Origin of the sequence: Arenibacter catalasegens (assembly GCF_002909235.1) — a bacterium.
In the GTDB taxonomy this organism is placed as follows: domain Bacteria; phylum Bacteroidota; class Bacteroidia; order Flavobacteriales; family Flavobacteriaceae; genus Arenibacter; species Arenibacter catalasegens.
The window spans coordinates 1-115343 of sequence record NZ_PHQQ01000001.1; the positions used below are offsets into that span (position 1 = coordinate 1).

98 protein-coding genes, 2 tRNA genes, 1 other RNA gene and 1 pseudogene (1 of these 102 running past the window's edge) are annotated in these 115343 nt (G+C 37.8%); 48 read left to right on the forward strand and 54 right to left on the reverse strand.

The window, feature by feature from the left end; all coding sequences use genetic code 11:
• Positions 1 to 235: 235 nt before the first annotated feature.
• From CWD90_RS00005 to CWD90_RS00020, 4 genes are all read left to right on the forward strand, one after another.
• The gene (locus tag CWD90_RS00005; protein WP_239986420.1) at positions 236 to 919 is read left to right on the forward strand and encodes a Mu transposase domain-containing protein; all 684 of its coding nucleotides are present in this window, start codon (positions 236 to 238) and stop codon (positions 917 to 919) included.
• Between the two features lie 23 nt (positions 920 to 942).
• Complete coding sequence (gene istB / locus CWD90_RS00010; protein ID WP_103473881.1) at positions 943 to 1683, forward strand: IS21-like element helper ATPase IstB; 741 nt, start codon at positions 943 to 945, stop codon at positions 1681 to 1683.
• Between the two features lie 106 nt (positions 1684 to 1789).
• Positions 1790 to 2521: an alpha/beta hydrolase gene (locus tag CWD90_RS00015; RefSeq protein ID WP_103473882.1), complete on the forward strand. Its 732-nt coding sequence runs from the start codon at positions 1790 to 1792 to the stop codon at positions 2519 to 2521.
• 539 nt (positions 2522 to 3060) lie between these two features.
• Complete coding sequence (locus CWD90_RS00020) at positions 3061 to 3975, forward strand: GlxA family transcriptional regulator (RefSeq protein WP_103474217.1); 915 nt, start codon at positions 3061 to 3063, stop codon at positions 3973 to 3975.
• A 313-nt stretch (positions 3976 to 4288) separates the two neighbouring features.
• Here CWD90_RS00020 and CWD90_RS00025 read toward each other — a convergent pair whose 3' ends face one another.
• On the reverse strand, positions 4289 to 4969 hold the full coding sequence (locus CWD90_RS00025) for a Crp/Fnr family transcriptional regulator (RefSeq protein WP_103473883.1): 681 nt from the start codon (positions 4967 to 4969) through the stop codon (positions 4289 to 4291).
• Positions 4970 to 5201: 232 nt separating this feature from the next.
• Here CWD90_RS00025 and CWD90_RS23680 point away from each other — a divergent pair, with 232 nt between their 5' ends.
• From CWD90_RS23680 to CWD90_RS00035, 3 genes are all read left to right on the forward strand, one after another.
• A complete protein-coding gene (locus CWD90_RS23680; RefSeq protein WP_353057373.1) occupies positions 5202 to 5390 on the forward strand; it encodes a GDCCVxC domain-containing (seleno)protein in 189 nt (62 codons plus the stop codon).
• 95 nt (positions 5391 to 5485) lie between these two features.
• Entirely contained in the window at positions 5486 to 6082 is a 597-nt protein-coding gene (locus tag CWD90_RS00030) for a methyltransferase domain-containing protein (protein WP_103473884.1), read from the forward strand.
• Between the two features lie 5 nt (positions 6083 to 6087).
• Complete coding sequence (locus CWD90_RS00035) at positions 6088 to 6324, forward strand: hypothetical protein (RefSeq protein ID WP_157941138.1); 237 nt, start codon at positions 6088 to 6090, stop codon at positions 6322 to 6324.
• Positions 6325 to 6434: 110 nt separating this feature from the next.
• Here the strand turns inward: CWD90_RS00035 and CWD90_RS00040 are convergent, their stop codons facing one another.
• Genes CWD90_RS00040 through icd form a run of 3 tightly spaced genes read right to left on the reverse strand, consistent with a single transcriptional unit; the run spans position 6435 to position 9781 of the window.
• Positions 6435 to 8084: a SulP family inorganic anion transporter gene (locus CWD90_RS00040; RefSeq protein WP_103473886.1), complete on the reverse strand. Its 1650-nt coding sequence runs from the start codon at positions 8082 to 8084 to the stop codon at positions 6435 to 6437.
• A gap of 53 nt (positions 8085 to 8137) precedes the next feature.
• Complete coding sequence (locus CWD90_RS00045) at positions 8138 to 8515, reverse strand: DUF983 domain-containing protein (RefSeq protein ID WP_103473887.1); 378 nt, start codon at positions 8513 to 8515, stop codon at positions 8138 to 8140.
• Positions 8516 to 8560: 45 nt separating this feature from the next.
• On the reverse strand, positions 8561 to 9781 hold the full coding sequence (gene icd / locus CWD90_RS00050) for an NADP-dependent isocitrate dehydrogenase (RefSeq protein ID WP_103473888.1): 1221 nt from the start codon (positions 9779 to 9781) through the stop codon (positions 8561 to 8563).
• Positions 9782 to 9882: 101 nt separating this feature from the next.
• Here icd and CWD90_RS00055 point away from each other — a divergent pair, with 101 nt between their 5' ends.
• Positions 9883 to 10575, forward strand: coding sequence for a Crp/Fnr family transcriptional regulator (locus CWD90_RS00055; protein WP_103473889.1), 693 nt, complete (start codon positions 9883 to 9885; stop codon positions 10573 to 10575).
• A 905-nt stretch (positions 10576 to 11480) separates the two neighbouring features.
• On the opposite strand, the gene CWD90_RS00060 is transcribed toward CWD90_RS00055, so the two are convergent.
• The 5 genes from CWD90_RS00060 to CWD90_RS00080 all read right to left on the reverse strand — a co-directional run bounded on the left by CWD90_RS00060 (position 11481) and on the right by CWD90_RS00080 (position 15772).
• Positions 11481 to 12692, reverse strand: coding sequence for a site-specific integrase (locus CWD90_RS00060; protein ID WP_103473890.1), 1212 nt, complete (start codon positions 12690 to 12692; stop codon positions 11481 to 11483).
• Positions 12693 to 12896: 204 nt separating this feature from the next.
• Positions 12897 to 12971: transfer RNA gene (locus tag CWD90_RS00065), tRNA-Pro, on the reverse strand.
• A gap of 75 nt (positions 12972 to 13046) precedes the next feature.
• Positions 13047 to 13322: a GIY-YIG nuclease family protein gene (locus CWD90_RS00070; protein WP_103473891.1), complete on the reverse strand. Its 276-nt coding sequence runs from the start codon at positions 13320 to 13322 to the stop codon at positions 13047 to 13049.
• Positions 13323 to 13490: 168 nt separating this feature from the next.
• Positions 13491 to 13578 (reverse strand) — tRNA-Ser (locus tag CWD90_RS00075).
• A 145-nt stretch (positions 13579 to 13723) separates the two neighbouring features.
• Positions 13724 to 15772: an HD family phosphohydrolase gene (locus CWD90_RS00080; RefSeq protein WP_103473892.1), complete on the reverse strand. Its 2049-nt coding sequence runs from the start codon at positions 15770 to 15772 to the stop codon at positions 13724 to 13726.
• Between the two features lie 238 nt (positions 15773 to 16010).
• Here CWD90_RS00080 and CWD90_RS00085 point away from each other — a divergent pair, with 238 nt between their 5' ends.
• Positions 16011 to 17186: an acetyl-CoA C-acyltransferase gene (locus tag CWD90_RS00085; RefSeq protein WP_103474218.1), complete on the forward strand. Its 1176-nt coding sequence runs from the start codon at positions 16011 to 16013 to the stop codon at positions 17184 to 17186.
• A gap of 22 nt (positions 17187 to 17208) precedes the next feature.
• Positions 17209 to 17961 carry a C40 family peptidase gene (locus CWD90_RS00090; protein ID WP_103473893.1) on the forward strand — a complete coding sequence of 251 codons (753 nt, stop codon included), beginning with the start codon at positions 17209 to 17211 and terminating at the stop codon, positions 17959 to 17961.
• Between the two features lie 54 nt (positions 17962 to 18015).
• On the opposite strand, the gene CWD90_RS00095 is transcribed toward CWD90_RS00090, so the two are convergent.
• Both CWD90_RS00095 and gyrA read right to left on the reverse strand, forming a co-directional pair.
• On the reverse strand, positions 18016 to 19278 hold the full coding sequence (locus CWD90_RS00095) for a tetratricopeptide repeat protein (RefSeq protein WP_103473894.1): 1263 nt from the start codon (positions 19276 to 19278) through the stop codon (positions 18016 to 18018).
• 34 nt (positions 19279 to 19312) lie between these two features.
• Positions 19313 to 21844, reverse strand: coding sequence for a DNA gyrase subunit A (gyrA, locus tag CWD90_RS00100; RefSeq protein ID WP_103473895.1), 2532 nt, complete (start codon positions 21842 to 21844; stop codon positions 19313 to 19315).
• Between the two features lie 257 nt (positions 21845 to 22101).
• On the opposite strand from gyrA, the gene CWD90_RS00105 reads away from it, so the two are divergent.
• Both CWD90_RS00105 and CWD90_RS00110 read left to right on the forward strand, forming a co-directional pair.
• Complete coding sequence (locus CWD90_RS00105) at positions 22102 to 24654, forward strand: ATP-dependent Clp protease ATP-binding subunit (RefSeq protein ID WP_103473896.1); 2553 nt, start codon at positions 22102 to 22104, stop codon at positions 24652 to 24654.
• 203 nt (positions 24655 to 24857) lie between these two features.
• Entirely contained in the window at positions 24858 to 25268 is a 411-nt protein-coding gene (locus CWD90_RS00110; protein ID WP_103473897.1) for an STAS/SEC14 domain-containing protein, read from the forward strand.
• A 34-nt stretch (positions 25269 to 25302) separates the two neighbouring features.
• Here the strand turns inward: CWD90_RS00110 and CWD90_RS00115 are convergent, their stop codons facing one another.
• On the reverse strand, positions 25303 to 26847 hold the full coding sequence (locus CWD90_RS00115; protein ID WP_103473898.1) for an NAD(P)H-hydrate dehydratase: 1545 nt from the start codon (positions 26845 to 26847) through the stop codon (positions 25303 to 25305).
• A 268-nt stretch (positions 26848 to 27115) separates the two neighbouring features.
• Between CWD90_RS00115 and thrA the strand changes: the two genes are divergently transcribed.
• From thrA to thrC, 3 genes are all read left to right on the forward strand, one after another.
• Complete coding sequence (gene thrA / locus CWD90_RS00120; protein WP_103473899.1) at positions 27116 to 29560, forward strand: bifunctional aspartate kinase/homoserine dehydrogenase I; 2445 nt, start codon at positions 27116 to 27118, stop codon at positions 29558 to 29560.
• A gap of 36 nt (positions 29561 to 29596) precedes the next feature.
• Positions 29597 to 30529 carry a homoserine kinase gene (locus CWD90_RS00125; RefSeq protein ID WP_103473900.1) on the forward strand — a complete coding sequence of 311 codons (933 nt, stop codon included), beginning with the start codon at positions 29597 to 29599 and terminating at the stop codon, positions 30527 to 30529.
• A gap of 69 nt (positions 30530 to 30598) precedes the next feature.
• Entirely contained in the window at positions 30599 to 31894 is a 1296-nt protein-coding gene (thrC, locus tag CWD90_RS00130) for a threonine synthase (protein ID WP_103473901.1), read from the forward strand.
• Between the two features lie 11 nt (positions 31895 to 31905).
• Here thrC and glf read toward each other — a convergent pair whose 3' ends face one another.
• Positions 31906 to 33003 carry a UDP-galactopyranose mutase gene (gene glf, locus CWD90_RS00135; RefSeq protein WP_103473902.1) on the reverse strand — a complete coding sequence of 366 codons (1098 nt, stop codon included), beginning with the start codon at positions 33001 to 33003 and terminating at the stop codon, positions 31906 to 31908.
• A gap of 140 nt (positions 33004 to 33143) precedes the next feature.
• Here glf and CWD90_RS00140 point away from each other — a divergent pair, with 140 nt between their 5' ends.
• Positions 33144 to 34187: a beta-1,6-galactofuranosyltransferase gene (locus tag CWD90_RS00140; RefSeq protein ID WP_103473903.1), complete on the forward strand. Its 1044-nt coding sequence runs from the start codon at positions 33144 to 33146 to the stop codon at positions 34185 to 34187.
• Positions 34188 to 34209: 22 nt separating this feature from the next.
• Here the strand turns inward: CWD90_RS00140 and CWD90_RS00145 are convergent, their stop codons facing one another.
• Positions 34210 to 35823: an aminopeptidase P family protein gene (locus CWD90_RS00145; protein WP_103473904.1), complete on the reverse strand. Its 1614-nt coding sequence runs from the start codon at positions 35821 to 35823 to the stop codon at positions 34210 to 34212.
• Between the two features lie 247 nt (positions 35824 to 36070).
• Between CWD90_RS00145 and gcvT the strand changes: the two genes are divergently transcribed.
• The 4 genes from gcvT to CWD90_RS00165 all read left to right on the forward strand — a co-directional run bounded on the left by gcvT (position 36071) and on the right by CWD90_RS00165 (position 39128).
• Complete coding sequence (gene gcvT / locus CWD90_RS00150; protein WP_103473905.1) at positions 36071 to 37156, forward strand: glycine cleavage system aminomethyltransferase GcvT; 1086 nt, start codon at positions 36071 to 36073, stop codon at positions 37154 to 37156.
• A 39-nt stretch (positions 37157 to 37195) separates the two neighbouring features.
• Positions 37196 to 38014 (forward strand): sugar nucleotide-binding protein, encoded by an 819-nt coding sequence (locus tag CWD90_RS00155; RefSeq protein WP_103473906.1) that lies wholly within the window; start codon positions 37196 to 37198, stop codon positions 38012 to 38014.
• 48 nt (positions 38015 to 38062) lie between these two features.
• Positions 38063 to 38350, forward strand: coding sequence for a 4a-hydroxytetrahydrobiopterin dehydratase (locus CWD90_RS00160; protein WP_103473907.1), 288 nt, complete (start codon positions 38063 to 38065; stop codon positions 38348 to 38350).
• Positions 38351 to 38417: 67 nt separating this feature from the next.
• Positions 38418 to 39128: a YebC/PmpR family DNA-binding transcriptional regulator gene (locus CWD90_RS00165; RefSeq protein WP_103473908.1), complete on the forward strand. Its 711-nt coding sequence runs from the start codon at positions 38418 to 38420 to the stop codon at positions 39126 to 39128.
• A 113-nt stretch (positions 39129 to 39241) separates the two neighbouring features.
• Here the strand turns inward: CWD90_RS00165 and CWD90_RS00170 are convergent, their stop codons facing one another.
• The 9 genes from CWD90_RS00170 to CWD90_RS00210 form a co-directional block, all read right to left on the reverse strand.
• Positions 39242 to 40336 (reverse strand): right-handed parallel beta-helix repeat-containing protein, encoded by a 1095-nt coding sequence (locus CWD90_RS00170; RefSeq protein WP_103473909.1) that lies wholly within the window; start codon positions 40334 to 40336, stop codon positions 39242 to 39244.
• A gap of 422 nt (positions 40337 to 40758) precedes the next feature.
• Complete coding sequence (locus tag CWD90_RS00175; protein WP_157941139.1) at positions 40759 to 41646, reverse strand: PorP/SprF family type IX secretion system membrane protein; 888 nt, start codon at positions 41644 to 41646, stop codon at positions 40759 to 40761.
• Between the two features lie 35 nt (positions 41647 to 41681).
• A complete protein-coding gene (locus tag CWD90_RS23605; RefSeq protein ID WP_103473911.1) occupies positions 41682 to 45368 on the reverse strand; it encodes a thrombospondin type 3 repeat-containing protein in 3687 nt (1228 codons plus the stop codon).
• Between the two features lie 381 nt (positions 45369 to 45749).
• The gene (locus CWD90_RS00185) at positions 45750 to 46289 is read right to left on the reverse strand and encodes a 1-acyl-sn-glycerol-3-phosphate acyltransferase (protein ID WP_103473912.1); all 540 of its coding nucleotides are present in this window, start codon (positions 46287 to 46289) and stop codon (positions 45750 to 45752) included.
• A gap of 120 nt (positions 46290 to 46409) precedes the next feature.
• Positions 46410 to 47537, reverse strand: a complete 1128-nt coding sequence (locus tag CWD90_RS00190) for an iron-containing alcohol dehydrogenase family protein (RefSeq protein ID WP_239986422.1) — start codon at positions 47535 to 47537, stop codon at positions 46410 to 46412.
• A gap of 4 nt (positions 47538 to 47541) precedes the next feature.
• The gene (locus tag CWD90_RS00195) at positions 47542 to 48243 is read right to left on the reverse strand and encodes an HAD family hydrolase (protein ID WP_103473913.1); all 702 of its coding nucleotides are present in this window, start codon (positions 48241 to 48243) and stop codon (positions 47542 to 47544) included.
• Entirely contained in the window at positions 48234 to 48962 is a 729-nt protein-coding gene (gene kdsB / locus CWD90_RS00200; RefSeq protein WP_103473914.1) for a 3-deoxy-manno-octulosonate cytidylyltransferase, read from the reverse strand. The genes CWD90_RS00195 and kdsB overlap by 10 nt, the downstream gene beginning before the upstream one ends.
• Positions 48963 to 49105: 143 nt before the next feature.
• Positions 49106 to 49669, reverse strand: coding sequence for a DUF4126 domain-containing protein (locus tag CWD90_RS00205; RefSeq protein WP_103473915.1), 564 nt, complete (start codon positions 49667 to 49669; stop codon positions 49106 to 49108).
• A 33-nt stretch (positions 49670 to 49702) separates the two neighbouring features.
• Positions 49703 to 51136, reverse strand: coding sequence for an ATP-dependent DNA helicase (locus CWD90_RS00210; RefSeq protein WP_103473916.1), 1434 nt, complete (start codon positions 51134 to 51136; stop codon positions 49703 to 49705).
• Positions 51137 to 51237: 101 nt separating this feature from the next.
• On the opposite strand from CWD90_RS00210, the gene CWD90_RS00215 reads away from it, so the two are divergent.
• The 3 genes from CWD90_RS00215 to CWD90_RS00225 are packed head-to-tail and all read left to right on the forward strand — an operon-like array spanning position 51238 to position 53250.
• The gene (locus CWD90_RS00215; protein WP_103473917.1) at positions 51238 to 51888 is read left to right on the forward strand and encodes a hypothetical protein; all 651 of its coding nucleotides are present in this window, start codon (positions 51238 to 51240) and stop codon (positions 51886 to 51888) included.
• A complete protein-coding gene (locus CWD90_RS00220; RefSeq protein ID WP_103473918.1) occupies positions 51866 to 52702 on the forward strand; it encodes a DUF3822 family protein in 837 nt (278 codons plus the stop codon). The genes CWD90_RS00215 and CWD90_RS00220 overlap by 23 nt, the downstream gene beginning before the upstream one ends.
• Positions 52702 to 53250: an RsmD family RNA methyltransferase gene (locus CWD90_RS00225; protein ID WP_103473919.1), complete on the forward strand. Its 549-nt coding sequence runs from the start codon at positions 52702 to 52704 to the stop codon at positions 53248 to 53250. Before CWD90_RS00220 ends, CWD90_RS00225 begins: the two co-directional genes overlap by 1 nt.
• A gap of 350 nt (positions 53251 to 53600) precedes the next feature.
• Here the strand turns inward: CWD90_RS00225 and rnpB are convergent.
• An RNA gene (gene rnpB, locus CWD90_RS00230) (RNase P RNA component class A) lies at positions 53601 to 53917 on the reverse strand.
• Positions 53918 to 54050: 133 nt separating this feature from the next.
• Between rnpB and CWD90_RS23355 the strand changes: the two are divergent.
• Positions 54051 to 55894, forward strand: a pseudogene (locus CWD90_RS23355) (DNA polymerase III subunit gamma/tau).
• Here CWD90_RS23355 and CWD90_RS00245 read toward each other — a convergent pair.
• From CWD90_RS00245 to CWD90_RS00275, 7 genes are all read right to left on the reverse strand, one after another.
• Positions 55883 to 56245 carry a transmembrane 220 family protein gene (locus tag CWD90_RS00245; protein ID WP_103473922.1) on the reverse strand — a complete coding sequence of 121 codons (363 nt, stop codon included), beginning with the start codon at positions 56243 to 56245 and terminating at the stop codon, positions 55883 to 55885. The pseudogene CWD90_RS23355 and the gene CWD90_RS00245 sit on opposite strands and share 12 nt — an antisense overlap.
• A 1-nt stretch (position 56246) precedes the next feature.
• Positions 56247 to 57623 (reverse strand): alkaline phosphatase family protein, encoded by a 1377-nt coding sequence (locus CWD90_RS00250; protein WP_103473923.1) that lies wholly within the window; start codon positions 57621 to 57623, stop codon positions 56247 to 56249.
• A 3-nt stretch (positions 57624 to 57626) separates the two neighbouring features.
• Entirely contained in the window at positions 57627 to 58820 is a 1194-nt protein-coding gene (gene eboE, locus CWD90_RS00255) for a metabolite traffic protein EboE (RefSeq protein ID WP_103473924.1), read from the reverse strand.
• Positions 58814 to 59995 carry a 3-dehydroquinate synthase gene (locus CWD90_RS00260; protein ID WP_103473925.1) on the reverse strand — a complete coding sequence of 394 codons (1182 nt, stop codon included), beginning with the start codon at positions 59993 to 59995 and terminating at the stop codon, positions 58814 to 58816. The genes eboE and CWD90_RS00260 overlap by 7 nt, the downstream gene beginning before the upstream one ends.
• 11 nt (positions 59996 to 60006) lie before the next feature.
• Complete coding sequence (gene eboC, locus CWD90_RS00265) at positions 60007 to 60909, reverse strand: UbiA-like protein EboC (RefSeq protein WP_103473926.1); 903 nt, start codon at positions 60907 to 60909, stop codon at positions 60007 to 60009.
• A complete protein-coding gene (locus CWD90_RS00270; protein WP_103473927.1) occupies positions 60909 to 61817 on the reverse strand; it encodes a TatD family hydrolase in 909 nt (302 codons plus the stop codon). The genes eboC and CWD90_RS00270 overlap by 1 nt, the downstream gene beginning before the upstream one ends.
• Positions 61818 to 62065: 248 nt before the next feature.
• Positions 62066 to 65416 carry a ThuA domain-containing protein gene (locus CWD90_RS00275; RefSeq protein ID WP_103473928.1) on the reverse strand — a complete coding sequence of 1117 codons (3351 nt, stop codon included), beginning with the start codon at positions 65414 to 65416 and terminating at the stop codon, positions 62066 to 62068.
• A 431-nt stretch (positions 65417 to 65847) separates the two neighbouring features.
• On the opposite strand from CWD90_RS00275, the gene CWD90_RS00280 reads away from it, so the two are divergent.
• Both CWD90_RS00280 and CWD90_RS00285 read left to right on the forward strand, forming a co-directional pair.
• Positions 65848 to 67737, forward strand: coding sequence for a family 16 glycoside hydrolase (locus tag CWD90_RS00280; RefSeq protein WP_103473929.1), 1890 nt, complete (start codon positions 65848 to 65850; stop codon positions 67735 to 67737).
• Between the two features lie 5 nt (positions 67738 to 67742).
• Positions 67743 to 69689 (forward strand): auracyanin family protein, encoded by a 1947-nt coding sequence (locus tag CWD90_RS00285; RefSeq protein WP_205161181.1) that lies wholly within the window; start codon positions 67743 to 67745, stop codon positions 69687 to 69689.
• 85 nt (positions 69690 to 69774) lie between these two features.
• Here CWD90_RS00285 and CWD90_RS00290 read toward each other — a convergent pair whose 3' ends face one another.
• Positions 69775 to 70632: an EboA domain-containing protein gene (locus CWD90_RS00290; protein ID WP_103473930.1), complete on the reverse strand. Its 858-nt coding sequence runs from the start codon at positions 70630 to 70632 to the stop codon at positions 69775 to 69777.
• A 178-nt stretch (positions 70633 to 70810) separates the two neighbouring features.
• Between CWD90_RS00290 and miaE the strand changes: the two genes are divergently transcribed.
• Positions 70811 to 71392, forward strand: coding sequence for a tRNA-(ms[2]io[6]A)-hydroxylase (gene miaE / locus CWD90_RS00295; RefSeq protein ID WP_103473931.1), 582 nt, complete (start codon positions 70811 to 70813; stop codon positions 71390 to 71392).
• 53 nt (positions 71393 to 71445) lie between these two features.
• On the opposite strand, the gene CWD90_RS00300 is transcribed toward miaE, so the two are convergent.
• The 9 genes from CWD90_RS00300 to rpsA all read right to left on the reverse strand — a co-directional run bounded on the left by CWD90_RS00300 (position 71446) and on the right by rpsA (position 80939).
• Positions 71446 to 72333 carry a Ppx/GppA phosphatase family protein gene (locus CWD90_RS00300; protein ID WP_103473932.1) on the reverse strand — a complete coding sequence of 296 codons (888 nt, stop codon included), beginning with the start codon at positions 72331 to 72333 and terminating at the stop codon, positions 71446 to 71448.
• Positions 72334 to 72346: 13 nt separating this feature from the next.
• Positions 72347 to 74425: a polyphosphate kinase 1 gene (gene ppk1, locus CWD90_RS00305; RefSeq protein ID WP_103473933.1), complete on the reverse strand. Its 2079-nt coding sequence runs from the start codon at positions 74423 to 74425 to the stop codon at positions 72347 to 72349.
• Positions 74422 to 74910, reverse strand: coding sequence for a SixA phosphatase family protein (locus CWD90_RS00310; protein WP_103473934.1), 489 nt, complete (start codon positions 74908 to 74910; stop codon positions 74422 to 74424). Before CWD90_RS00310 ends, ppk1 begins: the two co-directional genes overlap by 4 nt.
• A 159-nt stretch (positions 74911 to 75069) precedes the next feature.
• Positions 75070 to 75717, reverse strand: coding sequence for a pyridoxamine 5'-phosphate oxidase (pdxH, locus tag CWD90_RS00315; RefSeq protein WP_103473935.1), 648 nt, complete (start codon positions 75715 to 75717; stop codon positions 75070 to 75072).
• A 249-nt stretch (positions 75718 to 75966) separates the two neighbouring features.
• The gene (locus CWD90_RS00320) at positions 75967 to 76872 is read right to left on the reverse strand and encodes a ribonuclease Z (RefSeq protein ID WP_103473936.1); all 906 of its coding nucleotides are present in this window, start codon (positions 76870 to 76872) and stop codon (positions 75967 to 75969) included.
• A 132-nt stretch (positions 76873 to 77004) separates the two neighbouring features.
• On the reverse strand, positions 77005 to 77337 hold the full coding sequence (locus tag CWD90_RS00325; protein WP_103473937.1) for a ribonuclease Z: 333 nt from the start codon (positions 77335 to 77337) through the stop codon (positions 77005 to 77007).
• Between the two features lie 7 nt (positions 77338 to 77344).
• Complete coding sequence (locus tag CWD90_RS00330; protein ID WP_103473938.1) at positions 77345 to 78271, reverse strand: aspartate carbamoyltransferase catalytic subunit; 927 nt, start codon at positions 78269 to 78271, stop codon at positions 77345 to 77347.
• A gap of 2 nt (positions 78272 to 78273) precedes the next feature.
• On the reverse strand, positions 78274 to 78813 hold the full coding sequence (gene pyrR / locus CWD90_RS00335; RefSeq protein WP_103473939.1) for a bifunctional pyr operon transcriptional regulator/uracil phosphoribosyltransferase PyrR: 540 nt from the start codon (positions 78811 to 78813) through the stop codon (positions 78274 to 78276).
• Positions 78814 to 79097: 284 nt separating this feature from the next.
• Positions 79098 to 80939, reverse strand: coding sequence for a 30S ribosomal protein S1 (gene rpsA / locus CWD90_RS00340; RefSeq protein ID WP_103473940.1), 1842 nt, complete (start codon positions 80937 to 80939; stop codon positions 79098 to 79100).
• 264 nt (positions 80940 to 81203) lie between these two features.
• Here rpsA and CWD90_RS00345 point away from each other — a divergent pair, with 264 nt between their 5' ends.
• A complete protein-coding gene (locus tag CWD90_RS00345) occupies positions 81204 to 81581 on the forward strand; it encodes a LysM peptidoglycan-binding domain-containing protein (protein WP_103473941.1) in 378 nt (125 codons plus the stop codon).
• Between the two features lie 106 nt (positions 81582 to 81687).
• Here the strand turns inward: CWD90_RS00345 and cmk are convergent, their stop codons facing one another.
• Entirely contained in the window at positions 81688 to 82377 is a 690-nt protein-coding gene (gene cmk / locus CWD90_RS00350) for a (d)CMP kinase (protein WP_103473942.1), read from the reverse strand.
• A gap of 212 nt (positions 82378 to 82589) precedes the next feature.
• The gene (lon, locus tag CWD90_RS00355; RefSeq protein WP_239986423.1) at positions 82590 to 85007 is read right to left on the reverse strand and encodes an endopeptidase La; all 2418 of its coding nucleotides are present in this window, start codon (positions 85005 to 85007) and stop codon (positions 82590 to 82592) included.
• Positions 85008 to 85257: 250 nt separating this feature from the next.
• Here lon and CWD90_RS00360 point away from each other — a divergent pair, with 250 nt between their 5' ends.
• From CWD90_RS00360 to CWD90_RS00375, 4 genes are all read left to right on the forward strand, one after another.
• Positions 85258 to 85821 carry an RNA polymerase sigma factor gene (locus CWD90_RS00360; RefSeq protein ID WP_103473944.1) on the forward strand — a complete coding sequence of 188 codons (564 nt, stop codon included), beginning with the start codon at positions 85258 to 85260 and terminating at the stop codon, positions 85819 to 85821.
• Complete coding sequence (locus tag CWD90_RS00365; protein ID WP_103473945.1) at positions 85811 to 86371, forward strand: hypothetical protein; 561 nt, start codon at positions 85811 to 85813, stop codon at positions 86369 to 86371. The genes CWD90_RS00360 and CWD90_RS00365 overlap by 11 nt, the downstream gene beginning before the upstream one ends.
• Positions 86352 to 87443 (forward strand): DUF4097 family beta strand repeat-containing protein, encoded by a 1092-nt coding sequence (locus CWD90_RS00370; protein ID WP_103473946.1) that lies wholly within the window; start codon positions 86352 to 86354, stop codon positions 87441 to 87443. Before CWD90_RS00365 ends, CWD90_RS00370 begins: the two co-directional genes overlap by 20 nt.
• Positions 87444 to 87542: 99 nt before the next feature.
• Entirely contained in the window at positions 87543 to 88178 is a 636-nt protein-coding gene (locus CWD90_RS00375) for a head GIN domain-containing protein (protein ID WP_103474221.1), read from the forward strand.
• An 80-nt stretch (positions 88179 to 88258) separates the two neighbouring features.
• Here the strand turns inward: CWD90_RS00375 and CWD90_RS00380 are convergent, their stop codons facing one another.
• The 4 genes from CWD90_RS00380 to glgB all read right to left on the reverse strand — a co-directional run bounded on the left by CWD90_RS00380 (position 88259) and on the right by glgB (position 94909).
• Entirely contained in the window at positions 88259 to 89587 is a 1329-nt protein-coding gene (locus tag CWD90_RS00380) for an MFS transporter (protein ID WP_103473947.1), read from the reverse strand.
• A gap of 74 nt (positions 89588 to 89661) precedes the next feature.
• Entirely contained in the window at positions 89662 to 90471 is an 810-nt protein-coding gene (locus tag CWD90_RS00385) for a M48 family metallopeptidase (RefSeq protein WP_103473948.1), read from the reverse strand.
• Positions 90472 to 90511: 40 nt separating this feature from the next.
• Positions 90512 to 92914, reverse strand: coding sequence for a glycoside hydrolase family 31 protein (locus tag CWD90_RS00390; RefSeq protein WP_103473949.1), 2403 nt, complete (start codon positions 92912 to 92914; stop codon positions 90512 to 90514).
• Positions 92915 to 93013: 99 nt separating this feature from the next.
• Positions 93014 to 94909, reverse strand: coding sequence for a 1,4-alpha-glucan branching protein GlgB (gene glgB / locus CWD90_RS00395; protein WP_103473950.1), 1896 nt, complete (start codon positions 94907 to 94909; stop codon positions 93014 to 93016).
• A gap of 179 nt (positions 94910 to 95088) precedes the next feature.
• Between glgB and CWD90_RS00400 the strand changes: the two genes are divergently transcribed.
• The 4 genes from CWD90_RS00400 to CWD90_RS00415 all read left to right on the forward strand — a co-directional run bounded on the left by CWD90_RS00400 (position 95089) and on the right by CWD90_RS00415 (position 98253).
• The gene (locus CWD90_RS00400) at positions 95089 to 95670 is read left to right on the forward strand and encodes a collagen-like protein (RefSeq protein WP_103473951.1); all 582 of its coding nucleotides are present in this window, start codon (positions 95089 to 95091) and stop codon (positions 95668 to 95670) included.
• Positions 95671 to 95819: 149 nt separating this feature from the next.
• Positions 95820 to 96314: a peptide-methionine (R)-S-oxide reductase MsrB gene (gene msrB, locus CWD90_RS00405; RefSeq protein ID WP_103473952.1), complete on the forward strand. Its 495-nt coding sequence runs from the start codon at positions 95820 to 95822 to the stop codon at positions 96312 to 96314.
• Between the two features lie 164 nt (positions 96315 to 96478).
• A complete protein-coding gene (lpdA, locus tag CWD90_RS00410; protein ID WP_103473953.1) occupies positions 96479 to 97870 on the forward strand; it encodes a dihydrolipoyl dehydrogenase in 1392 nt (463 codons plus the stop codon).
• 98 nt (positions 97871 to 97968) lie between these two features.
• Complete coding sequence (locus CWD90_RS00415) at positions 97969 to 98253, forward strand: DUF3817 domain-containing protein (RefSeq protein ID WP_103473954.1); 285 nt, start codon at positions 97969 to 97971, stop codon at positions 98251 to 98253.
• 102 nt (positions 98254 to 98355) lie between these two features.
• Here the strand turns inward: CWD90_RS00415 and aroQ are convergent, their stop codons facing one another.
• On the reverse strand, positions 98356 to 98781 hold the full coding sequence (aroQ, locus tag CWD90_RS00420) for a type II 3-dehydroquinate dehydratase (protein WP_103473955.1): 426 nt from the start codon (positions 98779 to 98781) through the stop codon (positions 98356 to 98358).
• A 268-nt stretch (positions 98782 to 99049) separates the two neighbouring features.
• Here aroQ and xerD point away from each other — a divergent pair, with 268 nt between their 5' ends.
• Positions 99050 to 99952, forward strand: a complete 903-nt coding sequence (gene xerD / locus CWD90_RS00425) for a site-specific tyrosine recombinase XerD (protein ID WP_103473956.1) — start codon at positions 99050 to 99052, stop codon at positions 99950 to 99952.
• Positions 99953 to 99986: 34 nt separating this feature from the next.
• On the opposite strand, the gene CWD90_RS00430 is transcribed toward xerD, so the two are convergent.
• On the reverse strand, positions 99987 to 101279 hold the full coding sequence (locus CWD90_RS00430) for an NAD(P)/FAD-dependent oxidoreductase (protein ID WP_103473957.1): 1293 nt from the start codon (positions 101277 to 101279) through the stop codon (positions 99987 to 99989).
• 276 nt (positions 101280 to 101555) lie between these two features.
• On the opposite strand from CWD90_RS00430, the gene CWD90_RS00435 reads away from it, so the two are divergent.
• Positions 101556 to 102050 (forward strand): RNA polymerase sigma factor, encoded by a 495-nt coding sequence (locus CWD90_RS00435; RefSeq protein WP_103473958.1) that lies wholly within the window; start codon positions 101556 to 101558, stop codon positions 102048 to 102050.
• Positions 102051 to 102054: 4 nt separating this feature from the next.
• Positions 102055 to 102699 carry a hypothetical protein gene (locus CWD90_RS00440; protein WP_103473959.1) on the forward strand — a complete coding sequence of 215 codons (645 nt, stop codon included), beginning with the start codon at positions 102055 to 102057 and terminating at the stop codon, positions 102697 to 102699.
• Here the strand turns inward: CWD90_RS00440 and CWD90_RS00445 are convergent.
• Positions 102696 to 103499, reverse strand: coding sequence for a lysophospholipid acyltransferase family protein (locus tag CWD90_RS00445; protein WP_103473960.1), 804 nt, complete (start codon positions 103497 to 103499; stop codon positions 102696 to 102698). The genes CWD90_RS00440 and CWD90_RS00445 overlap by 4 nt on opposite strands.
• A 40-nt stretch (positions 103500 to 103539) precedes the next feature.
• Positions 103540 to 104181, reverse strand: a complete 642-nt coding sequence (locus CWD90_RS00450) for an NUDIX hydrolase (RefSeq protein ID WP_103473961.1) — start codon at positions 104179 to 104181, stop codon at positions 103540 to 103542.
• 101 nt (positions 104182 to 104282) lie between these two features.
• Here CWD90_RS00450 and CWD90_RS00455 point away from each other — a divergent pair, with 101 nt between their 5' ends.
• A complete protein-coding gene (locus CWD90_RS00455) occupies positions 104283 to 105002 on the forward strand; it encodes a peptidylprolyl isomerase (protein WP_103473962.1) in 720 nt (239 codons plus the stop codon).
• A gap of 96 nt (positions 105003 to 105098) precedes the next feature.
• Here the strand turns inward: CWD90_RS00455 and CWD90_RS00460 are convergent, their stop codons facing one another.
• Positions 105099 to 105710 (reverse strand): trimeric intracellular cation channel family protein, encoded by a 612-nt coding sequence (locus tag CWD90_RS00460; RefSeq protein ID WP_103473963.1) that lies wholly within the window; start codon positions 105708 to 105710, stop codon positions 105099 to 105101.
• Between the two features lie 3 nt (positions 105711 to 105713).
• Positions 105714 to 106439, reverse strand: a complete 726-nt coding sequence (locus CWD90_RS00465) for an RDD family protein (RefSeq protein WP_103473964.1) — start codon at positions 106437 to 106439, stop codon at positions 105714 to 105716.
• A 39-nt stretch (positions 106440 to 106478) separates the two neighbouring features.
• Here CWD90_RS00465 and CWD90_RS00470 point away from each other — a divergent pair, with 39 nt between their 5' ends.
• From CWD90_RS00470 to CWD90_RS00495, 6 genes are all read left to right on the forward strand, one after another.
• Positions 106479 to 107459 carry a stage II sporulation protein M gene (locus tag CWD90_RS00470; RefSeq protein WP_103473965.1) on the forward strand — a complete coding sequence of 327 codons (981 nt, stop codon included), beginning with the start codon at positions 106479 to 106481 and terminating at the stop codon, positions 107457 to 107459.
• A complete protein-coding gene (locus tag CWD90_RS00475) occupies positions 107428 to 108378 on the forward strand; it encodes a hypothetical protein (RefSeq protein WP_103473966.1) in 951 nt (316 codons plus the stop codon). Before CWD90_RS00470 ends, CWD90_RS00475 begins: the two co-directional genes overlap by 32 nt.
• Positions 108375 to 109103 carry a hypothetical protein gene (locus CWD90_RS00480; protein WP_103473967.1) on the forward strand — a complete coding sequence of 243 codons (729 nt, stop codon included), beginning with the start codon at positions 108375 to 108377 and terminating at the stop codon, positions 109101 to 109103. Before CWD90_RS00475 ends, CWD90_RS00480 begins: the two co-directional genes overlap by 4 nt.
• Positions 109096 to 110307: a DUF4350 domain-containing protein gene (locus CWD90_RS00485; RefSeq protein ID WP_103473968.1), complete on the forward strand. Its 1212-nt coding sequence runs from the start codon at positions 109096 to 109098 to the stop codon at positions 110305 to 110307. The genes CWD90_RS00480 and CWD90_RS00485 overlap by 8 nt, the downstream gene beginning before the upstream one ends.
• A gap of 3 nt (positions 110308 to 110310) precedes the next feature.
• A complete protein-coding gene (locus CWD90_RS00490) occupies positions 110311 to 111315 on the forward strand; it encodes an AAA family ATPase (protein ID WP_103473969.1) in 1005 nt (334 codons plus the stop codon).
• 83 nt (positions 111316 to 111398) lie between these two features.
• Positions 111399 to 112733: a DUF58 domain-containing protein gene (locus CWD90_RS00495; RefSeq protein ID WP_103473970.1), complete on the forward strand. Its 1335-nt coding sequence runs from the start codon at positions 111399 to 111401 to the stop codon at positions 112731 to 112733.
• A gap of 46 nt (positions 112734 to 112779) precedes the next feature.
• On the opposite strand, the gene CWD90_RS00500 is transcribed toward CWD90_RS00495, so the two are convergent.
• A complete protein-coding gene (locus tag CWD90_RS00500; RefSeq protein WP_103473971.1) occupies positions 112780 to 113187 on the reverse strand; it encodes a hypothetical protein in 408 nt (135 codons plus the stop codon).
• A 70-nt stretch (positions 113188 to 113257) separates the two neighbouring features.
• Between CWD90_RS00500 and CWD90_RS00505 the strand changes: the two genes are divergently transcribed.
• Together CWD90_RS00505 and CWD90_RS00510 are read left to right on the forward strand one after the other, a co-directional pair.
• Positions 113258 to 113482, forward strand: a complete 225-nt coding sequence (locus CWD90_RS00505; RefSeq protein ID WP_103473972.1) for a DUF2007 domain-containing protein — start codon at positions 113258 to 113260, stop codon at positions 113480 to 113482.
• Positions 113483 to 113797: 315 nt separating this feature from the next.
• Positions 113798 to 115343: the 5' portion of a tetratricopeptide repeat protein gene (locus CWD90_RS00510; RefSeq protein ID WP_103473973.1), read on the forward strand. Its footprint extends 185 nt past the window's final position; 1546 of the gene's 1731 nt are visible here — the first part of the coding sequence; its start codon is at positions 113798 to 113800; the stop codon falls past the right edge of the window.

Below are 115343 nucleotides of genomic sequence, written 5' to 3' on the forward strand. Positions count from 1 at the left end.
CAACCTCAAGTCGGCCGTCAAACGTGCGAGCAGATATGAGGCCGACATCAACCGGAGCTTCAAGGACTTCGCCCATCATTACAATTGCGTGATCAATCCTGCCCGTGGGTACTCACCGCAGGATAAGGCGTTGTGCGAGAACGCGGTGAACCTGGCCTACCAGCGCATCTATTATCCCCTGCGCAATATGACCTTCTTCTCTTTGCAGGATCTCAACCGGGAGATAAGACGCCTATTGGGGTCCTATAACGACCTCTTGTTCAAAAGAAAACAGGCCAGTCGGCTGGAACTCTTCCAAATGGTGGAGCGGGAGTACCTGAAGCCTTTACCTGCCAGCGCCTATGAACTCAAGGATTACCGCAGGGCCAAGGTACAGAAGATGGGCTATGTGTACTTCTCACCGGACAAGAGCTACTACAGTGTCCCGTACCGCTATATAGGAAAGGAGACCACTATCCATTACACCGCAAGCATGGTAGAGGTCTATTACTATCATGAGCGTATCGCTTTGCATGGACGTAATCCCTCCAATGGAAGCTACAATACCAATGCGGAACATCTCAGTAGCACCCATAAATTTTACTCCGACTGGAGTCCCGAATTCTTTAAAAAGAAGGCCGGTATCCATGGCAAGAACGTACTGGGCTGTATAGAGGAAATACTCAGGGCCGGGGACTATCCCGAGATAGGCTATAAACGGGCCATGGGCGTCATTCAGCTTCATAAGGCCTACGGGTCCAAAAGGTTGGACGATGCCTGCAAACGGGCGCTTCGGGCCGATGCCGCCACCTACGGGCGCATCAAAAATATTCTGAAGAACAACCTGGATAAAAGCTCCCTGTTCTACCAGGACCTGGAAGAGGATAAACCTCATATTCCCGAACACGGAAATTTAAGAGGAGCCTCCGCATACAAATAATATTCACCATTAAATTTAAAACAATGAACAACAATCAAACTATTGAAAAACTCAAACAAATGCGTTTGGGGGCTATGGCCGAGTTGCACCTTCAGCACGTAAAAAGCAACCGGCTCAGTGATATGACAGCAGATGAATATCTGGCACTGCTTATCGACCATCAATGGGAAGACCGGCAGAACAGTAAGATCGGTAGGCTTTTAAAGCAGGCCGACTTTCGTCAGCAGGCATCTCTGGCAGATGTGGACTATACCCATGACCGCGACCTTGATAAAAATATGTTCCTGCGTCTGGGTACGCTGGACTTTATGGAAAGAAAGGAGAATATCATCATCTGCGGTCTCTGTGGGTCTGGCAAGAGCTATCTCTCCCAGGCCCTGGGCCACCAGGCGTGCATGATGGAATATAAAACCATTTATGCAAATACTGCCCGGTTGCTGAAAAAACTGAAGCTAAGCAAAGTAGATGGTACCTATTTAAAAGAACTGGCCAAGCTGCTAAAAGCGGACTTACTGATCCTTGATGATTTTGGGCTACAGAGCTTTGATAACCACGCCAGGGAAGCGTTAATGGATATTATCGATGACAGGTACAACAGGGCCTCCACCATCATATCCACTCAAATACCGGTATCTGCGTGGTATGAAATTATAGGTGGGGATGGTACTCAAGCGGATGCTTTGCTCGACAGGATCGTAAACTCCTCACATCGGATCGACCTTAAAGGAGAATCCTTAAGAAAAGGAAAATTAAAGAATTTATAAACCTAATTTTTTTTATAATTGTAGAATCTTTCAAAGTGGCGCAGTTTGACCGAAACAGGTGGCGTCATAACTCCGAAATAACCACGGCTCTTGTACAAAGGAAGAAATGAACTTAGGTGTAACAAATGAATTTACATTACAATCCGTTACCAATGGAGCATCTTATAATATTAAGGTTGGATTGCCTTATAATTACAATCCGTCAGTTGAAAAATATGAAACAATATATGTATTAGATGGTGAAGAAATATTTGGTTTCGTTGCTAACCGATGTAACGAGATTTCGGATAATTTTGGATTTAAAAATGTTTTGGTCGTAAGCATTGGATATGGTAAGGACCGTAGCATTGATTATACTCCAACAAAAGTTAGCTCAGTTACTGGTGGGGCTCCGCAATTTTTGAATTTCATTGAAACTCAGTTAATTCCCAAAATGGAACAAGATTACAATGCTGATAATACCAGGGAAAGTCGGGTAATACTTGGCCATTCATATGGAGGTCTATTTGGAGGTTACGCTTTTTGCACAAACAATAAATTATTCGGAAACTATATTCTATTAAGTCCATCTTTTTGGTTTGATGACTATGTTTCTCTGCAAATGGAAAAGGATAACAGAGCCGAAAATAAAAACAGAAGGCAACTGGTGTTCATGGGTATAGGCGAACAGGAAGAAAGAGACAGAATGTTGGATCCCTTCGAAGCGTTTCATCATTCAATTATGGACAACTATACCAATATTAAACTAACAAAAAATCTTGAAAAAAACCTGGATCATATGGGTTCAAGAAATCCAAATATTATTAATGGCTTAAATTATTATTTTCAAAACAGATAAGATTTATTCATTTAAAAATGTCACTTTGCCTGAAGTTTTTTCTTTTACTTATAAATTTCGCGGGCAACTTTACTTCTCACAATCAATATGAAAGAGACTTGCCCGCCGTTTCCCTATTGACTAGACCTAACCCAAAACTGTACAATCAATTCCCAAAGAAGTATAACAACTACATCCTTGCATAGGCTACTTTTACTTCATTAAAAAACAATAAAAAACATAATTATGAAATCAACAACAGTGAGCAAGAGTGCTCAAAAAACAGACAATGTAAAATGTGGAAATCCAAATTGTAAATGTGTTAATTGCAATTGCGGTTCAACATGTACTTGTGCAGATTGCATTTAGATAACGCTTGGTTAAATTTTAAAGGCCGTTCATTAGTGGACGGCTTTTTTTTGTCTATTTAGATATGGGATATCCTTTGGATCTATTAAATTCAGGGTAACTTGAATAGGTCGTCTGTAATTGACGCCTTAATGTCTGATATTAAATTTAGACTTGGCTTACCTTTATTAAATAGATTAAAACCCGAAAATATGCAAAAGGTCGCCTTTATTATTCCACCTACCGTTGAATTACTTGACCTTGCAGGTCCGGTACAGGTTTTTACCGAGGCTAAATTTTATGGTCTTCAAATGGATATTGAATTTTATCAATTTCAGGATAAACCTGTAAGTACGGCAGGATTAGGGTTTGAAAAAATTAAGAACTATGGTGAAGCCAAATTAAATGAAGGGGATTTTGTATTTGTTCCAGGTATGCATTTTGATTACGTTAGCAGTATTGCTTTTAAGGCTGAAAAAGAATTTTTCAAATGGCTCAAAGATTGTTCTGAGACAGGGGTAATGGTGTGTTCCATTTGTAACGGAGCTTTTGCCTTAGGGTATGCGGGTTTATTAAAGGATACAGAATGTACTACACATTGGCGAAGAATAAATGAGCTGCAACTCCAATTTCCACAGGCCAAGGTTGTAGCCGATATATTATATATTAAGAGTAATAATGTGTATACCAGTGCCGGCATAAGTGCAGGAATCGATCTTGCCTTGGCCATTCTTGAAGCTTTAAAGGGGCCTCTATTTACGCATAAAGTGGCAAGAGGCCTTGTTGTTTATCACCGTAGGAGTGGAAAACACAGACAGCAAAGTATTTACCTCGATTATAGAAACCATATCAATCCACATGTGCATCAAGTTCAAGATTACTTAATTGATAATCTTTCCAAAGAGAACGACATAGAATCCTTAGCTTCACTTGTTGGGATGAGTTCACGAAATCTTAGCAGGGTATTTAAGGACAGGACGGGGTTAACTATTCTGGAATATCTTACCCTATTGCGAAAAGAATATGCCAGTACCATGCTTAATAACCCCGACTATACTGTTGAATATATAGCTTCTAAATGTGGATTTAAAAGTGCAAGGCAACTACAAAGAATATTAAAAAAATGAGCCACAGTAAAACTAAAACTAGCTAATGGATTTTAAGGATAACTGCCTAAGCGAAAAAGTCCAAAATATTAGGATACCGCCTCAAAATCCTAAACCAACTTATATTGCACAACCCCAAACCAGCCTTAATCCCTTTTGCAGCTCGAGGTAAACGTTTTACAAACGAAATGCTAAAACTTATGAATAACCTCAGCTTTCTATGAACCTTTATGGTCGTCGGAGCTCTTGAAAACTAAGTAAAGGCTAACGCCTATCGTCTTTTTTGTTTTCCGCAGCTTAAGATCTCGCAGAAGTTAACCAGAAATAAATTAGATCAATAAAAATTAGCAATCTGGATGAGACGTTCAATATTTAGCAATTGAATTTTACGACCATCTATAGCAATAAGTTTATCATGTTTAAAATCATGAAGTACACGTGCTAAGGTTTCAACTACTGTCCCAGCCATATTGGCTAAATCCGAGCGAGAAAGCATAATATAGGTGATTGCAAAATCCTTAACTTTATATTTATCATGTAAAATCAACAAATTAAGAGCCACTCGTTCCCTCACTGTACGTTGAGATAATACCGCCATAAGATTTGCCAAGACACTAAATTCGTGGCTTAAACTTTTCAATAGCAAACGAGAAAATGATGAAGAATTGTTAAGTATCTTATTAAAATCCTGTATGGTTATAAATGAGATTATAGCGTTTTCTATGGCAACTGCAGTATCTCCGTAAGTATTTTCACTTAAAACAGATGAATAGCCAAAAAACTCACCTTCATTGTAGATATAAATTATTTGTTCTCGCCCATCATTGTCTATTTTGTATTTTTTTACTTTACCGCTTTGCAAATAAAAAATACCCGATGGCAAGGTGCCTTCCGTAAATATGGGTTGGTTTTTACGATACTTTTTATCAATCATTAATTCCTCAAGCAACTCTTTATCAGCTTGAGGTAATTCCTTTAAAATATACTGGCTATTGAATGTGAATTTAGTAATCATAAGCGAGTCCTAAAGTTACGTCTTATTTATTTTTTAATTTAAAAGTTTGATTTAAATCAAACTTTTCCAAGATTCCCCTCAAGCACATTTATTTTTAGACATGGTAATTTTACATCCATGGTTTGCAATTATTTATTAATGAACAAAATAACGATGAAATCTCCAATTGAATTCCCTTTCATCTAAAAAATTAATTCTATTTAGTTTGACAAAAATTAGTACATACGCAATAATGAGCTGTCCTATCTGCGGTTCTAAATACAAAGAAAAAATGCCACAGATAGGTAAACGTATTAATAGTAAGTGTGTGTTTTGCCATACTCTGTTTGGAATAAACAATACGGATGACTGCTGTGTTTACTGCACATATAGTGATGAATTATGTCCAAAAGCACAAATAAAAATAAAGAAGAACAAATAAAAATACTGGCAAATCGTATACACATAAATACGACTTGCAATTTTAACAACTAAAATAGCTATTGTTGCTTTATTGGCTAATCAAGTTTATACACAATGATTTTTAAAAATCTGCAATTAAATATTGACATTGAAGACCATCTTTTTAATTCACTTTATCCAATGCGGATCAAAAAGCTTTCTGAGCGCCATTGGACTCCCGTAGAAGTAGCTAAATTGGCGGCCGATTATTTAGTGGATAAACCAAAATGCAAAGTTTTGGATATTGGGTCGGGAGCAGGGAAGTTTTGTTTAATAGGAGCAGCTTCAACAAAGGGCCTATTTTATGGTGTTGAACAACGAAAGGAACTTGTCAACTTATGTAAAAGTATAGCAAAAACACATCAAATAAATAATGTAGAATTTTTTCACTCAAATATTACAGAAATTTCCTTTTCTGATTATGATGCCTTCTATTTTTATAACCCTTTTTATGAAAACATTGATAATTCCCTTTTAATAGACAACAAAATCGTTTTAGACGAAAAATTATATTTTACGTATTCAGAATATGTAGAAAATCAATTAAAAAAAACGCCCGTTGGAACTCGTATGGTTACGTATTGGAGTATGTGGGTAGAAATTCCAGAGGGTTTTGATTTAGAATTTACGGCCTACAATGGGAAACTAAACTTTTGGGAAAAGAAATTTTGATAGCTATGAATAAAAATTTGAACCACATTCAAAAAACTAAGGAAGCGCTATTGATACAAGGCGTAGAAAAGCTCAAAATCATTGGTTTTGCTAATGTTACCATACATAATATTTTGACCGAGGAAATTTATATTCTCTACTTCTCAAGCTATTTGAAAAAAATATCAGATCCGAAAAACGATAATGAGATTATTGCCATAAATGAACTAAAATCATTCATTACCAAACAACGCGAGATTTAAAAAAGGGAAGGTGGCAATTAATTGCCAAACAATAATTTATAAATATACTCGATAAACTACATATACAACTGGGTCTATTAATAACCACACTGCGTTTCTAAAAACTAATCCTACAAGTTTTCTTTGGCCCTTTTAATGGCGGTATGTATATCTTCTACCACAAAATCTGTTGCTATAAATGAGAATATTTCATTTTTTTTAAAATCCTTCCTCAAGGTTTTTCCAATACCCGAAATTATTACTTTGATTTTTCGAGCCTTGTAGGTTTTTATGATTTCCTTGATACTCTGATATCCGGTAGCATCGATTAATGGTACATAGCGCATTCTAATAATAATAACTTTGGGCTGTAAATGTGTATTGGTAATGGTTTCCTGAAATTGTCTGGCCGCTCCAAAAAATAGAGGTCCATTAATTTCATATAAAATAACTCCTTTAGGTAAATCCAATAACTCTTCATCAAAAAGATGCTCGCCATTTCCATTTTCGGATGAAAAATCCTGAATATTAACAGATTCACTCATTCTTTTCATAAACATAAAACTGGATAACACTATCCCAATTTCTATGGCAATTACCAAATCAAAGATAACGGTAAGAAAAAAGGTGGTCAGTAAGATAACAACATCCATTCTATTGCCTTTTAGAATAGATATGAATTGTTTCCATTCACTCATATGATACGCGACAACCATTAATATACCTGCTAAACAAGACATAGGTATTAATTTGGCATAGGGCGCAAATAAAAGCATAATAGCCAATAGGACTAGAGCATGAACGATACCGGCAATAGGGGTTCGCCCACCATTTTTTACATTGGTTGCAGTTCTTGCAATGGCCCCCGTAGCCGGGATACCACCAAAGAGAGAAGAGAAAATATTGGCTGCTCCTTGTGCTATTAATTCCATATTTGAACGGTGTTTACCTCCTATCATTGAATCTGAAACCACAGCGGAAAGGAGTGATTCTATACTTCCTAATATGGCAATTGCAAATGCGGGTTGAATAAGCCCTTGAATGGTATCAAAATCAACCTTTGGTATATGGGGCAAGGCCAACTTATTTGTAATATTCCCAAAATTACTTTCAATGGTATCTACCGGAAGGTCAAATACAACTACAATTATGGTAGATAATATTATGGCAATTATAGACCCTGGAACCTTATTTACTATTTTTTGAAAATAAAGTGTGATAAATATCGTTGCGACGGCAATGCTAATAGCATACCAATTGATTTTATGGAAATTACTAAAATACACGACCCATTTATCTATAAAATCGGCAGGGACTTGAGAGATACTTAGCCCAAAAAAGTCATTAATCTGAGAGGAGAAAATAATAAGGGCTATACCACTAGTGAAACCCACAATGAGAGAATATGGAATGTATTTCAGTAAATTTCCAAGTCGCGCCAATCCAAAACCGATAATAATAAAGCCAGCCATAAAAGTAGCGATGGTTAAGCCGTCTGTCCCGTATTGTTGAACAATACCATAAACAATAACAATAAAAGCTCCTGTAGGCCCTCCTATTTGAACCCGACTTCCTCCAAAAGTCGAAATAATGATTCCTGCTATAATTGCTGTTAAGATTCCCTTTTCAGGAGAAACACCAGAGGCTATCGCAAAGGCAATGGCCAAGGGTAAAGCGACTATCCCCACAATTAATCCAGAAAGAATATCTTTTGTTATTGTTTCCTTTGATATCCCTAGTTTTAAAAGAGAAAATAATTTTGGTATAAATTCTTTGCCCATTGGTTTACAGATTAATCATTATATAAATAAGGCGCTTAAAATTTTATTATATTTTACCAATTTGTTGTATAATCTATGGTCATATTCAATAAAATAGCTCTTGAGATACGCATTAATGGAATCTGTAACATAAAACTAAAGAGAATAATAAAGGGGTACATAATTTTAAAAAAGCCAGGTATACTATTCAAAGAAAATCCTAGTATTATTAATGGCATAAAAATTATTAGTACAATAGGATAGCTAATCCATAAAGCAGCCGTATAAAACCCTGGTTCCAGCTTAAAATCTTGCTGACAACATGAGCATTTATTGGGCATTTCCAAGATTCTTGAAAACACAAATAATCCTGGATTATTAAATAAATTTCCAATTTGACAACGTGGGCATTTTAATTTTAAAATACTGTACAGCTTCGTCCCCCTTTTCATTGACTATTCTCCTTTTTGTAGTGAACAATTTTTTCTCAGATAGATTTACATATTATCAACTATAGCTTTCCCAAATTCAGAACATTTAAGTAGCATGGCATCTTCCATTAATCTTTCGAAATCATAGGTGACGGTTTTGTTATGAATAGCGCCTTTCAATCCTTTAACTATAAGGTCTGCGGCTTCTTGCCAACCTAAATATTCCAACATCATTACGCCGGAAAGGATTTCGGAAGATGGATTCACCTTATCTTGATCTTTGTATTTGGGCGCTGTACCATGTGTTGCTTCAAATATGGAAACTCCCGTTTTATAATTTATGTTTGCCCCCGGTGCAATTCCTATCCCACCCACAATCGCAGCCAAAGCATCAGAAATGTAATCCCCATTTAAGTTTAAGGTTGCAATAATATCATATTGTTCAGGTCTCAAAATAATTTGTTGCAAAAAAGCATCGGCAATGACATCTTTTATAATTAGTTGATGTCCACCGTTATCAATAACCTGCCAAGGACCACCTTCATAATCTTTCGCGGAAAATTCATCTATGGCCAACTGATAGCCCCATTCTTTGAATTTGCCTTCGGTATATTTCATTATATTACCTTTATGAACGATAGTTACCGAATCTTTTTTATGTTCAATAGCATATTGAATCGCAGCTCTTACCAAACGCTCTGTTCCTTCTTTTGAAACGGGTTTAATTCCAATAGATACGGTATCGGGAAAGCGAATGGCAGTTACACCCATCTCATTGATTAAAAAGTTTTTTACTTTTTCAAGTTCAGGTGTACCATTCATCCATTCAATGCCCGCGTAAATATCTTCAGTGTTTTCCCTAAAAATGACCATATCTACTTTTTCGGGATTTTTCACAGGGGAGGGTACGCCTTCATACCATTTAACGGGTCTAACACAAGCATATAAATCAAGTTGTTGTCGTAAAGCCACATTAAGGGACCGCATTCCACCACCTATTGGTGTCGTTAATGGCCCTTTAATGGCCACAAGGTATTTCTTAATGCTTTTAATAGTATCTTCTGGTAACCACTCCCCTGTTTTCTCAAAAGCCTTTTCACCTGCATATACTTCTTTCCATTTAATTTCTCTGTAATCACCATATGCTTTCTTAATAGCAGCATCAATTACCATTTTAGTGGCTTTCCAAATATCTGGACCAGTCCCGTCACCTTCAATAAAAGGAATAATTGGTTTATTTGGCACATGCAGCTTTCCATTAACAAGACTAATTTTACTTTCATTCATATTGTAAACTAAGTTAAATTGAATACAAATGTACAACAAATGTTAATTTAAAACATAACAAATGTTATGTTTTTATGTGCTATTTATTATATATTTGACCGATGAAAAATTTCTATTCCCAATTTGATTTTCAAAGTGAACAACTTTTTGAGGTATTAACCTCTGAGGAAAAAAAGTTAGTATATGATACTATGGAGCCATTGATCATCAAGAAAGGGGGACTCTTGTTTTATGAAGAAGGTGTCCCTACCGGTATCTTTCAAATTAAAAAAGGAAAAGCAAAAAAGTTCAAGCGCGGTTTTTCTGGAATAGAACAAATTTTTTATATCTACACGACTGGCGATGTATTAGGGTATCACGCTTTATTTGGAGAAGAGCGTTATCAAGATTCCTGTGAAGCATTGGAAGATCTGGAAGTGAATTTTATAGCTAAGGATGTCTTTTTTAAGTTGTTATTGGATATTCCCGCTTTGCAACGCACTTTTATAAAAAATATAGGTCATGAGTTTGGCGTTCTAGCCAATATTATTGCTGTACTTGCCCAAAAAAATCTTAATGCACGATTGGCTATTAACTTGCTCATTTTAGAAAATAGATTCCAAAAGCATTATAAATCAGCTGGTATTGATTTAACAAGAGAAGATTTGGCCAATATTATTGGCACTTCACCAGAAAGTTTGGGTAGGAGCCTAAAACAGTTTAAGGATGAAGGGGTAATTGAAATAGATAAAAGAGTTATTTATATAAAAAATAGGGATATAATATTTGAACTGTTGAATATTGACTTGAGCTAGTGACATTGTGTACGCTCAAGTGCCTCGCTGTATTAATAATTAGGAACCAGTCCAGGATTACCCCACTCCGTTCGGTGAACCTATTTAGTGGGTCGGGGCTCAAGGAAATCCGACACAGGCTAACGCCTGTCGCCTTTTTTGTTTTCCGCTGCTTAACCACCTAGTGGTACTACGCAGTGGAAAACAAAAAATCCGATCACATCTGTGATCGGATTTTCTTGGTCGGGGTGGCAGAATGTTCTAAAGCCACACTATATATTTATAAATCAAGTAGTTACAATTTATTAATTAAGCTGGGTAACCGAAAAGGTAACATATTTGTTATGACATTTTGTTTTATTTTGATACTAAGATAATGATTTTACTCCTAGTGTTTTTAATAGCATCATTAAGATATGAAGTATGTTTTCTAAAAATTGGCTAATGAAAAAAAAAAAGAATTAATTGTTAATTGGAAGTTCATAAGTAATATGGATAGTATAAAACTAAAGGTTTTCTATGAAATAAAATCCCCAAATCTTACCATAACTAACTTACGCATGGATCCTGTTGGATTTCTTTAGTGTTCGGGTTGATAAGCGTTAAAAAGAAATCCAACTGGGCGTAACTACTTTTTGATCTGTACTCTTTTTACTTTGCGACCGTCGGGAGTAAAGCAAGTTTGTTTTTGTGGCAACAAAAACACATCTTGCGCCTTCTGACCAAGTCCTTTTTTTAGCACTGCCATAAGTTTCTTTTTGATGGCTTTAAAACTAGGCTATTTCATCAGTTCATTGCTTTTACCAGTAGTGTGATTTTTTCGAGTTTTCCGGTATTCTGATAACGATAGTATAGTTGTTATTCTTTTCTTCATTAGCCTCTTTTATTTCAACACGGACTTTTCAAAATAGTCATATACTTATCACCTATTCGTTAATTAAAAAGCTTTGCTCTAACTTTTGCATATCCTCACTTACCTTTCTTTCAATGACTTTGGCATAAATCTGGGTTGTCGATATTTTGGAATGACCTAATAATTTAGATACTGTTTCTATAGGTACTCCATTACTCAAAGTGACCGTTGTAGCAAAAGTATGCCTGGCGATGTGAAAAGTTATATTTTTAGTTATTCCGCATACGTCTGCTATTTCTTTTAAATATGAATTTAGCTTTTGATTCGATATCATTGGAAAAAGTCGATCCTTTATTATTGATTCTGGATGGGCTTCATATTTTTTGATGATGCACAGTGCTTTTGAGAGTATTGGGATTTTCATGGGTATACTAGTTTTTTCTCGCTCGGCATAAATCCATTGTTTTCCATCGATACCAGTGCATAAATTTTTAGTCGATAAATTCATCACATCCCCATAAGATAATCCTGTATAGCAACTAAAAACAAACAAATCTTTAATCAATTGTAATCTAGTAATGGTAAATAGTTTGTTTTCTATGGCTTGTAATTCTTGTAGCGTCAAATAGGTTCTTTCTTTCTTCTCGTATTTGGCTTCAAATTTTATAAAGGGATCTTTACTTAGCCATTCCATTTTATAAGAAAGGCTAATCATTTTCCTTAGACGTTCTATGTGTTTCATGACCGTATTGTTTCCCATAGACTTTTGACCTCTTAAATAGCGTTCAAAATCGATAATAAACTTATAATTCAACTCGCTTAAGAACATATCGGTGGTGCTATGTTTTTGCTTTAGAAAAAGAAAAATATACTTGTGGGTAGTAAAGTAGTTCTTCTGTGTTCCCCAGCGGAGGGTAGATTTCATATGCTCGTTATGATACTTGATAATATCTGTGATTGCATACCTATTTTGATCTGTTCCTAAAAAGTGTGCTTTGAGAAGATTTGAAGTAACAAACTTTCTTTCTCTTTTAAGATTTTGATAGGCTTCAAAAAGTTGAGAATTGACTTGTTTAAGATAAGTATTGACTTTTTTGATGTCATCACTTAATCCTTTTAATCGATTCTTCTTTGCATCCCAATCTGAAATTAAGATTTTTTGCTTTAATGAGAGCTCTGCTCTTTTACCATCTATGGTAATTCTAGCATAAAGAGGTGCTTCTCCGTTTTTGGCACTGGCAAGTTTTAGCCAAAACAGAATACTGAAGGTGTTTAAAGTTTTCATACGTTTTTGTTTTAAAAATTGAACATTAAAACAAAAGTCAAATCAATACATTCGGTTACCTTTTTTATACATTTTAGGACTTGGTAACCGAATAGGTCACATTTTTAATCAAATCAAACCAAATTAAATGATAGCCTTAAAACTACAAAAGCTTGATAATCATACGATTACCAAGCTTTTGTTGCTATTTGATTTACTAAAAAGTCGGGGTGGCAGGATTCGAACCTGCGACCTCCGCGTCCCAAACGCGGCGCGATAACCGGGCTACGCTACACCCCGAACTAGTTATCTATTTTCTTTCCTGGGGTGGTCACGCCCTAAGCGTGACGACCTCCTCGTCCCAAATATTTTGTTTTAATGACCGGGCGAAACCTCACTTGCCTTCGGAGTGTTATCCCCGAAATGGTCATCTATATAACGTTTTGCTCTTCTTTTCTTTATCCTGTGTTCTAAAACAATTGCTTCCGAACGCGACAAGACCTCAATTTGCAAAACTAACACCCAAGGCGCTCCACCCTTTGTAGAAGGAACAACACCAAGGTTATGTCTTATCAATCTTTTTCTAATATCAGCAGTTTGACCTACGTAATATCTTGAACGTTTTTCGCTATATAAAATATAAACGAACATATACTATCTTTCTTAGAGTGGTCACGCCCAAATCGCGACGACCTCCGCGTCCCAAACGCGGCGCGATAATAACGCCTTGCGTTACAAACCGGGTGAGACCTGCCACGCCTCAGGCGTGGTACACCCCGAAATGGCAAAACCATCTCTACATTACTACATTAAAAAAAGCGGAGAGACAGGGATTCGAACCCTGGGTACCCTTTTGGGGTACGACGATTTAGCAAACCGTTCCTTTCGGCCACTCAGGCACCTCTCCAGTAATTTTAAAGATCTTGCATTAAAAATGCGGTTGCAAATGTACTTTTTCATTCAGAAGAACGCAACAATTTTTTAATATTTTTTTCACTTCCTTTTGCTTATTGACCCTATCTTATTAAACCTCAAACAATTCATAAAATCAACTACTCTGGATATTCTACTCTTAAATGATAAATATTAATCAATTTTTGTTTTAAAATCTTCTTAATTGCCTCTATTTCCTTAAAAGTAATATTGGCATTTAAAAATTGATCAGCCTTAATTTGGCCCTCAATAATCTTTTCAACAAATTCATCAATTATCAAAAAAGTTGGATTTTTTAAACTCTTGGAAGCCGCTTCCACGGAATCCGCCATCATTAAAATGGCAGTTTCCTTCGAAAACGGAATAGGACCCGGATACCTAAAATCCTCTTCATTGACCTCGCCTTCCAAAACCTCTTGCTTTTTGTAAAAATAAAAAACCAAAGAAGTACCATGGTGGGTCCTTATAAAATCTATTACACGGTCCGGAATCTTGTTTTTACGTGCAATTTCTATTCCCTCTATAACATGGTTGATTATTATGGCCGCTGCATCTATAGGTTCAAGATCGTCATGAGGGTTTACATTGGTAATCTGATTTTCCGTAAAATAGGTTGGATTGTTCATTTTGCCAATATCATGATAAAGTGCCCCTACCCTAACCAACATAGCATTTGCTCCAATTTCATTGGCCGCTGCTTCCGCCAAATTGGCAACCTGTAAGGAATGATGAAACGTTCCAGGAGCCTTATTGGATAATTCCTTTAATAGTTTGGAATTGGTGTCGGATAATTCCAGCAGGGAAACATCGGAAACCAAACCAAATATCTTCTCATGAATATAAATCAAGGGCTGAACAAATAAGGTAATCATACCATTCAGGAAAAAATATCCAAAAGCCATCCAGTGTATATCATCCAAGTTGCCCTCGTGGATCATATGAAACGCAAAATAACCAACTATATAAATCAAAGTAATTTGGCCTACAGATATAAATAAATTGGCCCTTTTATACAATTCCGACACCGACAAGATGGTAACAATTCCCGCCAAAGTCTGTAGAAAAATATATTCAAAACTGTTTGGCACTACAAAACCTAAAATTAAAACGGTAAGTACATGAACAAAAAGCCCTAACCTGGCATCAAAAAAAGTTTTGAGCACCAAGGGTAGAATACACAAAGGAACCACAAAAACATACTCTACATTGTATTTCACCACCATTGTGGTCATAAACACCATGATTAGAATATTGACTACTATAAAGGTAACCTTGGTATTATCCTTAAAGATTTCCGGGCGATATTTTTTGAGAAAAAGAAAAAACATCATTAATACCATTGCCACCAATAAGGTGTACCCAAAAAGTATTAAGTATTGATTATTCTCTTCCCATAACTCGGACTCAAATTCACTTTTCAGTGAATCCAACACCCTTAGGTCCTCTTCCTCTACTACCTCTCCCTTGGCTATAATAAGTTTGCCCTCATCTACATTGCCAATGGTATAGGAAATCTTGGAATATTCAGATTCCAACTCCTTGTTCGATAAATCGCTATCAAAACTTACATTGGGTTTAATAAAATTAAAGAACAACTCCTGAAAGGAAGGTTCATAATCGGATAATCTAGTTTGCGTCAGTTTTTTTCTAATTACACTCTCTACATCCGATAAACTATAAACCTTGTCGAAATTCAACCTTACAGCTTCATTATTCCTAACTAGGTACAGACTATTCTTATTACTTCTCCTCTCTATTTTGGATAAAATACCATTTGCATAGAGGTCTGTTAGAACATCTTTGGCCACACTCTTTATCCTTCCCAATTCGTATTTATCGAAAGAGGAGGAATTAAAGATCAAATTCAATTCGTTCTGTATTGTACTGTCTACCTCTGCTACTATGTTGGCATCATAATAATAGTAATCTATGTGATTGCTTTCTATTTTATCTCTTTCCTTAGTAATTTCATCCTCACTCTTATTTACCGAAAAATCGAACGGAGCATAAAAATTATTGTATTGCCAAGGCTTGCCTTTCTGGTACTCATATTTAAACTTTCCTCCTTTAGGAAAAAAAAATACAATAAAGAAAACAGCCAAGAAATATAAAAAATACTTATAAACTAGAGAATGATTTTTATAAAGCTTGTCCAAAAAAGTGCGCATACGGAAAGTATATATAGTCAAAAATAGAAAAATATAAACTTATAATGACACTTTCCTTAAATAACACAGCAAAGCAAAAGAAACATTTATTAATTTATAAAGGACCGAAGCTTTTGTCCCCCAATTTAACCCTCCGGAAATCACGCTGATAAATTCATAAAAAACTCGGAATATTACATCATTGCCCACCTCATTGCACATTAATTTATTAAATTCGCAAATAATAAAAATGAACTTGATGAAAGATGTTGTAATCGTTTCTGCTGCAAGAACACCCATTGGAAGCTTTATGGGAGCGTTGTCTACCATAACCGCCCCTGAGCTTGGTGCTGTTGCAATTAAAGGTGCATTGAATAAAATAAAGTTGGACCCCTCCCAAGTGGAGGAAGTTATAATGGGCAATGTTGTACAGGCAGGAACCGGACAGGCTCCAGCTAGACAGGCCGCCATTTATGCGGGAATACCAAATACCGTTCCTTGCACAACTGTCAATAAAGTATGTGCCTCAGGAATGAAATCCGTTATGATGGCTGCCCAGTCCATAGCATTGGGCGACAACGACATTGTTGTTGCCGGCGGTATGGAAAACATGAGTCTAATACCTCATTATATTCATTTAAGGAATGGCCAAAAATTTGGACCTGCCACCTTAGTCGATGGTTTGCAAAAAGACGGATTGGTAGATGCTTACGATCAGCAAGCCATGGGAACCTGTGCAGACGCCTGCGCTATTGAATATAAATTTAGCAGGGAAGATCAGGACAATTTTGCCATACAATCCTACCAAAGATCAGCGGAAGCTTGGGCACATGGAAAATTTGCCAATGAAGTAGTTCCTGTGGAAGTTCCTCAAAGAAGGGGCGAACCCATTTTGGTTAGTGAAGACGAAGAATTTAAAAATGTGAAACTGGACAAAATTCCCGGATTGCAACCAGCTTTTTCAAAAGATGGCACTGTTACCGCGGCCAATGCCTCAACCATTAATGACGGGGCAGCAGCTCTAGTTTTAATGAGCAGTGAAAAAGCAAAAGAACTAGGATTAAGGCCATTGGCAACCATAAAGAGTTATGCCGATGCGGCACAGGAACCAAAATGGTTTACTACCGCCCCAGCAAAGGCACTACCAAAAGCATTGACCAAAGCCGGTATAAGTATTGATGATGTAGATTATTTTGAGTTTAACGAAGCCTTTTCGGTAGTTGGCCTTGCCAATATGAAAATACTAGGACTTAACGATAAAAATGTAAATGTGAATGGCGGAGCCGTTTCTTTGGGTCACCCCTTAGGTTGTTCCGGGGCTCGAATCATTATTACATTACTAAACGTACTGGAACAGAACAATGCCAAAATTGGCGCAGCAGCCATATGTAATGGTGGTGGTGGAGCTTCTGCCATAATTATAGAAAAAAATTAATAAGTTCTTGTAAAGCACGCCCATGCAATACGGTATTTGCCACCTTAGTATTGTCCCAGTACGTTCCATAGCAGATGACACTAGCGAAATGGTTTCCCAACTTTTATACGGTGAACATTTTAAGGTGCTGGAGCAAAGAAAAAAATGGAGCAAGATCCGCAATGCTTTCGACAATTTTGAGGGTTGGATAAGCAACCTACAATTTACCCTCATAGAGGATGAACTCTATACGGAATTGGATTGTTCGGAATCCACAAAAGTATCGTCTGAGCTTATCTCCTTTATAGAAATCGAAAACAATATACTTCTTCCCATTGTTCTTGGCTCATCTATACAGCAATATTGTTTTTTGAACCACAAGTTCGATGGCTCGTATGCTATAGGCAAACAAGACAAAAACCAACTGGTTCATAATGCCCTTCTCTATTTAAATGCCCCCTATTTATGGGGTGGTAAAACCACATTTGGAATTGACGGTCCTGGCTTTACCCAAATGGTCTACAAAATAAATGGCCATAGACTACTTAGAGGTGCCCAACAACAATCTACACAAGGGGAAGCCTTAAGTTTTATTGAGGAAAGTGAACCTGGAGATTTGGCCTTTTTTGACAACAACGACGGGATTATAGATCACGTAGGAATCATCATGGAGAACAACTATGTTATCCATTCTTTTGGCAAGGTCCGGATAGACCGCATAGACCATACAGGAATCTTCAATACCGAAACCAATACCTACACCCACAAACTAAGAGTAATCAAAAAGATCATATAAAAAAAAGGGCCATCGCAATGCGATGGCCCTTTTGTATATTCAACCGATATCTTCTTACTCTCCAGCAAGCTTTTTAAGACGTAAAAAATTCTCATTATCTCCCAAGGCACCATAAATATTCTTTAACTGAGAAAGAATACCTTGATTGTCAGGATTCAATTTCAAAGCATCTTCCAAGATAATTGCACCATCGCGGAACAAGCTATCTTTTTGCTCTTTTAGTTCATCATATCTAGCGATATCTTTTTTGGAGTTTCCAAGAGAATTCATTTCATCAATCAAACCATTACCTTCATTAACGTAGGTTGTGGAAAGATTCAATTGTGCATTTACATATCCAGGATTAATCTCAATAGCTCTTTTATAAGCCTTTCTCGCATCTTCTATATTACCTTGTTCCATGTTGATAACACCAACATTGTAGAACAAATCTGGATTATCCGGAGCCACTTCGGAAGCCTCCGCCATTAAAGCTTTAAATTTCTCCTTATCGCCCATTTTGTAGTAAAGGTTGGCTTCGTTCAAAATCAAGTTTACATCCTTAGGATCTTTTGCCCTTGCATCCTTATAAGCTTCCAATGCCTTGTCATCTTGCCCCAATTGCGTATATATCAAGGCTATGTTCTTAACGATTTCCGTAGTTTTAGAAGGAGTTTTTTCATCTGTTGGATCCTTATATGCTCCAGATTTTACCATTAACTCTCTTTGTGTTTTCTCCATCTCTTCTGCCTCACCGGTAGATACATTGGTAGCTTTGTAGACTATACCACCTCCATCATAACCTAAGTCCTTTAACTCGTTATAGTATTTAAGCGCTTTTTCATAATGTCCTCCATTTACCGCACTACTAGCTGCATAATAAAGATAAACAGTATCCATTGGACTTAACTGGTAACCCATATATAGTTTTCCAGCTGCTTCCTCATACTTTTTATTGTTATTATCCTCTACTGCAGAATTGATAAGGTCGGCAGTCATGTTGGAAAGTTTTTCCTTGGCATCAGCCCCGTATTTTGCCTTTCCGCTTTTCCCTTCCACTTCACTTACTTTTTTAAAGGAAGAAATAGCTTCGTCAAAAGCACCAGCGGTGCCTTTTTTGGCCAAATCGGCATAAGCACTACCCCTTAAAAAGTAATATTGTGCCTGCATTTTTTCATCCGCACTACTAATTAGCGAAGATGCACCGTCCAAAGCTGTTTTAGCAGCCATGGCGTCACCAGACTTTAACGCTTTATCAGCCGTTTTTATCTCATCCTTTTGAGCAATTCCGACTACTGAACAGAACATAGTCGCGATTATTAAAATATTTGTTTTCATTTCAAAATTAAATTTACGTGTTAGTGTTTAATTGTTATTCTTTGGTTTCCGGACTATCATTATCAAGAGCCGTGCCATCTTCTTCTTTAGCATCCACCTCTAGAGTTGTAACATCATCAATTTCATCCTCATCCTTCATCACTTTAGCTACCGCAGCAATGGAATCGTTACCTTTAATATTAATGAGTCGAACACCCTGTGTTGCCCTTCCCATTACCCTTAAATCTTCAACACTCATCCTAATGGCGATGCCCGATTTATTGATAATCATTAAATCATCTGAGTCAGAAACATTTTTAATGGCTACCAAGCCACCAGTTTTGTCTGTAATGGAAATAGTCTTCACCCCTTTACCACCTCTATTGGTAATCCTATAGTCTTCAATACTGGAACGTTTACCGTAACCATTCTCCGACACCACCAATATTTCTTCCTCAAAATTGTGTACGGCCACCATTCCAATTACCTCATCTTTATCATGTGCTAAAGTTATACCGCGAACACCAGAAGCATTTCTTCCCATTGGTCTAGTTTTCACCTCTTCGAACCTAATAGCCTTGCCCGACTTTAGCCCTAGGAATATCTGACTGGCCCCTGTAGTAAGTTTGGCTTCCAAAAGTTCATCATCCTCACGAACACCTATAGCGTTAATACCATTTTGTCTAGGTCTGGAGTATTGCTCCAAAGAGGTCTTTTTAACAATACCCTTTTTAGTGGCCATTATTACATAATGACTGTTTACGTATTCCTCATCCTTTAAATCCTGAGTACAGATGAAGGCTTTCACCATATCATCATTTTCAATATTGATCAAATTTTGAATGGCGCGCCCCTTAGAAGTTTTACTGCCTTCTGGGATTTCATAGACCCGCATCCAGAAACACTTACCTTTTTGGGTAAAGAATAACATATACTGGTGGTTGGTACCTACAAATAGGTGCTCCAAGAAATCTTCCGTCCTTGTGGAGGTTGCTTTCTGGCCTACACCACCTCTATTTTGTGTCTTATATTCGGAAAGCGGAGTTCTTTTAATATAACCGGCATGCGAAATGGTAATTACCACCTGCTCATCCGGAATCATATCTTCCATACTTAGATCACCACCTGCAAAATTTATTTCGGAACGTCTGTTATCCCCGTACTTATCCTTAACTTCCAGCAACTCATCCTTGATTATCTGCATCCTTCGCTCTTTTCTAGCTAGGATATCCTTCAAATCTGCTATGGTCAAGATAATTTCATCGAACTCTGTCCTTAATTTATCCTGCTCCAGCCCTGTCAAATGACGTAATCGCATTTCAACAATGGCCTTGGCTTGAATTTCACTTAGCTTAAAGCGCTCCATAAGCTTTTCCTTGGCCTCCTCGGCATTGGAAGAAGCCCTGATAATAGCAATAACCTCATCGATATTATCCGAAGCTATAATAAGACCCTCAAGGATATGTGCCCTTTCTTCGGCCTTTTTCAATTCATACTCTGTACGCCTAACAACTACTTCATGACGGTGTTCCACAAAATAATGGATCATCTCCTTAACATTCAATAATTGCGGCCTTCCTTTGACCAAAGCAATATTATTAACACTAAAGGAAGTCTGTAATGAGGTATATTTATACAGGGTATTTAGGACGATATTTGGAATAGCGTCCCTTTTCAGAATATAAACGATACGCATACCGTTCCTATCCGATTCATCCCTAATAGTAGATATTCCTTCTATCTTTTTTTCATTGACCAAATCGGCAGTCTTTTTGATCATGTCTGCCTTGTTGACCTGATATGGAATTTCGGTAACAATAATACTTTCCCTTCCCTGTACTTCCTCAAAACTGGCCTTCGCCCTCATCACAACACGACCACGTCCGGTATGAAATGCCTCCTTAACACCATCATAGCCATATATAATCCCTCCTGTTGGAAAGTCGGGCGCCTTAATATGTGTTATAAGCTCATCTATCTCAATATCGTTGTTTTCAATATATGCTACCGTACCATCCACAACTTCCGAAAGGTTATGTGGGGGCATATTGGTCGCCATACCTACTGCAATACCTGAAGCACCATTTATCAACAAATTGGGAATCCTAGTTGGCAGTACCGTTGGTTCCTGCAAAGAATCATCAAAATTTAGTTGATGATCTACAGTATCCTTGTCTATATCGGCCAACATATCATCCGCAATCTTACGCATACGGGCCTCCGTATAACGCATTGCTGCAGGACTATCACCATCTATGGACCCAAAGTTACCTTGGCCATCGACCAACATATACCTTAAACTCCACTCCTGGGCCATACGGACCATGGAATCATAAACGGAAGTATCACCGTGTGGATGATACTTACCTAATACTTCCCCGACAATACGCGCGGACTTTTTATGAGCACTATTGGACCTAACACCTAACTCGTGCATTCCGAACAAAACCCTTCTATGCACTGGCTTTAAACCATCCCTAACATCTGGCAGGGCACGTGACACAATGACCGACATTGAATAATCAATGTAAGCAGATTTCATTTCATCTTCAATGTTAATCGGAATTAATTTTTCTCCTTCTGCCATTTAAAATCTTCTATTTATTTTTAGTTAAAAAAGCACGACAATATACGTAAAATCGATACTATACAAGTACTTAGGTCATACTTTTGTGAAGAATTTATTAACACTTTAAATTTTGACCTTGGTTAACAAATTCATTGTTAAAGTTTTTGTAATTCATGGATTTTTTCGTCACTTAGACCGTCTTTATTGAATATTAGGTATAGTATTTGCCTTAGATTGGTATAGATTTACTATTTTTAAAGTTGAAAGGATATTTTATGGACGACAATTTTTCCCCTAGAGTTAAAGATGTAATTGCTTACAGCAAGGAAGAGGCCCTTAGATTGGGGCACGACTTCATTGGTACTGAGCACTTAATGCTTGGATTGCTGCGGGACGGTAATGGAAAAGCAATAAGCATTTTAGACGCATTGGATGTGGACTTGGATCATCTGCGAAGAAAAGTGGAGATATTAAGTCCAGCCAATCCAAACGCCGGCAATGCACAAAAGGACAAAAAAAATCTGCATTTGACCAGACAGGCTGAGCGCGCACTTAAAACAACATTTCTAGAAGCTAAATTATTTCAAAGTTCCTCCATCAATACGGCCCATTTATTACTTTGCATTTTACGCAATGAGAATGACCCGACCACAAAATTATTACACAAATTAAAAGTGGATTACGACGGAGTAAAAGACCAGTTTAAATCAATGATTACGAGTGATGACGATTATATAGACTCTCCTACATCTGAATCTTTCCCAAGTGATTCCGACGAACCCAATGAGGAAAAAGAAGGATTTTTTGGAACTTCCGGGACCGGACAGAAAGGAAGTAAAAAATCCAAAACTCCAGTATTGGACAATTTTGGACGCGACCTTACCAAAATGGCTGAGGAAAACAAATTGGACCCTGTTGTGGGCCGAGAAAAGGAGATAGAAAGGGTTTCGCAAATCCTAAGCAGAAGAAAAAAGAACAATCCCTTATTAATTGGTGAACCAGGTGTTGGTAAAAGTGCCATTGCCGAAGGTCTTGCCTTGCGGATAATTAACAAGAAAGTCTCAAGAATTCTTTACAACAAGAGAGTTGTAACCTTGGATTTGGCTTCTTTGGTGGCCGGCACCAAATATCGCGGACAGTTTGAAGAGCGTATGAAGGCGGTTATGAACGAGTTGGAAAAGAACGACGACGTTATTTTATTCATAGATGAGATCCACACTATTGTTGGTGCCGGTGGAGCAACCGGAAGTTTGGATGCTTCAAATATGTTCAAGCCAGCTTTGGCAAGAGGAGAAATTCAATGTATCGGAGCCACTACTTTGGACGAGTACAGACAATACATCGAAAAGGATGGCGCCTTGGAAAGACGTTTTCAAAAAGTAATCGTTGAGCCTACTACCGTCGCAGAAACTATTGAAATATTAAAAAATATCAAAGGAAAGTACGAGGACCATCATAATGTAATTTATACCGACGAAGCTATCATTGCCTGTGTAAAACTTACTAATAGGTATATGACGGATAGATATCTGCCGGATAAAGCCATTGATGCCCTAGATGAATCAGGTTCGCGTGTACATATTGTAAATATGGATGTTCCCAAGCAAATTTTGGAACTTGAAAAACAATTGGAAGACGTTCGCGAACTAAAGAATACCGTTGTAAAAAAACAGAAATACGAGGAAGCGGCCAAGCTGAGGGATGATGAAAAAAGAATAGAAAAAGACCTCGCCATTGCCCAAGAAAGATGGGAAGAGGATAGTAAACTTCATAAAGAGATCGTCTCCGAGGATAATGTTGCGGACGTGGTATCCATGATGAGCGGTATTCCCGTGAACAGGATCGCACAAACTGAAAGCAATAAGCTGGCGGAATTACCGAACCTTATTAAAGGCAATGTAATTGGACAGGATGAGGCTGTTTCCAAAGTAGCTAAAGCCATTCAACGTAATCGGGCAGGTCTTAAAGACCCTAACAAACCTATTGGCTCCTTTATATTTTTAGGACAGACAGGTGTTGGTAAAACACAACTTGCCAAAGTATTGGCCAAAGAATTATTCGACTCCGAGGACGCTTTGATCAGGGTGGATATGAGTGAGTATATGGAGAAATTTGCCATATCTAGACTAGTAGGCGCACCTCCAGGATATGTAGGGTATGAAGAAGGTGGTCAGTTGACCGAAAAAGTTCGCCGTAAGCCTTATTCCGTTATTCTGTTGGATGAAATTGAAAAAGCGCACCCAGATGTATTCAATATGCTTTTACAAGTGTTGGATGATGGTTATTTAACCGATAGTCTAGGTAGAAAAATCGATTTCAGAAATACCATCATTATAATGACCTCAAACATTGGGGCAAGACAACTTAAGGATTTTGGCCAAGGAGTTGGTTTTGGTACTTCTGCAAAAAAGGCCCAAGCCGACACTCATCAAAAGAGTGTTATTGAAAATGCCTTAAAAAAGGCCTTTGCTCCAGAATTCTTGAACAGAATAGATGACGTTATTGTGTTCAATTCCTTGGAACGTGAAGACATTCACAGGATAATTGATATTGAGTTGAATAAATTGTTCCTTAGGATTAAGGATATTGGGTACGATTTACAACTTACCAACAAGGCCAAAGACTATATTGCCGAAAAGGGTTTTGATAAACAATACGGCGCAAGACCCCTTAAAAGAGCTATTCAGAAATATATAGAAGATGCTCTAGCGGAAGAAATCGTAAATTCCAAACTAGAGGAAGGCGATACCATCCATATGGATCTTGATGAAGCAAAAGAAGAGCTTACTATTAATATCAAAAAAGCAGAAAAGTCGTCCAAAACCTAATTTGGACCATAATATAGACGTAAAAAAGAGTAGCCAATGGCTACTCTTTTTTTTATGTATTCACCAGTGTTTGTAAGAAATAAAACACAGTAATCCAATTTCCATTCCACATAAACGATTAAAGTGTCTTTTATCTAATAATTTTTTAAATAGAGGTACTTAATTCTACATTCGCCCCAGACACACTATATAAAATACGAAGAATGAAAGTCGGACGACCCAAGAAGACTATAATCGTACGAGAATATCAACTGGACATTGGAAAGGTCCAGGTATTTGACGATTACATGGTTTCTATTTTTGATGAAGGAAGTACTATTACCAAAGAACGCGTTTTTCAAATCATTGGTATTATGGAAATTCATTTCAGGAATAAAAACTTCGGTTACATAAGCTTAAGGAAAAACTCCTATGCCATTGATCCAATGGTCTACAATCAAATTAGGGAAATAGAAAATCTAAGAGCCTTTGCCGTAGTTTCCATCAAAGAAATAGACATGCACAATTTTAATATTGAAAAACTATTTTACAAGAAGCCGATGAAATTTTTCATAGATCAGGACAATGCCCTGACCTGGATCAAAAGACGTGTTAAAACATCGAATATGGACTAAAGCATGTCGTTATCAATTAATTGATAACGACATATTATTTTCCACTTTCTTCTTGGACCACTTCCGGTTCTGCGACTTGAAAAAGATCTAAATAAGCCTTCCCAATATTATCAAGTATACCACTGGCTATTAAGGCCTGGAAACCACAGTTCTCTACTGCTATATCAGCTGCTTTACCATGAATGTACACTCCAAAAATAGCAGCATTTAATGGCGAATATCCCTGTGCGATAAGCCCGGTAATTACCCCAGTTAGCACATCTCCACTTCCTCCGGTTGCCATTCCTGGATTTCCCGTAGTGTTAACATAGCCTTTACCGTCATATATAATGATGGTATTAGCACCTTTAATAACAATGATACAATCGTATCTTTTAGAGAATTCCTTTGTCTTTTTAAGTTTATCAAAATCATCCGTCCATTTTCCAATAATACGCTCCAACTCTTTTGGATGTGGTGTTAAAACGGTTTGGGGAGGTATTTTTTTGAATAAATCAGGATTCCTCGAAAGTATGTTCAAGCCGTCGGCATCTATCACCAAAGGAACCTTATTCCTATTCAATAATTCCGAAAACGTCTTTACGGTAGCGTCTGTTGTGCCCATGCCAACCCCAATACCTATTACACTTGGAACCACACCAAAATCAATATTTGAAATTCCCAGTTCTTCAATATCTGTAATAACCATGGCTTCTGGCAAAGCTGTTTGCAATGGCAAATACCCACAATTGGGAACATAAGCTGTGACCAATCCGCTACCAGCACATAAACTACCTTTAGCCGCTAAAATAACCGCCCCAATCTTTCCATAGCTGCCTCCGATAATCAAAGAATGACCAAAACTTCCTTTATGTGAATATTTTTCCCGTGGTATATACATGGACCGTGCTTCATTTTTGCCGATCAAGTCATATTCAGATGCCGTTCTGGATAAAAACCCCTGGTCCAAACCTATATCCAAAATCTCCCAATGATCAATAAATATACCTGTTTCAGGAAGAAAAAAAACAAGCTTTGGCACTTGAAAAGTAAGCACATAATTTGCCCTTATCACTCCTTCGGCATTAGATATACTCCTTTCCATGAAGAGTCCGGAAGGCACATCAATTGACAGTACAAATGCATCGGAAATATTAAGATGATGCATTAATCCTCTCACCCAAATAGCAGGGACCCTGTTGAGTCCAATTCCGAAAATGGCATCAACCACAATATCCTCCTTCCCGATAGTGGGCAACTCGGATCCCTCATTCAAAAAATTGGGCCAGATTTTTATTTCTTTTAGCCTATCCAGGTTTATTAAAAAGTTTTTTGACCTTTTCTCACTATAGTTAACTATATGAACCTCAACGTTATATCCGTGCTCATGTAAATGTCTGGCAAGTACCAATCCATCACCCCCATTATTTCCTATTCCACAAAACAAATAAATTTTTGTCCCTGCACCCTGCAATCTAGAATGTAACCAGTTAAAAATCTGAATTGCAGCCCTTTCCATGAGTTGCTCACTAGTAATCTGCTGCTTACCTATTGTGAATTTATCAGCATCGTATATCTGTTTAGCATTAAATATCTTCATTCGATAAGATTATTTAGTAAAAATTGATGATTCTGCAAAAATCTATCCAAACATTTGATTGGGCTTTCAAAAATACTACATTTGATTCTTTATTATTATGATGACACATAACAATCCGGACATACTACTACCTAATTCATCATTATTTGATGGTTGCATTGCTATTACCGTTATCAGCACCACTACCCCATTGGGGTAAGCTACTACATATACGTCCGTTACACAATTATATTAAAATACAGTTTTTATTACTTAATCCTATTGAACCATGAAAGTTCTTAAATTCGGTGGTACTTCGGTTGCCAACGCTAAAAATATAAGTTTAGTAAAAAATATTATAGCCAACCTTGATTCGGATAAAACCGTAGTAGTAGTTTCAGCTCTTGGCGGAATTACAGACCTGCTTTTAAAAACTGCAGCTTTAGCTTCAGCGCAGGACCAAACTTATAAGACCATCTTAAAAGAAATAGAGGACAGGCATCTGTTCACTATAAAGGAACTTATACCTATACATTCCCAAAGCAAGGTACTAAGTAAAGTAAAAAGTGAACTAAACACTTTAGAAACATTATTAGAAGGAGCTTTTTTAATAGGAGAGATTACCCCTAAACTTTCGGACAAAATCGTGAGCTATGGAGAACTTTTATCCTCCTATATCATAAGCGAATATTTTGCTATTGAAGGAATAGCGGTAACCCATGCCGATAGCAGACAACTTATAAAAACCAATGCACAGTTTGGAAAAGCGACGGTGAACTTTGAACTGACAAATCGAAATATTACTACATATATCGCTGATTGCAAAAGCAGTGTAATGGTCATGGGGGGCTTTATTGCCTCTGCCGTAAATGGGGATTCCACCACTTTGGGAAGAGGTGGCTCCGATTATACCGCAGCCATCGTAGCCAATGCGATAAATGCCGAAGTTCTGGAAATATGGACCGACGTCAGTGGCATGTATACAGCCAACCCAAAAATAGTAAAACAGGCTATGGCCATTCCACATATTTCTTATGAAGAAGCAATGGAATTGTCCCACTTTGGGGCAAAGGTCCTTTATCCCCCTACAATTCAGCCAGTGCTTACTAAAGGAATTTCAATTATAATTAAAAACACCTTTGACCCAGAGGCACCTGGCACTCTAATTACCAAGAACAAAAATGGACAAGGTAAAACCGTTCGAGGAATAAGCCATGTAGAAAATATTGCATTATTATCGCTTGAAGGGCCCGGAATGGTAGGGATTACAGGTATCTCCAAACGCTTTTTCGAAGTACTTTCAACTGCAGGTATAAGTGTCGTAATGATTACCCAGGCTTCTTCTGAACATTCCATATGTATAGGAATTGATAATGAGGATGCGGACCATGCGGTACAAGTTATTAATGATGCTTTTGATATTGAAATTTCGCTTGGCAAAATAAAGTCTGTGACTGCCGAAAAGGATCTTGCAATAATTGCATTGGTAGGTGATAACATGAAGAGCCATCAAGGCCTTAGCGGAAAGATGTTCAGCACCCTAGGCAAAAATAACGTTAATATACGGGCAATTGCCCAAGGTGCTTCTGAAAGGAATATTTCGGCAGTAATACTAAAAGAAGATGTAAAAAAGGCCCTCAACACTTTACATGAAGAATTTTTCGAAGAAAATGTAAAGCAATTAAACCTTTTTGTCATGGGGGTAGGCAACGTAGGTGCCAAGTTTTTAAACCAAATACAGTTACAAAAGAAGTATTTGAAGGAAAAACTAAAGCTTAATATAAGGGTAATTGGAATGTCCAATTCCAGGACAATGTTTTTTGATGAAGATGGCATTCCCCTTAAAAACTGGCAGGAACTTTTAAATAATGGCGAAGAAGCCAATCGGGATTTATTTTTTGATAAGATTAAAAAACTTAATTATAGGAATAGCATATTTGTTGACAATACGGCAAGTCATGAAGTTTCGGAAACCTATAATTCCTATTTAAGGAATAGTATATCTGTTGTAACCTGTAATAAAATCGCCTGTTCTTCAGCCTATGACAATTATCAGGAATTAAAGGATTTGGCAAGACAATACAATGCACCTTTTCTATTCGAAACCAATGTAGGAGCAGGCCTACCTATTATAGACACCTTAAAGCACTTAGTGGCTTCTGGGGACAAAATACTTAAAATCCAAGCGGTATTGTCCGGTAGTTTAAATTTTGTATTCAACAATTTTAGCGACACCACCACCTTTCACGATATTGTAAAGGAAGCCCAAGTAGAAGGTTATACCGAACCAGACCCCAAAATAGATTTAAGCGGGGTGGATGTTATGCGTAAAATATTAATTCTAGCCAGGGAAAGTGGAAATGTACTGAACATTGAAGATATCCAAAATAACCCATTTCTACCTAAAGAGAGTTTGGACACCACCAACAACGAAGATTTCTTCAAGACATTGATCAAGCATGAGGCATCATTTCAAGAGATGTACAAGAAGGCTGTTGACGAAGATAGCAAATTGAAATATGTAGCACAGTTCGAAGACGGCAAAGCCAGTGTAGGCTTGCAGCGCATCCCGAAAGGACATGATTTTTATAATCTAGAAGGTAGTGATAATATTGTACTGTTCTACACAGAACGTTATCCAAACCAACCTATGATTATAAAAGGGGCCGGAGCTGGAGCTGATGTTACTGCATCTGGAATATTCGCCGATATTATACGCATCGGTAATTTTTAAGGAAGCTCCGTAACTCTGAAATTATATCGATTTTAAATGAAAACGAACGAAATAAGAATTTTCTGCCCGGCTACCATCGCAAATGTTTCCTGTGGTTTTGACGTATTGGGATTGGCCTTGGATTCCGTTGGCGATGAAATGGTGGTTAGAAAAACCAGTGAAAAAGGCATAAAAATAACCAAACTTATCGGCCAGGACCTTCCTACAGAAACCTTACAAAATGTTGCTGGAGTTGCTGGTTTGGCGCTATTGGCGGAAAGTGATCATGTTGGCGGTTTTGAGATTGAAATCTATAAAAATATTAAAGCAGGTAGCGGAATAGGAAGTAGTGCTGCCAGTTCGGCCGGAGCTGTTTGGGCAATGAACCAATTATTGGATAAGCCTTTTAGCACCTCGGATTTGGTAAAATTTGCCATGGAGGGCGAACGCTTGGCTAGCGGAGTAGCGCATGCCGATAACGTTGCCCCTGCTCTATATGGTGGTTTTACCTTAGTACGCAGTTACCAACCCCTGGATATTGTGAAAATACCGACACCACCAGAGTTATATGCGACAGTTATACACCCGCAAATAGAAGTAAAGACATCGGACTCTAGGCGGATTCTGAAAACATCCATTTCCTTGGAAGACGGTATTAAGCAATGGGGCAATGTTGGTGGATTAATCGCTGGACTTTATACTAACGATTATGAATTGATCGGGAGGTCTTTAGTAGACCATATCGTGGAACCCATAAGATCCATCCTTATTCCAGGATTCGACAAGGTCAAAGAAGACGCCCTAAATGCAGGCGCATTAGGCTGTGGAATTTCTGGCTCTGGGCCTTCTATTTTTGCCCTGAGCAAAGGGAAAGAGAATGCAGTTAAAGTGGGCGAAGCCATGAAAAATGTGTACGAAAAAATAGGTGTTGACTATGACGTCCACGTGTCAAAAATAAATACAGAGGGAATTAAAATAATAGAAAATTGAAAAACAAGTTCTGAAAGAAGTTAGTAAACAGCACTTGAAAAATATATTTCACCTTAATAACAGTTACCAATGAACTTTTATAGCCTAAACAAAAAAGCTCCAAATGTATCTTTCAAAGATGCCGTTATAAAAGGAATTGCCCCAGATCGAGGGCTATATTTCCCAGAGTCCATCACAGCCTTACCTAAAGATTTTTTTGAGCATATAGAGGATTACACCAACCATGAAATTGCCTATTTAGCCATTCAACAATTTGTGGGCGAGGATATTCCAGAACAGGCCTTGAAGGAAATTCTTGCCGATGTATTGGATTTTGATTTCCCAATTGTAGAATTGGAAAACGAGGTGGCCACCTTGGAACTCTTTCATGGCCCTACCCTAGCCTTTAAGGATGTAGGCGCTAGATTTATGGCAAGATGTCTTGGATATTTTTCAACGGAAAACACCAATGATGTAACCGTATTGGTAGCCACTTCCGGAGATACGGGAGGTGCAGTTGCCAATGGATTCCTAGAGGTGGACGGAGTTAAAGTGGTAATTTTATATCCTAGCGGAAAAGTCAGCGATATACAGGAGAAACAGTTGACTACTTTGGGCAAAAACATTAAAGCTATTGAAGTAGACGGCACTTTTGACGACTGCCAAAATATGGTGAAAACAGCTTTTCTGGACGAAGAGTTGATTCAGAACATGCAATTAACCTCTGCCAATAGTATTAATGTTGCTCGTTGGCTTCCACAAATGTTTTATTTTTTGTTTGCCTACAAAGAGATGAAGTCCAAGGGTAAGGAAATTATATTTTCAGTTCCTAGTGGCAATTTTGGAAATATCTGTGCAGGTATCATGGCACAAAGGCTGGGCATGCCATGCAATCATTTTATCGCTTCAACCAATGTAAATGATGTGGTTCCGCGTTTTATGTCAACAGGATCCTATGACCCTAAAGCTTCCTTAGCCACTATATCCAATGCCATGGATGTTGGGGACCCCAGTAACTTTATTAGAATAAGGCATTTATACAAAGATGATTTTAAAGAGTTGTCCAAAAACATATCTTCCTACTCCTTTACTGATATGGAGACCAAGGAAGCCATGTTAAAATTATATAATGATTTTTCTTATGTAGCCGACCCTCACGGTGCCGTTGGGTATTTAGGTTTAAAGAAGTATCAGGAAACCCATCCGGATACCTTTGGTATTTTTCTCGAAACTGCACACCCTGTGAAGTTTTTGGATATTGTAGAAGACACCATTCGAGAAAACATAGACTTACCGGAAAGCATTTTGAAAATTATGGACAAAAAGAAAAAAGCAATTAAAATTGCTCGTTACGATGAACTAAAAGACTTTTTATTGGGGAAATAAGTGAATCGATACTAGTCGAAAATATTTTTACATTTCACCAATGCAGAGGCAATTACCTGATGCATATCGTAGTACTTGTACTCTGCCAACCTACCTCCAAAAATAATATCGTCCTTTCCGGACAATGCCTTGTATTTGGTGTATATTTCATTGTTCCTTACATCATTTATCGGATAGTACGGCTCCTTATTACCAGACCACTCCGTAGGATATTCTTTTGTAATTACTGTCTTTTTCTGATTCCCAAATTCAAAATGTTTATGCTCCAAAATACGGGTATAGGGTATTTCTGAGGCCGTGTAATTAACTACTGCATTACCCTGGTAATTTTCCATATCCAAAGTTTCGTGCTTGAAATCCAAACTCCTGTATTCCAGCTTACCATAGCAGTAATCATAATATTCGTCAATTTTACCTGTGAAAACCAACTGATTTGCCAATGACAACAATTCAGCCTTATCCTTAAAGAAGTCGATCTCCAAACGAGTTTCAACACCTTCCAACAATCCATCGATCAACTTGTTGTACCCCCCAATTGGAATTCCTTGGTATTTGTCATTGAAATAATTATTATCAAACGTAAATCGCAAGGGCAACCTTTTTATAATAAATGCCGGTAGCTCGGTAGCTTTTCTTCCCCATTGTTTCTCCGTATAGCCCTTGATCAACTTTTCATAAATATCCTTCCCGACGAGGGACAAGGCCTGTTCTTCCAAATTCTTTGGATTCTTAACCCCCACTTCCCTAACCTGTTCCGCTATAATGGACTTGGCTTCCTCGGGTGTCTTTACCTTCCACAGCTGATAAAAGGTATTCATGTTAAATGGTAAATTATAAAGCTCATCATGATAATTCGCAACCGGGGAATTGGTATATCTGTTAAATTCCACAAAGCTATTTACATAATCCCAAATTGCTTTGTCATTGGTGTGAAAGATATGGGCCCCATACTTGTGCACATTAATGCCCTCCACTTCTTCACAATAAACATTGCCCCCAAGATGTGTGCGTTTATCGATTACCAAGCATTTTTTTCCTTTCTTCTTAGCCTCATGGGCAAAAACAGCACCAAAAAGTCCAGCTCCCACAATCAGGTAATCGTATTTCATTTTAGGTCAATTAGAGAACTCTATAATTAATAAAAAAGTAAAACTAATGTATATTATAGTGTTTATGAATTGAATTCAAAAAAAAAATTCCCTTTGCAATAACATAACTATATTTGTTATGCTTAAACTATCAACCTGTAATGACCAATTTATTTTACATCTCCAGAAATTACAAGGCCACCAACAGTGCAGCCTCCAAGCCCAAAACAGATTGCGAACGGATCTTGGATAACATCGGTTTCAAAAATTTAGGCTTTAAACAAACTACCTATGCCAGTTCAGCTATTGGAGCGATAGTAAGTTTTCTCGGAATTACAAAAGGCGTTATTCGCTTGCCAAAAAATTCCACTTTGGCCATGCAATACCCTCTCAGCAAATACTATAAATACATTACCACCATAGCCGGAATAAAAAAATGTAAAATAGTGTTGATCATTCACGATGTTAAATATCTTATGGGCAAAAACAAGGATATTGCTCGGGAAATGAAGAAATTTTCTTGTGCCGATGTGATTATAGTTCATAATGACAATATGAAAAAGTGGTTCGAGGAACAAGGGTCCACTGCTAAATTAATACCGCTGTACATGTTCGATTATTTGGACGACAGTAGCAACTATATAGCCCCTGAACTATCCAAGAACGGTATGTTCGATGTAGTTTTCGCTGGAGGGTTGGGAATGGCGAAAAGTGCATTTATTTATAAATTGGATGCCTTAAAAAACAATAGTTTTCATTTAAAATTATACGGTAGTGGTTTTATCAAAGAGGATATAGATGCCGCAAAGTCCATCATCAGTTTTGAGGGCATGTTTTCTCCCGATGACGTAGCAAAACACATAAAAGGTTCTTTTGGATTAGTATGGAACGGTAATTCCATTAATGAATGTGCCGGTCATTTTGGGCAATACCTTTTATATAATAACCCACACAAAACATCCCTGTATTTGCTTTGCGGCCTACCAATTATTATCTGGAACAAAGCTGCAATTGCAGACGTTATAAAAGAACGACACTTGGGAATTTGCATTTCCTCCTTGGAAGAATTGGACGGAAAATTAAAAAACTTGTCCAATCAAGATTACCAAGAAATGGTGAAAAATGTAGCCGAAGTTAGGAAAGAAATCATTTCCGGTGGATTTCTAAAAGCAGCCATGGACAAGGCCCTTGTGGAGCTTTCCTAATTCAATTCGAGACAACCATCTATCAATCCAATTGTGGCAATTTAAAATTATCCAGAGGACTGGGTAGTTTCATTGCCGCCTCTATTGCTTCGGTAGTCCTAGGAGCCATTCCCGATAAATTAACAGGACCATTTTTCGTAATTAGGATATCGTCTTCAATTCTTACCGCTATCCCCCACCACTTTTTATCACAATCACTACCCTTCGGTATATAAATCCCCGGCTCCACCGTGATAACAGTGTTTTCCTTAAAGGGTTGATAAGTACCTTTATCATGAACATCGAGTCCCAAATAATGGGACGTGCCATGCGGAAAATATTTTCTGGCCCCTGCAGGACTGTCAATAATCCCAAGTTCCATTAATCCTTTCGCTACCACCTCATTGGCAGCCTGTCCAGGCGCCTGAAACGTTGCCCCTACCACGCTGGCCTTTATTCCCGCCTCTTGTGCATTATACACGATATCGTATATCTGTTTTTGTTCCTTTGAAAATTTTCCGTTGGCTGGAATTGTTCTGGTAACATCAGCAGTATATCCGTGATATTCGGCTCCCAAATCCATCAACACCAAATCGTTCCCCACTTTAAGTTTATTATTTTCAATATAATGTAAAATACAGCCATTGTTACCTCCTCCAACAATAGAAGGATAACCCTCGTATTCCGCACCGTACTTCTTATAGACAAACTCATGTACCCCTTGTATTTCCATTTCGGACATATTTGGGTGCATGGCCTTCATCACCTCTAATTGGCCCACGGCAGAAATCTCTACGGCCTTCTTTAACAGCACCAATTCTTCCTTGGTCTTAATTTCCCTTAGGGTATTCATTATTTCCTCTAATTTGGCGCTTTCAAGATTATTGGATTTCAACTGTAGGACTACCCTTTCCTTAATTTCTTTACGTGATTTATCATCAATGGCACCGACAAAATCAACTAGTAATGTATCAGATTTTAATTCCTCATAATAGTTCAAGTACCTCCCTAAGGTTTGAGCTACATTTGCACTATTTTCTACTTCAGTAGACCTGATCATACCATAGAGCTGTTGTTTAGTGGCGTTATAATCAGATGGGTAATTGGATTTCTCCTTAAAACTCCTTACTAGATCAAAAATATCCGCAGGGTCATCATTATCTCGAAAATCATTATTGAAATCGAAAAAAAGCACATTTTCAAACTTGGAGAAATCAATATCGGAACTTAAAAACTCTTCGGCATTAAAGGCACGTCCAAAACCCAATTGTTTTTTTACCCCTTCCACTCCTAGTCGTTTTCCGTTCCATTGTTCCGCTTTTTCATCACGCTTTTGGGCGTATAGCACTTCGTCATATTCCATCCCATTATTATCGCTTTGCATTTCTGAATAAATAAGCAAAAGGGAATTGGGCTCTTTATAGCCTGTTAAATAATAAAAATCCGGATCTTGATGATATATATAATCCACATCATTGGCCCTATTCCTTACCGGAGCGGCAAAAAATACAGCAATACTATTTGGAGGCATGGCCCTACGTACTTCCTGACGCCTTCCTTTATGAAAATCCGAAGGCAGAAAATCGTTTGGGACCTCCTGGGCTTGGAAAAAAGAAACACAAAAAAGAAAAAAAGAAAACACTATTAAATTTTTCATAACCATTCATAAAATTTAAGGTTTAAAAATAATCAATTCCAATACCATATCCACTGACCGTTAACACTATTGGAAAAAAATAAACCCTTTCAACAAAAGATGGCATTGCATAATGTACAATTTCAGCAATTGGACCACTCACTAGCTAAACATTTAATTCCCAATTAACAATAAATTGTGCAAAACAAAAGTGTATAAATTTTCACATCTATTAATTTTCGATATTTTTACCCTTTAATAAATTCAAATGAAAAATACAGCACTGACTAAGATTCACGAGGCACTAGGCGCCAAAATGGTGCCTTTTGCAGGATATAATATGCCTGTTTCCTATGAGGGGGTTAACATAGAGCATGAAACAGTCCGCAACGGGGTGGGCGTGTTTGATGTATCCCATATGGGTGAATTTTTAATAGGTGGCCCCAAGGCATTGGACCTAATACAAAAAGTAACCTCAAATGATGCCTCGAAATTAACCATAGGAAAGGCCCAATACAGTTGTTTACCTAACGAAACAGGAGGCATTGTAGATGATCTTATTGTCTATAAAATCAAGGAAGAACAATATCTGTTGGTAGTAAATGCCTCCAATATTGAAAAAGATTGGGACCATATAAGCAGCTACAACACTGACTTTGGAGCAGATATGCGCAATATATCGGAAGGGTATTCCCTTTTGGCCATACAGGGTCCAAAAGCCGTGGAAGCCATGCAAGCCTTGACTGCAATAGACTTAAGCGCAATCAAGTTCTATTCCTTTGAGGTAGCCGACTTTGCAGGAATTGAGCATGTAATTATTTCAGCCACAGGATATACAGGTTCAGGGGGCTTTGAAATATATTGTAAGAATGAAGAAGTAGAACAGATATGGAATAAGGTTTTTGAAGTTGGGGCTCCTTTTAACATAAAGCCCATTGGCCTTGCTGCTAGGGACACCTTACGATTGGAAATGGGTTACTGTTTGTACGGTAATGATATTAACGATTCCACCTCGCCTTTGGAAGCCGGTCTTGGATGGATAACCAAATTCACTAAGGATTTTGTGAATAGCGAAGCCTTGAAGAAACAGAAGGAAGAAGGGGTAGCCAAAAAACTGGTTGCCTTTGAAATTGATGAAAAAGGAATTCCAAGACACGATTATGATATTGTTGATCAAGCAGGCCAGAAAGTAGGGGTCGTAACATCGGGAACCATGTCTCCATCCATGGGAAAAGGAATTGGAATGGGATATGTACCCACTGCCCAGTCTCAAAATGGAGGTAAAATCTTTATTCAAATTAGGAAAAATATAGTTCCTGCTACCATTGTCAAGCCCCCTTTTTATAAGGTATAACAATAGTAACGGTTGAGTTTTGCAAAAGGAGGTGATAGAATGAACAAAATACTCATTTTAGGAGCAAGTGGTTTTATAGGTAATGCCATTTATAAGGAATTACATTCTTATTTTGACACCTATGGCACCTATTATTCGTCAAGAAGGAGCTTCGAGAACAATCAACAGTTCTTCAGGTACGATCTGGAAGAAGATGACGTTTTTGATATCTTGGATAGGGTAAAGCCCGATCTTATTATCTCTGCCTTAAGGGGAAATTTCCAAGCACAGGTAATGGCCCATCAACATATGGTAGAATACATTCAAAATAGGGATTGTAAATTGTATTTTATATCCTCTGCCAATGTTTTTGATGCTTACAGCAAGTATCCATCCTATGAAAATGACAAAACCTTGTCTGAAAGTATCTATGGTCGACTCAAAATTAAAATAGAAAATATGCTTTTGAGGATACCTGTTTCCAAAATGGCAATTCTAAGGGTTCCTATGGTTTTTGGCAATAATTCACCAAGAATCAAAGAAATAAGAAATGCCTTGACCAATAATGAATCTATTGAAGTATTCCCGAATTTGATCATAAATGTCACCAATGACGACAAACTAACACAACAAATACATTACCTTATAAATCATAATAAAACTGGGGTTTTTCATTTGGGAAGCATAGACTTAATTCACCATGAAGATTTTATAAAAGAAATTATAAACCGATTGGGCAATTACAGTCCTATCTACAAGAGGGTCTTTACCACAAATGAAGACCGTTATCTGGCCGTACTACCAAAAACCAACGGCCTATCCAAAGACTTAATATTTAATTATCAGGATATAATTGACCATCATATCTTTAGTGAATAAGCCCATTTGAATTCTACTGTTTTAATTAACTTTATAAAAAATAGCGACATGAAAAAATTATCTGAAGAAGAAATTGAAAAACGATTGAAGGAATTGGATGGATGGGAGTATGTGGATGGTGCCATTGAAACTTCATTTGAATTTAAACATTTCAAGGACGCCTTCTCTGTAATGACCAGAATTGCCTTTGAATGTGAATCTCAAAATCATCACCCAGACTGGAGCAATGTCTATAATTCCCTAAACATACGGCTATCCACCCATGATGCTGAAGGAGTTACCGAAAGGGATTTTAAGTTGGCACACAGTATTGAAGAAATTATTGTAAGCAACTAAGGTTTACACTTGCAACAGGAGTAAAAATTATTAAATTTGTTTCATATTATACTAATAAAACCAAGAAATGGGAAGAGCTTTTGAATTTAGAAAAGCACGTAAAATGAAAAGATGGTCCGCAATGTCAAAGGCCTTTACCAGAATAGGCAAAGACATTGTTATGGCGGTTAAAGAAGGAGGACCAGACCCGGGTTCAAATGCACGCCTAAGGGCAGTAATCCAGAATGCCAAGGCAGTAAACATGCCCAAGGATAATGTGGAAAGAGCCATTAAAAGAGCCTCAGACAAAAGCTTGGGCGACTTTAAAGAAGTACTTTTTGAAGGATATGCACCGCACGGTATTGCCATATTGGTAGAAACGGCTACGGATAACAACACCAGGACTGTGGCGAATGTTAGAAGTTACTTTAACAAATGTAACGGTAGTTTGGGGACTTCAGGATCAGTTGAGTTCATGTTTGACCATACTTGCAACTTTAGAATCCCAGCCGAAGGTATCGACCCAGAAGAATTGGAATTAGAAATGATCGACTTTGGTGCTGAAGAAGTTTTTGCAGATGAGGACGGTATTCTTATTTATGCTCCCTTCGAAAGTTTTGGAGCCATTCAGAAAGAATTGGAAAACAAGGAAATAGAAATTCTCTCTTCCGGCTTTGAGCGTATTCCACAGGTTACCAAAGCCTTGAGCGAAGAAGAAGCTGCCGACGTAGAAAAACTATTAGAAAAAATTGAAGAGGATGATGATGTACAAAATGTATATCACACCATGCAGGAATAATTGTTTCCTTTCATAAAAAAACTAAAAAGAGGCCTTAATAGGCCTCTTTTTAGTTTTTTGGTTCAATGCTTTTTATCCTTTGTATTAATTCTACTATTTGAAGATATCCAAATTTAGTGCAGTTCTTCGTCAGTTTCTATCAGTTCTGATTTGTTCAAGGTAAGAAAAACCGTGCTGTCCTCTTCCGATGGGGAAACCGTTGCAATAAAATTGTTCTGTTGGTTTCCAGATGCTACAATAGGATTACCATACCACATATTGCCGTTGTTTACAAAAATGTTATTCGTTATAGTAGTTTTGGAATCATGTTTAAAACCTCCACCAGTATTAATAATAGTTCCTGTATTTCCTTGAAATACATTCCCATTAAAAAGGGTATTATTAGCCCCTAGGGTATCAACGCCCCACGATGGGGTATCACCTATCTTACTAGAAAAGGTAAACAGCAGACGGCCTGTATTGTTTACAAAGGTCGAGTTTAATACCTGGTAGCGGTTAACCCCTCTAAAACTGGCAATTTGATCGTAATTCCCCCTAAAAGTACAGTTATCTATTTTCACATATCGCTCCGTTGAAAAAATTAAGCCGCGATTGTAACTAAAGGTTGACCCCGTTACCGTAATCCTATTGGTATAATCACTTTCATTTTCAGATGTAAAACTTGGAGTAGACCCCCAATAACTTCTAAATAAGGTAGCAGAATTATTTTTAAAGATGGAATTGGAAATTGTGATGGTTGAATTGTCTCCTTTAGACCAAAACGCAGTATTGGAATCAATACCCGTAACTATTATCTCAGAGGCATTAACCGTTGAACCGGATACAGCGAGAATTGTTCCATTATTATAGTCATTGGCACTATCCGTAAAGGTGAATCCTGAAATATCCAATGTGAACCCAGATTCAATTACAAACATAAGGTATTCACTAACAGCAGAAATAGTAACCTTATCAGCCCCTGACCCCTTAATAACCATGTTACTTGTCACATTCGGCAGGTTCGCGGTTAGGCTAATGGTACCCTTTAATGCTGAATCAAAAATAATTACATTGATTTTTGAATCTGTATTGGCGGTATTTATAGCACGGCGCAGAGTTCCTTCACTATTATCATCGGCCAGGGATGATACTCTTATTTCCCCCTGTGCAATGGATACTGAAAAACAGAAGACGGCAATAAGAAAATATATTATTTGAATTCTTTTCATTCTAGGTGTAATTTATATTATCGCTGCCAGCTTATATAAAGCCTCTACTTGTTATAAATACGCTTGTACATTGTTCCTTCATAACGTATTGAAATCAAAATTAGTATTTCAAACCTATTAAAGGAATTATTCTAGCAGCAAAGATGTATAAGTGTTAAAAAATGTTGTGAAAAGCGCTATTAGTAAAGTCTTGTATTTTTTAGGAGTTACCAATTCCATGCCAAAAGCAGCTATCAGACTATAAATCAAGATTTAGTATTGGTCATTTCTTTAATAGAGTTTTCGCAATTCTTTTAATACAAATTATTCTTTTGCACCTTAAAAATTTGGGAGAAATGCTTCTATTTCCATATCAATATGAATCAAAAAAAGGGCTATTGCATATGCAATAGCCCTTTTCACGCTAGTTTATACTTTGCTGTTTAAAACAAAAATCGCAACAAAAATTCATTGGTATTTTTGGCACTGGCCAACTCGCTTCTAGTACTTACCTCATAGGCATATCCCAATAGCAGTCTTTTTTTAATACTGAAATTTACCAGTCCGGCGAACGCGCCATCGGTCCTATAACTGCCCCCGAACTCAAAGCTGTCGTCAAAGGAAAGCATAGCGTTGAAATCTACAGAGACGGGTGCCCCGCTTACATAACGGCCCATGACCGAAGGTCTCAACATAAGGTTGGAGGCAGGGTCTAACGGAACCTCATACCCGGCCGTAGCGTAGATATGCGGTTTGGCCATGGCGGCCGTTGCTACTCCATTGTCATTATCGGCCCGGTCCGTAGACAGGAGACGTGGTACCGCGAGGGAAGCGTACCACTTGCCGCTCTTCAGTAAAGCCCCCACCCCCACATTGGGATTAAAACGGGATATAGAGGAGATACTGGGATCTGAATTTACATTATAGGTCTCCAGTCCAGAAGTGTTAACGCTGTACGAGTTACCGCCCGCCTTAAGCCCGAGGTAAAGATCGGTCCCTTGGGACAACTGCAACCTATAAGAAAAATCGATGCCGGTAAAGGTCTGGCTCTCTACAAAGGTATTGCTGTTGTAAATGGATATCCCTATCCCCAGATTTTTGCCCAAGGTGGTCCCAAAGGATACCGCCTCTGCACTGGGGGCATCCGGGATGCCCGTCCATTGTTGCCTGAAACTGGCGGTCACCATGGTTTCCCCGTCCACCCCAACATAGGCCGGATTATAGGAATTCATATGGTACATATAATTGGTGACCACCCCTTCCTGTTGGGCAAACAAATTTCCGCTCACCACTAAAAGTGCGCCTAGAATAATCTTATTTAATATCTGCATTTTGTTAATGTCTTTTGTTGTAATTAATGGTTTGGTTAATGTGAAGTGATATAGATCCATCCGTCCTGGTCAACTTTTCCGTCGCCCTCAAAATCGATCTGGAAATAATACGAACCGGCATCGGGAAGTTTGGCTCCAAGATCTTTGTAACGGCCGTCCCAAGTATTCTGGTAGTTTCTGGCCGAGAAGACCTCTTTCCCCCAAGAGTTGAACACCCTCACTAGAGAATTGGGATAGTTCTCAATATTGGAAATCACCCAGGTATCGTTTATTCCGTCCCCATTGGGGGTAAAGGCTTGGGAAGCGTTCAGCTCCACCGTATCGCATACATCACCAAGGCCATCACCGTCCCGATCTTCCTGGCCCGGATTGGCTACCGCTGGGCAATTGTCCAGGGAATCCTGAACTCCATCGCCGTCGGCATCCTTTTGGGAATCCGAACAACCATTGGCATCCGCTACCTCATCCGCAGGGGTATTTGGACATTCGTCCAGATTGTTGTTTACACCATCGTTATCATTGTCTTTTTGACTATCGCTACACCCTTGAGCATCCACGGCCTCATATTCAGGGGAATCCGGGCATTGATCTTCCGCATCGTTAACACCGTCAAAATCACTGTCCTTCTGGGAATCCGAACAACCGTTGGCATCCGCTGTTTCTCCAGCTGGGGTATCGGGACAATCGTCCATATCATTATTAACGCCATCGCCATCTGCATCTTTTTGAGAGGCGGAACAGCCGTTGGCATCCGCAGCTTCCCCTGTGGGAGTATTGTTGCAGGTATCAACATCGTCCATAACACCATCGTTATCACTATCCTTTTGGCTATCTGAACAACCGTTAACATCTACTGTTTCTCCTGTTGCCGTGTTAGCACAAGTATCATCAGCATCTGAAACACCATCATAATCGGCATCTTTCTGACTGTCTGAACATCCATTGACATCTACCGTTTCTCCTGTTGGGGTATCAGCACAGGTATCAATAGCATCGGAGACACCATCGTTATCGGTATCTTTCTGACTGTCCGAACAACCATCGGTATCTGCCGTTTCTCCTGTTGGCGTATTGGCACAGGTATCAATAGCATCTGAAACACCATCGTTATCCCCATCTTTTTGGGTATCTGAACAACCGTTAACATCCACTGTTTCTCCTGTTGCCGTGTTAGCACAAATATCAATAGCGTCTGAAACACCATCATTATCTGCATCCTTTTGACTGTCTGAACAGCCATTGGCATCTGCGGTTTCTCCAGAGGGAGTATTTGCACAAATATCAATAGCGTCTGAAACACCATCGTTATCGGCATCCTTTTGACTGTCTGAACAACCGTTGGCATCTACTGTTTCTCCTGTTGGGGTATCACCACAAATATCAATAGCGTCTGAAACACCATCATTATCGGCATCTTTTTGAGAATCTGAACAACCGTTGGCATCTACTGATTCTCCTGTTGGAGTATCGGCACAGGTATCAATAGCATCGGAGACACTATCGTTATCGGCATCTTTTTGAGAGTCTGAACAACCATTAGCATCTACCGTTTCTCCTTCAGGAGTGCCCAAGCAATTATCCAAACTATCTTTTATTCGATCGCCATCTTCATCTGGACTAGGCGTACTTCTTTCATAACTAAAACCACCACCGATACCATGATCATCCCATGATAAAATTTTAACATCAATATAGATATCATCTGTAATAAGATGAAGTACAAAATCTCTATTTTCAAAACAAGGTGGACACCACTCTATAAACGACATATCATATGCCCAAGGTGAAAAATTAAGTGCTCCAAAATCTGCAGTGGTACCCTGTGCCCATTCAGTATCTATAGGAGATTGGTAATTAAAATCATCGTAACTTGCTTCCTTGGCAATATTGAACAAGCTACCATTATTATCTCTTGTAAATATTACATTATCCGTTAAAAAATCCTGATTCTCCGCCTGAGTCCAATCAGTATTGGATATTTTTTCTACAATGAGTTTTGGCCCATCCCAGATAAAGGGCAATGTGGGTACATTGTTAATTATTGGACTGAAATCACTTTCATTCCCCGCTAAATCATAGGCCGTTAAACTGTAATAGTAAGTAGTATTAGCAGTTAAACCTGTATGGTTAAATTCATAATAGCTAATGTGGGAAAGGTCTGCAATCAAAACCAAGGAGTTTTCATCGGTACCTCCGTATAAATGATATCCTACTGTATCTTCTGTATTGGAATCCCATTCTAGATGAATTTTATATGGACCAGCAGTACTTGTGAATCCAATGGGAGCAAGTGGCTCGGTAATATCTGTACATCCATCTTCTTCCACAATCTCTCCAGCTGGTGTTTCAGGACAAATATCCTCGTAATTGGCAACCCCATCCTCGTCATCATCCAAAAAATTTAAATTGATGGTACCATTATTCTGTGCAATACTTGCTCTATTCACATCTACATCATAAATAGAAATCTCATCAAATGGGGATATAGTTAACTCCTCCGTTCCGTAAATAGTACCCACAATATCTATTCCTAAAACATAGGTATTTCCACTAATAGATATACTAGTCGGTGATGAAGAGCCCAAGGTAGCATTGCCACTAGAAAGTGCAAATTGAAAGTCATTGGCCTCCAATGCACCAGTCCCCAAATCTGAATTAAAAACGGGCCTGCTCATAGTTACCGACACCGTCCCATCATTGGGTGAATGGATAATGGATGTAATAAAATTTGACAAAGAATTTCCAGAAACTACAATGGGATTCCCTGTATAGTTATTTCCATTATTTTCAAAAGTATTATTGGAAATGGTTGTTTTATTGTCATTGTTAGTACTCCAACCAGGATTAATAATGGTTCCCGTATTTCCGGTAAAGGTATTCCCGTCAAAAAGCGTGTTATTGGTTCCTAAGGTACTTGCGCCCCAACCGTTATTTATCGCACTATAAAAAGAAAATAATTGATAGCCTGTATTGTTTGTAAACGTAGAGTTTAAAACCTGATACCTATTAAGTCCTCTAAAGATTCCTATTTGATTGGTATTATCCGTAAAAATACAATCATCTATTTTCACATATCGCTCTGTATAAAATATGATACCGGTATTGGAACTAAAGGTAGATCCCGTTACAGTAATTCTATTGGTATAGTCCGTTTCAATATCGGAGGTTGTACTAGGTGTAGAACCATAGTCACTTCTAAACAAAGTGGCTGAATTGTCACTAAATGTAGAATTGGAAATATTTAATATTGAAGTGCCTTCCCTAGACACAAATGGTGTACTATTGGTTATGCCCGTAAATACTATATCACTTGCATTTACAGTTGACCTAGATACATGGAAAATGTTTCCCGAACTAGAAGGACCACTTGCGCTACTGGTCAACGTAAATCCAGAGATATCCAGAACAAAGCCAGTATTGACAACAAACATTTTAAACTGATTATCTCCCGAAATTGTAATTGCTGAAGGGCCAGGACCTGTAATAACCATATTACTGGACACATTTGGAAGGTTGGAGGTCAATGTAATTGTACCTGTTAACCCAGCATCGAAAATAATCTCATTGATATTGACATCGGTATTGGCGGTAGTCATTGCCCAACGCAAGGTACCTGGAGCACCATCATCGGTAAGCGAAGTTACTGTGGCAGTAGTTTGTGCCCAGGATGCCGTAAAACATAAAAGGGCAATTAAATAAGTTAAAACAGTGTTCTTTTTCATTCTCAATGGTTATTTTAATAATAATTAGTTGGTTTTATTTGTAGTCTATTTCTTTAACATGGATACTCAACACTCCACAGATAAGATTAATTACAATGGGGCCAAAAGTAGTATTATACCGTTATAACAAGTAGTATATCCCAGTCAATGATGTAAAAATGTTAAAATACGTTGTGTACTATACTATTCCTGTAGTCGGAATTATTTGTAGGAAAATTAATCTCGTACCATCCCCCGGATTGTAGCTGATATCATGCATAATCAATGCCTAGATTATGAAATTATATCTATAATTCTGAAAATGAGATGGATAGAATCAAATAGTAGATTTAGGAAACAAAAATGAATCCTATAACAGGGAATAAATAAAATTTAGTTAATTTAAAAACTATTCGCAGGAATCTTGCCTACCACTCCCTTAAAAAAGGCCTTATATGTTGCAAAATCTTCCTCTTGGTTATCTGTAGGATAATGTGCTTTGGATATTTCAATCTGTTTTTTACCAAAGTCGAACGCTACCATTACTATAGGAACTTCGGCCGATTTGGCAATAAAATAAAAACCAGTTCTCCATTCCGTAACTTTTTTTCTGGTGCCTTCAGGGGAAAGCGCCAATCTAAATGTTTTGTTTTGATCAAATATTTTGGTGATGGCACTAACGGTATCCAAATTTTTAGTTCTATCGATAGGCGCACCGCCCATCCAGCGAAAATACCAGCCAAATGGTGGCTGAAATAAGGCCTTCTTTCCTATAAAATGAATATCCTCATTTAATACCCGTCTAATCAATATTCCAAGAAAAAAATCGACCCAACTCGTATGCGGCACTACAATAACAACACATTTGTCCAACTGCGGAAAAGAGCCCAGCAGTGTCCATCCTAAAATTTTAAAATATATAAATTTTGCAAGTGCCCGCATAAACCATCAATTATTTAAAATATTTAAGACTAGTTGTTCAAAAAAGTAAAACTATCTAATTCCTATTGCTATAAGCATAGCGTTAATATCAACAACCAAATTCGCTTTATTGAATAACAATTATATTTTTTTATAAATAGCCTTTAATTTTTCGGGGGTTATAATATTTCGCCATTCACTTCCCAATGCATTTTCCCATAAAGGCACAAGGCTTAATGCTACATTGATCATGGTATCAAAATCGCTATTGGTCAATTCCTTGCAGATGTCCTTTGGAAGTTGGATATGGTGTTTTTCCTTCATTTGATTAAAAAGTTCAACACCTTCCGGGTAAAATTCCTTTAAATGTTGAAAAACCAAACAGTTGCCAATTCCATGTCTAACCCCCAACAAATAAGACAAGCCATAGCTCATGGCATGGGCCACACCAACCTGCGAGTACGCTATACTCATACCTCCATGCCAGGAAGCCATCATTAATTTATTTCTGGCATCATCTTCCGTTAAATCTCCCAAATAAACTTCTTTGCACAATTCCAGTGACTTTTCCCCATAGCTCTGGCTAAAGGCATTTAAAAAAGTACCATTAAGTGATTCTATGCAATGTATATAACAATCCATACCGGTATAAAACCATTGCTCTTTAGAGACTCCATGGGTTAAATCGGGATCTAGCAGCACTTGGTCAAAAGTGGTATAATCGGAGTTAATTCCAAGCTTCTTCTCCGGCCCTAACAGCACGGTTGTTCTGGAAACCTCCGCTCCAGTACCACTAATTGTAGGAACACCCACATGATATATGGATGGTTTTTTTACCAAATCCCAACCTTGATATTCATAAGCATTGCCTTTATTGGTCAACATGATAGCTACTGCCTTTGCCAGATCCAACAGGGTGCCACCCCCTATTCCTATAATTCCGGATGGCAGATCGGTGAAATCATTTGTAATTTTCGCGACCAAAACATCCACCTGTTCCGTTTTTGGCTCTTCATCTGCCGAAATAAAAATTATCTGATCGTTAAATAGCAACGGTATTCTAGAAATTAATGCTGCTCCTTCAAACACATCATCGACCAAAAAAATAAATGGGGCCTCGGAATGTTTCCGTTTGGGCATCAAAATCTCTGCCATTTGTCCAAAACATCCAGCGCCAAAAATGACTCGGGGCACCATTGGAAAGTTCTTATAATTCGTCATCAATCCAGGGTGGCCAATTGTACTATTATTTTTACTCTTTACGTTCATAGACTTATTTAAGATACTTCAATATATCCGAGATAGTACCTAAGGTAAGATGATCATTATTATGATCCTCCTGCTTTACCTCTTCATGTTGCCATGTAGTATGAAATGGGATATGAACAGCTTGGGCCCCAATATTCAAAATAGGCAATACATCCGATTTCAATGAATTTCCGATCATCAAAAATTCTTCAACAGGAATCTCCAAATGTTCAAGTAGGTTCTTATAATTTTCTTCCTTTTTATCACTTAAAACTTCTACGTGGTGAAAATATTTGGACAATCCGGATTTTTCCAATTTTCTTTCTTGGTCCAACAAATCACCCTTGGTCAATACGATCAAGCGATATTTATCCTTTAATTTTTCCAGCACTTCCTCTACACCATCCAATAATTCTACTGGCTGCAACAACATTTCCTTTCCCAGATTCAAAATATCCCAAATCCTTGCTTGAGAAATCCTATTATTGGACAGATCCAGAGCTGATTCTATCATGGAAAGCATAAACCCTTTAATTCCATAACCGTATAATTCCAGGTTCTTTATCTCTGTTTTAAAAAGTTCCTGATCTATTTGATTTTTGGTTTCATAACTATCCAGAAGGCTGGCAAATTTTTCTTCTGCATGCCTAAAATAAGTTTCGTTTACCCAGAGGGTATCATCGGCATCAAAACCAACCACCTTAATTTTCTTAAAATCTATTTCCATACTTTCTTGGCTTTTTCCAAATCTTCGGGAGTGTCAATTTCTATTCCGCTCACATTGGTTTCTACCATCTTTATTTTTTTTCCATATTCCAGGTAGCGAATGGCTTCTATTTTCTCAGTAGCTTCCAAAATAAGCATGGGCAGTCTCTGGAAATCCATGAGCGCACTTTTTCTAAAGGCATAGATTCCCTTATGCTTAAAGTAGGGGATATCCAATTCCCTTGATCTAGGATAAGGTATAGGAGCGCGTGAAAAATAAAGAGCAAAATTCTGATTATCAACAATTACCTTTACCGTATTAGGGTCATTGATTTCCACCCAATCGGAAATTCTTGTCATTAAGGAAGCCAGATCAATCTCCTTTGCTACATCATCTTTAAATACTTCAATTACGCTAACTAGGCTTTCCCTATCGGTAAATGGCTCATCTCCTTGAACATTAACAATAATATCCACATCCATAGACTCCACAGCCTCGGCAATACGATCACTCCCACATTCATGTTGCTTTACACTCATAATGGCTTTGCCACCCAATCTTTTAATAGTGTCATATATAGTGGTACTATCCGTAACTACATACACCTCTTGAAACAAGCCCGTATTTATTGCTGCTTCATATGTTCTTTGTATTACCGGTTTCCCTTGGAGGTCTTGCATAAGCTTACCTGGAAATCTTGAGGCTGCGTAACGCGCCGGTATCATTGCAATGATTTTCATATGTATATATTTATTGCTTTTTAAACGTCATACCTGCCCGACTACGCCATTCAGGCGGGTGTAATACGCATATATTCATTGATTTTGCGACCAGTTTAGGGTCATGCTAATTTCACACGAAATTTATTTAAGATTAATTTGGATTAAGTTTTAGGTCTAAGTTTTCTATATATCCTAAAAATAACGATCATTATTATAATCACCAAGAAGACAGCCAGAATGGGAGCAAAAATTGAGGCAGTAGCCACTACGGCTGCGGTACCTGTTTCAACCAAACCAATAACGGGATTAGCTGTTCCACCAGTGGTGACGGTTGAAGCCAATCTCCCAGTGGCAGAGGCCCCCTTTATGGCAGAAGCCGTTCCACCTCCTGCAATTATAGCCAAGGTCCAGGTTATTATAGGGTCTAAATTGGATGCAGTAGAAACCATAACTGCTGTACCCGCCAACGCGGCCATGGGTATTGCTATACTATCCAATAAATTGTCTAACCAAGGAATAAAATAGGCGAAAATCTCTACCAGAGTAGCAACACCAAGTGTTAAAAGGGCTGTTAAACTACCTATCCATTCCCAATTTTCATTTAATTCCCATACATTAAAATAAGCTGACAAACTTAAAACAAACAAGGGTAAAAAAATTCTAAATCCCACAGAAGCAGCAAGCCCAATACCCAAAAATATGCTTAAAATGGTATCAAAAGTCATATTCCTTAATTATAAGGCAAAATTAGACTATTCCTAATCAACAAAAAAATCGTTCTTAAAGCCAATAAGGTACAATTTATGCTTTGCCCTAGTAACAGCTGTATACAACCAACGAAGATATTCCTTATCGATTCCGTTCGGTAAATAAGGCTGTTCTACAAATACAGTATTCCATTGCCCCCCTTGGGATTTATGACAAGTAATGGCGTATGAAAATTTAACTTGGAGTGCATTAAAAAATTTATTGTTCTTTACTCCCAAAAACTTCTTGTATTTGGATTTTTCATCGGCAAAGTCCTTCATAACTTCTTGATAAAGTCGATTACCCTCTTCATAGGGTAAAGAAGGGGTCTCTGCCATAATAGTATCCAATATAAGTACGGTTTCAAAGGGTTTTTGATTGGGATAATCCACCATTTTCACCTTGACCTCAGCAAATTTAAAACCGTATAATTCCTTTATCGAAAATATCTCCAATACTTCAATGATATCCCCATTAGCAATGAAACCGGCTTCTGAAGTCGGCATTAACCAAAAGTAATTGTTCTTCACGACCATCATGTAATCACCCACGGCCAACTCATTTTCAAGGTATAGGATTCTATTCCTAATATTCTCGTTATATAAATTAGCTCTCTTGTTTGACCGAACAATAATGGCGGTTTCCTCCTTGCCGTTTTGCGAATAGGAATCATCTATGGCCTCTTGAATATCATTCCCGTCTACCAGACGAACAATATCGCTAAACCGACTTACCATAAATTTAAAGTCATCGAAAAATTCACCTTGTAGCTGCTCCCGTAGATTGGTAGCATTCACCAATATTCCGGAATCCTCGGCTTGCCTTACAACCTCATCCAACTCCAACATTATCACTTCTTTATTATAATTCAATGATAATTGATTTTCGTCCAAGGCAGGACTAATATTTAAATGTACCGGTGGAAGCTGCGCCGTATCACCTATTAAGATCAGCTTACAATTATGCCCGGAATAAATGAACATAATAAGGTCATCCAAAAGGGACCCGTTCTCAAACAATTTTGAATCTGCAGGAGTATCGGGAATCATTGATGCCTCATCCACAATAAAAATAGTATTTCTATGCTTGTTGGGCGACAGAACGAACTGTACCCCTCCACCACTCTGCTTTTTTGGAAAATAAATTTTTCTATGAATCGTAAAAGCCTGTGTTCCGGAGTAATTGGACATTACCTTGGCCGCCCGACCAGTGGGAGCCATTAAAACAGCCTTCATGGTGGTCTTCCAAAGATTGGTGACTATAGTACCAACTATAGTAGTCTTTCCAGTACCTGCGAACCCTTTTAACATGAAAACACTATCCTTTTCCTTGGATAAAACAAAACTTGCGAGTTTCTGCAAAGCAACTGACTGCATTGCTGTTGGATCATGCGGGAATTTGTCTTTCAGTAGTTTAAAAAAAGTAGCGTCCGTTATAGAAGTCATAGGTCATCAAAGATAATCAGTATTTTTAAGGTCAAATACTTTTACCATTAAAAAAAAATTGTAGATTTGTGATAACCACTAAATAAAATAACACTTAAGAAATGAAGACCATATTACAAATTTTTCTTTGGATAGTATCTATCGTGTTGGGATATATGATTTATAATTCCGTGAACGGCCCTATTGAATTTAAAAAAATTAAGCAAGAGCGTTATGCTAAAGTAATATCCAATTTAAAGGACATCAGGAATTCTCAAGAAGCCTATAAAACTGTAAATGGTAGATATGCGAAAGATTTTAACGCACTTATTAGTTTTGTAGATACCGGAAAATACACTATTACCCAGCAAAGAGATTCCTCCTATTTGGAATACGATAAGAATTTTGGTATCGATATGTTGCAGGAAGTTAAAATAGTAGATACACTTGGTACTGTTTCTGTTAAGGATTCCTTATTCAAAAAGGACGATCGTTTCAAAACAATGATGAATGTACCCTTTGCCGCTAATGGTGAAAAATTTGAAATGAAGTCTACCATAATTGAAAAAAGCGGATACAAAGCTCCGGTTTTTGAAGCAAAAGTCAGTAAGGCTGTAGTGCTACATGATCAACCCAAAACTTTGTTAGCCAGGGAAAATGTCCAGATCAATGTTGATGAGGTAAATGGTAATATAATCAAGGTTGGATCTTTGACCGAGGTAAGCACCAGCGGAAATTGGCCCTCTATATATGACAAACGAAACGACCAATAAAATTTTAGAAAATTCTAAATCGGAATATCAGAAATTGTCCATTCAAGTTAGCTTGAATGGACTTTCTTTTTGTGTTCTGGACACACTTTCCAACACAATTCTTGCATCTGAAAGGCTGGTATTCGAAAACGAACTAACACCATATGCGGTTCAAAAGGAGATAAAGCAGCTTTTTGAGAAAATCAGGATAAAAGATGTAAAGTTTTCAGAGGTTGTAGTAATACATAGGAACAATCTTTTTAGCTTGGTCCCGCAAGCGCTTTTCAACAAAGAAGAACTCGCCAACTACTTAAAATTTAATGCCAAGATATTAGCCAACGATCATATAGAATATGATGAAGTAAAAAACTTGGACATGGTTAATGTTTATGTTCCTTTTATGAATATAAACAATTACATCTACGATCTTTTTGGCGAGTTTGAATTTATGCATCATGGCACTATCTTGATCCAGACCTTGACAAACAGCCATGGCAACCTTAGTGAACCCATTTGTTATGTTCACCTAATAGAGGGACATATGGACATAGCGGTAATTTCCCATAAAAAGTTGATACTATACAATAACTTTAGTTTCAATACAAAAGAAGATTTTATCTACTACCTATTATTTACTTTAGAACAATTAAAATTAGATACGGAAACTACCAAACTTAAACTTTTTGGATCCATTGAAGAAGGTGATGAATTGTATAATATGTGTCATGAATACGTAAGGGATATTTCCATTTTTATTCCCTCCAACACATCATTTTATCATTTCGGGGAATCGGAAAAGGAAACTATAGACTTCACACTGCTAAACACCCTTTAATGCGAATAATATCTGGAAAAAACAAAGGTCAAAGGCTTACGGCCCCAAAAAAACTCCCTGTTCGCCCTACAACGGATATGGCCAAGGAAGCCTTGTTCAACATCCTTAATAATCAGTACCACTTTAACGAGGTAAGTGTATTGGACCTCTTTGCTGGTACCGGAAATATAAGTTACGAATTTGCATCCAGAGGCTCTGAAAACATAACGGCTGTAGATGCCGACCTAGGATGCATTAAATATATTACCAAGACATCTACAGATCTGGACTTCCCCATTGTTGCACTAAAGAAAGATGTTTTTCATTATTTGGAAACCAATCCCATAAAAGCCCATATTATTTTTGCGGACCCACCTTACGACTTAGCACCTGAAGAATTCGCTGCAATTCCCAAACTAGTTTTTGAAAAACAGCTATTGTTGGAAAATGGAGTTTTAATCATTGAGCATTCCAAACACACCAATCTATCTCAGTTGGAAAATTTCACCAACTCAAGAAGGTATGGCGGTAGTGTATTTAGTTTTTTTGAATGGACCGAGGGCAATTGAAGGTTTATAGCCCAGAGTAATCAACCAATAGAACTTTAATCGACAATTATGATCATATTGCATCATATGCAACTTAGGCTTTGGGGATAAATCCTATTTAGAAGTGAACTCTCTGAAGAGACCTTAAGCGGAAAAAAATTCTCCTCTACTAGCATTAATCAACACGATACCAGTTGACATTATACCGCCTTCGGCGGCATTAATTCGACTACGCATTTACTCCTCCGCCAGCATTAATCAACATGACAACAGTTATCATTATACCGCCTTCGGCAACATTATATTATCTCTATACCGCCTGCGGCGGCATTAATTCGACTACGCATTTGCTGCGCAAATGCTGTCTCATTAAAAAAAGCAGGTCATAAGCCGGATTCTGTTAACCTTGAAAAAATTCAAAATCTCCTTATCATTTATCTAGGCCAAAGGTTGCCCAATGGCTCCAACCGCCTACCCTTCAGCTCGAGCGTGCAGCCCTCAAACACTGATTTACATGGCGTTGCACCGTATAGAGTTTACCTGGTTTCACTACAGCATAACCTGTACATTCTTTCTGTTGCACTTGTCCTCATCTCTCGACGGACGGGCGTTACCCGCTATACTGCACTATGGTGTCCGGACTTTCCTCCCCCCGCAAAATACGTGGAGCGATAAGGCGACCTGCTGCCGCAAAGGTAATTCAATTGTTGATAAATAAAAGACTAAAGAAATTTAAATAGGCGCTTTAATGCTATCGTATTTTTATATTTGTACTTCACCCGTACGCGTATTATTTTTGCGCAGAATTTAAGTTAATAGCCTTGGAACCTTTTATAGTATCCGCCCGAAAATACAGGCCCCAAACATTTAAGGATGTTGTTGGGCAACAGGCTATTACCAATACTTTGACCAATGCCATAGAAAACAATCACCTTGCTCAAGCCTTGTTATTTACAGGTCCAAGAGGTGTAGGGAAAACCACATGTGCACGTATATTGGCCAAACAAATTAACCAAGACGGCAGATCTACTGACGATGAAGACTTTGCTTTTAATATTTTTGAGCTCGATGCTGCATCCAACAATTCCGTTGATGATATTAGAGAGCTTACCAGCCAAGTCCGTATTCCTCCCCAAGTAGGAAAATACAAGGTATATATTATTGATGAGGTCCATATGTTATCCCAGGCGGCCTTTAATGCTTTCTTAAAGACACTAGAGGAACCTCCTGCACATGCCATTTTCATTTTGGCCACCACTGAAAAGCATAAGATAATACCTACTATTCTATCTCGTTGCCAGATATTCGATTTTAAACGAATTACAGTGAAGGATGCCGCGGAATATTTAAAATACATTGCGGAGAACCAAGAAATTGATGCCGAAGATGATGCACTCCATATAATAGCTCAAAAAGCTGATGGGGCCATGCGCGATGCTCTGTCTATTTTTGATAGGGTTGTAAGTTTCTCTGGCAAAAAATTGACCAGAAAATCCGTAACGGAGAATTTGAATGTTTTAGATTATGACACCTATTTCTCTACTACCGATCTTATTCTGAAGCACGATATTCCTAGTTTATTGATTCTTTTTAATGAAACCTTGGCTAGAGGTTTTGAAGGACACCATTTTATAAGTGGCCTGGCTTCACACTTTCGAGATTTAATGGTATGCTTACACCCAGACACCATTGAGCTATTGGAAGTTGGTGAGGACGCTAAAAAGCACTATAACGAACAGTCCAAAAAAACTTCCAGCTCCTTTTTACTGACCGCCATTGACCTGGCCAATGATTGTGATATAAAGTATAAATCCAGTAAAAATCAGCGCCTTCTCGTTGAATTGACCCTAATGAAATTAGCCTCTATCGATTTTGATGGAGAAAAAAAAAATCTAATTCCCTAGGGAATGGTCGCAATAAACCAGATTTTATAATTCCAGCATCATTTTACAAGGTGAACCGTCCCACTGTGTCGGACAAGGGATTAATGCCCAGGAAAACGGAGACAGAAACGATTAATACAACTGCATTAGCTGCTGAAATCCCACTTAAAGAGGAGCAAGCGAATACTCCCCAAACTCCTACCTCCAATAATCCCAATCAACCTCACAATAATGAAGAAGAAGTCAACATTATTAAAGAAACGGTGGAAAAGAATCCAGATCCTACCCCTAGAAACAAGATTAATCTAAAATCGACCGATAGGAGAGTTTCAGGCCTATCGCTCTCTAGTTTAAAGGCAAAAAAAGAACATCAACTGAACAAAAAAGAAGTTGTTATTGATGAAAGCAACCTGCCTAAAACCATTTTCACAGAAGAGGAAATGCAAAAACATTGGGCAGTATTCGTAGACATTATGGACAATGATGGGCGGAAAATTTTGGCATCCAACCTGCATTCCGATGTTCCCAAGTTAACTGAAAACTTCACCATTTGGATAGAATTACCAAATGGCACTATGAAGAAAGAAATAGAGCGGGATAAGTATGATTTAATGGAATACTTAAAACTCAAACTCAACAATCACTTTATTCAACTAAAAATAACCGTTAACGAGGCCACTGCCAAAAAGTTTGCTTTTACCCCTGAAGAAAAATATCAAAAATTAAGGGAGAAAAATCCAGTCATAGATCTTTTGCGCAAGGAGTTCGATTTAGACATTTAAAGTCTTTCCTGGTATTCTAATCCGCCAAGCATAAAACATCATCACAAAGGCGCTTATTAAAAGCCCCAAGGATTCCCTAGCATGTTCTATATTACTTATATTTCCCCCATCAATGGAAACCCCTTCAAAGCGGGAAGGCCAAAATATATAAGCGCCTATAAAATAAGCGAAAGATAGTACTACGGGCACTACCAAAAACAATTTTTCCATTAAAAACAAAAATGACGCTATAGCAGCCAATCCATAAATACAATACCACAGCAAGGCATCGGGATCATTGTATTGGACAAATGCTGCCCAAATAAACAATAAGGTGAAAACTGCGGAAATAATCTTGGATAATAGTCGCATATTAAGAAGTTGTAAGATGGTTTTCAATAATGCCGTATACCTCTGTCGCCAACAAGGTCTCCTTTAATTCGGCACTTTTATTATTGGTAATCAGAATGGGATGATTATTGGAATCCTCTGGAATTCTACCGTGTGAACCTTTCACCAAAGTGGCATCTAAGGGAATAATATCCATTACTATCCTGAAACCTAACTTTTTCTTCAATAATTTCCAAATGACCTTTGGCATTAACAATTTATCTTTCGGATCCGTTAGCATCTCTACGGGATCGTATCCTGGTTTCTTATGTATGTCCACCATTCTGGCATAATCAGGTGCCTTAGTATCATCTAGCCAGAAGTAATAGGTGAACCAAGAATCCTTATCTGCTATTACCACCAAATCCCCGCATCTGTCGTGATCCAATTGTATTTTTTGAATTTCACTTCCAGAAAGTACTTGTTCCACTCCTTTTATTTTCTTCAATATATCTTTAACGGCATCAACATCCTCCTTATCCTTTACATAAACATGTGCCAATTGATGATCTGCAACTGCAAAGGCCTTGCTAGCTCCTGCATCTAATAATTCCAATCCCCTTTCCGTTCGGATATCAAGGTAGCCTTCTTGCCTTAGCTTCCTATTTAAGTGTATTGGATTGCTAACATTGGTTATCCCATATTCCGAAAGCAAAATAATATGGGCAGATTTACTTTCATAATACTCCACCAGTTGTTTTACTACATTATCTATCTCTCTTAGGTCTTTTGCTATTTTACTTAAATCCGTACCAAACCGCTGCATATTATAGTCCAAATGCGGCAGATACACCAAGGTCAAAGTGGGATCATGTAAAACATCCGTCTTCAATGCGGCGTCCGCTATCCACTGACTGGATTTAATTGAGGTTTTTGGGCCCCAAAAATGGAAAAGCGGAAAAGTACCCAAATCACTTTGCAATTGATCGCGAAGTTCCGCTGGATAGGAATACACATCCGGAATTTTCCTGCCATCGGCCAAATAATTTGGCCTTGGAGTAACACTGTAATCCACATTGGAATACATATTATACCACCAAAACATATTGGCGCAGGTAAAATTTTTATCCTGCCTTTTGAGTTTGTCCCAAATTTTTTCCGACTGGATCAAGTTATTGGATTGTCGCCAAAACTTAACCTCTTGTTCTTCTTTAAAATACCAACCATTTCCCACTATTCCGTGTTCGGAAGGGGTTTTTCCGGTTAGGTAGGTTGCTTGTACACTACAAGTTACTCCGGGTAATTGTGGTGTAACTGTTGCCGATGTACCTTTTTCCAGAAAGGACTTTATAAAAGGAGTGTGCTCCCCTATCAATCCCCTAGTTAATCCGACTACGTTAAGTACTACGGTTTTCTTCATACTTTATATGTTGCGCTTTAACCATTCCAATTCACGTACAATAGAATTGGACAGTTCCGTTTTAAGATTTATGGGCAATACGTCCCAGGTATAGGTCTCTATCTCCAATTGATTAGAGAATTGATCCTTTTTAAGATATTCCAACACCTTGATTATTTGGTCTTGAGTTGAAAATAAATGATCGTACTTCTCCAAAAATATAGGAACATGAAAATGGGACCTTAGCTCTGATACCTTCGGGCGTTTCTTCAGAACCTCGGCCAAATCTTTATAAGTTATCACCTTATCACCAACTTTTTCAGTCACTTGATGCAAATAAGTTGGCTCATTAAACTGACCTAAGGAACTCCATATTTCCTCATTTTCCCCGTCTTTAAAAAGTATTTTAAGGGCAGAGCTCACTTGTATTTTACCAACCTTTATACCTGCCTTTCTGAATTTTACCAAGGTATGCTCAGGTTCTTCATAAGCCAAGGAAAAATGGCAAACGTCGTAACAAACCGTTATATGTCCTAAAATTAATTCTCTGGCCGTTTCTTTATCACAGCCCAAAGTGGAAGTCAATTTCTGAGTGGCTATAGGTATTAGATAAGTTTCATAAAAATGGAGGACCTCATCACTATTCTCCATCATACCATCTGGTTCCGGCTCTATGTCCAAATGCAGATGTTTCCCTGTATTCCTTTCAATTTCCACCAACTGTAAAACAATCTTTGACATACTTTCAGCAGCTGTCCTAAATGCAACTTCCAGTGCATCCGACGTAGTATGCCAGTGTCTGTAACTTACCGGCGAGGTAGAAATACCTCCTGAAATACCTTCAGGAATTAAAAAAGCCAATTGATCAAAAAGTCGCTTGGTATAATCCAATCTCTCAGTGGTGGTCCAATCCGGGGCATGCACCATATCCTTTACCCGTTCGTTATGAAAGTTCCCATAAGGGAACCCGTTCATGGTAAATACATAAAATTGATTATCGCCTAGCCAATCCTTAAAATCTTGCAAATTATTACCCTCATTAAGTCCCAAACTCGCAACATTGGACAAACGCAATCCAATTCCAAATGGGGATTCCGGGGAAACTTCCTTTTTAATTTTAGGGAGATATGTTTTTAGGCTATGCAAGGTCTGCTCCCAATCTTCACCAGGATGTATATTGGAACAATAACTAACATGATATTTATCATTTACTAACATATGCTACTGGATACTTGAGGTTTGTACTTTTCTTTTAACCAAACTATCGCTTTGCCCATGGTTGCAATATCAATTTCATGAACATCGTGCTTTACCCCTATTTCAGATATTAATGTTATGGTAAGCTCGCCACCCAAATGCTCTCTAAACTCCTGAATACCATTTAGCAACTCATTCAATTCACTGTCCGTTTTAATTGGAATATATAAATCGAACCCAATTTGTTCCAATACATTTAATATACGAACTAGCGTTTCTTTGTTAATCAACCCTATAAAATGGGCATAGACCAAATCCAAGGCCATACCAATAGCCACGGCCTCTCCGTGCCTTAGCTGGTAATTGGTCATATATTCCAGTTTATGGGCGGCCCAATGCCCAAAATCCAAGGGCCTAGAGGAACCATTTTCAAAAGGATCTCCTCCTTGGGCAATATGCTCCATATGCATCTCCGCGCAACGATAAACCAAGTACTCCATTGATTCCATTTCCCGTGTCTGAAGTCGCGTACTGTTTTCCTCTATAAACTCAAAGAAGGTCTCATCCTTGATCAAGGCCACTTTTACAGCCTCAGCAATTCCTGAAATCCAGTCGCGTTGATGTAGGGTGGTTAAAAAATTATTGTCATTTATTATGGCATATGCCGGGGCAAAAGTCCCCAGAAAATTTTTCTTTCCAAGAATATTAAAACTATTCTTAACGCCTACGGCAGAATCGTTCTGGGACAGTACCGTGGTAGGAATCCTTATCAGTTTCACACCCCTATGGGCTATGGCGGCAGCATATCCCACCATATCTATTACAGCACCGCCTCCAATTGCAACAACAAAAGAATGCCTACAAATGCGATTGTCGTTTATGGCCTTCAATATGCGCTCCACATTGTGGTAGTCCTTCTTACACTGTTCTCCTCCAGCAATCTCCATTTGTTCCGTAAGATTTATCACAGAACTATAAGCCGTACAATAGGTTGTTATTTGTGAGTTTAAATTTGGATGACATTCTTGAACACCACTGTCTATAACAAAAAGCACCTTTACGTTTCCCTTATTATCGTAACCTTCAATGATGTCTTTGAATAAGCTATTATCCGAGCTAAAAACATTTTCAGTAAAATGTAATTTATACTCATAAGATACTTTGAAGGATTGTTCTATTGGCTTATAATGTGACATATTCTAGAAAGTTAGGTAACTGCGAACAGTTTGGATAAAAAAATCGATAAGGGCAATAGCAATAGGGTAATCAACCCTACCCACCAATGGGAAAATCCTACTGCCAAGGTGGCGTCCAAAACAATGATAGATATTACTCCGGCCATCACTGCCTTTTTTATATTTTGTGGTGAATTTTCCTTGTATGCCTTCAATAAAGGCCTAAATACTAAAAAAGCAAACAGTAACAAAAAGGGAATAGATTCCAATAGATTCAAGTTGGAAATAGAAAAAAGAACTATAGTGCCCAAAATAACACTCGTATATAATCCTCCTGCAAAAAGAATATGACTTTTATTGTTTCCATGTACTTCCCCTCTGCTAATAAGTGTAATAGCGGCAATATAAACCACTGGGAAAATGAAATATCCCCAATTGCTAAAATCGCCCAAAATGGAAATTCCGAGCAACAAATTAAGTCCCCTGCAAATGCCCATATTAAGTGGACCAAAGAAGGAATGATGTTTCCCCAATGCATCGTACAAAAGAATAGCAAGCCCTAAAGCAAAAGCTATTATTCCACTTACGGAGCTCACCAGAAATGCACTCAGCACCCCCAAATTCATTAAAACACCTCCAAAGATAGCTGCAGATTTCATCGAAATTAATCCCGAAGGAATGGGTCTTTCCGGCCGCTCTATTTTATCCAACTTATGATCAAAAACGTCATTGAGCACCACTCCTGCCGCATATAGAAATACAGAGGCTAGTATCAACAACAATACATTTACCATGTTAGTTGTTTCCCAAGCGCTATTAAAGGAAGTGCCTAAAAATAAGCCCGAAATAGCTACCCCTGCGAAAATATCGGCAGCCGCGGTTGGTAAATTTGCTGGTCTTGCCAGTCTTAAATATCCTTTAAATACAGGATTCATTATACTATTTTATCTGCATCAACCTTGGGCTCTTGCCCTCGCAAAACACTATTGTCATTAAATAACTTTGTCTGATTGACGCCTTGTGGTTTCAACCAGTCGGATTCTTTCATCTTACCATTCTTTCCAAAAATTTCCAAGGCATTCTGGTAACAGGTTTTAACAACATCCGATTTGGCTATCCCCCTTTTCAACATTAGGGAAGCCGTTTTTGGCACGGCAAGTGGGTCACTAACCCCCCAGTCGGCAGAACTATCTACAATGATGCGATTGCTTCCATAATTTCTTACTACCTCAACCATTCTTTCATTCCCCATTTTCGTTTTAGGATAGATCGTAAATGCAGCCCAAAACCCACGATCCAGCACATCCTTAACTGTTTCTTCATTGTTATGATCAATTACAACCATACTTGGATCTAATCCATGCTCCAAACATACCTCCATACTTTTTAAGGTTCCGGACTTTTTGTCCCTATGTGGTGTATGTATCTGCACGGGTATATTTAATTCTTTGGCCAACTCCAATTGCATTCTAAAATATTTATCCTCTGCCGGAGTCTGGTCGTCATAACCTATTTCACCAATGGCCACAACATTTTCCTTATGTACATATAGTGGCAACAACTCAATTACTTGTTCTGCCAATGCCTCATTATTAGCCTCCTTGGAGTTTAATCCAATTGTACAATAATGATGTATTCCAAATTGGCTAGCTCTAAATGGTTCCCAACCTACAAGGCTGCTGTAATAGTCCTGAAAAGAACCAACCTGAGTACGCGGTTGCCCCAACCAAAAAGAAGGCTCTATAATAGCCACTACACCAGCTGCTGCCATTGCCTCATAATCATCTGTAGTCCTAGATGTCATATGCACATGTGGGTCTATAATCATCATTTTCTCTTCCATAATAATATTGTATACTTTAATTGATAAACGTGTCTTAATTTAAATTGTTTCCCTGCTTCAATTGGACTAAATCATAATCAACCGAAAAACCCATGTTTTTAAAAGCAATTCCAACCGCTAAAGTTAAATAAATAATAGGGTTTAAAGCCTAAAACCATGCTATTTTAAAAGTGTTTTAACAGAATCCCAATTTACAAACCTTAATTTTTACATGAAAAAATTATACTACACTAAACCCATTCCTTTCCTTAATATTTTAATATCATGGAGTTAAAGTTTGCTATAATTTGTTCCTTATCCCCCTTGCCTTTAAACACCAAACATAAAACACCAAATTTAGAAGTTGGCCTTACTGGGACATTATATTTCTTCTTTGCTCCTTTTTCCTTATTAAAATACTTTAAGGTACTTTCCCCAATAAGGCTTCCGGTGGGACTATTCTCCCTTATTTCAATTTCACCTTCGTATGGATAGTCGGCCCCAAAATACATGGATAACTCTATATTTTTTAGCCCTTCCAAACCTATGTCATTAAATTTTAAGTAAGAATTATTTTTAATGGACCCCACAACTTCTTCCCCTTCTACTTCCCAATTACTCAAGCCTCCGCTTTTTTCATCAGCATGCACGCCTTCAAATTTTGGAAATTTAAAAATTATTTGATCTCTTGCCGACAAGGTAGCTTCTGGCTGTTCTTTGCTTCCCTTATCTGAATATGAAGCCATTAAAACATACTTTCCTTGACTTCTTTTAGCTTTATGGGCATTAAAATTAACCACTCCTTCCAATGGTAGAAGGTTTTCTTCTTTCGAGCCCTTTGGGTTTAATGAAAGTATATAGTCCACTATTTTATCTACCTCAGTAACCTTTAACTGAGGGTGTGCGGACATCATACTTTCTCCCCATACTCCAGAGCCACCTTTGATAATTTTATCTATCAGGTAATTTTTGTCTGCTGTCGTATAACGTGATGCAATTTCCTCATAAGATGGCCCATTGACCTTAACATTTATGGCATGACAGGCCTTACAGTCTGTATCGTCCATAATTAATCTACCTTCTGGTATAGTGTTCTGTTGATGACCTATGGTGGCCTTGACCATATCCTCACCTTCAGGAATATAATCAAAGGTAATTTTAACATCTTTGGGGTCAATAGCACCATTCATGGTACTACCATCCTGTTTATCGGTCACAACAACTTTGTAGGCCACTTTTCGACCATCCCAATAGTTTTTGTTCTTGGTGTCCAATTCTATTTTCAACTCGGGAATGTCATTTCCTACCAATATTTTTTGGGTCGATATATTCGTGTTTCCAGCCTCGTCCGTAACCTTTAAACGCACGGTATAGCTCCCTGGCTCCTTAAACGTAAAGCTTGGCTCCATGGAAGTATCCTGGACCTCCTCAGAGTTAAAGAACCATTCATATTTGAGTTGATCCTTATCAAAATCCTCAGAAGAACTACCAGAAAATAGTACTGTAAATGGCTGTGCACCTACCATTTTGTCCGATGTTATTCTAGACACTGGATTGCGGTTTCCGCTGCGATAACCAATCCTATTTAAACGTGCATCCATATTTTGGGAATTCCATTTTTGCCCATATTCAAGAACATAAAGATTTCCATCCGAAGCAAAAAGCATATCCATTGGATGTGAAAACTCATTGCCGGGCATAAATGGATCTGCCTTTATATAATTGTGATTTTCATCTAAAGTCACTACATAGATCCAATCTCTCATCCATTCATACAAAAGAACCTTATTCTCAAAATACGCTGGAAATTCATTGGTAGCACTGGGATAGTTTGAAGAATGATAAATAGGCCCCGCCATAGGATTTACACCTCCTGAACCCAACCAAGGGAATTCTTCAGAAGCACTATAAGAAAACCATATCATTGATTCCTGAGCAGGCGGAAGTTCTCTTATACCTGTATTATTCGGGGAATCATTTATTAATTTGGCAGGATTATATTTTTCCCCAGCCGTTTCGGTAGCAAAGTTATAATCGTTGTAGGGCTGATTATCCCCTCTTGTGTATGGCCATCCCCAATTCCCAGCTTTTCGAGCCTGATTAAATTCTCCCATACCATGTGGTCCACGATTGGGGTCACCCTTACCCGCATCGGGACCAACGTCTCCCCAATAAAGATAACCCGTAGCACTATCAATAGAAAATCTAAAAGGATTTCGACTTCCCATTACATATATTTCAGGTCTTGTTTTTGGAGTGCCTTTAGGAAATAGGTTACCCTCCGGAATAGAATAGGTACCATCATCCTCTGGTTTAATCCGTAATATCTTCCCTCTAAGATCGTTGGCGTTGCCCGCTGATTTTTGCGCATCCCATAAAGCCCTACCTTCCCTTTCATCTATTGGGGCGAACCCAGAAGACTCAAAAGGATTGGTATTATCACCCAAGCCAATATAAAGATTACCATCAGGACCAAATTCCAAAGCCCCTCCAGCATGGCAACATTTACGTATTGTTGGAATGGTCAATAGGTTTTTTTCAGAGGCAAAATCCAATGAATCCCCCGTCAAGGTAAATCTAGATATCCGCTGTTCTGATATTTCACCAGGGGCAGAATAAAACAAATAAATCCAATTATTTTTCTGATAATTGGGGTCCACGGCAATACCCAACAATCCGTCTTCATTGCCATAAAACAAATTCAGCTGGGCTAATTGCCTGGTTTTCTCCTCTTTAAAATCATAAAGTTTTAAAGCCCCTCTTCTTTCTACAAACAAAATTCCCCGACCTGGTAGTTCTTCGAGTTCCATAGGCTCGTTCAGGTTAAAATCGAGCACCTTTCGCACATATCTATTTTCTTCTGGAATCCTTTGCGTTTTTGCCCTACTGTAATCCAAATTTTCATTCCCTATAACATACCTAAGCCCACCCATAACGTGATTTAGAAAATCAGGATTTTCAAATGTGGAATCAGTATGTCCCATTTCCGTATAAAACGACCTACCCCCATCATAGTTATGATACCAAGATATAGGATGATGCGTTCCATTTTCCCCTCCCTCGTAAGTGGTTTCGTCAATTTCGATCAACACCTTAATATCCGGATTAATATCTTTAAAATTATACCATTCGTCTGTCTTCATCCAGGTATCAGCCATAGATTTTGTGGCCGGGTGGTTCTTGTCCAGGATATTCAACCTTGCTTCTTGAACTTTCGGATGCCCCTTAAAATAGGCCCCAACTAATTTATTGTACCATGGCCAAGCGTATTCCGTATCTGTGGCGGCATGAATACCCAAAAATCCTCCCCCGGCTTGAATATATCTTTCAAAATCGGCCTGTTGCACATCATTTAAAATATCTCCAGTGGTATTTAAAAATACAACCGCTGAATATTGTTTTAATATCTCCTCGGTAAAATAGGTTGCATCTTCGGTAGCATCAACGAAAAAACCATTTTGCTCTCCCAACTTTTGAATAGCTAAGACACCTGACTCAATGGAACCATGTCTAAATCCTTCTGTCTTACTGAATACCAATAATTTTTCCTTTTTAGATGTACAAGAGCCTAGAAAACTAGTCAGGATCAGAATTAATATAGTTTTAGAAATGTTACCCATGTTTTTTTTTAATTTGAATATTGTATTACAGAACTCCTACTCTTGGTTTAGCCATCTTATTTAGACCCTAAAATGTGCTATATAAAATAAATATATGCCTAAATTGATACTTTTTTTGCTCAAACCTTATTGTTTGACTCAATAATGCAGCAATTTAAATCATTTGAAAATAATTTTACAATATCTTGACAAAAAATACCAGCTCGCCTACACAATTAGTTTTGTCCAGTCTGTTTCCTTTAAAACCACAATAAATCCCAAATATTAGTAGGCCTAATCTGTACCACTCTTAAACCTGCAAGCCAATCGAGCTCTGCACCCCGATAAAAAAACATAAATCGTCACTAAATGTTAAATTCCGTCCGACTTTATTGTTAAACTCCGATTAATGATACCTTTAGATCCTATTTTTAAAAACCAAGAATATCACAATGAAAATCAAACTATCGATCCTCTTGCTATTATCCGGATTTAGCATGTTGTCCCAGGAACAATTATCGCTGGAAAACCTAAACGATTTTAAGAGTACCTCAAGTAATTGGAAAATAGTAGGTGATGTTGTTGCCGACCGTAACATTACCGTTCACACGCATCAAGACCCAGAACCAGTTAATTTGTCCAATAAGGAAAAACGAAGGCAAAAAAAGTCAAAAGAGACCATACACCCCATTCACATTAAGCAGGGAACGGGTGTTTTGTTCAACGATTATTCCTTTACCCAAAAAGATCATATTTTATCACAGTGGCAACACGGCGATATAAAATTAGAAATGGAGGTCTTAATACCAAATGGCTCAAATTCGGGAATATATTTACAAGGCAGGTATGAATTGCAAATAAAGGATAGCTGGGGTGTATTAAACCCTACATCCTATGATTTTGGTGGTATCCATAGAAATTGGGAAGAAGAGCCTTCGAAGAAATTTCTAGGAATTACTCCGTTGAGCAATCCTGCCAAGGCTCCGGGATTATGGCAAAAAATAGAAATTCACTTCGAGGCACCAAAATTTAACGAATCTGGAGAAAAAGTTGCCAATGCAAAGTTTGTTTCAGTAACATTGAATGGCGTTTTAATCCATAACAATGTAGAAGCACCATTACCAACTGGAGGTCCTATTTCTACAGAAGAAACTGCAATGGGTCCACTTATGATTCAAGGAGATCATGGTCCTATGGCGTTTAGAAATATAAAGTATCAACTGTTAAGGGAATCGGAGGTTACCATAACCGATTTAAGTTATATCACCTATAAAGGCGATATTAAAGCCTTGGAAGAATTGGAAGGTGCAGAGGCATCCGAAAAGAAATCAGGAGAGCTAATAGACATTAACGTTGTACAGGAAGAAGATCGGTACGGCATTACCTATACAGGAAAAATTAATATTCCTGAAGCGGATGATTACCTATTTTCCGTAGGATATACCGGAGGTATAATTTTCACTATTGATGGTAAAACCATTGCCACAAATAATTCCTCTGACTCCCAAGAAGATTTGGAAAAAACGGTTTCATTAAAGGCTGGTGCACATGTATTCACATTGACCAATATAAAAAACGCAGGTTGGAGAGCTCCTAGGCTAGGCCTTTCAATTGCTACGGTCAGCACCAACCCAAAGAACTTCCATGTTTATGACTCCTACCCACCTAATATAACCTCTGTTTCCCCAATTTTAGTAAATGCAGAGGCTACACCGCGTATGTTAAGAGGTTTTGTAAGCTTCGAGGGAAAAGGAGAGCGGCTTTCCCATACTATTGGTTTAGGGACCCCTGAGGGCATTAATTTCATCTATGATATGGGGGCCGAAAATCTTGTGGGCATGTGGCGTGGCGCTTTTGTAGATGCCACCCCAATGTGGCACAGTCGAGGCGACGGATCTTTTAAACCTAACGGATCCGTACAATGGACTTTCTTAAATCAGCCGTTGGCAGAACTTGCGGACTTACAAAGTGCATTTCCAAAAACAGGAACTGCTCCAGATTTTAAACCTGGGGGATATACCATGAACCCCGCCAACGGACTACCAATCTTTAAGTATACCTACAAAGGTGTTGAAGTAGAGAACAGCATTTATCCAAACGACAAAAACACCCATTTGATCAATGAGGTGAGCTTTTCTAAAACGGGAGAACTCAATTGGTATTATAAAATTGCTTCCGGCAAGGCCAATAAATTAGCCGATGGGTCTTTTGATATGAACGATCACCAATTCTACATAAACGTACTTTCCGGACAAGAACCCATTATTAGAGAGGTAAATGATGAAGCGGAAATAATCGTTCCTGTGGATGGTAGTACAATTAAATATGAAATAATTTGGTAAGTGATATGAGAACCATTACAAAAAATACAATTAAAGCCGTGAAATTATTCGGCTTCATAGCATTGATGCTTTCAACGACCATCATATTGGGGCAAAATGCTTCCAATGAGGATGATTATTATAGGTTAACCACGATACCAACACCAGAAGGAATCCAAATGGAGGGCGGAGGTGTTCTATCCCTACCCAATGGCAATCTTGCCGTCTGCACCAGAAGGGGAGATGTATGGATTATTGAAAATCCTTCCATGGCCAATGGGGTATCACCAACTTTTAAAAAATTCGCTTCAGGTTTACACGAGCCTTTGGGACTAGCTTATCACGACCAAGCTCTTTATACCGCACAAAGAGGCGAACTAACCAAACTAATCGATACGAACGGGGATGACATTGCCGATGAATATAAGACTATTTATGCCTGGCCTGTTTCCACACACTATCATGAATATTCCTTTGGACCTGTATTGGCCCCAGACAATACCTTTTTCGTGACCGCCAATGTTGCCTTTGGCGACGAAGAATGGTGGAGAGGAGAAAGCAGGGTGCCATGGAGGGCCTGGACTATGAAGATTACCGAGGACGGGAAAATGGAGCCATGGGCTACCGGGATGCGATCCCCAGCTGGCTATGGCTTGGTGGACGATGAATTATTCTATACGGAGAACCAAGGGGATTGGGTAGGCTCAGGCGCCATTTGGCATCTATCCAAAGGTACATTTGCAGGTCATCCTGCAGGCCTAAGGTGGTCCGGTCATAAGGATTCGCCGATAAAACTTACGGAGGAAGAATTTTACAGCAAGGTAGACAAAAGACAAGTCAAGGTAAATGGACGGTATGTGAAACCTGAAAATATCATGGATGAAGAGAATCCCGATTTTGCATATGAATTAAAGGAATCTTTCCCTGAACTAAAATTACCTGCGGTAGTCTTACCACATGGCATTTTGGGCATATCCAATTCCGAAATAAAGGTCGATAAAACCCAAGGTAAATTTGGACCATTTGATGGCCAATTACTTGTTGGAGACATGGGACAGAGTAAGATTATGAGGGTGGTTCTCGAAAAAATAAAAGGCGAATACCAAGGTGTAGCTTTCGACTTTAGAACGGGTTTTCAATCGGGAGTTATGCGAATGGATTTTGATAGTGAGGGAAGACTTTTTGTTGGTGAAACCAATAGAGGATGGGGTTCTGCAGGTACCACCAATTCTGGTCTGGAATACCTTACTTGGACAGGGCGCACACCCTTTGAAATGAAAACGGTAACGGCCAAGCCAGATGGATTTGAAATTGAATTTACAATGCCCGTGGAAAAAGCTTCTGCGGAAGACCTAGATTCCTATTTTGGCAAGAGTTACATTTACAAATATCACGCAGCCTACGGCAGTCCACAAACCAACATTGAAGAGATTAAAATCAAAGGGGTCAAAGTAAGTGACGACGGTATGAGTGTCCGTGTAGTTATTGATAATCTTCGTCAATATTATGTACATGAAATTATGTTACCAGGTGTAAAGTCCAAAGCGTCCGGTAATACTATTTTACACCCAACACTGTATTACACCTTGAACAATATACCCGAGGGAGCTAAATTACCAACAGCTGGGCTCTCCACCAAGCGCTCCAGCCTATTAAAAAAAGCAGTTAGCGCTAAAAGATCTGTACCTAAAAAATTGACAGTGACAAATAAGGTATTGACGGACACTGAAGTACAGCCATTGTTAATGACCAATACTTGCGTGGCATGCCACCATAAGGACAAAAGGGTTATAGGACCTTCCTTTACCGAAATTTCAAAACGAAATTATGACAATGAGAAAATTGTAGAATTAATTTACAATCCACAACCTAAAAATTGGCCAGAATACGCTACACCCATGGCTCCAATGCCCCATGTACCAAAGGATGAGGCACTTAAAATAGCTGGGTGGATCAACTCATTAAAAAAATAACCAACGAACTAGTCCAACAATAAAAAAGGCGGTTATAAAGTGTTCTTTGCACTTTATAACCGCCTTTTTTATTTATTACATATGTTTATTCTTTGATATTCTCCCAAGTAATATTACCATTTTCAATTCCTTTTGCAAGGTCAGGGAATTCTGCCAACAAAGCCTTAGCTCTGCTAGAATTGGAATAATAACAACACAGGCTGGCAGCTTTTCTCTCGACCAAATTATCACTCAAAAATAATCGCTTCATATCCTTTAGCAATTTTTCTTCTATAAAATTACTCACAGGTCTCCAAAAGCTAGGATCAATTTCCCTAGATGCTGCCCAACGTTCATGTGCATAGTCAGAAATAATTCTTGTAAGTTCCTTATTCGCTCTTTTATCCACTTGTACAATGTCATTGAGGTTTTGTTGCATAAACGCCGCCTTAAGGTACATTTGATTCCACTGCTGTTCATTAAAATAAAGAGCCGGATAGGGATTGTTTAGCGCTATGGCATCAAAAACAGTAGCGATATTGGTTCTAAGTGCTTCCACGGCCTGAACTTTATAATTTTCTGGATTTGGTAGCAACACTAAAAATTTCAAAAAGGTTTCCATTTCCCTCTTATCGGCCACTTCAATAATATTGGCCACTTTTGCCTTAAAAAATTCTTCCTTGCCTTCCAATACCTTATAAAGCAAAAATATTCTACCAATCTGTTGAATATCGGCATTTTGAACCTCCAGATAAGCTCTTAATTCATTATTATCTATTGAAAGTGAAAGATTACTTTCCAACTTAATTTTAGTTGGAACTAGGCTATAGGTCAAATATAGATCCTTAGTTGATTCAGTTTCCACAATGCTTTCTATTTTGGACAATAGCCATTGTTTATTTTCCTTATCCACATTATCCTCTAAAATTTTAAAGAGCTGTGAACCAATATTTTTAAATAACATATAACAAGATACTTTTTTATGTGTTAAACCAAAAGTTCTAATAAGACCAGAGATAAGCAATTTAGGGAATAAATAGATTTCACTTTACTTACCTAGGGGGTTTAAATATAAAACTATATCATCATAAATTACCGCGGTTTATGGTATTCTTTCTATTTTTGAAACAGAAAATCGCATTATGTTAGGTTTAAAATTACCCACTGACCCAAGATGGGTCAATATTGTCGAGAAAAATATAGATGAAATACTTATAGATCACGCCTATTGCGAACAAAAGGCGGCGAGTACAGCTATTTCCTTAATTGTTAGTTTTCCTGAATATACTGAGCTTACCCAAGAAATGATAGCGCTGTCCCGGGAGGAAATGGGACATTTTAAAATGGTCCACGATCGTATCTTGGCGCGTGGAAAAACATTGGGAAGGGATAGAAAAGACGAGTATGTGGTGGCGTTGCTAAAATTCTTTCCAAAAGGAGGTAGCAGAACCACGCAACTGGTACATCGCTTATTATATGCAGCCTTAATTGAAGCTCGCAGCTGTGAACGCTTCAGGCTACTCTCAGAGGAATTAAAAGATAAAGAGTTGGCTGATTTTTATCATAAATTAATGGTCAGTGAAGCTGGCCATTACACCATGTTCCTGAATTTTGCACGGCAGTATGGAGATCGCAAAGAAGTGGACAAGAAATGGGATGAGCTGCTGTCTTATGAGGCATCCATCATGAAAGACCTGGGCAAAAATGAATCGGTTCATGGCTAATTGGCGCGGCAAGTAAAAGCGGTTTACATGCCCAATATTAATTCTATATTTCCTTACTCTTTGGTGTAGTACAGCGTTTTTATAATTCCATCGGACAACCCTATTTTGGGTACATGAATTTTTTTTGCTCCGATCCACTTGGCAGAAGAAACAAAAATTTTCGTTGCAGGAATTATTACATCGGCCCTGTCGGGGTTAAGTCCCAATTCTGACACCCTTTCCTCAAAAGTTAGGCTGGCCAGAAAATGATATTGTGCCCTCAGCCAAATATAAGAAAGGGACTCCCCTATCTTTCTACCCGACATTTTATGTAATTTATTAATGTTGCCCCCAGAACCAATAATGGATAAATTGGGCAGCCCTTTAACATGTTTCTTCAACCAAAGCTCCAGTTCATCCCACATTTCGTCATTTACCATTCCATTTAGGAGTCTAACGGTTCCAATTTTGAAGGACTTGGAAATTTTTATTTTCCCTTCAGAAAAGACGGTGAACTCGGTGCTACCTCCTCCTACATCAATATAGAGATAAGTCTCGTCTTTTCTTATCAAATTCTTAAGATCTGTAGAGGCGATAATTGAAGCCTCCTTTTCCCCATCGATAAGTTGAATACTTACCCCTGAAGCCTCCAAAATAGTATCAATAACAAGCTGACCATTATCCGCCTCTCTCATAGCCGAGGTAGCACATGCCATATATTTTTCTACTCCTTGCACTTCCATTAAAAGCTGGAATGCCTTCATGGCACTTAACAAGCGTTCTTGATTGCGTTTAGAAATAGCACCATTTTTAAAGACATCCTCCCCTAATCTGATAGGCAACCTAACCAAGGCACTTTTTCTAAATAAGGTATCTTTCCCCTCTTCTTCAATTACGTTATGGGTAAGTAAACGAACAGCGTTGGAACCGATATCTATTGCAGCATATTTCCGTACTTTCAAATTAGATTTTTATTTAAGAGTTCAATTTATTCAGGTAATAATCATAGGTTGCGAATTGCGATCGCACTTTTGGGTTATCGTTTATTCTATAGGCATTGTCATGCTTTTCAGAAAACACTCTAGCTTTTACGTTATCCCTCCAAGAGATATCAAAAGTATCCAGGAGTTCCTGTTTAATTTCTTCATCATAAATTGGAACTCCAACCTCTACCCGATAATCCAAATTCCTCGTCATCCAATCCGCAGAAGATATATATACTTTGGAATTACCATTATTTCCAAAAACAAAAATTCTTGGGTGCTCCAAAAACTTATCCACTATACTAATGGCCTCTATATTTTCACTCATTCCTTTAACACCAGGCACTAAACAACAAATACCTCTGATAATAAGTTGAATTTTCACTCCTGCCCTACTAGCTTCATACAGTTTGTCCACCATTTTATAGGAAGTAAAGCTGTTCATTTTTATTTTAATATACGCCTCTTTCCCGGCCTTGGCATTGTGAATTTCCTTATCGATCAATTTCTTGAACACATTTTTAGTGTAATGTGGAGAAACAATGAGATGTTTATATTTGTTAATCTTATAGGTTGTTTCAAAGAAATCGAAAACCTTGTTCAATTCCTTTAATATCCCGTCGTGGGCCGTGAATAGGGTATAATCTGTATAGATACGCGCTGTGGATTCATTAAAATTCCCGGTACTAACAAACCCATAACGTTTAGTCTGTGAGCCTTCTTCCCGCTCCACCAAACATATTTTACTATGCACTTTTAGACCACGCACGCCAAAAATTAGCTTAACCCCTTCTGCCTGTAACTGTTCCGCATATTCTATATTGGCCTGTTCATCAAACCTAGCCTGTAACTCTATCTGTACCGTTACATGTTTTCCATTTTTCACGGCATTGATCAAGGATGCTGCTACTTGAGAATTATCTGCTAGTCTGTAAACTGTAATCTTGATATTTCTAACCTTGGGGTCCAATGCGGCCTCCCTTAAAAATTTAATGATATAGGAAAAGGTTTGGTATGGAGTGTATTGCAAGATGTCCTTTTCTGAAATCTTTTCAAAAAGACTGCCTTCCATCGAAATTCCCTTTACCTGCAGGGGAGTAATTTTCTCATACATTAAATCGTTACGCCCCAAACTTGGAAAGCCCATATAGTCACGTCTATTGTGGTATCTTCCACCAGGAATTACACTATCCGTGTCTTCAATGTCCATTTTTTCTTTTAAAAAATCTAGCGTATCCTTTCCTATGCTTTTGTCGTAAACAAATCGGACCGGATCACTAATTTTGCGATGTTCTACACTCGAGGATATTTTCTCTATAAAACTTTTACTTAGATCGTTATCAATGTCCAACTCGGCATCACGTGTAATTTTGATCATATGTGCCGATATGGACTCGTAATCGAACATATTAAAAATACTCCCCAAGCAATATCGGATAAGATCATCCAAGATCATTATATAATTTTTATCTCCCTCTTTCGGAAGCACCACAAAACGATCTATACCTTTAGGGATTTCGATAAGCGCATAGCGCTTCTCCTTGGTGGTCGATTTATTTTCCGGTTGTTGCTTTAAAATTAATTTTACCGCCAGATAGGCCGCTGTATCCTTTAACAATGGAAAGCTTGCTAAATCGTTCAAAATGATGGTCATTAACACCGGACTTACCTTTTCGATGAAATAATTCTTAATAAACAAACATTGGGTCTCGGTTATTTTTGATTCATTAATCAAAAAAATATTCTGGGTTTCCAATTCCTTTTCAATATCACTGAGTATTTTTAAGCTATTGGTTTGCTGTTCAATAACAATCTCGGTAATTTCTTCTAACAGATCCTTGGCACTTTCTCCGCCCAAAACACTTTTTCCAGACCTACCCGCTTCTACTATTCTTTTGACAGTAGCATACCTAACCTTAAAAAATTCATCCAAATTATTGGAAAATATTCCTAAAAATCGAAGTCGCTCTATTAAAGGAACATTCTTATCAGCACTTTCTTGTAAGACCCTTTCATTAAAACTTAACCAACTAATTTCTCTGTTTATATACTGATTTTTACTCTTAATCATTCTTTTAATTGTTTAGGGAATAAGGTCCGCGCTGTAATACCTTTCGCCACGGCACTCCAATCATTAATGTCAAATTTTAACTGTACCAATCCACTAGTAGGAACGTTGTCAATATACATGTTTCCTAAAGAATTGGCAATATGTGTAAAGGCTTCATTGTGCCCAAAAATAATTACTGTATTCTTATCATTGTTTAACCTCTTGATGAACTGATAAACATCCTCCCCTGAAAAATCATATAGTTCATTGGACAATTCAAAATTGGCAAACGAAAAGTTCAAAGTTCTTAGGAAAATCATAGCCGTATGCATTGCCCTATTGGCGGGACTGGAATAGGCGGCATCAATATGCATCAAATCTGTCTGAAATGCATTTGCCACTTTATTCACATCTTTGATACCTCTTTCCATTAAGGGCCTGTCCCTATCCGAAACATTATATTCCCAAGACGATTTACCGTGCCTTACCAATATTACTGTTTTCATACGTTTAAATCTTTTTAATTTATTGAAAAGAAAATCAAATTGAGATTATAGGTAACCTCTACGCGCTCACATTAAAAATTTATTAATGCTGGTATCATTTATTTACATTTATTTGTCAGCACTTTTCCGCTGCTATACCAATCCAATGTATTGAAGGCATTAGGGTGCCAACCTTTCCAATTTCCAATCGAAATTATCCTGTAAGCTATACCGTATTCTATCATGTAACCTATTGGGCCTTCCCTGCCAGAACTCCATAGATATAGGCTTCACTATAAATCCACCCCAATACTTTGGCCGTTCTATCTCCTTATTTTCATATTCCTTCTCCAAATCCTTTAATTTATTCTCCAAAAACTCTCGACTTGGTATTACCTGACTCTGATTAGATACTATGGCACCCAGTTTACTGCCGTCCGGCCTAGATTCAAAGTAGCCATCGGATAAATTTTCAGCAATTTTTTCGGCCTTTCCCTTTATAATGATCTGTCTTTCCATATTGGGCCAAAAAAATGAAATACAAATATTAGGATTATCTGCTATGGCCCTCCCTTTTTCACTTTCATAATTGGTATAAAAGATAAAACCTTCATAAGTGTACTTTTTTAATAGGACTACCCTACTCTTTGGAAATCCGTCCAAACCTATAGTGGAAACCGTCATAGCATTGGGTTCATCTACCCCTTCCGATGCCTCTACCTCATAAAACCATTTCTGAAATAATTCCATAGGGTTATCTGAAATAACTTCTTCGGTAAGAGCGCTTTTTTCATAGGATTTTCTATAATTTCCTAGGTCTTTTTGCATGGGTAAACTTGGATATTTAAATCGTAATTAGTTACTACACAAAATTGCACAAAACAAACTGAAACACGAAAAGTAAGCCGAGTTTTTTTAGGGTCATTCACTCTAGGAATGGCAAATAAAACATTGCTTATTCAAAGACCTATAATTAGTCGCCCAAAACTGACAAGTGAACAACAATGAAGTTAAGGCCTTTCTTGCAAAACGCACTACCCATCCAATCATGATTATTACTGTTAGCCCTATTTATACTTATAGATCAAACTCCTTGCCGTCGTCGGCAAGTTCCACATTCGCAAATATGGTTTTGGCTTCTTCCTTAAAAAGGTCCAATGATTTATATCTAGTAGAAAAATGACCTAATATCAACAGCCCCACATTAGCTTCCTTTGCTATGGTAGCCGCCTCCTTGGCGGTGGCATGTTTTGTTTTCGGAGCTAATTTTCTTTCGGTCTCCAGAAAGGTGGCTTCATGATACAACACATCCACATTCCTGATCCAAGGAACAATTTTCTCTGAGAAAGCGGTATCGCTACAAAAAGCATAACTCTTGGGAGCAGGTGGGTCAAAAGTTAATAAGGCATTGGATATTATCTTATTGCTCTCCAAAATAATATCCTTTCCGTTCTTGATATTCTGAAAATAGCACTTATCTATTTTGTATTTGGCAACAGCCCTAACATTCAATTTACGTTCCGCCAACTTTTCTTTAAACAAGAACCCATTGGTGTATATCCTATGTTCCAAAGGAATTGTAGTAATGATAACTTTCCCATCTTCATAAATCATTTCTGGTTCTGTAGATGATAACTCGTGGAAAATAAGTGGATAATTCGTCCATGAATCCCCCAATTTCAGAAATAAGGTAATAGCCTCCTTTATTCCTTTGGGTCCGTAAACATGTAATTCATTTTTTCTTCCCAACAATCTAAATGTTGAAATCAACCCAGGCAACCCAAAAAAATGATCTCCATGCAAATGGGATATTAGAATATGATTGATTCGTGAAAATTTAATCTTACTCTTTCGCAATTGCACCTGTGTCCCTTCACCACAATCTATTAAAAACAAATGGTTCTTTATTTCCAGTACTTGGGATGTGGGATTGTTCAAAGATCTTGGCGTTGCGGCATAACAACCCAATATAGTTAGTTTCATAAAAATAAAATATTGAAAACGGAAAACGGAAAACGGAAAATCATACCCTAGCCATTTAGTTTAGAGGATTTTACAATTGACGCCAACAATTTTATAATCTGAGTTAATTCTTCCTTATTCAATTTTAAATCCCTAAAGATCCAAATCCCTTTCGATCTCTTCCATCTCTATAATATCTTTCGCCTCTTGAATTGTGGGCACAACACAAATAGTATCAGGGACCTCATCATAGGATACTTTTTCGGTAACCAAAACGAAGGATTTTTTGATTTTTCGATGTGCATCCGAAAGCTCCAAAAATTCCAAAACATCATTGGAAGTAAGTTTTGCAAAGGAAAAGAGATTAATAATAATATGATCGTTCTTAATTTTAGGATAGATGTCCCCTAAATTGGAAAGAAACTTGTTTAAAGAAATATTCTCCTGGAGAACTGTAGTCACATTTCCTTCTTTATCCAAAATCATAAGCCTTTTATTTAATTTTTGATGCCAATAAATAGATTACAGCCATACGTATGGCCACCCCATTTTCCACCTGATTTAATATAATGGATTGTTTTGAATCCGCTACATCACTGGTTATCTCCACACCTCGATTAATGGGCCCCGGGTGCATAATCACTATTTCTTTATCCAAACTATTCAATAATGCCTTGTTAACCCCAAACTGTTGGGTATACTCCCTTGTGGTAGGAAAATAACTAATATCCAATCGCTCATTCTGAATGCGCAGCATATTAGCAACATCGCACCAGTTTAAAGCCTTACGCAAATTGGTTTCAACAGAAACACCCAAAGATTCTATGTGTTTGGGCAGTAAAGTTTTAGGCCCACAAACCTTTACATTTGCTCCCTGCAATCGAAGTGCGAAAATATTGGACAGGGCCACTCGAGAATGAAGGATATCGCCCACAATGACTACATTTTTTCCAGCTACGTCACCTAATTTTTCCCTTATGGAATATGAATCCAATAAGGCCTGTGTCGGATGCTCATGAGCACCATCACCTGCATTGACTATAGAAGCTTTAACATTCTTGGAAAGGAAAATACCAGCTCCTGGATTAGGATGGCGCATCACCACCATATCTACCTTCATAGATAGAATATTATTTACCGTATCTATCAAGGTTTCCCCCTTCTTCACGGATGACTGTGCAGCAGAAAAATTGATAACGTCTGCAGACAACCTTTTTTCAGCCAATTCAAAGGAAAGCCGGGTACGGGTACTATTTTCAAAAAATACATTCGCTATGGTGATATCACGAAGTGAAGGCACTTTTTTAATTGATCGGTTGATTACCTCTTTAAAATGATCTGCAGTTTCAAAAATGAGCTGAATATCCGATTCTTTCAGATACTTTATCCCTAACAAGTGTTTTACACTTAATTCGCCCATGCCTATGTCTTTACTAAATATATTACATCCTCGCCGTCATTTTCCTCCCACATTACCTTCACTTTTTCTCCATTTATAGCATCAACTTGCCGTCCTCTATAATTGGGCTGTATGGGCAAGTGTCTACTAAAACGACGGTCGATTAAAGCTAGCAACTCAATCTCTAAAGGTCTTCCAAAAGATTGTATAGCCGTTAATGCCGCCCTTATACTTCTTCCCGTATACAGTACGTCATCTACAAATACCACTTTTCTATCCTCCACAAGAAAGTCGATTTTAGTCTTATTGGCTTCCAAGGTCTTTTCCCCTCTTCTAAAGTCATCACGATAAAATGTAATGTCCAAAAAACCTAAATCGATATTTTTAACTCCGTAATCTTCTTTAAGGATCTTGGCCAAGCGTGATGCCAAAAATATGCCTCTAGGCTGTATACCTATTAGGACTGTGTTTTTAAAATCTAGATGATTTTCTAATAATTGACAAGCCAAGCGATGCAGGATAATATTTATTTCTTTGGAAGAAAGTAATACTTTTTGACTCATAGATGATTTGGCCAATGCTTTTGAATTACAAAAATAGGGATTTCTATTTAATATTGGCGTTTTAAAGACAAAAGACAACGTAATAACCTAAGGACGAAATTTGCACTGTGCTACAATTCACTGAGGGCCTTTGAGTTGTATTTTATATTATTACCGAAAATCCTGATCTAAAATTAAATTATACCGGCAGTAAGGTAAAAGGCTAAATATATCATTATCGGATTTATTCCAAATAAAAAGCCCTGACAAATGCCAGGGCTTTCATAAATCAATAATCTAAAAGCTTACTTCTTTTTCTTATCGTTAGCTTCCATTTTATCTTTTAACGCTTGCAAAGCTTCGTTTGCGTCACCTAAAGTAGGTTTAGCTTCATCTGCAGATACTGCAGCCTTTTTAACGGCCGCTTTTACATTGCGTTGTTCTTCCTCTCTAAAGATAGCAGTATGACTGGCTACAACTCTTTTGAATTCTTTGTTGAATTCAATGATCTTAAACTCAGCCTCTTCACCTTTTACCAATTTCTTGCCATCTTCTTTTTCTAAATGACGAGAAGGTACAAAGGCAACGATATCTTCATTAAAATCGATAGTTGCTCCTTTATCCACTATTTCAGCTATACTTCCTTTGTGAACTGTATCCAAAGCAAATTCAGTTTCGTACTTGTCCCAAGGATTATCAGTAGTTTGTTTGTGTCCTAAACTTAATTTACGACCATCAACATCCAATTCCAATACCTCAACTTCCAAAGTGTCACCTACAGTAACAAACTCGGATGGATGTTTAATTTTCTTGGTCCAAGAAAGATCGGAGATATAGATCAATCCGTCTATTCCTTCTTCCAATTCAACAAACACACCAAAATTAGTGAAGTTACGTACAATACCTTTGTGCTTAGATCCAACAGGATATTTAGTAGTGATATCAGTCCATGGGTCTGGAGTTAATTGCTTAATTCCAAGAGACATTTTACGGTCTTCCCTATCCAAAGTCAATACTACAGCTTCAACCTGATCACCAACTTTTACGAAATCCTGAGCGGAACGTAAATGTGTAGACCAAGACATTTCAGAAACGTGAATCAATCCTTCAACACCTTCTGCAACTTCGATAAATGCACCGTAGTCTGCAATAACAACTACCTTACCTTTAACTTTGTCTCCAATTTTAATGTCTTCGCTAAGAGCATCCCAAGGATGTTTCTCCAATTGCTTAAGACCTAATTGGATTCTAGACTTGTTCTCATCAAAGTCAAGAATTACAACATTCAATTTCTGATCTAATTCCACCACTTCATTTGGATGGTTGATTCTGCTCCAAGATAGATCGGTAATATGCACCAATCCGTCTACACCACCAAGATCAATAAAGACACCATAAGAAGTAATGTTTTTAACAACACCTTCCAATACTTGTCCTTTTTCCAATTGACCAATGATCTCTTTTTTCTGCTCTTCAATATCAGCCTCGATCAACGCTTTATGAGAAACTACTACGTTTTTAAATTCGTGGTTTATCTTAACCACTTTAAATTCCATAGTCTTGTTTACATATTGGTCGTAATCACGGATAGGCTTAACATCGATCTGAGAACCTGGCAAGAATGCCTCAATTCCAAAAACATCGACAATCATACCTCCTTTAGTTCTGCACTTAACAAAACCACTAACAATCTCTTCTTTGTCATGGGCAGCATTTACGCGATCCCAAGCCATGATAGTTCTTGCCTTTCTGTGTGAGAGTACCAATTGTCCACTTTTATCCTCACGGATATCGATCAACACCTCTACCTTATCACCAACTTTTAGGTCAGGATTGTAACGGAATTCGTTAAGTGAAATAACACCTTCAGATTTGGCATTTATATCAATAATTGCCTCACGCTCCGTTAGGTATACTACTGTTCCCTCTACTACTTCCGCATCGGCAGTATCTACAAAGTTTTCAGCCACTAATTCTTCAAATTCCTTTAATTTGGAGTCATCAACGCGCTCAATTCCTTGTTCGTACTTGTCCCAATCAAAACTAGCCAAAAATTCTTTTGGATCCTGTACAGGGGCCTCTACTTTTGTTTCTTGTGTAGTTGCGGCAGTTTCATCTACCTCAACTGTTGTTTTTTCTTCAGCCATTTGCTGATTATAATTTTGTATTCCATGGAGTTACAAGAGTTAACAATTACCACAGAAGAAGTTATATTGATTTTCTTTTCGTTCCTTTTTTCTCTTGATACTTTGCTAAAAAAAGGAGTGCAAAAATACAACTAAAAAATGGCATTACAAACCTAAAAATGAGATGAGTGTCAATTACTTAACTATTTTGCGCAATTTGATGCAAAACATACCAAGAATCCTTATATTCGATTATTAAATATTAACCGTTAAATAAATACGATTATGAGTGTTAAAGCAAAGTATCAAGCTGTATTAAACCTTGGAGAAGAACTAAAAATAAAAGATGGGGATATAACCGAGGAGGCAGGTATTCTAAAAATAAAAGGTCAGGCTGCAACCCAGTATGAGAAAAACCTTTTGTGGGATAAAATCAAAGAATTAGGTGGAGAAAATCCTTCTGATATCAAAGCAAATATTAGCGTTGCCGACGAAAGTGTTTACCACAGGCACACTGTAAAAGGCGGAGAGTCTCTTAGCAAGATTGCAAAAAAATACTATGGTGATCCTATGAAGTACAAGAAAATTTTCGAAGCCAACACCAATATCCTAAAAAATCCGGATGTTATTCATCCAGATCAAGTGTTGGTCATCCCTAATTAAATTAGAGGCTGAATTATTTCATTTTGGGCGGAGTCCGGAAATAGGCCGAATCGGCAATTACTTTCCTTACTGCGCCCAAATTGATTTTCACAGGATTTAAGAAACATTATTCCTCAATTTTACGGAGCGCAAAATTATAAATACGTTCCAATTGTTCCTTTAAACCCATATCACTATTATCAAATTCAATGGCATCATCCGCTTTTCTCAAAGGTGAAAATTCACGATGTGAATCTATATAATCCCGGGTTTGAACATTCTTAAGCACCTCCTCATAAGTTACCTTCTCCCCTTTATCCAAAAGCTCCTTATATCTTCTAAAGGCTCTGGTTTCAGGCGATGCGGTCATAAAAATTTTGAATTCAGCATCTGGAAAAACTACTGTACCAATATCCCTACCATCCATCACAACACCTTTACTCTTACCCATATCTTGCTGCATAGCTACCAACTTCAATCGCACTTTCTCTATGGTAGCAATCTTACTCACTTGCTGCGAAACAGGCAGAGTCCTGATTTCTTTCTCTACATTTTCCGCATTCAAATACATTTCCGAAAATCCAAGGGATTTATTATAGACAAACCTAAGGTCTATATTGGAAAGTGAATTTACCAACCCTTCCAAATCATCAGTTTTACCCCCGACAAAACCTTCCCGCATAGCAAATAGTGTTACCGCCCTATACATGGCCCCGGTATCCACATAAACATAATCCAGTGCTTTCGCTAACTGCTTTGCTATAGTGCTCTTTCCTGTAGATGAAAATCCATCGATTGCAATAGTAATCTTTCCCATGGGTCTAAAAATAATAAGAATTGCCCAATTCCATAGTATGGATAATTCCAAGGTTCACAATATAACATCAAGGAGACAGCACAAGTAGACTGTTAAGAATAGCTTATCACCCTTTCTTACAGGAATTCCCCGCTTATATGATGCTTTAAAAACAAAAGTACCTACCATTTACACAATAGGTACTTTTATCCTATTTAAATTTTAAAAATTCCTTATAGTTGCTTCGGATTTTTTACAGAATCATCTGTGATAGCAATATCTATTACCTCCTGCATATCTGTCACATAATGAAAAGTAAGCCCTTTTAAATAGTCTTTCTTTATTTCCAATATATCCTTCCTATTATCCTCACAAAGTATTATCTCCTTAATTCTTGCACGCTTGGCAGCCAATATCTTTTCCTTTATACCTCCCACTGGCAGCACTTTGCCTCGTAAGGTAATTTCCCCCGTCATAGCCAAACTCTTTTTGATCTTTTTCTGGGTAAACAGCGACACCAGAGAGGTAAGCATAGTAATTCCCGCACTTGGCCCATCTTTTGGGGTCGCTCCTTCAGGAACGTGAATATGCACATTGTACTTATCGAAAATCTCAGGATCCAAACCATACCTGTCCGAATTGGATTTAATATATTCCATGGCTATAGTGGCTGATTCTTTCATCACCGTTCCCAGATTACCAGTAATATTTAAAGTCCCTTTCCCCTTGGACAAAATGGACTCAATAAAAAGAATATCACCACCAACACTGGTCCAAGCCAAACCTGTAACCACACCTGCAACATCATTATTCTCATATTTGTCTCTTTCCATACGCGCCGGGCCCAAAATCCTTTCAATATCCTCAGAGGAAATCTTAAGGTTATACTCCTCCTCCATTGCTATGGATTTGGCAGCATAACGAACCATCTTGGCAATTTGTTTTTCCAATGACCTAACTCCAGATTCCCTGGTATAGCCTTCAACAATTTTTTCCAATTGAGGCTTGCCAATTTTTAAATGGTTCGTTGTTAAACCATGTTCTTTTAATTGCTTGGGCAATAAATGCTTTCTAGCAATTTCTACCTTTTCCTCTATGGTATATCCCGTCACGTGAATTATTTCCATTCTATCCCGAAGGGCAGGCTGAATTTCACCTAAACTATTGGCCGTTGCAATAAACATAACCTTGGACAGATCATAACCCATTTCCAAGAAATTGTCATGGAACTCATTGTTCTGTTCCGGATCCAAAACCTCCAACATAGCCGAGGAAGGATCGCCCTGATGGCTATTGGACAGTTTATCAATTTCATCCAAAATAAAAACAGGGTTGGATTTACCCGCCTTTTTTAAACTTTGAACAATACGGCCGGGCATGGCCCCTATATATGTTTTACGATGGCCACGTATCTCTGCCTCATCCCTAAGTCCTCCAAGTGATATCCTCACATACTCCCTACCCAAAGCTTCGGCAACAGATTTACCTAAAGAAGTTTTACCAACGCCAGGAGGTCCGTACAAACATAGAATAGGCGATTTCATATCGTTACGAAGTTTTAAGACTGCCAAATATTCAATAATTCGCCTCTTTACATCTTCCAAACCGTAATGATCCCTATCTAATATTTTTTGAGCTCTTTTTAAATCGAATTTATCCTTGGAGTATTCGTTCCAAGGCAACTCAATAAACAAATCCAAATAATTACGTTGAATAGAATACTCGGCAACCTGTGGGTTCATTCTTTGCAATTTTGCCAATTCCTTGTCAAAATGTTCCCCCACTTCCTTGCTCCACTTTTTCTTTTTGGCCTTTGCACGCATCTCATCCACTTCTTCATCATACGAAATACCGCCCAATTCCTCTTGGATTGTCTTCATTTGTTGATGAAGATAGTATTCCCTTTGCTGCTGATCCATATCGGTTCTTACCTTGGACTGAATGTCATTTTTCAGTTCCAACTTCTGAAGCTCTATGTTCATATATTTAAGGGTGGCCAATGCCCGATCTTGCAGACTTCCTATTTCTAAAAGCTCTTGCTTATCCTTTACACTTAAATTGAGATTGGAAGAAACAAAATTGATTAAAAACGAATCGCTCTGAATATTCTTTATCGCAAAGGAAGCCTCACTGGGGATATTGGGGTTATCCCTAATAATCTGCAGGGAAAGTTCTTTAATAGAATCTATAATCGCCCTAAATTCCTTGTTATCACTTTCAGGTCTTACTTCCGTTGTCTCCCTTACCGTAGCAGTAATATATGGCTTTTCTGTAAGTACTTCGGCTACTTCAAAACGCTTCTTACCCTGAATGATTACCGTAGTATTTCCATCGGGCATCTGAAGCACCCTCAGGATTCTGGCTACCGTGCCTAAGGTATTGATATCCTTCACCCCTGGATTTTCAGTTTCCTCATCTTTTTGGGAAACTACACCAATTACCTTTGAACCGTTATTGGCATCCTTTATTAATTTAATAGATTTATCCCTACCGGCCGTAATGGGAATTACCACGCCAGGAAACAGTACAGTATTTCGCAACGGCAATATAGGTAAGGTTTCGGGTAACTTTTCATTGTTAATCTCCTCCTCATCCTCCGGGGTCATCAATGGTATTAATTCCGAATCCTCATCGATGCTATGTAATGACATAGTGTCAAATTGTATATTTTTTGTTTTAGCCATATTGTTATATCGGTCATTCTGTCATTAAATGACAGAAAAATAATTTACATTCAATCCTATATCCACCTTCATTCCTTTAAAAATAAGGAGGTTATGGATTCTGTTATTTGCTTTTAATTCTAATTGGGCAATTCTTATGCCAACAAGTCAAATCTTTTTATAAATAAACTGTAACATTCCCTAAATTACTTCATCTATTAAGCAAACCAATTCCTTTTTGAGCCTAGAAAAGAAACATATTGATGAACTATTACCATTGTGCCTAAGTAATAACCGTAACGCACAAATGGAAATTTACAATCGCTATTACAAGGGAATGTACAATGTTTCCTATAGAATCGTAAAGGATAGTGTTATTGCTGAGGATGTTATGCAGGAATCGCTTTTAAGCGCACTAACCAAACTGGACACCTTTAAAGGCGAAGTAACTTTTGGGGCCTGGCTAAAGCGAATAGTTGTAAACAATAGTATTCATCAATATAGAAAACGATTAAAACGCCAGGAAGTTGATCTTGGCAATGTACTGTACAAGGTCGAAGACAATGATGGATATGTCCCAGATAATGGTGTGATAGAACTAAAGGCTCAAAAAGTGATTGAAACCATGAAACTGCTAAAAGACAATTACAGAGTTTCTTTGACCTTACATTTAATTGAAGGCTATGATTATGAAGAAATAAGCGAAATAATGAATTTGAGCTATGCCAATTGCAGGACAATGATTTCTAGGGCCAAGGTAAGCCTACGACAAAAATTAAATACGATATACGATGGAAAATAACCATTTTGAAAACCTATTTAGGGAATTAAAAGACTCCTTCGACATTGTAGAGCCCAATGATGGACATCGTCAAAGATTTTTAGCAAAATTAGAGACCCCATCGGGGGTGATAACGAAAACAAAAAAAACTAGCATAAGATGGAAGGCCTTATCCATAGCAGCTGCCTTGCTTTTATTTTGCGCATTAGGATTTAATTTCTTTAAACCGGCCTTGAGCGTGCAGCAACAAGTTTCCAATATTTCACCAGAAATCACTAACACCGAATACTACTTCGCAAGTTTAATTGAGGAACAAATAAAAAAAATGCAAAGTGAAACTTCTCCTGTAACACAGAAATTGATTACAGATACCATGGGACAACTTAGAACTCTGGATACCGATTACAAGAAAATGGAACAGGATTTATTAAATGGCGGAAATAGCAAACTGATATTAAGCGCCATGATTACCAATTTTCAAACCAGAATAGATCTAATAAACGAGGTGTTAGAACAAATAGAAGAAATTAAAATTTTAAAAAACTACAAAAATGAAAATATTACAACTTAGATATATACTTGTCATTTTATTGATCACCCCTTTAATTTCAGTATCCAACAACGATATACCTAGAGGCAAGTATACCAAGGAAAAAACCATTAAAAAAGAGTATAACGTAAATTCGGACGCCATATTGAAAATCTCCAATAGCTATGGTAGTTTAAATATAAGCTCCTGGAACCAAGACAGGGTTACAATTGAAGTACATATTAAAACCACCGGGGACAATGAAGAAAAAGTGCAGCGTAAGTTAGACGGAATAGCGGTGGATTTTGAGGCCAACAGCAATATGGTTTCAGCCACAACAATCTTTAACAAGGACAAGAATAGTTGGGGTTGGAATTGGGGCAATTCCAACAACGTAAATATGCAAGTGAATTATACGGTTAAAGTCCCTATAAAAAACAGTGTTAACCTAAGCAACGATTACGGAAGCATAATTTTAGATAGAATTGACGGACATGCAAAAATTAATTGCGATTACGGCAGATTGGAAATTGGGGAATTGCGTGGACGAAGTAACCAATTATCCTTTGACTATACCTCCAAATCTACCATAGGCTATATAAACAGTGGCAAAATCAACGCCGACTATTCCGGATTTACCATTGAAAAAGCAGGAGACCTAGATATCGTTGCAGACTATACCAATGCAACGGTCCAAACAATGAAAAACCTGACCTATGTGTGCGATTATGGCAATTTGGAAATCGGGGAAGCCAAAAATGTTCAGGGCAATGGCGATTATATAAATGTAAAATTAGGGATAATCCACGGTAATGTGGATATAAAATCGAGCTATGGGTCTGTAAGAATTGATATGATGGCGCCCGATGCTAAAAACTTGCAAATCAGTACCGACTATACAGGTATTAAAATAGGATATTCCCCTGAATATCATTTCGATTTTGAAATCGAAACGGAATATGCAGGCGTAAGCGGAAAAGAAGATTTCGAAATAAACATAAGCCGGGAAAAATCGAACGCAAATTATTACAAAGGCTATCAAGGAAGTCAAAACAGTGGCAACCTCATGAGTATTAACAGTGAATACGGGGGAATAGCGTTTCACAAAAAATAGCACTAAGGTTATGAAAATAAAACAACTATCCTATTGGCCTTATTGGTCCTAGGCGCATTAAACGCTCAGAAAAACAAATCAATAAGCGGTAATGGCAATATGACTACTCTAGTAAGAACCACAGCGGACTACGAACATATTGCTATTTCTGGTTCCTTTGATATTGAATTGGTAGATGGCCATGAAGGTAAAATAACCCTTAAAGGGGATGAAAACATATTGGATCATATTATTACGGAAGTCAGCAACAACAAATTAGTAATCAAGGTGGAAAAAGGTTACAACCTCAATTCATCAATTTGGAAGAAAGGGGTATTTATTACCATTCCAGTGGAGAGTATTGCCAGTCTAACTTTATCTGGATCAGGAAATATTATAGGAAAAAAAACTATAAAATCAGATTATTTTGAAACTTCAATGTCTGGCTCTGGAGACGTTACATTAAGTCTGGATACCCAGTCTGTAAAGGCCAGTATGTCCGGATCTGGGGATATGGCCTTAAGCGGGAATACGTCAAATTTTGAAGTTAACATTTCTGGATCTGGAGACATTAACGCTTATGACCTTATTGCTGATAATGTAAATGTGGCAGTTTCCGGTTCGGCAAATGTTGAGGTTACCGCCAATCAAAGAATAGATGCAAAAGTATCTGGGTCCGGTAACATAGATTACAGAGGGAATCCCGAAAAAGTAAACAGTAAAGTTTCAGGGTCAGGGGATATTACCAAACATTAATGAACCATCGCATTCTCTAAAATTCAGACCATTGTAGGCGTGGTTATCTACTCAAAAACCATTGAAAACATAGTTATACCCTATAATTTACCGACTTTATTCACTCTGGTCAAAAGAAATGCCCCCACTAAAAAAAACAATCCCAATAGAATAATGGCATATCGCATACTACCAGAATATTGTGCTGCAAAACCATATAGAAAGGTTCCGATTACTATTCCTATCTTTTCAGCAACATCATAAAAACTAAAAAATGATGCCGTGTCTATGGTTTTCGGAATAAATTTAGAATACGTTGATCTGGAAAGTGCCTGAATCCCACCCATGACGATTCCAACACAGCCTGCAGCAATATAAAAATCGATAGGTGTAGTTAAAAAATAAGCATAGACACATATCATTACCCACATCACATTCACGACAATTAGCGTCCTAATATTGCCGAAAGCTCTGGAAGCCATAGCTGTTACGGTAGCCCCAATAATGGCCACTAGCTGAATAAGCAGGATACTAACAATTAATCCTGTTGTTCGTTCGGAATCCGAATCCCATAGAATCTCTTCCTCCCCAAAATAAGTCGCAATCAGCATAACGGTCTGCACCGCCATACTATAAACAAAAAATGCGCCCAAATATCGTTTTAATTGTTTTTGGGTCCCAAGCTGATGCCACACCCCCTTTAACTCCTTAAAACCGTTTAGAATGATATGATCTCTCTTTCCTTCTTTTTTAAATCCTTTCGGCAGAAAATAAAAGGTGTACTGTGCAAATACTATCCACCAAATGCCCACTGATAAAAACGAATATCTCATTGCCTTTATTTCGGCAATACCATCTGCATCCGTTTCAATTCCAAATAAATTGGGCTTCATGACCATTGCCAAATTAAACAATAGCAAAATAACGCTGCCGATATAACCCAATGAAAAACCTTTTGCACTAATATCATCCTGTTGTTCCGGAAAGGCTACATCTGGCAAGTAGGAGTTATTAAATGCGAAACTCACCCAAAACCCCACCAATCCAAAAAAATAACAAACGAGACTGAAATAAATATGATCCAAGGAAAACCAATATAATCCAATACAAGAAAATGCGCCCAGGTAACAGAATAATTTCATGAAAAGCCTTTTATTCCCCAAATAATCGGCAATACCAGATAAAATTGGTGTAATGATGGCTATAAACAAAAATGCTGCCGAGGTGACATAACTTATCAAAGGGGCCCTAGCTATTTCTCCCCCAAATAACACTACTTTCTCAATTTCGGCCACCCGAAACAAGGCTCCATAAAAAATGGGAAATATGGCTGAAGAAATTACCAGGCTATAAACAGAATTTGCCCAATCATAAAAGGCCCAAGCATTCAACAATTTTTTACTGCCCTTTATTGGAAAAGTTCTAGCCATATATAAAAAAAGCTGTTCTCTATAAGAACAGCTTTGTTATTGAAATTAATTTATGATTCTTATCATTAAAACCACTATTGAAAAGAGGTAACCCCAAATTTGGCTGCTTCTTGTTTAGCCAAAGGTGCCCATTGCGAAAGGTTGGCAATCCTAGTGTCATTAGAGGGGTGTGTACTTAAAAACTCCGGCGGCGCACCATCTCCACTGTTGGCCTTCATTCTTTTCCAGAGTTCCGCCGCCTCATCAGGGTTATAACCAGCTATGGCCATAATTTGCAAGCCAATTCTATCGGCCTCTGTTTCATGACCTCGGCTAAAAGGAAGCATAATCCCAACTTGGGACCCTATACCATAAGCTTGGTTAAATATATTCCTCTTTTGCTCATCTTGTATTACAACATTACCTGCCACGGCTCCTAGTTGTTGTATGGCTCCTGCACTCATACGTTGTGCGCCATGATCGGCAAGAGCATGGGCAACTTCATGCCCCATTACAACAGCAACTCCTGTTTCTCCTTTACAAATGGGGAGTATTCCTGTGTAAAAAACAATTTTTCCACCAGGCATACACCAAGCATTTACAGTCTCATCATTTACCAAATTGTATTCCCACTTATAATCCTTTAAATAACCGGGATAACCATTGGCAGTCAACCATCGTTCGGCAGCTGCAGCAATTCGCTGGCCAGTTTTGGTAATCATTTTAGCATCATCAGTACCGGTAATTACCTTGTTATCACCAAGAAATTGGTCGTATTGGGCAAAAGCCGTTGGAAAAATCTGACTATTGGGATAAAAGTTCAAAACCTTTTGTCCTGTAAATGGGTTGGTCTTACAGGCCGCAACCCCTAAAAAGACCATTATTATTAAAACAACTTTTTTCATTTTAGAATTATGTATTTATTCAACGAAAATTACAAAAAAATTACGCGCCAATAATGTGCAATACAGTAAAATCTTTGCTTATATGAATATTATTATTATTTCCGTTTAGCTTAACGTCCTTTAAATCAACATACTCATTATCTACCTGAATCTGCTTTATTTTAAAAGGAAGTCCATGTAAATTTATTTTAAAGGTTTTATAAGAAGTTATAAAACTACCATCTTTAAATTGTTGGATAACCAGCTCTTTCTCCTTACCCTTAAAATTAAAATTTCTAAGGCTGTACCTTCCTTTTTTGTAATCATATCCATCTTGTCCGTCCTCGTAAACTGTTGAGGTTTCCACCCCGTTTTTGTAATACACATCCAGAACCAATTCCTTTATTTCCAGTTCACCAACATATTGCTGAACGGGATATTTGGGAATCATAGCACCTTCCTTAATGAAGATTGGAATCTTATCCAATCCGGCAACTACCCATTTCTCCATTCCACCAACTACAGCTTCATTGGTCCAATAATTATACCAAATACCCCTAGGTATATACATCCTTCGTCCTTGCGCATTAGGTTCCTGTACCGGGCATATTAAAATTTGCTCCCCAAAAATAAATTCATCCGTTCTAAAATGGGTTTGATGGTCCTCTTGGTCAAAATGGACCAATGGCTTTAACATAGGCACTCCCTCTTTGGAGTATCTATAAAACATGGTATACAAATAGGGCAACAATTGATATCGTAATTCAATAAACTTACGTACTATATTGGTTACTTCATCGTCAAATGACCAAGGCTCTTGATCACCGTGATCTCCACTGGAATGTACTCTACAAAAAGGATGGAATACCCCCAATTGAATCCATCTCGCAAAAAGTTCCCCGTTCGGCTGTTCGGCAAATCCACCAATATCCGAACCGACGAACGAATATCCGCTCATACACATTCTTTGGGCCTGTACATTTGCAATCCATAGATGTTCCCATGTGGCCACATTATCGCCGGTCCATGTAGAGGAAAACCTTTGGGTTCCAGCAAATGCCGCCCTGGTAATTACAAATGGTCTCTTTGGGTAAACGTATTTCTTAATTCCCTCATAGGTTGCGCGAACCATCTGCATCCCATAAACATTGTGGGCTTTCCTGTGCGAACAGGGATGCCCGTCATAATCATGGCGAGTATCCAAAGGTGCGGTCTTGGTCGGCACCTCCATAACTGCAGGTTCGTTCATATCGTTCCAAACGGCATGCACACCAATTTCGGTCATCATTTCCTTATAAAGCTCGGCCCACCATTCCCTTACCTTAGGGTTGGTGAAATCTGGAAAATTGCATTCCCCGGGCCATACCTTTCCTTTCATAAAAGCACCATCGGCCCTTTTACAGAAATAGTCATTCTCCACAGCCTCCTGATAGACCCAATAATCCTTATCTATCTTAATTCCCGGATCGATCATTACTACCGTCTTAAATCCTTTCTCCTCTAAATCGGAAATCATTTTTTTCGGATTTGGAAAACGGGATTTGTCCCAAGTAAAACATCTAAATCCGTCCATATAATCTATGTCCAAATAAATTGCATCACATGGGATTCTCAATTTTCTAAAATTTTTGGCAAGTGACCTAACGTTGCTTTCCGGGTAGTAGCTCCATTTGGATTGATGGTAGCCCATGGCCCACATGGGAGGCAATTCTGGCGTCCCCGTTAAATTGGTATATGCCTTGACCACTTGGCTCATTTGGGGTCCATAGATAAAATAATAGTTCATCTCTCCCCCATCGGCCCAAAAACTGGTTACATTTCTTCGCTCGTGCGCAAAATCGAAATTGGTTTTAAAGGTATTGTCAAAGAAAATACCGTAGGATTTATTACTATGTAAGCCAATAAAAAAAGGAATTGCCTTATATAACGGATCTTGATCTTTACCATAGGCATATTGATCGGTTACCCAATTGCTAACCCGCTTGCCTTTGAGGTTGGAGTGTGTGGCTTTATCGCCCAGACCATAAAAACTTTCGGCATTTTGAGTAATCTTACTCATTTTCACCGAATTACCCCCAAACTCATAATTTTCTTCCCAATGAAAACCAAGCTCATCCTCATTAATAATATTGCCCTCCAAATCCGATATCTGTATCCTTAAGGTTTTTTTATCTACAAGCACCCTAAGTTTGGCCGTAATTACCAGATACTCTGTTGCCGTCTCTTCTACCTTAAGGTGATTAAAGCCTAAGCTAACATCTTCACTGATAGAATAAGAGAAATCGGGTTCAAAAATATTTTCGGTAGCATATCTAAATCTAATTATACTATCACGCAAAACCGTTATCTCTAAAATAACTCCATTTGAAGTTGTGAAATACAATTTATCCGTATCCCGGTGATAATCAACAATTGTATTGGGATATAAATTGCCCTTGTATTCAAGTTCAGTATTGGTAATCATGGCTAGTCATTTTTGCGAATACAAAAAAAGAACATTCATACGAATTAACGAAATGATATGCTTTGCAATTATACTCCGTACCGTTATAATACTTCATAATCATTTAAAAACGACCACACCCAGTGGTGGAATAGTGATTTCCACGGACTTATCAAATCCATGCCATGGGGTTTTACTAATTTTCAATGTGCCATTTTTCATGCCGGTACCGCCGTATTTTTGGTCATCGCTATTGAAAATCTCCTTTAATTGCCCGGATTTGGAAATGCCCATTCTGTATTTCTCCCGTGGAATTGGTGTGAAATTACAAGCTATGTAGATATTTTTCTTAGGATCGATGCCCTTTCTTATGTAAGTCAAGACCGAATTTGCATGGTCTCCATAATCTATCCATTGAAAGCCTTCAGGGCTAAATTGTTGCTCATGAAGCGCCGGATACTCTTGATAAAGTTTGTTTAAGTCCTTTATCACATTTTGGATACCAATGTGAAAATCATATTGCAACAAGTGCCAATCCAAACTTGTTTGAAAATTCCATTCGGAAGATTGACCGAATTCGCCACCCATGAAAATTAAATTGGTACCTGGATGGGTATACATGTATCCAAAAAGTAATCTTAAGTTAGCAAATTGTTGCCATTCATCACCAGGCATCCTATACAACAGGGATTTTTTCCCATAAACCACCTCATCATGTGAAAATGGAAGCATAAAATTCTCAGTAAACGCATAAGTAGCGCTAAAAGTTAAATCGTTTTGATGGTGCTTCCTATAAATTGGTTCCTTTTTAAAATATTCCAGAGTATCGTGCATCCAACCCATCATCCATTTCATGCCAAAACCTAGGCCTCCCATGCTTACTGGCTTGGATACCATTGAAAAAGAGGTAGATTCCTCTGCAATCATTTGTATTCCCTCGAAATTGGAATAAACGGTTTCATTTAGTTCCCTTATAAATGAAATGGCCTCCAAATTCTCATTATTCCCATAAATATTGGGTTCCCATTCACCTTCTTCCCGCGAATAATCCAAATATATCATAGAAGCTACGGCATCTACCCTTAAGGCATCTGCATGGAATTGATCTAACCAGAACATAGCATTACTGATCAAAAAGGCCCTAACCTCATTTCTACCATAATTAAATATCAAACTTTTCCAATCTGGGTGATATCCTCTTCTACTATCCGGGTGCTCATAAAGGTGGGATCCGTCAAAAAATCCTAAGCCATGTGCATCTTCTGGAAAATGGGAAGGCACCCAATCCAAAATAACCCCAATTCCATTTTGGTGCAAAGTATCCACTAATAATTTAAACCCTTCAGGTTTTCCAAATCTAGAAGTGGGAGCAAAATAGCCAGTTAGCTGATATCCCCAAGACGGATCATACGGGTACTCCATGATCGGCATAAACTCCACATGGGTAAAATTCATCTCCTTAACATATTCCACAAGATCTACTGCCAGTTCCGAATAGGTTAGATAATCATTATTCGATTTTCGCTTCCAGGAGCCCAAATGCACTTCATAAACGGCATAGGGTTTATCCAAGGCATTTTTTTCCTTTCTGGTTTTCATCCAAGTCTCATCTTTCCAATCGTGTTTGGCATCCCAAACAATTGAAGCTGTCATTGGAGGGTGTTCACAACTTTTGGCAAAGGGGTCAGCCTTTTCCGTAACTACCCCGTGATTGGAAGAATGAACAATGTATTTATATAAAGTACCCTGTCCCAATTCTGGAACAAATCCTTCCCAGATGCCACTTCCGTCCCAACGAACATTAAGTTGATGATCCGCTTCATACCAATTATTAAAGTCGCCAACCACCGAAACAGACCGCGCAGACGGAGCCCAAACTGCAAAATAAGTACCTTTAACCCCATTGACCTCTATGAGATGAGATCCCAACTTTTCATATAATTTGAAATGCTTACCACTCTTGAATAGGTCGATATCAAAATCTGTAAATAAACTATGGGATACTACTTTGGTCATGATTACGTTATTTAGTACAAAATTAGACAACTTTGGTCCGTACTTACGGTATACGAACAGTAAGTTTTAACTAAAACCTAACTTTGCAAGTATAGATATAAAATTTGGAACGCTTTTTGAAACTACTATAAAAATACAATAACAATTATACAATTCGAAAAAACGCTAAAATAAATATTATGAAAAAAGTTACCTTATTACTCGGCGCATTTATTGCTTTATTTTTTATCTCTTGTGAAGGGCCTGCAGGACCTCCTGGCTATGACGGTTTTGATGGACTGGACGGACAAAATGGACAAAATGGAGAGGATGGTATCCAAGGGCAGGTATTTGAAGTAGACAATGTCAACTTCAATTATGATGCAGGTGGTGATATTTATTCTTACATTATTACTTTTTCAGATTTCACTAGTTTCGAAGTTTTTGAATCCGACGCTGTTTTGGTTTATAGATTTGATGGAACTGTTGATTATCAAGATACTAGTGCAGATGCCTGGAGCTTAATTCCACAAAATTTCTTTTTAACGGAAGGAACTATTCAATATACGAATGCCCATACCTTTATAGACGTAGAAATATTTATTGACGGAAATTTTAATATGGCCAATTTAGATACAGCCTTTACGGATAACCAATTGTTCAGAATTGTCATTTTACCTAGCCAATATGCCGAATCAAAATTGGATAAATCAAATATTAATGCCGTAATGAGAACAATTGGCGTTGAAGAAAAAGATGTAAAGCGATTTAAGTTGAATTAAAAGTCGCTCTAAAATTTTCCTAGCCCTTATTTCCTATTGGATTTAAGGGCTATTTTTATATATTAAAACCATAACTCTAAAATTCACGTACATAAATACTGCAAGGTAGCTTCAATCATTTCGTCTAAACCATAAAAAAGAAAAGCCTTATGAAAAAAATAATATTTGCACTATGCGTTGTGTTTATTGGATGCAAGGGAACTTCTCAAGAAAAGGAAGTATCCAAAACAGATTCTAAAAAAAAGGAGCAGTTTAAAATTACCAAGACTGAAGCCGAGTGGCAAAAACAGTTGACGGATATGCAATTTTATGTGCTGCGCAAAGCAGGTACAGAAAATCCGGGCTCAAGTGAATTGCTCAACAATAAACAAAAAGGGGTATATACTTGTGCCGCTTGTGGCACTGAGCTTTTTAAAAGCGACCACAAATTCGATTCAGGAACTGGATGGCCCAGTTTTGACAGGGAGATAAAAGGAAATGTTGCATTTGATGTGGATTACGATTTGGGCTATGCCAGGAAAGAAGAACACTGTTCAACCTGTGGTGGGCACTTAGGCCACGTTTTTAACGATGGTCCTAAAAAAACAACTGGCGAGAGACATTGCATTAATGGGGCAGCCTTAAACTTTGTGCCGGAAAAATAAGTGTCGTCAATAGTTTTAAAAAATCACTTACTGTATTAGGCTGGCCATTTTTTTCCATTGGGCCAGCCTTATTTATTCCAATTAATTTAAAATGGCATCCGTGTGAATTCAGTATGGTTTTGTAACTTTGCAACTTCATAATTTATTTATCAAAAAAAATATAAATGAGCAATTTCGATATTATTGTATTAGGTAGTGGTCCTGGAGGTTATGTAGCCGCAATCAGAGCCTCTCAATTGGGATTTAAGACTGCCATTATAGAAAAAGAAAGTCTTGGTGGCGTTTGTTTAAATTGGGGATGTATCCCTACCAAAGCATTATTGAAATCCGCTCAGGTTTTCGAATATTTGCTACATGCAGCCGATTATGGACTAAAGGCTGAAGGTGTGGACAAGGACTTTGACGCTGTGGTCAAAAGAAGTCGCAATGTTGCCGATGGCATGAGTAAAGGCGTTCAATTTTTGATGAAAAAAAACAAAATTGAAGTCATCAAAGGTTTCGGAACCTTAAAACCTGGCAAAAAGGTGAGCGTTAAGTCGGATGATGGTAAGGAAACCGAGTACTCGGCCAATAACATCATTATTGCTACCGGGGCTAGAAGCCGCGAACTACCAAACCTACCACAGGATGGCAAAAAAATTATAGGCTACCGTGAGGCAATGACCTTGGATAAACAACCAAAGAAAATGCTAGTTGTAGGTAGTGGTGCCATAGGAATAGAATTTGCCTATTTCTATAATGCCATGGGTACTGACGTAACCGTAGTGGAGTTTTTGCCCAATGTGGTACCAGTAGAGGACGAAGAGATTTCAAAACAATTGGAACGCAGTCTTAAAAAGACAGGAATAAAAATTATGACTTCCTCAGAAGTAACAAAGGTAGATACCTCTGGTGAAGGAGTTAAAGCAACCATAAAGACCAGCAAAGGCGAAGAAATTCTTGAAGCCGATATAGTTTTATCCGCCGTGGGTATTAAAACCAATATCGAAAATATTGGTCTAGAAAATGTTGGAATTGCAACGGATAGGGATAAAATCTTAGTAAACGATTATTACCAAACCAATATTCCGGGATATTTTGCCATCGGTGATGTTACACCGGGACAAGCCTTAGCCCACGTTGCCTCGGCAGAAGGTATTCTTTGTGTTGAAAAGATAGCTGATTTGCATGTGGAGCCATTAGATTATGGCAATATTCCAGGATGCACCTACTGCTCACCTGAAATTGCATCTGTTGGACTGACCGAAAAACAGGCCATTGAAAAAGGATACGAGATAAAAGTGGGCAAATTTCCTTTCTCCGCAAGTGGAAAAGCTAGTGCTTCTGGTAACAAAGACGGATTTGTAAAGGTGATTTTCGACGCTAAATATGGTGAATGGCTTGGATGTCATATGATCGGTGCAGGTGTTACGGACATGATAGCCGAAGCAGTAGTAGCCCGTAAATTAGAAACCACTGGCCATGAGATCATAAAAGCAGTACACCCTCATCCTACCATGAGCGAAGCGGTAATGGAGGCCGTTGCACATGCATATGGAGAAGTAATACACATATAAATAAAAGCTTAGTTCTTTTAAAAATTTAGACCCGTTAGGTTATCAAAACTTGACGGGTCTAAAAAAATAATAAAATCACGAACAACACCGAAAAAGATATGTTGAAGTTATTTAGTTTGACCGCTATTCTCGAAGGAATATCCTATTTATTACTTTTTGGCATTGGAATGCCTTTAAAATATTTGGCCCAAATACCGGAACCCAATATCTACATTGGATATGCACATGGCTTTCTATTCATGGCCTATGTGGTCTTGGCCATACTGGTATGTGTTGAAAAGAAATGGGACTTAAAAATGTTCGTTATCCTTTTTATAGCTTCCCTTGTCCCTTTTGGCACTTTCTATATAGACAAGAAATACCTAAAGCCACAGATGGCGTAAAAAGTGAACAGTCTTCAATAAACAGTTTTATCCGTCCCCTGTTATTGTTTAATTACCGTTTTCAACTTAGATAGCTATTAATTTTTAAGGCAATCCGCAACCTTAGTCTTTATTCAAAAAACTTTGAATGGCCAGGTCGTAACTTTTTAGTCCGAAACCCAATACCACACCCTTGGCAACAGGGGAAATATAAGAGGTATGTCTAAATTCTTCACGTCCAAAAGTATTGCTAATATGAACCTCGACCACGGGTGTGGTTATTCCTTTTATGGCGTCGCCAATACCAATGGAAGTATGGGTATAGGCACCTGCATTTAAAATTATGCCCTCATATCCTTCAAAACCACAATCGTGCAATTTATTAATGATTTCCCCTTCTATGTTGGATTGATAATATTCCAATTGCACTTCCTTAAACTTAAATTGTAGGGTAACAAAATACTCCTCGAAAGTTGTTTTTCCGTAAACCTCCGGCTCACGTTTACCCAAAAGATTAAGATTAGGTCCGTTGATAATTATGATTTTCATAGGCTAAATGTAAGAAATTGTAATTCATAAAAAAAGAGGGCTAAAAAATACTTTTTAGCCGCCTTACAAATAAGGATAAACAATCATTTCTCAAGCTACTCTTAAATAACACATTAGTAAGTTTAGCATGTAATGATTTGCAACAAACCTATTTAGTTAACACAATACGCCATATTTAATAAATAGAAAATGTAGAATTTAGCCACTGTAATGGAGTTATGGCACAACAATACTATTGCAACCCAAAAAAGTACTTTATATTTAACCCATGAATTGGAAACAGGCCCTTCATGATTTTCAACATTATCTAAATTTGGAAAGAGGATTATCCAAAAATTCCATTAGCAACTACGTTTTGGATGTTGAGAAATTAGTTTTGTTTCTGGAAAGCCATCAACTCAAGGAATCACCAATACACATTGACAAAAACACCATACAACAATTTATATACGAACTAGCGAATCATGTAAATCCCAGGTCACAATCTAGAATTATATCCGGGTTAAAGAGCTTTTTCAATTACCTGGTCTTTGAAGATTATCGCAAAGACAACCCCATGGAATTAATAGAATCTCCAAAGATTGGCCGTAAACTCCCCGATACGCTATCTGAAGAAGAGATTAATGACCTAATTAACGCCATTGACCTTTCCAAACCCGAAGGAGAGCGCAATAGGGCCATATTGGAAACACTATATGGATGCGGACTTAGGGTTTCGGAACTTATAGGTCTAAGACTTTCCGATCTTTATTTTGAGGAAGACTTTATTAAGGTTACCGGAAAAGGAGACAAACAACGCTTTGTTCCCATTAGCGAAATCAACAAGAAATACATAAATATCTATAGAAAGGAGATACGCGTACATATGGCAATCAAAAAAGGTTTTGAAGACATATTATTTTTAAACCGCAGGGGAAGGCAGTTAACGCGCGCCATGATATTTACCATTATAAAACAGCTTGCTTTGACAATAGGGCTTCAAAAAAGCATAAGCCCGCATACATTTCGGCATTCTTTTGCCACACACTTATTACAAAATGGGGCCGATCTTCGGGCCATTCAACAAATGCTGGGCCATGAAAGTATAACCACTACTGAAGTATACATGCATGTTGATCGCACACATTTGGCAGAAGTAATGAACAAGTACCATCCTAGGAAGCGGGATTAACCTCAATAAATATTTCTATTGGCCCCAGACCTGTCTAATCCTTAAAAGCACTGTAATCTCTATTGAAGGGTCTAATGATTAAGCGGGCTTCCCTATCGAATCGAATATAGTTATACACCCAATTTACAAAGACAACCATTCTATTTCTAAACCCAATAAGAAAGAAAAGGTGTACGAACATCCAAACAAACCAAGCAAAAACCCCTTGAAATCTTATGTTTTTCATATCCACCACTGCCTTGTTCCTACCAATAGTCGCCATACTTCCCTTATCCTTGTACACAAATGGCTCCATAGGTTTGTTATCCAACAATCTCACTAGATTCTCTCCCAAATTTCTCCCCTGTTGTATGGCCGGTTGGGCCATCATAGAATGCCCTCTAGGCACTTCTTTGGTCTGCATGCAAGCTACATCGCCAACGGCGAAAATGTTGTGGTAGGCAACAACCTGATTATATTCATTCACCGGTATCCTACTCCCTCCTACCAATAATTCTTTTGCATTTAAACCTTTAATCTCCACCCCTTTAACACCTGCAGCCCAAACCAAGGTTGCCGTTTCAAAATTAGCCCCTGAATCTGTGGTTACTGTTTTTCCATTATAACCCGTTACCCTGGTGTTTTTCCATATTTGCACCCCAAGACGGTCCAAAAAATCCTCTGCTTTTTCAGAAGCCTTATCGCTCATTTCCTTAAGAATACGATCGCCAGATTGTATAAGGTGTATTTGTACCCTTCTTGTATCCAAATCAGGATAGTCCTTTGGTAAAATCCCCTTTTTTATTTCAGCTAAGGCACCCGCCAATTCAACTCCGGTTGGTCCTGCCCCCACAATAACAAAATTCATTAGGGCATCCCTTTCGTGATATTGATCGGTAAGCAATGCCTGCTCAAAATTTTCCAATATCAGACTTCGAAGATTTAAGGATTCGGGTATGGTTTTCATGGCCATACTGTTTATTTCAATCTCCCTATTCCCATAGTAATTTGTTTCAGAACCCGTGGCAATCACCAAATAATCATAATCCAAATTACCTATATTGGTCACAATAGTATTTTCCTCCGTTTTTATTTCTTCAACATTTGCCAGCCTAAAGAAAAAATTTGTGAAGCCCTTTAAAACTTTGCGTATAGGATACGCTATTGAATCGGGTTCCAGTCCCCCAGTGGATACTTGATACAGTAGTGGTTGAAAATTATGGTAATTATGTTTATCCAGAAGAACTACTTGTACTTCCTTATTTTTCAATCTTCTGGCTATGGAAATACCAGCAAAACCACCACCTATAATAACAATTCTTGGAAAACTAGTCTTAGGAATATTCATACTCGTAAATATGGTTAAAATTAAACATTCGTCAACTAATCCAGAAGAAGAATATTGGTTTTCAGTATATTTAATCCCCTTATTTTATGATTTAAGATGCATCTACATTAATATTAGCTGCAAAACACCCGCAATTGAACAGGCTAAATGCATTGATTCTCAATATTGTACCTGCTTCAAAGAAAAATACTTTTGTCTTAATATTTAAATTCTGCATTTCTGTTGTAACAAAACTTAATTAATGGCTACTAATCATCAACTAACTACTAGAACCGAGTGACCAAAGATTTGGAACATCAATTCGTAACAGAATTAGAGTGCAATCAGAATATTGTACATAAGGTCTGCACATTGTACACCAATGATAGGGATTCGCATAATGATTTATTTCAGGAAATAACAATACAATTATGGAAAGCGTATCCCAAGTTTAGGGGCGAATCCAAATTTAGTACGTGGATGTACCGGGTTGCGCTGAATACAGCAATAACACTATATAGAAAATCAAAAAAAAGTGTACCTACCCAGGATTATGAGTCGGTCATTTTTAAAATTACAGCGGATGAATATGACCCCAGCGAGGAACAACAACTTAAATTGATGTACAATGCCGTAAAGCAATTGGGGGATATTGATAAAGCGTTGGTCTTTCTCTATCTGGAAGATAAGAACTATACAGAAATATCAGAAACTCTGGGTATTACCGAGGTAAATGCTAGAGTAAAAATGAACCGAATAAAGAACAAGCTAAAAACCATTTTAAATCCCTAGATATATGGATGAATTGGAACTATTAAAAAGGGATTGGCAAAAAAAGGACAAACAATTGCCACAAGTCTCTTTTGATGAAATTTATAAAATGATATGGAAGAAATCCTCCTCTATTGTTAAATGGATTTTCTTCATAAGTATTATTGAATTTGCATTGCCCCATTTATTATACTTTCTGCCCTCTATGTCCAAAAGTCTGGCTATTTGGAAAGATTTAGGCTTGGGTAATTTTTTATTGTTTTCGAATGTCGTGCAATATTCCGTGGTATTGTTTTTCATCTTTCAATTTTACAAAAGATACAAGGAAATATCTTCATTGGACAGCGCTAAACAACTATTGTCCAACATTTTAAAAACTAGAAAGACCGTAAAATACTATGTTATTTTTTGTTTATCCTTGATATTTGCGTCCTTTATGGTAATGGCAACCGGAATATATTTAAACGAGGACCCTATGACAGCCATGGGTTACAGCTATAGGCCTGAGAATATTTCTCCCGAAAAATTAAAAACTACTTTGATTGCTACTGTAGTTGTTTTAGGGGTCGTTGTTACCCTAGTGATGGGATGCATCTATTTTTTACTTTATGGAATACTCCTCAAGAAACTTAAGAAGAATTACAGGGAACTTAGAGATATGGATATTTAAACCTTGAATTTTCGTTTTTTATTTTCCTCTTCGTAAGCCATTAATTCACTTTTAGGAATAACCTTTAAGAAAGAAGGGTGTTGCTCAATGGCATACTCCAATTTTTCAATAATGGAGTCAAAAGATTCATTCTCATAGTCAATCTCCAATGGCTCCTTAATTACCATAGATTGTAGGATTCCTTTCTTCTTTATACGTAACCCCTTTTTATCAAATGAACGACGAAAACCATCTATAACCACAGGAACCACAATAGGTTTGTATTTTTTTATAATATGTGATGTTCCTTTCCTCAAAGGTTTCCACGGTGTTGTAGTACCCTGCGGAAAGGTAATTACCCAACCGTCCTCAAGGGCCGTACCAATATTGGATATATCGCTAAATTTAACCTTCCGGTTAACATCCTTTCCTTCAGACCGCCAGGTACGTTCTACACTTATAGACCCCGCATACGCCAAAATCTTGGTCAACAGGCTCTTTTTCATGGTTTCCGCTGCGGCCACATAATACATGTTTAATTTGGGCTGCCAGATATATCCTAAGTTTTTTATGGAATCCTCACGGCCACTTAAACTAGCATTAAAAACATGGAACATTGCCACTACATCCGCAAAATAGGTTTGATGGTTACTAACGAAAAGTACATTCTGTGGTGGTAGTTTTCGAATAATATCCGATCCCTCAATTTCAATTGTATTAAATCCCCTATATCTTTTGTGGGTGATAACGGCCAGTAGACGTATAAGCCACTTCTTTATAAATAAATTATGTCCGAACGGATTCTTCTTAAACAAGACCATATTTTTTTTGGTTAACGTTCAAAATTACAAAATAAGTGCCTTATAACACTTGTTTAAACAATTCCTTAATTTCGTTCAACATCATTGCCGTTGCTCCCCAAACCGTATAACCATTTAGTTTAAAGGCAGGTACCTCTACATTCTGTGCATATGAAGTATTCAAAACTTGATGAAATATTTTCCTGTCGTCCATAAAATCCTGTAATGGAACCTCAACTATGGCCGCTACCTCATCAGTTTGCATTAAAAATGGCTCCTCCTTTTTATAAAGCCCCAAATAAGGTGTGACTTCAAAATTGCTCGGCGGAATATAGATTTCACTCAAGGAACGGATGACCGTAATTTTATCCCGAATGACCCCCACTTCTTCATGAGTTTCACGCAAAGCAGTTTCCAAAAGGTTTTGGTCCTTTTTCTCTACCTTACCACCAGGAAAGGCTATTTGGTTACTGTGAATACCTTTATAGGTATTTCTTAATATAAGCAGAAGATTAGTCTGGTAAACTACATTTGGGTAAAAAAGGGCCATAACTGCAGCACGCTTGGGGTTTTTCTTTATAATCTTACCCGATTCCAACTCTTCAACCCTAAACTGGGGAGCCATTTTATAATGCGATGCACTCCCTGGAAGTTCTAGATTTTCTATTTTTGATATTCTATTGGAAAATTCGTCAAAATTCACAAATCCTATTTTTTGTATTTTTCAGCAAATTAATTAAAAACAACCTCCCCTAAATGGGATAATTATCATTTAACACACTAATTTAAAATAATAAAAAGTACATGGCACTTAAAGAGATTACACTTTTTGGTATATTGTTTTTGTTTTTTTTAGGGAGCTGTAAAGATCAGCCGACCCAAAAAGAAGATGTCCTTCCCCAAAACAAGGCAAAAAAAGACAGCATAATTCCAGAAGAGCCACTTTTAGTAAAGGAGGAGGAAGAAGAAAAGGTATTTGAGCTCAATGAGGATAATGCCATTAAATTTTTCTTTGATTACAACAAAACCTTAAAAGAAGACAAGGTAAAACTAACCACTAGTATGGGGAGCATCACTATACAATTATTTAACAACGTCCCCTATCATAAAGCCAACTTTATCTACCTTACTAAAAAGGGGTATTTTAACAACACCTACTTCCATAGGGTGGTGAAAAATTTCATAATCCAAGGAGGTAATGCCGATAACGTAGAAACCGCAGAAAAAAGATCTAAAATAGGACGTTATCTATTGCCCCCAGATACCAGGAAGGGCCATAAACACCATAGGGGAATCGTATCCATGCCTAGCAGTGACATAAACAACCCACACAAGTTAGCGTCACCATATGAATTCTTTATAGTGGTGACCAAGCCTGGCTCCTATCATCTAGACGGTGGATATACTGCTTTTGGAAAAGTCATAGAAGGGATGGACGTGGTGGACGAAATCAACAGCCAACCCGTGGATAACGGGGATTGGCCTTCACAAAACATATATATACTAAAAGCTGAAGCGTTTTAATAATAGTGAAATAAATTTGGAACCGGACCGCAATGGTTTCTAAATGCTTATTTAATTTCAGGTCAATGTTTTCTCAATTGTCAATTATTTAAGTCATCACTTACTACTGCGGTATATATTGGGGAGCGATATCTTAAATCTTACAGCAAGTAATCGGATTCCTATAACAATAAATATGGTAGCTACAAAAGCATAAGCATCATCATAGGGCAATTTACGGAGCAGGAAGAAGCTAACACCTCCCATTATACAGGCAGTGGCATAAATTTCCTTTCTAAATATCACAGGTATTTCATTACATAATATATCCCGTATTACGCCTCCAAAACAAGCGGTTATCGTCCCGAGGGCAATACACATAACAGGAAGTAGGCCTGATTTAAGTCCATGTGAAATACCAACCATGGTATACAGTCCAATGCCAATGGTATCAAAAAGAAACAGAGATTTCCGCACATATTTTAATTGGCTCCTGAATGTTATGGCAAAAACAACGGTTCCGGCAATAACGTAGACATAGATAGGTTCCTGCATCCACAAAACCGGTGTATTTCCTATAAGTAAGTCCCTTAATGTACCACCTCCAATAGCTGTAACAAAGGCAATGATAAAGACGCCGAATAAATCCAACTTCTTATCCATGGCTACCAAAACTCCGGAAATGGCAAAAGCAATTATTCCTAATATATCAGCTACAAAATAGAACATGGGTTATGATTTTTGGGTATAAAAATTATAATCTTTTAATACGGTATCTAAATATTGCACATCATATAAATCGGAATTTGAGTTCAAGAGGCTTTCCACCTTGTCGCGCAAGGTTTTCATAGTTTTAAAATCATGACTTTTCCTGGCAATATAATACGTTTCCTTTATAAGGCGCACATCTTTATCTGTCAATAAAGTAACATTAACAAAATTGGGGACGTAAGCTTCCTCTACTTCTTCCAAAATAGTATGTGATATTTTCACTTTATTTTTTGTGCTTATAACTACCGTGCCTGCAGCTGCATCCCCCAAACGTTGTTTCTTATCCGTGAACAAAATGGTCAACAATCCAACAGAACCAACAAAAAGCCAAATATCTACAAATCGCAGCATCCATCTTACCAATAAATTGGACCAATGCACCGGTGAACCATCCAATCTCACTACCTTTATTTTTAAAATCATCTTTCCCACTGTTTGCCCATTGAACAAACTGTGCATTATTAAACTATAAAACATGGCCGGCAGAAAGATAAGACTCACCAATCCTATTTGCGTCCAACTGTCATCAAACACATATCCTATGGTACTTCCTATAAGTTGTACAAGTACCGCATAGAGGTATAATAAAAATCCATCTATCAAAAAGGCCAAGATCCTTTCACCAATACCAACTATTTTATAATCTAGGTTAACATTTTGCGTTGTATTGATTTGAAGTTTGGACATATTAGTACTATTTTTATTTTTTAAAAGGATTACCCCTGTATGCGTGAGGCAGCTTTTGTGAAGCAAAATAAAGAAAAATGGATAGCATTTGAAAAGGCTATCAGTAATAATACCCACATTAACCCAAACGAACTTGCAAATGGCTATATTCAATTGACCAATGATTTGGCCTACGCACAAACCTATTACGCTGAAAGCAAGACTTTATTGTATTTAAATTCCCTAGCATCACAGGCTCATCAAAAAATATATAAAAACAAAAAAGAGAGTCGGAATAGAATTTTAGATTTCTGGAAAACCGAATTTCCCCTTTTCTTTAGACAATATCACAAGACGTTGGGCATTGCATTTCTGATTTTTATCATTGCCTCAGCAATTGGGTGTATTTCCGTTCTTAATGATGATACCTTTGTAAGATTAATTTTGGGGGATGCCTATGTTAATGAGACCCTCAACAATATTGCCAATGGCGATCCAACTGCTATTTACAAAGGCGGTAGTGAAATAGGTTCTTTTTTAGGAATTACCATCAACAATATTAAAGTAGCCTTTATGGCATTTTCCTTTGGTGTAATCACTAGTATTGGTACCGCATATATTCTCTTCAGCAATGGGGTAATGCTGGGAGCATTCATAACTTTTTTTTATACCCAAGACGTCTTTTATCAGGCCAACAAGCAGATTTGGCTACACGGCACAATAGAAATATCGGTAATCATTATTGCAGGGTGCGCCGGATTGATAATGGGCAATAGTATCCTATTCCCTAAAACCTATTCCAGACGTGTCTCTTTTATGAAAGGTGCCAAGGATGGGTTAAAAGTTGTAGTCAGCACCATACCCTTTTTTATAATTGCCGGTTTTATTGAAGGATTTATTACCCGCTATTCCAATATGCCCGCTTGGCTGGCGTTTTTAATTATAGGCAGCTCTTTATTACTAATACTATTTTATTATATCCTTTATCCCATATTGTTAAATAATTCTTATGCAAACCAAAGACCAGGAAAAATATATTGAACTAAGGGTAGATAGGGACTTTGGTGATATCATCAGTACCTACTTCGACTTTTTTAAACAAAACCTTAAAAAATTTACCAATGTTTTTTTAAGCTACAATGGTATTTTCCTAATAGGGCTATTGATTGTTAGTTACTTACTAGTCTCGGGGGTGATCGGTCTAATTACCAACAACCAAAATTCAGTTTTAGAGACCTTGGAATCAAGTAGTGAAGCCTATATAATGTATTTTGTATTTGGTGGAATTTTGTTCTTTGTTATTTTCTTAATGGTGGCTGTATTAAATTATGGCTTAAGCACTTCCTATATGATAAAATACGAAGAACACCGAGGACAGAATTTTGATAAATCCGACGTTTTTGGAGAAGTTAAAAACAACTTGGGAAGCATTATTGTTTTTACTTTAATATTGATACTGCTCTTTTTAGGCGTTATGATCGCCGCCGTAATTTTGACCTTTATACCATTGGTAGGAATGTTAGCGCAATATGTAATTCAGTACTTTGTAATGGCCTGGGTAGGTGTGTCTTTTTTTGTTTTGTTGAAAGAGAAAAGAGGCGTTACCGATGCTCTTGGAGAAGGTTGGAATTTGGTGACCAAAAATTTTTGGAGAGCAATAGGGGTGAATTTTATTTTGGGATTCTTAATTGGTATTTTATTTATGGTAGTAATAATGATACCAGGGATTCTCATTGGAATCTATACCTTTCATGTGGTTCAAAATGATGTTGACCTAGGGGCGTCGATAGTACCGACCATTATTTATACCTTGGGTACTTGTTTATTTCTAATTATAGGGGTTTATTCCCAATGTTTATCCCAATTCGTAAACGGTCTTTTATACTTTTCACTGCACGAAAAAACGTATAATTTAAATTCGAGAAGCAAAATAGATCAAATAGGACTTGAAGACCAGTGATAAAATTACATTATACCCTTTACTGTTTTTTATTCATATTCTCTGGAGCCGCCCAAGGGGAAAAAGATTCCATTGCCTTAAAGGAAGATAAAATTGGTAGTCTTGTACTGCGTTCATTGGACGAAAACCTTGCGCAGAAATACCAAGGAAAGGAATTCAACTACGACATTAAGGACGGGGAATCACAAAATTTATTGGCGCGTGTTCTCAACTGGTTAATGAACGGACTTAAGGATGTTTTTGGCATAGACCTTCCTCCTGGAGTTACCCAAATATTGGAGTATATCATTTACTTCCTTATGGGAGCATTGGCCATATATCTACTCATAAAATTCTTGACCGGAGAATCTGCCTCTGCCATTTTTAGAAAAAAAGCTCCTTCATTTATAAACATTAACCTAGCAGAGGAACATATTGAGAGCCTCGATTTGGATAATTTGATTACTGATGCCATAAATCAAAAAAATTACCGCTTGGCCATACGTTACCAATACCTAAAAGTATTAAAAACGCTATCCCAACAACAGATTATTGAATGGCATTATGAAAAAACCAATCAGGATTACACAAAAGAAATAAAAGCCCCAGGAACAAAGTTACTTTTTAAAGACGTATCCTATCTGTACGACCATATTTGGTACGGGGAACAGGAGATAGACGAGCATAAATACTTGGCCGCCCAGATGAAATTTGTCAATCTAAACCATATGGGATCCAATGGATAAGCGTTCTAAAATAATCCTTGGGATATTTATTGTGGTACTTATGGGCATCGTAGTAACCGAAATTGTACGCCCCAAACCCTTGAATTGGAAACCGTCCTATACTTCTTCGGACAAAATACCATTTGGGTGTTATGTATTGTTCAAAGAACTTCCCAATCTCTTCCCTGAACAGGAAATTAAATCATCAAACGAAAGTTTATACAATGTTTTAATAGATAGGGACACCTCCAAAACCTCCAATTATTTATTGATCAATGATTTCTTGGATTTGGATAAGCAGGAAGCACATCAATTACTCCAATATGTACATAAAGGCAATGATACCTTTATAGCAGCCTCAAGCTTTGGCACCATCTTATCGGACACTTTAAATATTGAGGTGGAAACTCAATACTCGATAAAGGAAGATACCGTTCTACTTCGTCTTACGAACAATACCTTTTCTAAAAAAAATTATTCCTTGACAAGGGGAATTTACAATACACATTTCACTTCTTTTGACACCATAAATACTACTATTCTGGGCTACGTTTCATTTTCCCCTGAAACAGGGCTTATAGATACGTCTTCCAAAGAAAAGACTGTAAGCCCTAATTTTTTAAGAATCAAATTCGGAAAAGGGAATTTTTACCTTAATACTACCCCCCAGACATTTACCAACTATTATATGCTCAAAGATAATGCGGACTATGTGGCCAATACCCTTTCCTATTTAAAAGACAAGGATCTATATTGGGACAACTATAAGAAATCTGGCCGTATCGTTATAGACTCGCCCATGCGGTTCGTACTTAACCAAGAATCCTTAAGATGGGCTTATTATCTTAGTCTTACCGGCCTATTAATTTTTATAATATTTAAGGCCAAGCGGGAACAACGCATTATTCCGGTCATTAATCCCTTGGAGAATTCATCGATTGAATTTGCCAAAACGGTAGGTGGACTTTATTACGAACACAAGGATTATACTGATTTAATTTCTAAAAAAATCAACATTTTCCTAGAACATATCAGAAGTCATTACTATCTGAACACCGAAACTATAAACGAAAAAACAGCGACAGATCTATCCGCCAAATCGGGCAAACCCCTGTCTGAAGCCCAAGACATTATAGATCTGATAGTACATCTTAAAAGTAAAATACATCACAACGAACAGGATGTAATTGCACTGAACAAAAAATTGAATCAATTTAAAAAATAAGGTATGGAAGAAATTCAGAACGAGGAAGACAACAATCCGTTGGAATTTGAAAATAGAATAGACCTAGGTCAGCTACAAACCTCTGTATCACAGATAAAATCAGAATTGGGGAAAGTGATCATTGGGCAACAAGACATGATCGAATTGCTAATTATATCTATCCTTGCCAACGGGCACTCCCTAATAGAAGGAGTTCCAGGAGTAGCCAAAACAGTTACAGCAAAACTTTTGGCAAAGACCATGGATGTTGGCTTTAGTAGGATACAGTTTACCCCAGACCTTATGCCGAGCGACATTTTGGGTACCTCTATTTTTAATGTTAAGACCTCCGAATTTGAGTTTAAAAAAGGACCTCTTTTTTCCAATATTATTTTAATCGATGAAATAAACCGTGCCCCTGCAAAAACGCAAGCGGCCCTTTTTGAAGCTATGGCAGAACGACAAATTACTATGGATGGCCTGACCTATGTAATGGAACCACCATTTTTGGTGTTCGCTACCCAAAATCCTATAGAACAAGAAGGTACTTATAGACTTCCCGAAGCACAATTGGATAGATTCCTATTTAAAATTAAAGTAAACTATCCATCCTTGGAAGAGGAGATACAAATATTGGAAAGCAAACATCGTCAAAAAAACAAAAACACTGAATCCCTAATAACTTCCGTACTTACAGCAAGGCAAATAGCCAGTTACCAAGATACTATAAAGGAAATAATAATAGAGGATAATTTAATGAAGTACATTGCTGGTATAGTCAACAATACACGTAACAATGCCAATCTATATCTCGGCGCCTCCCCTAGAGCCTCTATAGCTATAATGGACGCGTCCAAAGCACTGGCAGCCATTAGCGGACGTGATTTTGTGACCCCGGACGATATTAAAAAAGTAGCCACACCTATTTTAGGACACAGGGTCCTATTGACTCCGGAAAGGGAAATGGAAGGCCTTACCCCTGATAAAGTGATAAAACAAATTTTGGAGACCATCGAAATTCCTAGATAATTGGTCTATTTTTAATTTGACCATGTGTAAAGGAGAGTATCAAATGCAGTTAACAATGAGTTGATGCGTAGTATAAAAAATACATGAAAAAAATTTTCAAAAACGTTTATCTGGAAAAGCGATTTTTTATCGTGCTAGCAAGCCTGGTAATAGGTTTTTTGGTGTCTTTTATTGTTCCTAATATCCTGGGAGCTCTAAAATTATTGTATTATATTTTTCTCTTAATTTTTTTGGTTGATATTATTTTGACCTTTACCTCCAAAGGCGGAATAAATGCTGAACGTATAGTTCCAGAAAAACTCTCCAATGGTGACGAAAATGAAATTGAAATAAGCGTAATCAATTCATATTTGTTTCCGGTCGGTTTGAAAATTTTGGATGAAATTCCCCATCAATTTCAAAAGCGCGATTTTAGTATAATAACAAACCTTGGGAAAGGAAAGGAAAAAATATTCCGATATAACCTAAGGCCTACGGAAAGAGGGGTTTATTCTTTTGGAAATTTAAATCTCTTTGCCCGGTCCCCAATTGGATTGATTTCTAAGAAATACACTTTTGGCAACGCACGGGAGGTTCCGGTATACCCTTCATTTTTACAATTAAGGAAATACGATTTAATGGCCTTTACCAATAGATTGTTCGAATATGGTCTGAAGAAAATCCGGCGCATTGGCCATACCATGGAATTTGAACAAATTAAGGATTATGTTCAAGGGGATGATATTAGGAACATTAACTGGAAAGCTACCGCTAAAAAGAGCCAGTTAATGGTAAACCAGTATCAAGATGAAAAATCGCAACCCATATATTCTGTAATCGATAAAGGCAGGGTTATGAAAATGCCCTTTGATGGTCTCAGGCTTCTAGATTACGCCATCAACTCCACTCTGGTACTATCCAATATTGCCCTTAAAAAACAGGATAAGGCCGGAATGTTCGCCTTTAGTAAGAAGATTGAAAATCGGGTGGTCGCAGAAAGGCGTAGTTCCCAAATGAACCTTATTCTAGAAACCCTCTACAATTTAGATACTGATTTTGCAGAAAGTGACTTCAATCGCTTATATGCCGATATTAAGCGCACAATTAACCATAGAAGTCTATTATTACTCTATACCAATTTTGAGACCTTGGATGCCCTGCAGAGGCAACTTCCCTACCTACAAGCCATTGCCAAGCAACATTTATTAGTGGTTATTTTCTTTGAAAACACCGAACTGACCAAGTTTGTAGATGAAAAAGCCGAGACTATCCATCAAATATTTGAAAAAACTATTGCTGAGAAGTTTGTTTATGAAAAGAAGCTTATCGTGAACGAATTAAGGAAATACGGTATTCAGACTATCCTGACGAAGCCGGAGAATCTTACTTTAAACACCATCAACAAATATTTGGAAATAAAAGCACGGGGATTGATCTAAAACATTGTAGGCCTAACTGTTCAGGCTATTGCAGGTATTTCTATAATCATTGCTCCCTATATACCGCCTTCCTATTAGATAAGCTAAACAACAACTCCTTGTTTCTTCTATGTTTTCTCTCTGAAAAAATATCAATGGTAATGCCAACAGTTACCCCACCCATTATTGTGGCAGTAAGGTCTCTATTGTCCCAGCCATTATAAATATGCTCATCATAGGCTTCTTTGGCCAAACCCGCCATTAAACTTGATGCTAATGCTCCTGCAATTCTCCAATACCGGTTTCCACCAGAGATACGATCCGCTATATCGGCACCAATAGCCCCGCTCATGGCACCAGCTGCAAAATGTTTCACCTTATCCTCCTGCAGTTGTGCACGAATTGGTAAGGCTGAAAAAGAAATGAGAATACTTAGAATTATTCCTTTCATGGAGCGCAAAGATACTAAGGCCATTATGATTACCTTTAATTTATAGGCTTAAAGAATTAATGTATCTTTCTGCATATCATTAATAGCTAAGCCTATGAATTCCAATTACACCAAGATATTTTCCGGCAATTTTATAGTATCACAAACAATTGTAAATCAACTTAGGGAAATTGGTATAATACCCGTGATCAAGGACGAATCGGAATCCGGACGATTGGCAGGTTTTGGTTCGCCCATGCAGGGAGATCAGGAGATATATGTCAATATTGATGAGTTGGAAAAAGCACAGGGTATAGTGCAAAAAGTTATTGGAGCATAAAAGGAAGCCGGCCATTAGATTACCTTTAACAATTCAAAAACAATTGACAATAAATAATATTAAACCCCTCCTTTGTCTAAAAACACCATACAAACTATTTTTACGCTAGCATAACTCCCTAGGATTCACTACTTTTAGATGTATTAAAAATCCGTTTTTCTTCCCCCACAATTGGCGTTTATAAATTCTCCCGTTGCAATTTAGCTGTTTACTATTGAGAATCTTAGCAATTCTATATTCCAACATAGGTAAACTTCACTAACACACTTAATATTTCAAATAAAGGATTAAACATCAATATAAAAATTCGACCTCATGAAAACAAAATTGAGTCTCTTGATAATAGCTCTAGCGCTATTGCCTCTTGTTTATTACTGGACACCCGAACCTACACCAGAGGTTTTGGAAGTAACACAGGAAGCTAGTTTTTACTCCATGAAATGTACCGTTGCCAAATTCCTATTGAGCAATGTAGATACCACCCAACAAATTGCACCACTGTTTGAGAACCTTGGAAATTTACATTTCGGTATAAGCACCAAAGACCAAAAGGCCCAAACTTATTTTGATCAGGGCTTAAAGCTTACTTATGCCTTTAACCATGCCGAAGCTCATCGCTCATTTATGGAGGCCTCCAGACTTGACCCCAAGGCTGCAATGGCCTTTTGGGGACAGGCATATGCCTTAGGCCCCAACATTAATGACCCCATGCCAGATGATGAGCGTAGGACAAAATCTTACGAAGCACTTAACAAGGCCAGAAATAAGGCCCAAAATGCTACTCCAAAAGAAAAGGCTTTAATAGAAGCATTATCCCATAGATATAGTGATGACTTAACTAAGGATATACCTACATTAAATATGGCCTACATGAATGCCATGGAAAAGGTAGTGAGTAAATTCCCGGAGGATGCAGATGTACAAACCTTATATGCGGCATCTGTAATGAACACTATGCCCTGGAAATATTGGGACAATATCGGTAACCCAGCTCCCAATACGCTAAAGGGAAAAGCCGCCTTGGAGCGTGCCATGGTCCTGAATCCTGACCATCCAGGTGCACATCATTATTATATCCATATGGTGGAACTTCCTAAACCGGACCTCGCCATTCCCAGTGCGGATAAACTTGGGTCCCTAATGCCCGCAGCAGGCCATATTGTACATATGCCATCACATATTTATATTAGGGTTGGCAGGTATGATGATGCCGTAAAGGCAAATCAGGCCGCTATTTTGGCTGATGAGGATTATATTTCCCAATGTTATTCACAGGGTATGTACCCATTAGGGTATTATCCTCATAATTTACACTTTCTATGGTCTGCCGCTACGCTTTTGGGGAATAGTGATATTGCCATTGACGCGGCCAAAAAAACCGCAGAAAAAGTCCCTATTGGCGAGATGATAACTATGCCATTTCTACAAGATTTCGCCTCCACACCACTTTTGGCCTATACACGGTTTGGAAAATGGAATGAAATTTTGACGATACCTTATCCTGGCGATGATTATAGACACCTAAAACTTATATGGCACTATGCAAGAGGCATTGCCTTTATAAGAAAAAATAACATAAAAGAAGCCAAGGAAGAGCTAGAAGCCCTTACCTTAATGAAGAACGACCCAGAATTGGAAACTGTAGCTGCCAATTATACCAATCCAACGTCAGTTATTGCTCAGATTGCCCATTCCGTTGTTTCAGGTGAGATTGCCGCCGCCGAAGGCAACTTAGCAAAAGCCGTGGAGCACCTTTCAAAGGCCATTTACCTGGAAGACCATTTAATTTACAGCGAGCCTACTGCATGGCATATACCAGTAAGACAGACATTGGGTGCCGTCTTAGTTAAAGCCGAAAAAT

Excerpts from the sequence above, each read along its gene's own strand:
- istB (WP_103473881.1), top strand. The coding sequence starts at position 943 with ATGAACAACAATCAAACTATTGAAAAACTCAAACAAATGCGTTTGGGG.
- CWD90_RS00015 (WP_103473882.1), top strand. The coding sequence starts at position 1,790 with ATGAACTTAGGTGTAACAAATGAATTTACATTACAATCCGTTACCAAT.
- CWD90_RS00020 (WP_103474217.1), top strand. The coding sequence starts at position 3,061 with ATGCAAAAGGTCGCCTTTATTATTCCACCTACCGTTGAATTACTTGAC.
- CWD90_RS00025 (WP_103473883.1), bottom strand. The coding sequence starts at position 4,969 with ATGATTACTAAATTCACATTCAATAGCCAGTATATTTTAAAGGAATTA.
- CWD90_RS23680 (WP_353057373.1), top strand. The coding sequence starts at position 5,202 with ATGAGCTGTCCTATCTGCGGTTCTAAATACAAAGAAAAAATGCCACAG.
- CWD90_RS00030 (WP_103473884.1), top strand. The coding sequence starts at position 5,486 with ATGATTTTTAAAAATCTGCAATTAAATATTGACATTGAAGACCATCTT.
- CWD90_RS00035 (WP_157941138.1), top strand. The coding sequence starts at position 6,088 with ATGAATAAAAATTTGAACCACATTCAAAAAACTAAGGAAGCGCTATTG.
- CWD90_RS00040 (WP_103473886.1), bottom strand. The coding sequence starts at position 8,084 with ATGGGCAAAGAATTTATACCAAAATTATTTTCTCTTTTAAAACTAGGG.
- CWD90_RS00045 (WP_103473887.1), bottom strand. The coding sequence starts at position 8,515 with ATGAAAAGGGGGACGAAGCTGTACAGTATTTTAAAATTAAAATGCCCA.
- icd (WP_103473888.1), bottom strand. The coding sequence starts at position 9,781 with ATGAATGAAAGTAAAATTAGTCTTGTTAATGGAAAGCTGCATGTGCCA.
- CWD90_RS00055 (WP_103473889.1), top strand. The coding sequence starts at position 9,883 with ATGAAAAATTTCTATTCCCAATTTGATTTTCAAAGTGAACAACTTTTT.
- CWD90_RS00060 (WP_103473890.1), bottom strand. The coding sequence starts at position 12,692 with ATGAAAACTTTAAACACCTTCAGTATTCTGTTTTGGCTAAAACTTGCC.
- CWD90_RS00070 (WP_103473891.1), bottom strand. The coding sequence starts at position 13,322 with ATGTTCGTTTATATTTTATATAGCGAAAAACGTTCAAGATATTACGTA.
- CWD90_RS00080 (WP_103473892.1), bottom strand. The coding sequence starts at position 15,772 with ATGCGCACTTTTTTGGACAAGCTTTATAAAAATCATTCTCTAGTTTAT.
- CWD90_RS00085 (WP_103474218.1), top strand. The coding sequence starts at position 16,011 with ATGAAAGATGTTGTAATCGTTTCTGCTGCAAGAACACCCATTGGAAGC.
- CWD90_RS00090 (WP_103473893.1), top strand. The coding sequence starts at position 17,209 with ATGCAATACGGTATTTGCCACCTTAGTATTGTCCCAGTACGTTCCATA.
- CWD90_RS00095 (WP_103473894.1), bottom strand. The coding sequence starts at position 19,278 with ATGAAAACAAATATTTTAATAATCGCGACTATGTTCTGTTCAGTAGTC.
- gyrA (WP_103473895.1), bottom strand. The coding sequence starts at position 21,844 with ATGGCAGAAGGAGAAAAATTAATTCCGATTAACATTGAAGATGAAATG.
- CWD90_RS00105 (WP_103473896.1), top strand. The coding sequence starts at position 22,102 with ATGGACGACAATTTTTCCCCTAGAGTTAAAGATGTAATTGCTTACAGC.
- CWD90_RS00110 (WP_103473897.1), top strand. The coding sequence starts at position 24,858 with ATGAAAGTCGGACGACCCAAGAAGACTATAATCGTACGAGAATATCAA.
- CWD90_RS00115 (WP_103473898.1), bottom strand. The coding sequence starts at position 26,847 with ATGAAGATATTTAATGCTAAACAGATATACGATGCTGATAAATTCACA.
- thrA (WP_103473899.1), top strand. The coding sequence starts at position 27,116 with ATGAAAGTTCTTAAATTCGGTGGTACTTCGGTTGCCAACGCTAAAAAT.
- CWD90_RS00125 (WP_103473900.1), top strand. The coding sequence starts at position 29,597 with ATGAAAACGAACGAAATAAGAATTTTCTGCCCGGCTACCATCGCAAAT.
- thrC (WP_103473901.1), top strand. The coding sequence starts at position 30,599 with ATGAACTTTTATAGCCTAAACAAAAAAGCTCCAAATGTATCTTTCAAA.
- glf (WP_103473902.1), bottom strand. The coding sequence starts at position 33,003 with ATGAAATACGATTACCTGATTGTGGGAGCTGGACTTTTTGGTGCTGTT.
- CWD90_RS00140 (WP_103473903.1), top strand. The coding sequence starts at position 33,144 with ATGACCAATTTATTTTACATCTCCAGAAATTACAAGGCCACCAACAGT.
- CWD90_RS00145 (WP_103473904.1), bottom strand. The coding sequence starts at position 35,823 with ATGAAAAATTTAATAGTGTTTTCTTTTTTTCTTTTTTGTGTTTCTTTT.
- gcvT (WP_103473905.1), top strand. The coding sequence starts at position 36,071 with ATGAAAAATACAGCACTGACTAAGATTCACGAGGCACTAGGCGCCAAA.
- CWD90_RS00155 (WP_103473906.1), top strand. The coding sequence starts at position 37,196 with ATGAACAAAATACTCATTTTAGGAGCAAGTGGTTTTATAGGTAATGCC.
- CWD90_RS00160 (WP_103473907.1), top strand. The coding sequence starts at position 38,063 with ATGAAAAAATTATCTGAAGAAGAAATTGAAAAACGATTGAAGGAATTG.
- CWD90_RS00165 (WP_103473908.1), top strand. The coding sequence starts at position 38,418 with ATGGGAAGAGCTTTTGAATTTAGAAAAGCACGTAAAATGAAAAGATGG.
- CWD90_RS00170 (WP_103473909.1), bottom strand. The coding sequence starts at position 40,336 with ATGAAAAGAATTCAAATAATATATTTTCTTATTGCCGTCTTCTGTTTT.
- CWD90_RS00175 (WP_157941139.1), bottom strand. The coding sequence starts at position 41,646 with ATGCAGATATTAAATAAGATTATTCTAGGCGCACTTTTAGTGGTGAGC.
- CWD90_RS23605 (WP_103473911.1), bottom strand. The coding sequence starts at position 45,368 with ATGAAAAAGAACACTGTTTTAACTTATTTAATTGCCCTTTTATGTTTT.
- CWD90_RS00185 (WP_103473912.1), bottom strand. The coding sequence starts at position 46,289 with ATGCGGGCACTTGCAAAATTTATATATTTTAAAATTTTAGGATGGACA.
- CWD90_RS00190 (WP_239986422.1), bottom strand. The coding sequence starts at position 47,537 with ATGAACGTAAAGAGTAAAAATAATAGTACAATTGGCCACCCTGGATTG.
- CWD90_RS00195 (WP_103473913.1), bottom strand. The coding sequence starts at position 48,243 with ATGGAAATAGATTTTAAGAAAATTAAGGTGGTTGGTTTTGATGCCGAT.
- kdsB (WP_103473914.1), bottom strand. The coding sequence starts at position 48,962 with ATGAAAATCATTGCAATGATACCGGCGCGTTACGCAGCCTCAAGATTT.
- CWD90_RS00205 (WP_103473915.1), bottom strand. The coding sequence starts at position 49,669 with ATGACTTTTGATACCATTTTAAGCATATTTTTGGGTATTGGGCTTGCT.
- CWD90_RS00210 (WP_103473916.1), bottom strand. The coding sequence starts at position 51,136 with ATGACTTCTATAACGGACGCTACTTTTTTTAAACTACTGAAAGACAAA.
- CWD90_RS00215 (WP_103473917.1), top strand. The coding sequence starts at position 51,238 with ATGAAGACCATATTACAAATTTTTCTTTGGATAGTATCTATCGTGTTG.
- CWD90_RS00220 (WP_103473918.1), top strand. The coding sequence starts at position 51,866 with ATGACAAACGAAACGACCAATAAAATTTTAGAAAATTCTAAATCGGAA.
- CWD90_RS00225 (WP_103473919.1), top strand. The coding sequence starts at position 52,702 with ATGCGAATAATATCTGGAAAAAACAAAGGTCAAAGGCTTACGGCCCCA.
- CWD90_RS00245 (WP_103473922.1), bottom strand. The coding sequence starts at position 56,245 with ATGCGACTATTATCCAAGATTATTTCCGCAGTTTTCACCTTATTGTTT.
- CWD90_RS00250 (WP_103473923.1), bottom strand. The coding sequence starts at position 57,623 with ATGAAGAAAACCGTAGTACTTAACGTAGTCGGATTAACTAGGGGATTG.
- eboE (WP_103473924.1), bottom strand. The coding sequence starts at position 58,820 with ATGTTAGTAAATGATAAATATCATGTTAGTTATTGTTCCAATATACAT.
- CWD90_RS00260 (WP_103473925.1), bottom strand. The coding sequence starts at position 59,995 with ATGTCACATTATAAGCCAATAGAACAATCCTTCAAAGTATCTTATGAG.
- eboC (WP_103473926.1), bottom strand. The coding sequence starts at position 60,909 with ATGAATCCTGTATTTAAAGGATATTTAAGACTGGCAAGACCAGCAAAT.
- CWD90_RS00270 (WP_103473927.1), bottom strand. The coding sequence starts at position 61,817 with ATGGAAGAGAAAATGATGATTATAGACCCACATGTGCATATGACATCT.
- CWD90_RS00275 (WP_103473928.1), bottom strand. The coding sequence starts at position 65,416 with ATGGGTAACATTTCTAAAACTATATTAATTCTGATCCTGACTAGTTTT.
- CWD90_RS00280 (WP_103473929.1), top strand. The coding sequence starts at position 65,848 with ATGAAAATCAAACTATCGATCCTCTTGCTATTATCCGGATTTAGCATG.
- CWD90_RS00285 (WP_205161181.1), top strand. The coding sequence starts at position 67,743 with ATGAGAACCATTACAAAAAATACAATTAAAGCCGTGAAATTATTCGGC.
- CWD90_RS00290 (WP_103473930.1), bottom strand. The coding sequence starts at position 70,632 with ATGTTATTTAAAAATATTGGTTCACAGCTCTTTAAAATTTTAGAGGAT.
- miaE (WP_103473931.1), top strand. The coding sequence starts at position 70,811 with ATGTTAGGTTTAAAATTACCCACTGACCCAAGATGGGTCAATATTGTC.
- ppk1 (WP_103473933.1), bottom strand. The coding sequence starts at position 74,425 with ATGATTAAGAGTAAAAATCAGTATATAAACAGAGAAATTAGTTGGTTA.
- CWD90_RS00310 (WP_103473934.1), bottom strand. The coding sequence starts at position 74,910 with ATGAAAACAGTAATATTGGTAAGGCACGGTAAATCGTCTTGGGAATAT.
- pdxH (WP_103473935.1), bottom strand. The coding sequence starts at position 75,717 with ATGCAAAAAGACCTAGGAAATTATAGAAAATCCTATGAAAAAAGCGCT.
- CWD90_RS00320 (WP_103473936.1), bottom strand. The coding sequence starts at position 76,872 with ATGAAACTAACTATATTGGGTTGTTATGCCGCAACGCCAAGATCTTTG.
- CWD90_RS00325 (WP_103473937.1), bottom strand. The coding sequence starts at position 77,337 with ATGATTTTGGATAAAGAAGGAAATGTGACTACAGTTCTCCAGGAGAAT.
- CWD90_RS00330 (WP_103473938.1), bottom strand. The coding sequence starts at position 78,271 with ATGGGCGAATTAAGTGTAAAACACTTGTTAGGGATAAAGTATCTGAAA.
- pyrR (WP_103473939.1), bottom strand. The coding sequence starts at position 78,813 with ATGAGTCAAAAAGTATTACTTTCTTCCAAAGAAATAAATATTATCCTG.
- rpsA (WP_103473940.1), bottom strand. The coding sequence starts at position 80,939 with ATGGCTGAAGAAAAAACAACAGTTGAGGTAGATGAAACTGCCGCAACT.
- CWD90_RS00345 (WP_103473941.1), top strand. The coding sequence starts at position 81,204 with ATGAGTGTTAAAGCAAAGTATCAAGCTGTATTAAACCTTGGAGAAGAA.
- cmk (WP_103473942.1), bottom strand. The coding sequence starts at position 82,377 with ATGGGAAAGATTACTATTGCAATCGATGGATTTTCATCTACAGGAAAG.
- lon (WP_239986423.1), bottom strand. The coding sequence starts at position 85,007 with ATGTCATTACATAGCATCGATGAGGATTCGGAATTAATACCATTGATG.
- CWD90_RS00365 (WP_103473945.1), top strand. The coding sequence starts at position 85,811 with ATGGAAAATAACCATTTTGAAAACCTATTTAGGGAATTAAAAGACTCC.
- CWD90_RS00370 (WP_103473946.1), top strand. The coding sequence starts at position 86,352 with ATGAAAATATTACAACTTAGATATATACTTGTCATTTTATTGATCACC.
- CWD90_RS00375 (WP_103474221.1), top strand. The coding sequence starts at position 87,543 with ATGACTACTCTAGTAAGAACCACAGCGGACTACGAACATATTGCTATT.
- CWD90_RS00380 (WP_103473947.1), bottom strand. The coding sequence starts at position 89,587 with ATGGCTAGAACTTTTCCAATAAAGGGCAGTAAAAAATTGTTGAATGCT.
- CWD90_RS00385 (WP_103473948.1), bottom strand. The coding sequence starts at position 90,471 with ATGAAAAAAGTTGTTTTAATAATAATGGTCTTTTTAGGGGTTGCGGCC.
- CWD90_RS00390 (WP_103473949.1), bottom strand. The coding sequence starts at position 92,914 with ATGATTACCAATACTGAACTTGAATACAAGGGCAATTTATATCCCAAT.
- glgB (WP_103473950.1), bottom strand. The coding sequence starts at position 94,909 with ATGACCAAAGTAGTATCCCATAGTTTATTTACAGATTTTGATATCGAC.
- CWD90_RS00400 (WP_103473951.1), top strand. The coding sequence starts at position 95,089 with ATGAAAAAAGTTACCTTATTACTCGGCGCATTTATTGCTTTATTTTTT.
- msrB (WP_103473952.1), top strand. The coding sequence starts at position 95,820 with ATGAAAAAAATAATATTTGCACTATGCGTTGTGTTTATTGGATGCAAG.
- lpdA (WP_103473953.1), top strand. The coding sequence starts at position 96,479 with ATGAGCAATTTCGATATTATTGTATTAGGTAGTGGTCCTGGAGGTTAT.
- CWD90_RS00415 (WP_103473954.1), top strand. The coding sequence starts at position 97,969 with ATGTTGAAGTTATTTAGTTTGACCGCTATTCTCGAAGGAATATCCTAT.
- aroQ (WP_103473955.1), bottom strand. The coding sequence starts at position 98,781 with ATGAAAATCATAATTATCAACGGACCTAATCTTAATCTTTTGGGTAAA.
- xerD (WP_103473956.1), top strand. The coding sequence starts at position 99,050 with ATGAATTGGAAACAGGCCCTTCATGATTTTCAACATTATCTAAATTTG.
- CWD90_RS00430 (WP_103473957.1), bottom strand. The coding sequence starts at position 101,279 with ATGAATATTCCTAAGACTAGTTTTCCAAGAATTGTTATTATAGGTGGT.
- CWD90_RS00440 (WP_103473959.1), top strand. The coding sequence starts at position 102,055 with ATGGATGAATTGGAACTATTAAAAAGGGATTGGCAAAAAAAGGACAAA.
- CWD90_RS00445 (WP_103473960.1), bottom strand. The coding sequence starts at position 103,499 with ATGGTCTTGTTTAAGAAGAATCCGTTCGGACATAATTTATTTATAAAG.
- CWD90_RS00455 (WP_103473962.1), top strand. The coding sequence starts at position 104,283 with ATGGCACTTAAAGAGATTACACTTTTTGGTATATTGTTTTTGTTTTTT.
- CWD90_RS00460 (WP_103473963.1), bottom strand. The coding sequence starts at position 105,710 with ATGTTCTATTTTGTAGCTGATATATTAGGAATAATTGCTTTTGCCATT.
- CWD90_RS00465 (WP_103473964.1), bottom strand. The coding sequence starts at position 106,439 with ATGTCCAAACTTCAAATCAATACAACGCAAAATGTTAACCTAGATTAT.
- CWD90_RS00470 (WP_103473965.1), top strand. The coding sequence starts at position 106,479 with ATGCGTGAGGCAGCTTTTGTGAAGCAAAATAAAGAAAAATGGATAGCA.
- CWD90_RS00475 (WP_103473966.1), top strand. The coding sequence starts at position 107,428 with ATGCAAACCAAAGACCAGGAAAAATATATTGAACTAAGGGTAGATAGG.
- CWD90_RS00485 (WP_103473968.1), top strand. The coding sequence starts at position 109,096 with ATGGATAAGCGTTCTAAAATAATCCTTGGGATATTTATTGTGGTACTT.
- CWD90_RS00490 (WP_103473969.1), top strand. The coding sequence starts at position 110,311 with ATGGAAGAAATTCAGAACGAGGAAGACAACAATCCGTTGGAATTTGAA.
- CWD90_RS00495 (WP_103473970.1), top strand. The coding sequence starts at position 111,399 with ATGAAAAAAATTTTCAAAAACGTTTATCTGGAAAAGCGATTTTTTATC.
- CWD90_RS00500 (WP_103473971.1), bottom strand. The coding sequence starts at position 113,187 with ATGGCCTTAGTATCTTTGCGCTCCATGAAAGGAATAATTCTAAGTATT.
- CWD90_RS00505 (WP_103473972.1), top strand. The coding sequence starts at position 113,258 with ATGAATTCCAATTACACCAAGATATTTTCCGGCAATTTTATAGTATCA.